Raw genomic sequence first — 115343 nt, 5'->3', positions numbered from 1 at the left:
AAGCATATGATGGAGATCGTCGCGCGGGTGGAGAAAATCGGCGGCCGGGATATGACCACGGTTCCGCTCAACTTCGCATCGGCGGACGATATGGTCAAGCTGGTGAACAACCTCAATAAAACCGATGAGAAAAACGCGCTGCCAAGCAGTGTGTTAGCGAATGTGGTCGCGGATAGCCGGACCAATTCGGTCATTGTCAGCGGCGAAGAAAAGTCGCGTCAGCGCGCGGTACAGATGATCCGTCAGCTTGACCGCAAACAGGTGGTGCAGGGCGGCACCAAGGTCATCTACCTTAAATACGCCAAGGCGGTTGAGCTGCTGGAAGTGCTGGCGGGAAGCGGCACCAGCGGCAGCCGTAATAGCTCCAGCACTCCCACCACGTCGCACAGTACTCAGAACAGCGGCAACAGCAGTTCTTCCTCCTCCTCGTCTTCCTCGAATAGCGAAGACAGCGCTTCGTCAAACAGCAGCAGTCTCGGCTTTGGTTCGGCTTTCAGCTCCAGCGGTAGCTCGGGCGGCAAAACCATCATGATTCAGGGGAAAGAAGTGACGGTCCGCGCGCACGACCAGACCAATGCGCTGATTATCACCGCGCCACCCGACATCATGAGCGACCTGGAACAGGTCATCGACCAGCTGGATATCCGTCGACCTCAGGTGCTGGTGGAGGCGATTATCGCCGAAGTGCAGGATGCGGACGGTTTGAATCTCGGCATCCAGTGGGCCAACAAGCGGGCGGGCATGACGCAGTTCACCAGCACCGGCATGCCGATTTCGACGGCCATGGTTGGCTCCGATCAGTATCGCGCCGACGGCACGCTGACCAGTAGCTACTCCAGCGTGCTCAGCAGTTTCAGCGGGATTGCCGCCGGGTTTTATCAGGGCAACTGGTCGATGCTGCTAACGGCCCTGTCCAGCAACTCCAAAAACGACGTGCTGGCGACGCCCAGCATCGTCACGCTGGACAACATGGAAGCCACCTTTAATGTCGGGCAGGAAGTGCCGGTGCTATCAGGCTCTCAGACGACTTCGGCGGACAACATCTTTACTACCGTGGAACGTAAAACCGTCGGCATCAAATTGAAGGTCAAGCCGCAGATCAACGAAGGCGACTCCGTGCTGCTGCAGATCGCGCAGGAGGTTTCCAGTGTGGCGGACTCCTCGTCGAGCAGTACCAGCAGTCTGGGCGCGACGTTCAACACCCGCACGGTCAACAACGCGGTGCTGGTGGGCAGCGGCGAAACCGTGGTGGTCGGCGGACTCCTCGACAAGACTACGCTGGAAACCGACAGCAAAGTGCCTTTCCTTGGGGATATTCCGGTGATCGGCAACCTGTTTCGTTCCAAAAGCCGCCAGGTGACCAAACGTAATCTGATGCTGTTTCTCCGTCCGACCATTATTCGCGACGGTATGCAGTATCAGACGGCGACGGTAAACAAATACCGCGCCTTCAACGAGGAGCAGCAGCAGCAGCGTGGCGCCACGCGCGCCACCGGCGTAGTGCTGGATAATGACACGCTGCGTCTGCCCGCCGGCGGAGACACGATGGTCTTCCGTCAGGTACAGGCGGCCATCTCGTCGTTTTATGCCCGGGAGGGGCGATGAGCGTGCAGGACGTTGCGGCTTCAGGACTTCATCCGGTTCTGCCGTTCGCCTACGCCCGCACCCATAAAATACTGCTGTTGCAGGAAGAGCAGCAGCAGGCGCCGGCGCAGGTTTTCTGCGTCGGTGAAACGCAGCCCGATGCTTTTCTGGAAGCCCGACGCGTGGCGGGCGTTTCATTGAGCGTGAGCCGCCTCAGCGAAGCGGAGTTCGAGCGGGCGCTGGTGCAGCACTATCAGCGAGACTCCGCCGCCGCACAGCAGCTGATGGAAGACATCGGCAACGACATCGACTTCTACACGCTGGCCGAAGAACTGCCGGACAGCGACGATTTGCTGGATGCGGACGACGACGCGCCGATCATCCGCCTGATTAACGCCATGCTAACGGAGGCCATCAAGCACAAAGCCTCCGACATCCATATTGAGACCTACGAACGAAACCTGCTGATCCGCTTCCGTATCGACGGCGTGCTGCGGGAAATCCTGCGCCCGCCGCGTCAGCTGGCGCCGCTGTTGGTGTCCCGCATCAAAGTCATGGCGAAGCTGGATATCGCTGAAAAACGCGTGCCTCAGGATGGACGCATGGTGCTGCGTATCGGCGGCCGCGCCATCGATGTGCGCGTTTCGACGCTGCCCTCCAACTATGGGGAACGTGTGGTACTGCGCCTGCTGGACAAGGACAGCGTGCGGTTGGATTTGGCCGCGCTGGGCATGAGCGCCGCGCATCAGCAAGAGGTGGACGAGCTAATCCACCGTCCGCACGGCATCATTCTGGTGACCGGGCCGACCGGCTCGGGGAAAAGTACCACGCTGTATGCGGCGTTGAGCCGCCTCAACGCCACCGAACGCAACATCATGACGGTGGAAGATCCCATCGAGTATGAGTTGGACGGGATCGCCCAGACGCAGGTGAACACCAAGGTCGGCATGACGTTCGCACGCGGACTGCGCGCCATCCTTCGTCAGGATCCGGACGTCGTGCTGGTGGGGGAAATCCGCGACGGCGAGACGGCGCAGATTGCCGTGCAGGCTTCGCTGACCGGGCATCTGGTGCTGTCGACGCTGCATACCAACAGCGCCTTGGGCGCGCTGTCCCGCTTGACGGATATGGGCGTGGAGCCGTTTTTGTTATCGACGTCCCTGCTCGGCGTGTTGGCGCAACGGCTGGTGCGCACCCTGTGTCAGGACTGTCGCCAGCCCTACACGGTCAGCTCTGAACAGGCGCAGCTGATGGGGATTGCGCCCGGCATACGGCTGTATCGGGCCGGGGGCTGTCCTGCCTGTAACGAGACGGGCTATCGCGGGCGAACCTCAATCCATGAGCTATTGCCTATCGACGACGACGTTCGAACGGCGATTCACCAGCGGGAAGGGGAGCAGCAGATTGCGCAACGGCTGGGCGAACGCTGGGGATCGTTGCGACAGAGCGGGCTGCAGCAGGTCATCGCCGGTAATACCACTTGGGATGAGGTGGTGCGCGTGACAAGGGCGGAATGAGATGGCGCTGTTTCATTATCAGGCGTTAAGCGCGCAGGGGAAACGCCGCCGCGGCGTTCAGGAGGCCGACTCGGCGCGGCAGGCCAGACAGCTGCTGCGTGAGAAAGGGCTGGTGGCGTTGACGCTGGAAGCGCAGCGCGATGCGGGGCCGTCCGGGGACGGCGGATTCTTTACGCTGCGGCGCTCTCAACGCATTGGGGCCTGCGATCTGGCGCTGCTGACCCGACAGCTGGCGACGTTGGTCGCTGCGGCGTTGCCGCTGGAAGAAGCGCTGGCGGCGGTGGCGGAGCAGAGCGAGAAGGCCGCGCTGCGCACGTTAATGGCGGCCGTGCGGGCCAAAGTCGTCGAGGGTCATTCGCTGGCGGAGGCGCTCAGCAGCTTTCCCGGCAGTTTCGAGCGTTTGTACTGTGCGATGGTGGCGGCGGGCGAAGCCTCCGGCCATCTGGATATCGTCCTCAATCGGCTAGCGGACTACACCGAGCAGCGTCAGCAGATGCGCAGCCGCATTCAACAGGCGATGATCTATCCCTGCGTTTTGACGCTGGTCGCCATCGCGGTGGTGTGCATCTTACTCTCCGCCGTGGTGCCTAAAGTCGTGGACCAGTTCGTTCATATGAAGCAGGCGCTCCCTTTTTCCACGCGGTTGCTCATGGGGATCAGCGACGCGGTACGTGTCGGCGGCCCGTGGGTGCTGCTGCTGTTGGCGCTGGGGATGATGACGGGACGCTGGCTGCTGCGACAGGAAAAATATCGGCTGCCTTTCCACCGTTTTCTCCTGCGGCTGCCGGTCGTCGGGCGCGTGTTGCGCGGGCTTAACACCGCGCGCTACGCCCGCACGCTCAGCATCCTCAACGCCAGCGCCGTGCCGCTGTTGCAGGCAATGCGTATCAGTGGCGATGTGCTGAGTAATGACGATGCCCGTGAACGGCTCACGCACGCGACGGAGGCGGTACGCGAAGGCGTGAGTTTGCATCAGGCGTTACAGCAGACGTCGCTGTTTCCCCCGATGATGCGACATATGATCGCCAGCGGCGAACGCAGCGGCGATCTCGACGCCATGCTGGCGCGCGCGGCCGACAATCAGGATCGCGAATTCAGCGCGCAGGTCACGTTGGCGCTGGGACTCTTTGAGCCGCTGCTGGTCGTCACGATGGCGGGCGTCGTGCTCTTCATCGTGCTGGCCATTCTCCAGCCAATTCTGCAATTAAACACGCTTATGAGTATGTGATTTCGAATAACGTCAAAGGAAACAATAAAATGGAACAACGTCAGCGAGGATTCACCCTGTTAGAAATCATGGTGGTGATCGTTATTCTCGGCGTACTGGCCAGCCTGGTAGTGCCGAATCTGATGGGCAATAAAGAAAAGGCCGACCGGCAGAAAGCCGTCAGCGATATCGTGGCGCTGGAGAGCGCGCTGGATATGTACAAGCTGGACAACAGCCGCTATCCCACGACGGAGCAAGGCCTGTCTGCGCTGGTGAAAAAACCGAGCACGCAGCCCGAACCACGCAATTACGCGCAGGATGGCTATATTCGCCGTCTGCCGCAAGACCCGTGGGGCGCCGACTATCAGTTGCTGAGTCCCGGCAATCATGGCCGTATCGACGTGTTCTCCTACGGCCCGGATGGCATGCCGGACAGTGAAGACGACATCGGCAACTGGAATATCGGCAATGGGGCGCACAGCGCGAATCCGTGATGCGTCAGCGCGGGTTCACCCTGCTGGAAATGATGCTGGTGGTGTTGCTGGCCGGCGTCTCGGCCACGTTGGTGATGATGGCGTTTCCACAGCAAAAGCCGCGGGATGCGCAGTGGCAGATGGCGCGCTTTCGGGCGCAGCTGGAGCGCGCGGTGGCCGACAGTCAACAGAATGATCGCGTACTGGGATTCTATCTCGCGCCGCGCGGCTGGCAGCTCGCGGTGCTGGAGCCTGCTAACGCGTCTGCGCCGGAGGCCTACCAGTGGCAGCCAAGTTCTTCGCTCATCACGCTGCCCGCTGACATCCGACTGGCCTTCACCGCGCAGTGGAAGGATGGCGAGGTGGATCAGGGGGTGACCTCAAAACAGGCGTCGCCGACCGTTCTGATCCTGCCGGGCGGCGAGATCACCCCTTTCCGCCTCGAATTTCAGCCAGGTGAGGGGGACGGCGCCTGGCTGGAAGTCGACGGCAACGGGGCGATCCACAGTTCTTCCCCGGAGGGTGACGCGCGATGAAGCAACGGGGCATGACGCTGTTGGAAGTGCTGGTGGCACTGGTGGTGTTCGCACTGGCGGGACTGGCCATATTGAAGACCACCGCGCAGCAAGCCAGTACGCTGGGGCGACTGGAAGAGAAAACCTTTGCCGTATGGATCGCCGAAAATCAGATGGGCGCGCTACGGCTGGAAAAACAGTGGCCGTCGACCACCTGGACCGACGGCAGCATGATATTCGCGGGTTCGACGTGGTACTGGCGCTATCGGGGCATTGATACCGGTGACGACAGCCTACGCGCGGTGGAGGTCGAAGTGCGCCACGGCAGTCATGACGCCGCGCCGGCGGCAATATTACGCAGCGATTTACCGCAGCCGGTAGAGGATGACGGTGATGAGAATTAACGCCTCGCGGGGGTTCACGTTGCTGGAGATGATGCTGGCGCTGGTGGTATTCGCCGCGCTAAGCCTCAGCGTCTCATCGGTCCTGAATGGAGTGATGCGTCAGGACGAGCTGTCTACGCGTAAAAGCGTGCGACTCGAAGAGTTACAGCACGCCTTGACACTGATGGAACGCGATTTTACCCAAATAACGCCGCGGCGCAGTGAAACCGCCGAGCCGGGATTATTCGCCCAGCGCAATGGCATCGAAAGCGAAGATGGCGCCGCCAGTTTCATACGCAACGGCTGGTTGAATCCGCTGGGCATTCTGCCTCGTTCCGAGCTACAGCGAGTGGGATATCGCCTGCGTCATGGCACGCTGGAACGCTTGTTTTTCGACTCCCCGCAGCCCTTGCCCAGACAGGAAATGGCGATCCGCCCGCTGCTGACTCAGGTCGACGGCTTCACGCTGAGCTTCTTCTCTGAAGGCGGCTGGCAGGATCGCTGGGACGATCCTGATCGGTTGCCGCAAGGGGTTTCGGTGACGGTCAATCTGCATGATTACGGCGAGATCACGCGTCTGTTTCTCCTGCCAAAGCAGGAGGATCCGGAGGCGAAAGAGAATGACGGAGAGCTGGAAGAGGCCGGCAGCGATCAGTCAGACGATACGGATGCAGATACGACTTCGTCGTCCGGCGACGGCGCATCGGAGGACAGCCAGTGAAACGACAACGGGGAATGGCACTGTTGGTCGTGCTGCTGATGCTGGCGCTGATGGTCATTGTTGCGACGTCGGTCGCGGAGCATACCGGCACGGCTTATCAGCGCACTGATAGCCTGTTGACCCGAACGCAGGCTCAATGGTACGCGCTGGGCGCAGAGGCGCTGATGGGCAGCGTCCTGCAGCGTAACGGGCAAGATTCGCCGAAAATCACTTTCATCGGACAGCCGTGGTCGCGTGTCGACAGGCAGAGGCTGGACGACGGACGGGAAATGGTTGGGCAGATTCACGACGGGTCGACCTGTTTAAATTTGAATGCCCTGCAACCGCGTCCTAAAAACGTCAGAACGTCAGGAACGATCTCGACGGCGAAGGCGTCCGATAAAACGCCTTATGCCGCGCAGGTTTTCAAGCAACTGATGGTGGTGCTGGGCGAGAAGGGCGAGCGGGCGGATACGGTCACCGCCGCCGTGCGGGACTGGCTGGACGAAGACGGCGAGCCGCGGGCCGGCGGGGCCGAAGAGGACGCTTACCCGCGCTATTTACCGGCGAATCAGCCGATGGCGGATGTATCCGAACTGCGGGCGATCAACGGAGTGGATGCGGACCTCTATCGACGGTTGCTGCCCTATGTGTGCGTGCTGCCGGTAGATAAACTCATCATCAACATCAATACGTTGACGCCACAACAGGCGCCGCTGCTGTCCGCGCTGCTGATGGGGAAACTCAGCCCGGAGGAGGCGGAGCGCGTACTGGCGCTGCGCCCTGCGAAAGGCTGGCAAAACGTTGATGCCTTTATGGGGCTGCCGCAGTTGCCGGAGTCCGGCAAAAGCAATATTCGTCAGGCGCTGGCGGTCAAAAGCGACTGGTTTTTCGGCGACGTCCGCATTCAGGGAGAAGAGGGCGCATTCCATCAGCGTAGTTTATTTCATCGCCATAAGCGGCGCATTGATGTCATACAACGGCAGTACGGGGGATACAGGACGATGAACCGATGAGTAATAGGATGCCGGCCGGCGAGATTCGGCACTTGACCTTGCGCCTGGGCGCAGAGGACGACCCGCAGGTTGAATGGCTGATCGCGACCTCTTCGCCTTTTTATGTCCTGACGCAGGGGATCGGGACGTTAGACCAATTGCGCGCCGAACTGGCGCGCTATCCGGTGAACTCCGCCCGGGTTTGGGCGCCCGCGACGGCGATGGCGTTTCACAGGGTAACGCTGCCGCGCCGCACACAGCGCCACTGGCGGCAGGCCATTCCGTTTATGCTGGAAGAGCAGCTGGCGTCAGATATCGAGCAGCTGCATTTCGCGGTCGTTGCCCGTCAGGGAGAGCGATTCACGGTGGCGGTGATGCAAAAAACGCTGATGGCGCGCTGGGTGGCGCAGTGCCAGTCCATCGGCGTTCGCATTGACGCCATTCTGCCGGACGTGCTGGCGTTGACGCTGGCGGAAGAGGGCTGGAGCGCGGTGCTTCATCGGCAGACATGGCTATTCAGAACGGCGATTGGCGCGGGCATGGCGGCGGAAGAGGCGTGGTGTCAAACGCTGCTGGACAGTCACGACACTCGGCCCGTGATTTATAGCTACAGCTCGCTCCCGGCGGGCGTGGAAAATTGGCGTGCGCTGCCGGAAGCGTCGCTGATGACGATGGCCGCGGATGCCCCCGCTATGCCGGGCGCTGACCTTCGCCAGGGCGACTTCGCCGTCGGCGAGCCGTGGCGCGAGGCCGTCGCACCCTGGCGCGGCGTGATTGCCGCCGCTGGCCTTTACCTGCTGGCGCTGACAGGCAGCAGCCTGTGGGATCACTATCAGCTTTATCGACAGGCCGCCTTCTGGCGGGAAGAAAGCGTCCGGGTTTACCGGGCGCTATTTCCTGACGACAAGGTGGTCGTTAATCCGCGCGCTCAGATGCAGCAGCACCTCCGGGCCGCAGGAAGCGGCAATCCGGCGGCGTCGCTGGCGGCGCACGTTGGGCGTTTGCAGCAGTTGGTGTCTCGCCATGACGGGCTGCAGTTGATCACGCTGGGGTACGATCGCCGTCGGGGCGAGCTGCGGCTGCAGCTACACGCGGCCTCGTTTGTCCAAATGGAGCAGTTTCGTCAGCAGGCGTCCGCCTACTACGACATCCCGCCGGGAGAAATGAAGCAAGAGCGGGATCACACGGAAGGTCAATTGGTGCTAAGGAGCAAGCTATGAACATGATGTTATTGCAGCAGCGCTGGCTGGGGATGCAGCCACGAGAGCGCCTCTTACTGGCGATAGCCGCCGGACTGTTGCTGGTGTGGTTGATTTACAGTCTGCTGTGGCAGCCCTGGCACCAGCAGGGGGTGCGTTGGCGTCAGGCCGCCGAGCGCGAACGACAGGCGGTGATGTGGATGCGCCAGCAGGAGTCCAGACTGCCGCCGCCTGGCGCGCAGCCTCGCGAAGTCGAAGGGCGCGAGATCAATCTGACGGAATTGATCCCCCAAAGCGCCGCCCACAGCGGCATTACCATCCAGCGCCTTCAGCCGCAGGATGAACGCATTATGCTGACGCTGTCCCCCTGCGATTTCGCCACCCTGATGCGTTGGCTGGCGGAGCTGGAACAGAAAAACGGCGTGGTGACACAAGAGCTTGAAGTGGCCGCGCAGACAGACCACACGGGCATTGTTGCCGTCAACAAGCTATCGATGGAGCGGTTGCCATAACGCTTTCATTCTCCCCTGAAAAAAGGAACAACGCTCATGGAGTTAGCTGCGTTTGCCGGCTCATTTCCGCTGATGTGGCAGGCGGCGCTGGTGCTGCTGGGGCTGATTGTCGGCAGTTTTTTGAATGTCGTGATCCATCGGCTGCCGAAGATGCTGGCGCGACGCTGGCGGCAAGAGGCCTGCCGAACGCTGGAGATGGATGAACCGGAACCAGGCGAGCGTTACGATCTCTGCTGGCCGCCGTCATCTTGTCCACGCTGTCGCCAGCCGTTGCGCCTCAGAGACAACATCCCGCTGCTGAGCTGGCTATGGCTGCGCGGACGTTCGCATTGTTGCAGGCGGCCGATTTCCAGGCGTTATCCGCTGACGGAGCTGATGAGCGGACTCCTGTTTCTACTGGCCGGGTTGCTGTGGCCGCCAGGAGAAGCGCTGTTGGGCGGTCTGGTGCTATTCAGCGTTCTGCTGACATTGGCGATGGTTGATATCCATACCCGTCTGCTGCCGGATGTGCTGACGCTCCCACTGTTATGGGCAGGACTGTTATTCAATGTTGACGGTACGTTCGTACCGCTGTCGCAGGCGGTTGTGGGCGCCATAGCGGGGTACCTGTCCTTGTGGCTAGTGTATTGGGCTTTTCGCTGGTTTTCCGGCAAAGAGGCGCTGGGTTACGGTGACTTTAAACTGTTGGCCGCGCTGGGGGCGTGGCTGGGATGGGCTAGCTTGCCGAATGTCGTGTTGATCGCGTCACTGGCCGGGCTGGCATTGACGCTGTTATGGCGGTTGGTTCGAGGCGATAGTCTTCAGGTTTCGTTGGCTTTCGGCCCGTGGTTGGCGCTGGCAGGCGCTATTGGGGTTGTCTTGAACGCAATAGGATAACGCATGGTACCGGCAGTCGCCCGGCGAGGCGCCTTATCAGGCTGAGGGTCGATCCGTCAGCCTGTCATTGGCACTAAAAAGGATAATTTTACCCGGTGGCGATAGTGTGGCCCGGTCATGGGGCCGAATTAGTTCACCAACAGCATAAAAGTTCCGATCCATAGAACCAGAATAAACGAAACCGCAATAAAGAAGTACTTCACTGATTATTCTCTCCAGCAACCACCGTGTCGCGATGATGATTGCATCGTTATGATGATTGTATCGCTATGATGCGCATGATTTGTCCATTATGCAGAGAAACGATCGCCCGATGAGTCAGGCTGAGGCGCTTTCTGGTCGGAGATGACGGCATGGATCTAAGGCCGTATTTTACCGGCGCCCAATCTACGCTGGGTATTGGGAGGAATTCAAGAGGTATGCTCGGCAGAATGCGGAAATCGAGTGCGATCGCACGGATCTTTGCCACTTCGCCATCTGCGCGATTATTCTGTGTGCGGGTTAACGAGATAACGGAGACAGAAAAATTGATGCAAACACCTTCTATTTTCTCACAATTATGCGCACGGCTCGATCGGGGGCAGGCGCGCTATCGGGTTGTCGAACATGCCAGCGCCGGACGCTCGGAAGAGGTCGCTGCCCAGCGCGGTACGGCGCTAGGGCAGGGCGCCAAAGCGCTGGTATGTCACGTCAAGGGCAATGGTTTACGCCAGCATGTTCTGGCGGTGCTGCCTGCCGATTGTCAGGCGGATTTGCAGCGGCTGGCTCAAGGGCTGGGAGGAACCCGCGCTTCGCTTGCCAGTCCGGCCGAAGTGGAGACACTAACGCGCTGCGTATTCGGCGCCATTCCTCCGTTCAGCTTCCATCCCGATCTGCTGTTGGTGGCCGATCCACACCTGTTTTCCCGTTTCGATGAGCTGGCTTTCAACGCCGGATCCCTGGAGCGATCGCTGATATTGAACACACAGGATTATCGGCGTATCGCCGAGCCGCGCGAGCTGGGATTTATCCGATTATAGCCCGTTGAGACGGGTAAAAAATCCCACACTCTATCCCCCATCAAAGCGTCTGAGGCCCGTTGACGGAGCGCAACTTTTGATGCGGATAACCCCGATACAAATGTAAATCACCGTGATAGGCTGTTGACTTGAGCTATATTGTTATCAATTTGTAAAATATGGAGCCTTCCGAGCACGCTGGGCAATTACAGCGTGTCAAGACCGGGGGCAGAGCCTGCCCTGAGCCGATGTCGCTCCATCCAGGCAGTCAACGAATAGGGAGAAAGAGAGTCCGATGCAGACGACAGAGTTGGACCTGCGGCTGGCCGAAATCGACCAACGCATAAAGATGGTGCTGGTGCCGGGATTGCGCGACAGCGGTGAAGAACACTGGCAGAGTTACTGGCATCAGCGTTTCCCGTTCTGGCGTCGCGTCAGCCAGAAAGAGTGGTTTCCGGCGGACCTCGATCGCTGGGCGCTGGCGATCCGTCGGGAGTTGGCGGAGTGCGAGCAACCGGCGCTGTTGATCGGCCATAGTTTTGGCGCGTTGGCCTCGTGCTACGTGGTGCAGGAAGCGATGAAAGGGATCGCGGGCGTCATGCTGGTCGCGCCGGCGGAGCCAATGCGTTTTGAGATAGAAGAGCGTATTCGCGCCGAGCGGCTGAATGTTCCCGCGCTGACTTTCGCCACTCACAACGATCCGCTGATGACCTATGAGCGCGCCAAGCACTGGTCGGAAGCCTGGGGCTGTGAGCTGGTCGATGTGGGCGAAGGCGGCCATATCAATGCGGAATCCGGTTTCGGAACCTGGGAATATGGCCTACAACGGCTGGCGGATTTCGCGGAAAGCCTCATCCCGAAGGAAGCCTGAATTACGCCCCCAACACCGTGGTGGTGAGTCGAACAATACAGCACAACTTATTCTGCGGCGTAAACACCTCGATTTGCCAGACCTGATTTTTTTGTCCGAGATGCAGCGGCCGGCATACGCCGCGCACCTCGCCTTGACTGACCGGGCGCAGGTGGCTCGCATTAATTTCCACGCCGACCACGCACGTCCCCGGCTCACTGCACAGATAGCCGGCCATCGATCCCAGCGACTCCGCCAACGCGACCGAAGCGCCGCCATGCAGCAGCCCGAAGGGTTGACGCGTGCGATCGTCCACCGGCATCGTGGCTTCTAAAACGCGTTCGCCCAGGTGGGTAAACGTCATCCCCAGATGAGACAGCATGTTCCCTTCCGACATTTGATTAAGCTGCTCAAGCGTGACGCCTCGCTTCCAGATCATGAATTTTCTCTCCTCCTGTCGATGACGACCGCCGCCGCAGGGGCGACGATCCGCCTTAAGCCCTCGTGCTTCTAAGCGCCGAGCGTTGCGCCGCCGTCGATGACGACATCTTGCAGCGTGATATGGCCCGCTTTCGACGAGGCCATAAACACCACGGCGTCGGCGATGTCTTCAGGCTGGGCGATTTTACGCAGTGGGATCCCGAGTTTGTACTGTTCCGGAAAGCCCTCAATGGTGCGCTGCTCGGCATCGGGCGCGTGCCATAGACTGCGCTGCATCGGCGTATCGGTGGAACCGGGAGAAATCAGGTTGCAGCGCACGCCGTAGGGCGCCAGCTCAAGTCCGACCGTCAGGCACAGGCTGCGCAGCGCGGCTTTGGATGCGCAATATGCCGCCATACCGACGCGCGGCACGTGCGCGGCGTTGGAACCAATGGACACGATAGCTCCGGAGCGCTGGCGTTGGAACTGCGGCATCGTGGCCTGGAACAGGTTGAAGGCGCCGCCCGCGTTGACGCCGATGCAGTCCAGCCAGTCTTGCTGGCTGAGGGTTTCCGTCGCGCCCATGCGCAGGATACCTGCGCCATTAACCAACACGTCCAGCCGTGGCGTGCGCGCCAGCAGCTCGCCACAGTTGTCGGCGACGGCGGCCGCATCGCTGATGTCCAGTTTGCGCCGTAAAAATGGGGCATCGGACTCCTCGAATTCAACGTCAAAGCCGGTGACGTCGGCGCCCGCCTGCGCGAAACGGCAGGCGACGACATAGCCGATGCCGCGCCCGGCGCCGGTCACCCAGACTTGCTTGCCGCGGAATTCCGACTCCAGACTCATGCTTCCTCCTGCTGCGGTTCGGTCAACAGGTGCAGCCAGTGCGCGATCGTGGGGTTTTTAACCAGCGCGACAAAGTCCAGATCGTGCCCGGACTGACGCCAGCGCGCGACCAGCGACATGATGCGCACGGAGTCCAAACCGTAATCCAGCAGGTTTTCATCGTCTTCCAAATCTTCGCTGCCTTCATCCAACAGGGGCAGCAGCTCCGCACGCAGCTGTTCCCGGCTATAGCCGGGGGCCGGCGCGATCTCCGCCAGAAGCTGATTGACGGTGGCGACGCGGCCACAGCGTCCGGCGGCGTAGCGCAATGCCATCATGTGCTCTTCCTGCGAAAAATCGGCCAGCGCATCGGCCGCCATGAACGGCTGGATATCGCGCATAAAGGCGTCGTTGGCGGTAGTCAGGCAGCCGATGTGGGCGTATACGCCGCAGATGATCAGCTGGTTGCGTCCGGCTTTCTTCATCTGCTGTTCCAGATCGGAACGCACAAACGCGCTATAACGCCATTTCACCAACACCGTATCGCCGGTTTCCGGCGTCAGCGCCGGGATGATTTTCTGCTGTTCGGGATGCTGATTGATGCCCGGTCCCCACATGTCGTTGAGCAGCGCGCGATCGCTGTCGCTCTGCTGCTGCGGTTGTGCCGTATAGAACACCGGGATGCCCTGCTGGCGGCAGATCTGTTTCAACCGCGCGATGTTCTGCACCACCCGTGCCGTCAAGGGGCTGTCTTCGCCCCAGAAATTTAGGAAATACTGCTGCATATCGTGGATCAGCAGCGCCGCCCGCTGAGGCTCCAGCGTCCAGCGCACTTTGTTGGCGGGCAGCTGCTCTGCGGTGGGAAGCGGGTAAGCGTTCAGTTTGGGGATACTCATCAATGATTCTCCTGCTGAGAAGGGGCGAAGCGTTCCTGCGCCATCTGTCGCAGACGTTTCTTATCGATTTTCCCGACCGGGGTTTCCGGCAGGGCGGACAGGGTTGCCACGCGGTCGGGCAACTTGTAATCGGCGATGCCTAGCTGACGCAGATGGCGACGCAGCTCGACGGGTTTGAGTGCCTGACGGGCGACGATGAAAGCGCAGCTTTTCTCGCCCATCAGCGCATCCGGCACGGAGACCAGCGCGGCATTGATGACATTCGGGTGACGCAGCAGCAGGTTCTCGATCTCCTCAGCGGCGATTTTTTCTCCACCGCGATTGATCAGGTCATTCTCCCGCCCAACCACCTGAAGATAGCCGTCGGCGTGCCGGATAATGCGGTCGCCGGAGCAGTAAAAACCCTCAGCGTCGAACGCCTGCCGATTCTGCTCGGGACTGCGGTAATAACCGCGAAATGTATAGGGGCCGCGCGTCATCAGTTTTCCCGCTTGTCCCGGCGGCAGCGGATTGCCGTCGGCGTCGGCCACCCACACTTCGTCGTCAGGGCTGATTGGGCATCCCTGTGTGGCGTAGCGGTGCGCGTCATCGTCATCCAGTCGCGTGTAGTTCACCAGCCCTTCCGCCATGCCGAACACCTGCTGCAATGGGCAGCCCAACTCGACCGGGATGCGTCGCGCCAGCGACTCGCTCAGGCGCGCGCCGCCCACCTGTAGCAGTTGCAGACTGTTAAGCGCGGCGCGTTCCCCGGCCGAGGCGGCCGCCTCAAGCCACAGGATGACCGCCGGCGGCACCAGCGCGGCGACGGTGGCCTGATGTTGATGGATGAGCGGAAAGCAGGCGCTGGCGCTGGGGTCGGGCGCGAGTATGACGCAGCCGCCCGCATAGAACGCGCCCAGCGCGCCCGGCGAACTGAGCGAGTAGTTATGCGCTGCGGGCAGCGCGCACAGGTAACGGGTGGCGGCGGTGAAGCCGCAAATGTCCACACTGGCGCGTACGCTGTAGTAATAGTCGTTGTGGGTTCGCGGGATCAGTTTCGGCGTGCCGGTACTGCCGCCCGATAGCTGGAAAAATGCGACCTGATCCGGCGGCGTAGGGGTCGATGCGGGAATGTCGATGTCGTTGTTGATAAGCGCGGATAAACCGTTGTCGTCGTCATCGCCCAGCAAGACGACCTGCGTAATTGATGGGCAGCGCTCACGCAACTGGCCGACGAAACGGTTGTCTGCGAACAGCGGGTGACGTCGATCCGCGATGAGCAGCGTCGGCTCAATCTGGTCGGCGTAAGAGTTAAGTTCGCTGCGTTGATGGCTGGGCAGCGCATGAACGGGGACGATCCCGGCGCGCAGCAGCGCGAAATAGACGATATAAAACTCGGCGATGTTTCCCAACTGCACCAGCGCGGTATTGCCGCAGTGCAGGCCGCGTTGGCGCAAGGCGGCCGAGAGCTGCGATGCCAGTCGATCCATCTGTCGATAGCTGAATCGCCGCGCGCCGCAGATTACGGCGACGGCGTCGCTGTCCTTATGCCGCGCCAGAATGTCGTCCAGCGGCGCATCGGTCCAGTAACCGCGCGCCCGGTAGCGTTGCTCCAGCTCGGGCGGCCAGCGGTTGAATTCAATGTTCATGCGGCATACTCCCTGTCTTGCTGTAACCCGAACGCGCGCAACATAGTGCTGAGTTTGACGCCTGTCTCCTGCCATTCGGAGAGCGGCTGGGAGTCCGGCACGATCCCCGCGCCAGCGAACAATCGCACCCGGTTGTCTTGCACCTCGCCGCAGCGAATGGTCACCGCCCACTCGCCATTGCCCTGCGCGTCGCACCAGCCGACGATTCCGCCGAATCGCTGGCGATCGAACGGCTCCAACTCGCCGATCAAGTCTAGTGCCGACGTGTAGGGCGTGCCGCACAGCGCGGGCGTGGGATGCAGCAGGCAGGCCATCGACAGCGCGTTTTCCCGCGGGTCGATGACTTCGGCCCGAAGATGGGTGGCCAGATGCCAGAGTACCGGTGTGCTGATGAGCGTCGGCTCTTGCGGCAGCGATAACGAGCGGGAGCGTGGCAGCAGCGTGCGCTGCATCTCCTCTATGACCAACTGATGTTCATAGCGATCTTTGACGGAACTTTGCAACGCCTGCTGCAGTCGATGATCCTCGCCCGCGTCGTTGCTGCGGCGGCTGGAGCCAGCCAGCGGCTGAGAGGCGATCGTCGTGCCCTGTTTGCGTAGCAGCAGTTCAGGACTGGCGCCGACCAGACAGCCTTGCGCCAGCGGCAGGTGGAAGTTGTAGCTCCACGGATTCTGCTGGTTAAGCTGCAACAACAGCGAGAGAGTATCCAGCGGCTGCTCGGTTTCGATGTCCAGCAGGCGCGAAAGTACGATCTTGTTCAGTTCGCCGCGTTTTGTGGCGTCGATACCGGCGCTGACCATCCGCATAAACGTCTCTTGTTCCGGGATTTGTCGCTGACGGAGAATGCGGGGATAGGCCGCCGCCGGGCGTTCCGCTAGCGCATCACGCTTAATCCAGCGATACGACGTGGGAATTTGCAGGTTAACCGGCTGACGTTTATCGAAAGGGATCGCGCCAACCAGCAGCGGATTGTCGAGACCGTCGCGCTGCGCCTGTTCGAACAACTGACGCATCTGGCGCTGGAATGCGCCGTTCAGGTCGTCGCCGTCCTCGGCTGGGTGGGTTAACGTAGCGTAACAGCCGCGGGCATGCAGGCTGGCGGTTGGCGACAGGAATAGCATGTCGTCTCGGCGTAGGTCGCTGATATCCGACGCGGAAGACTTGGCAGATAGCGTAGACACAGTCCGTTCCTTATAGTTGATTCAAAAAAACGAAATAACGCGCCAGGCTTATTTCGTCGAAATTTTGCTGTGGTAATCACAGGTCCCTTCATCGGAATCCTACCGTCGGGCTGCTTTTATTCGCCGTTTCGAATGAACGGCGTGTGCTGATGCCGTCAACACGGGCTGCGCGAATAAAGCCCCTTATGGCGAATTCTCAAGGCAATAAATAAAAATGGGCGGACGCGAAATGCCGTCCGCCGGAGTGCTAGCGGCGATGATACATAGCCATCGCGTTTACCAGCTGTAACTCACCGTGGCGACGATGCTGCGTCCGGAGCCGTAGAAGCAGGCGGACGTATTGCTGCACGACGCGACGTAGTGTTTGTCAGCCACATTGTTGACGTTGAGCTGAACGGCCGCGCCTTTCAGGCTGGCGGCGGCTTCACCCAATTCGTAACGCGCCATCGCATCGAACAGGGTGTAGTGAGGCACTTTGAAGCTTTCGGCGTTATCGCCGTAGCTGGTGCCGACGTACCGTACGCCGGTGCCCAGCGTCAGGCCTTTCAGCGCGCTATCCAGGAATCGATAGGTTCCCCACGCGGATGCGGTGTGACGCGGAATCGACGCCGGCGCCTTGCCCACTTGGTTGGCGGTATTGCTCTCGCGGGTTTCCGCATCGGTGAAGGTGTAGGCGCCCATCAGGCTGATTTCCGGGGTCAGCTGGGTATGCGCTTCCGCTTCCACCCCCTTCGATTTCACCTTGCCGATCTGCTCGTTGTACCCGGTGATGCTGTTGTAGGAGGTGATGTTCTTCTGGGTGATGTCGAACAGCGACAGCGTCAGCAGCGTATCGCTGCCCGGGGCCTGATATTTCACCCCGACTTCGGACTGCTCGCCTGTCGTGGGCTTGAACGGGTCGCTGCCCGGCGCACCGCTGCTCAGGTTAGGTTCGAAAGAGGTGCTGTAGCTGATGTACGGGGAAATGCCGTTGTCGAAGGCGTACAACAGCGCCGCGCGGCCGGTGAACTTGTTGTCGTTCTGCTGAGTGGTGGTGGACCCGGTCCGGTCAGTGGTGCGCACTTCGCTCCAGTCATTACGCCCTGACAGCAGCAGGTTCCAACGCTCCCACTCCAACTGGTCTTGCAGATAGATCCCCACCTGGTCGAGCTTTTTCACCGTACTGGTCATCAGACTCAGTTCATTGTCGCTGACCAGCCAAGAGCCGCCATAGACCGGGTTGGCCCAGTCGAAGTCGTACTGATCGCCGCCGTTGCGCCAGTAGTTGTAATCCTGCTTCTGCCACTTGTAATCCAGACCGCCGATCAGGGTGTGCGCGACGTCTCCGGTAGTGAACTTGGCTTTCAGCTGGTTATCCAGCCCCAGCTCGTCGGTATTGGTGTACTCCTTCTGCTGGCGGCGGGAGATCGTAGTGTCCGTCGCCGTCCCCCCAACGGTGTACACCAGATACTTGTATTTCTCCTTCAGCTTGGAATAGCGGAAGTTCTGCTGGAACGAAATCGTGTCGTTAAACGAGTGGTCGAAGATATAGCCAAGAGAACCCAGCTCGCGTTTCGACTCGTGGTAGTGAGGGTCGCTGACGTTCAGGTCATAGGGGATATAGCCGGATACCGTCTCAAATGCCGTACCGTAGGCGGGCAGAAAGTTGCGGAAGCCCGCCTCCGGGTCGTTTTGGTACGCCGTCAGCAGCGTAAAGCTGGTATCGGGATTCGGCAGCCAGGTCAGGGCGGGCGCGATGGCGACCCGTTCCTGTTTGGAGTCTTTAACGAATTCGTGCTGGGTGCTGCCGATGCCGTTCAGGCGATAGAGCACCGTCTTGTCATCGTTCAGCGCGCCGCCGAAGTCGAACGCCGCTTCGCCTAGATGCTGGTTGCCCGCGCTGAACTGAATTTTGCGGATCTCTTCGGCCGTCGGGCGTTTGCTGGTCATGCTGATCAGTCCGCCGGGATTAACCTGTCCATAGAGCACCGATGCCGGGCCGTGCACCAGCTCAACGCGCTCCAGCAGCCACGGATCGAATTTCCCCAGCGAGGAACCCTGACCGCTCAGGCCGAAGCTCAGGCCATCCAGGAATTTCGGCGCATACCGGAACCCGCGGGAAATCACTTCGTCATTGCGGTTGGAAGAACCACGGTAGTTGGTGACGACGCCACTGCTGTAATTCAGCGCGTCAGCCACGGAGCCGACGGCCTGCTGGTCCATCTGGTCGCGCGTTACGACGGAAATCGACTGCGGCGTTTTCACCAGCGGGGTTTCGGTCTTGGTGCCCGACGCGCTGGCTTTGGCCACGATGCCTCGCAGCGGCGCAGTGACGCTCTCTCCCTGAGTGGCGGTGACCACGATTGTGTCATTGCCGTCGGCGGCGGAAGGCGTATCCGCCGCCTGCGCCAAGGCAGGGGTCAGGAGCGCAGAGGCCAATATCAGAGGCGCTCTGCGGCCATTAGTATAAAAAGCAATAAGCTGTGTTAATGGTTTTATTTTGGTGGTGAACATGATTTATCCCTTTGAAAACCTGTCGCAAAACATCAGAAAGAAGGATTTCGTAAGCATTGCGTCAACGAATCACCGAAGCGTCTAACAATCTTGTTGGTGAAAGGTTGATAAACCCCTTATTTTTAGTGGCTTTAGCTCACATTAATCCCTGGCTTAACGTAAGTTCGATTTACATGTTATTGCAAGTGTAAATGATTCTCAATATTATTCGTTTTTATGTCTGATTCTGTGATGTAATCCGCAGACGTATGGTTTTAAGTAAATAATCTTAAGTAAGTATTAGGGGTTATCGGAACAGGAGGAGGTATGTCTGAACCACGGCAACCCGGCTTTACCGCGGCGTTATTAAACGCGCCAGAGGTGGGAACGGAAGCCTGGTGGCGACGTGTGGCTCAGCTTGGCACGCCGCTGGTGGAAAGCGCGGCACCTGGGCAGGTCAGCGCGACATTTTTGTGGCGGGACCCACACGGTTCGGGGGCGCAGTCTCCCATCCAACGAGTCTATGCGGATATCAACGGCGTCACCGACCACCACAGTTGTTCGCCGCAGAGCCTACGGCGTCTGGCGGACACCGATGTTTGGCACTGGAGCGTCACGCTGGAGAACGACTGGCGCGGCAGCTACTGCCTGCTGCCCGTCACGGAAGCTGAGCTACCGCCGTCGTTCAGCCAGGACGACAACGAACGACGCCAGCAGCAGCGAGAGTGGTGGTGTTCGCTGTCGGCTCACGCGGTGGCCGACCCGCTGAATGCCATTCTGCCCCATCACACTTGGGGCGGGCAGCCGGAGTCGTCCGCTCACATGCCCAATGCGCCGGCTCAGGCCGCGTGGCGGCGCATTGACCGGGGACAGGCGTCGGCGCCGGACGCGCGTCGGCTGCACACCTTCACGTGGCGCAGCGTCACATTGGGCAACGCCCGGCGCATCTGGCTTTACACCACGGGAAACAGCGAGGCGCCTGAACATCGCCCGCTGGCGATCGTGTTGGACGGTCAGCGCTGGGCGGATCAGTTCCCGCTCTTTTCCGCGCTGGACGAAGAAACCCGAGGCGAAAAGCTGCCGCCCGCCGTCTGGCTGCTGATCGACGCGCTAGACCCGTCGACCCGCGGCGACGAACTGCCCTGCAACGCCGCATTCTGGTCGGCGGTGCAGGATGAGCTGTTGCCGTTAGCCGCTCGGCATGCCCCTTTCAGTCATGACCCCGACCGCACGTTGGTAGCGGGGCAGAGTTACGGCGGACTGGCGGCGCTGTATGCCGGACTTTTCCTGCCGCAGCGGTTCGGCCGGGTGCTGACGCAATCCGGCTCCTTCTGGTGGCCTGACCTGAAATTCATCACTGAGGGCGAGCCATGCTCGCAACCCGGCGGCTGGCTGGGTGAGCAGGTCCGTAAGCGGGGGCGGACAGAAAGGCCTCTCACGATTTTTCAGGAGGCGGGACGCCGCGAAGCGGACATAGCACTCGTCAATCGACAGATGCATCAGGCGCTGACAGAGGCGGGACACCGGGTTCAGTTCCGGATGTATGCGGGCGGTCATGATGCGCTGTGCTGGCGGGGCGGCTTGATCGACGGCTGCCGCTGGCTGATGGCGGAAATGACTGAGGGGGCGTTCACGCCACAACCACATGAAAAAGGTAATAAGTATGAGTCAGGAACAACAAAACCCGTTTGATGATGACAGTCTTGAGTTTCAGGTACTGGTGAATCCGCAGGAGCAATACAGCTTGTGGCCGTCCTTTGCCGCCGTCCCCACAGGGTGGAAAACGGTTTACGGACCGGGCGACCGCTCGGCTTGCCTGAACTGGATCGAAACCCAGTGGCAGGATATGCGTCCCGCCAGCCTGCGACAGGCTGAGATGTAGCCACGCCGCACATCGGCGTCGGCTCGGCGCCCCACACTGTTTTCTCCATGCAAACGCAAAGGAAGTCTCATCGTGTCAGACACTCTCGTTGCGCCTGAATTACAGGCGAAATATTTGGAAATGCCGCTCGTGGCGGCCCAGCCGGGGATCTGGATGGCGGACAGCATCGCCAGCCGGAGAAATGTTTTTACCGTGGCGCATGCCATCGAACTTAACGGCTCGCTTGACTGCAACGATCTGGAAACCGCTATCCGCCAGGGACTGGCCGAAGCGGATACGGTACATGCCCGCTTCACGCTGAACGAAGACGGCGAGCCGCGACAGTCTGTGCCGACGCGTGTCTTGCCGGACGCGGTGCGCGAGGTAGAGTGGCTGGACTTAAGCGAGCAGCCGGAAGGGGAAGCGGCGGCCTATGCGTTAATGCAGGCGGATCTGGCGGAAGAGCTGCCGGCGGACGGCGATCGGCCGCTGTACCGGCATAGGATCATGCGCGTGTCGGCCGCGCCGGAACGCTGGCTGTGGTATCAGCGTTATCATCATCTGTTGCTGGATGGATTCAGTTTTGACGCGCTGACCCGGCGGATCGTCGACATTTATAACGCGCTGCGGGCTGGAAAAACGGCGTCGCCCACGCCGTTTACGCCATTCAGCGATGTGGTGGACGAGTATCTGACCTGGCAGTCCTCTACCGCCTGTCAGCGCGCCGCCGAATTTTGGCGTACGCATGCGGTTGACCTGCCGACGCCGATCTCCTTGTCTACAGAGGAGGGCCTCCCTCACTCAGACACGGTGCGGACCTGGCATCATCAACTCTCGTTCCCGGCGGCACCGTTTGCCGCGCTGGCCGCGAGTCCCGAACTGGGTCAGGCCCAACCGGCGGAAATCGCAATGGCGGCGCTGGCCGTCTACCTGTTCCGCATGAGCGGCGAGCCGCGGCTATCGATCGGTTTTCCGTTCATGCGCCGTATGGGGTCTGCGGCGCTGACCGCCGTCGGACCCGTGGTGAACGTACTGCCGTTGCAGTTAACGCTCTCGCCCGACATGACGTTGACGGACGTAACCCGCGCGTTGCTGGCGGAGATCAAAACCGTCCGCCGCCATCAACGCTACGAAGCCGAACAGCTGCGGCGCGATCTGGGGCGGGTAGGCGAACAGGATGGGCTATACGGCCCGGTATTCAACTACAAAGTGTACAACGCAGGACTGACGCTGGACGGCACGCCCGCCGTCACTCATGTGTTGGCGATGGGTCCGGTGGACGATCTGGAGTTTGAAGTCGGTGTCGACGGCGACCGCCTGCAACTGGGGCTGGTGGCGAATCCCGCCCGCTATGATCGCGAAACGCTGGCCGCGCACGGCGATCGTTTACAGCACCTGCTGTCCCAACTGGCAGAGCAGCCTGCACAGCCCATCGGCGAACTGTCGTTGCTAAGCCTCGAAGAGCAACGGCGGATTGACAGCTGGAGCCGAGGGCCGCAGCTCGCGATGCCGGATGACGGCGCGTCAGTCATAGACCTGCTGGTGCGTCAGGCGACCCGGCAGCCGAATGCGGTCGCGGTCACTAGCGCAAACGAACAGATTGATTATGCGACGCTGTCGGCGTGGGTGATGCGGCTGGCGCGCGTGCTGATCGCGCGCGGGGTGGGCGCGGACGATGTCGTCGCTATCGCCGTGCCTCGCTCCGTGGACAGCGTGGTGGCGATCCTGGCTGTATTGGCCAGCGGCGCGGCGTATCTGCCGCTGGATCTGGACTACCCGCGCGAGCGTCTGACGCTGATGTGCGAAGACGCCCGGCCGGTGCTACTGCTGACCTGGCGGGACCGGCTCGCGCAGATGCCGGCGCTGGCGGACGCCTTGTGTCTGGACGATGACGCGCTGCGGGCGGAATGCCAGGCGGCGTCGGCGGCGCCTATCGGCGATGGCGATCGTCCGCAGCCGCTGTCCGGCGATCATCTGGCCTACATCATCTATACCTCCGGCTCGACCGGGCGTCCGAAAGGCGTCATGAGCACGCATCGCGGCCTGCTGAACCTGCTGCTGTCTCATCAGCACTTCTTGTTTGGTCCGGCGATGACGCGTTTCCAGCAGCGTCACGAAAGACGGTTGCGCGCCGGTCATACCGCCTCCTTCTCGTTCGACTCCTCCTGGGAGCCGCTGTTCTGCATGCTGATGGGCAGCGAACTCTACATTTTCGACGAAGACTTGCGCCGGGACGCGTGGGCGCTGGTGCAGCAGATGAATCAGGTGCCGGTGGACCTGCTGGACATCACGCCGTCGTTCTTTTCCCAGCTGATCGACGCCGGTCTGCTGGAGGCGGAACAGCATCAGCCCGCTTTCATCATGATCGGCGGCGAGGCGGCCACGCCCAGGCTGTGGCAGTTGATGCAGCGCCAGAACGCCATCGAAATCCACAACTACTACGGCCCGTCTGAGTACACCATCGACACCTTGGGGGCCAGCGTACAGGCGGCGGACCAGCCCGTGATCGGTCGGCCGGTCGCCAATACTCGCGTCTGGCTACTGGACGCCCGTTTGCAGCCGGTGCCGGTCGGCGTCCCCGGCGAACTGTATATTTCAGGGCCGGGCATTGCGCGCGGCTATCTACGTCGCCCGGATCTGACGGCGGCCCGTTTCGTGGCCAATCCCTTTGCGCCGGGCGAGGTGATGTACCGCACCGGGGACGTGCTGCGCTGGCGTCCCGACGGCCAGCTGGCCTTTATCGGACGCGTCGATCATCAGATTAAAGTGCGCGGTTTCCGCGTGGAGCTGGGCGAAATCGAAAGCGCGCTGGCGGGGCTGCCGGAAGTCAGCACCGCTGTCGTGATCGCCGAGCCGATGGGCGCGACGCATCGGTTGATCGGCTATTGCTCGGTGCCGGATGAGGCACTGCGCGCGCAGCCGGATATCTCCGCCCGCCTGTTGGCGCAGCTGGGCGTGACGCTGCCGGAGTATATGGTGCCAGCGCTGCTGATGGTGATGGCCGAGCTGCCGCTCACGGTCAACGGCAAAATCGACCGACAGGCGCTGCCGAAACCGCAGGCGGCGGCCGTTCGACAAGGTCGCGCCGCGCAGGGCGAGCAGGAAGTGCTGATTTGCGAGGCCATCGCAACCCTGCTGCGGATGAACGCGGTTAACGCGGACGACGACTTCTTCGCGCTGGGGGGCGACAGTATCTCGGCGATGGGACTGGCGACGGCGCTGCGTCGCCAGGGTTGGATGCTACGTCCGCGTGACATTTTCTCTGAACGCACGCCCGCCGGGATGGCGCGAGCGATGTGTCCGCTGACGCAACAGGCGCAGTTACCCCGCGTCGCTCAACGAGGTCCGCTGACGGGGCTGCCTATCCTGCACTGGTTTGCGCGGCATCACGGCATCAACCGCCGTTTCGCTCACGCGGTCTGGCTTAACGTTCCCGAAGAGATGAAGGCGGAGCAGACGGTGCGGGCGTTAGAGGCGCTGATCGCCAGCCACCCCGTACTGGCGGCTTATACGCAGGACGAACGGCTGGTGGTGGGAGAATCTCCACGTCACGCGGCGGCGTCGCTCTGTCGCATGCTTGCAGTGGAAGGCGATGCCGAGGCGGCCGCCGAGCAGGCGTTTGATGAGGCGGTCGGCCGTCTCGATCCGTCGCAGGGCATGATGTTGCAGGCCGTGCTGCTGCGCCGGAATGAGGCGCAGTCTTGCGGGCTGGTGCTGGTCATTCATCATTTGGCGGTGGACGGCGTCTCCTGGCGGGTGCTGCTGCCCGAGCTGCGGCAGGCCGCCGAAGCCGTGTTGGCCGGACAGACGGCGACATTGCCCGAGGAGGCCTGTTCGTTGCACGACTGGTCGTCTCATCTGCTGGCGGATATCCCCCGGCGGCGCGACGAACTGGCTTTCTGGCAGTCCATGCTGCCCCCGGACGTCCCTCGACTGGGACGGCGTCCGCTGCTGGAAGAACAGGATCGCCAGCATCGACAGCGCGAACAGCGTCTGCTGCTGACCACGCAGCAGACCGAAGCGCTGCTGACCACGCTGCCCCAACGTTATCGCGCGGGTGTGGAGGAGACGCTGCTGTGCGCGTTGGCGATGGCCTGCGCTCGCCGCTTCGCCGTTTCCCGTCTGCGCCTGACGCTAGAGTCGCATGGTCGCAGCGATCGGGATGATCGGTTCGATCTGACGCGCACCATCGGCTGGCTGACGGCGGAATATCCCGTGTGCCTGGACTGGTCTGACACAGACGCGGCGCAGCCGTGGCAGGTGATGCGTGCGGTGAAACGGGTGCTGCGCGCCGTGCCGGATCGCGGCATCGGCTACGGCGTACTGCGTTATCTGGATGCGACGAATGCAGACTCTCTCGCCGAGCGGGAAGCGCAGAGCGCTCCCGACATCCTGTTTAACTATTTGGGCCGCTTTGAGGCGGCGGATGGCGCGTGGGCGCCGCAGCGCAGCGCTCGTCGTTTTCGCGATGCGTTTGCCGTCGCGCAGGACGGGCAGATGGCGCTGGGCCACGGTCTGGAGATCAACCTCTTCGTCGATGAAGGTCAGGGAGAGCCTCGGCTGGCTATCCACTGGGGTTGGGCCGACGGCGTGTTCAACCGCGACGATATTGATGCGCTGCATCAGGCGCTGGCGCAGGCGGCGGACGATCTGCTGACGGCCGCGTGCCGACAACCGCAGTGTGCGGCGGATACGTTGGTGGCCGCCGACGTCGGCCTGACTGGCGTGACGGACGACACCCTGGCGCAGCTCAGCCAGCGACATGGGCCGCTGGAGGCCGTTCTGCCGCTGCTGCCGTTGCAGAAAGGATTGCTGTTCCATGCGCAGATGGCGGCGGACAGCGGCAGCTATAACTCGCTGACCCGGTTGTCGCTGTGCGGGCCGGTGACCGCGGAACGCATCGGTCAGGCGTTGAATGCCGTCGTACGTCACCATCCGCAGCTGGCCGCCCGGTTCGACAGCGAACAGGCCGAGCACCCACTCCAGCTGATCCCGCTATTGCAGGACGACGCCGACTACTGGCCGCTCGAAGTACAGACGCTGCCGTCGATGACGCCGGAGCAGGAAAGCGACGCGTTGCTGGCGCTCGAAAAAGGGGAGTTGGCGCGGGATCTGTTCCGTCAGCCGCGAACCCTGCTGCGCGCGCTGCTGGTCAGCCATGCCGACGGCGAACGCCACACGCTGTTTCTCAACGCGCACCATCTGATCGTTGACGGTTGGTCGACGCCGGTGCTGCTGGGCGACCTCTTCAAGGTGTTGGAAAACACGGCGCTGACGCCGCCTCGCATCAGCTATGGCGATGTGGTGCGGCAGTTGACGGCGCGCGATGCCGAGCGCTCTCGTTCGCTGTGGCGCGAGGTGCTGAGCGATGCGCGGCCGACGCTGCTGTTCGGCGATGGAGCGCACGACGACGAGGTGCGCGAGCTGGCGCTTTTGCCGGAGCCTGAACTGGAGCGAGGACTGCTGACGCTGTGCCGCCAGCACGGGCTGACGCTCAATACGCTGATGCAAGGCGTGTGGGGCCTGCTGCTCAGCGCCTACAGCGGCGCGAACGACGTGATTTTCGGCGCGCCGGTGTCCGGGCGTTTCGGCCAAATCGAGGGTATCGACGAGCACATCGGTCTGTTCAGCAACACGCTGCCGGTCCGGGTGAAACTCGACCCGTCGCGCTCGCTGCTGAGCCAGTTGGGTGCGCTGCAAGCGCAACAGATCCGGCTGATCGAGCATGACGATCTGGGGCTGGGCGACATTCAGCAACTGGCGGGTAATGGCACGTTGTTCGACACGCTGCTGGTGGTGGAGAACTACCCCGACAGCGGCGCGTTGGGCAGCGGTTCGGCGGGCATTCGCTGTGACGCGCTGAACAACCGCGGCTACACGCACTATCCGTTGACGCTGTTGGTACTGCCGGGTGAACGTCTGCTACTGCTGATGGAATATCGTTCCTGCGTAGCACAACCACAGCGGCTGGCTCGACGATTGATGCAGTTGCTGACGCAGCTGGTCAATCAGCCGGAACAGCCGCTTTGCGCCTGGGCGTTGCAACTGCCGGAGGAGCAGGCGCTGCTGGCGAGGGTGAATAACACGACGCACGCGGTGCCGCCGATGACGCTGCACGAGGCGCTGGAGCGTCAGGCGCGGCAAACGCCGGACGGCGCGGCGCTGGCGGATGCTCAACATCAACTGACCTACCGGCAGATGCGTCACCAGGTCGCGCTGCTGGCCGAACGGCTGAGGGAGGCGGGCGTCGCTCCCGGCGATATCGTCGCCGTCGCGCTGCCGCGTTCGGTGCGTCTGTCGCTGGCGTTGCAAGCCATCGTCGCCGCAGGCGCTGCCTGGCTGCCGCTGGATACCGGGTATCCGGACGAACGACTGGCGCTAATGGTGGACGATGCCGAGCCTCGGTTGGTGATCACGGAATCTGCGCTGAAAGCGCGCTTCGCGCCACTCGGCGACACGCTGCTGTTCGATGCATTGGACGATGCGCACCGTCAGCCGCAAAGTCCGCCGGTTGCGTCGTCGCTCCAGCACCCGGCCTATGTCATCTATACCTCGGGGTCGACCGGGCGGCCCAAAGGCGTCGTGGTCAGCCATCAGGCCATCGTCAACCGCCTGTGGTGGATGCAGGACGCCTACCGGCTGACCCACGACGATGTGGTGTTGCAGAAAACACCGTGCAGTTTCGACGTGTCGGTGTGGGAGTTCTTCTGGCCGCTGATGGTGGGCGCGCGACTGGTGATGGCGCCGCCGGACGCCCATCGCGATCCGGACGCGCTGACCCAGCTGATTAACGATTACGCTGTGACCACGCTGCACTTTGTGCCGTCGATGCTGGCGGCCTGGATCGGCGCGCTGGAAACGCAGACGGGCGTCGAATGCGCCAGCCTGCGCCGCGTGTTCTGTAGCGGCGAAGCGCTATCGCAGGAACTGGCGGAAAGCTATCAGACGCGAGTGGCGGCGCCGCTCCACAACCTGTACGGGCCGACGGAAGCGGCGGTGGACGTGACCTATCAGCCCGCGTCGGGCGAGGCGTTGGCTCACTGCACCACGGGCGGGGTGCCTATCGGTCTGCCGGTGTGGAATACCCAGCTGCGTATTTTGGACAGCGCGCTGCGACCGGTGCCGTTGGGTGTGGCAGGCGATCTCTATCTGTGCGGCATCCAGCTCGCGCAGGGCTATTTGCGCCGACCGGATCTGACCGCCGGGCGCTTCGTGGCCGACCCGTTTGCCGACGGCGCGCGCATGTACCGCACCGGCGATATCGCCCGTTGGCGAGAAGACGGCGCGATGGACTATCTGGGGCGCAGCGACGACCAGCTGAAGATCCGCGGGCAGCGTATCGAGCTGGGCGAGATTGAACAGGCGCTGTTGGCTCAGCCTGACGTGGCGCAGGCGGTGGTCTGCGCGCGTGAACTGGGCGAAGGCCAAGGCGCGCTGACGGGGGCCGATGCTCGTCAACTGGTGGCATGGGTGATCCCGCAGGAGGGCGTGACGCTGGAGACGACCATGTTGCATCAGGCGCTGGCCCAAGCCTTGCCGGCCCATATGCTGCCGGTCAGCTATGTCACCATGACGCAGTTCCCGCTTAGCGCCAATGGTAAGCTCGACCGCAAAGCGCTGCCGTCTCCGACGGGACCGGCGCAGGCGGGACGTGAGCCGGAAACGGAACATGAGCGCATGCTGGCGGCGCTGTTCGCCGAGATTTTGACGCTGCCGACGGTGTATGCCGACGATGATTTCTTCGCGCTGGGCGGACACTCACTGCTGGCGATGAGGCTGGCGGCGGAAATTCGCCGTCGTCTGGGGCGTTCGCTGACGGTCGGTCAGATCATGGCGGCGCGTAGCGTGGAACAGATCGCGCAACGGCTGGCGGGCGAGGGCGAGGCGTCTCGTCACAGCGGTGCGGACGAAACGCTGCCATTGCGCGCCGGCAGTGGGCCGACGTTGTTCTGCCTGCACCCGGCGTCTGGGTTCGCCTGGCAGTATGCCGGACTGTTGCGCCATTTGACGGGGACTTATCCGCTTGTCGGGCTACAGTCGCCGCGTCCGGACGGCGTTATCGCCGCCTGTGATTCGGTGGCGGCGATGTGCGAACGCCATCTGGCGACAATCCGCCGCCTACAGCCGCAGGGGCCGTACTACCTACTGGGTTACTCGCTGGGCGGCACGCTGGCGCACGGCATCGCCGCGCGTCTGGAAGCCGCGGGCGAGCAGGTGGCGTTCCTCGGACTGTTCGACACCTATCCGCCCGAAGGGCAGGACTGGAGCGGACCGAGCGAGGAGCAGGCGCAGCAGGAGGTGGCACAGGAGCAGGCCGAATTCATGGCCGAGGCGGAAGAGGAAACGGACGAGCATCTGCGCGCGGAAAAAGCGGCGATGTTCCGCGATATCGTGGCGAACTACCGCGATGCGGTGCAACGGCTCTCTACGGCGTCCACACAGCGCTATCACGGTGAGGCGACGCTGTTCGTCGCCACCGGTACGTTGCCGGAAGGGATGGACGTGCAGGCGACCTGGGCGCCGTATGTCGATCGTCTGACGACCTATCTCCAGCCTTGTGAGCACGCGGACATCCTGTCGCCCGCCTCGCTGGAGCGATTGGGGCCGCAGCTGAATCGGCTGCTGATGCCGCTGGCCGAACTGAAATCACGGTAGGGCGATCGGGCGGAGACGCGACGCTCCGCCCGAGGTATCAGTGGGTCACAGACCCTTTGGCGCCGGGTGATAGCGGCCGCAGGGAACGATCAGCGGCGTGTGAGACACCGGATCGTCGATAATCACGCAGGCCATGCCGAAGACGTCGCGCACCAGGTCGGCGGTGACGATGTCGGCGGGCGCGCCCTGCGCCATCACGCGGCCCGACTGCATCACGATGAGATGGTCCGCGTAGCGGCAGGCCTGATTCAGGTCATGCAGGATCGCGACCAGCGTATGGCCGCGCTGTTGATTCAGTTCGCGGAACAGGTCGAGCAGATCGATCTGGTGGGCGATATCCAGCCAGGTGGTGGGTTCATCCAGCAGCAGCAGCGGCGTTTGCTGAGCCAGCACCATCGCAATCCAGACCCGCTGACGTTGCCCGCCGGAAAGTTCGTCCACGCTGCGGTCCGCCAGCTCGCTGACATTGGTGGCCTGCATCGCCTGTTCCACGGCTTCCTGATCCCCCTCGCTCCACTGGCGCAGCAGGCTCTGGTGCGGGTAGCGTCCGCGCGCGACGAGATCGGCCACGGTGATGTTGTCCGGCACAATAGCGTGTTGGGGCAGCAGACCGATCTGACGGGCAAGGGCCTTGGTCGGGATGGCGTGGATGTTTTTGCCGTCCAGCAACACTTCGCCTGCCAGCGGTTTCAGCAATCGGCACAGCGCGCGCAGCAGCGTCGATTTGCCGCAGGCGTTGGGGCCGACAATGACGCTGAACTGATGCGACGGGATGGTCACATTCAGATCGTCGGCAATGATTTTATGGTCGTAGCCCAGCGTCAGGTGGGCGGCGTGCAAAAACGGTGTCATCAATCACTCACTCTAAACAACGGTTGAGCCGTCTCCCACATGAACAGTGCGGAGACGGACGTCGGTCAATGGCGCGACTCGCGAATCAGCAGCCAGATCAGATAAATGCCGCCAATGCTGACGGTCACGGCGCCGACGGGCAGTTGGATCTGGCGGAAAGCGTGCTGGGCGATCATATCTGCCGCTATTAGCAGCGTGGCGCCGACCAAGGCGGCAGAGACCAGCGGCGTGGCGCTGGCGCGGGTTAGTCGGCGGGCGATCTGCGGGGCGGCGAGGGCGATAAAGGAGATCGGTCCCGCGGTGGCAGTGACCAGCGCCGTCAGTACGATACCGAACAGCATCAGCCACAGGCGGCTCGCCTCCGCATTGACGCCAAGCGCGCGAGCGCTGTCGTCGCCCATTTCCAGCAGCTGAAGTCGTTTGCCCTGCAACAGCACGGCCAACGTCGCCAGCGGCGTGAGCCAGAGCGCGGGTTGCGCTTTGGTCCAGGTCATGCCGTTGAGCGTGCCGGTGCCCCACAGCGTGGCGGTCATGGCGTGTTCCAGCGAACCCGTGATGATCAGCCAGGTGTTGAAGGCATATAGCACGGCGCTGACGGCAATGCCGACGATAATCAGCCGGAATCCGTTAATCCCTTTGCGCCAGGCCAGCAGATACACCAGCGCGGCGGCGGCGATCCCGCCCATGACGGCGCCGCTGACGATCTGGTAATAGTCGCCTTCCCACACCATCACCACCAGCAGCACGCCGGTGAACGCCCCGGTATTGAACCCAACGATATCCGGACTGCCGAGCGGGTTGCGAATAATAGACTGAAAAATTGCGCCGCTGATGCCGAGGCTTGCGCCCAACAGTAGGGCCATTGCCGCGCGAGGCGCGCGCCACTGGGTCACGACGGTTTGAATACCGCCGTCGGCGTGACCGGCCAACGCCCGCCAGACGTCCAGCGGGGCTATCTGTAGCGTCCCCAACCCCATCGCGACCGTGAGCAGCAGCAGGCCGAGCATCAGAAGCAGGCCGTTGACCAGCAGAGAGCGTCCGGCGATTCGACCGCTGACGATGCCGCCGGGGGCGCGCAGCGAGAGTGTCTTACTCAGCATTTCTGTTTCCTCAGGCTTTACGCTGGCGAACCAGCCAAATCAGAACCGGCGCGCCGATAAAGGCCGTCACGATGGAGACGCGCAGCTCGCCTGCCGCCAGCAAGCGGCCCGCGATATCGGCGCAGAGCAGCAGGATGGGGGCGAACAGAAACGAGTACGCCATGATCCAGCGTTGATCCGGTCCCGTCCACCAGCGGGCGACGTGCGGGATCATTAGGCCGACAAAGCCAATGGGGCCGGCCAGCGCGGTGGCTGACCCGCACAGCAGCATGATGGCCAGCACGGCAATGACGCGGACCAGCATGACGCGGGTGCCCAGCGCCATCGCGATGTCTTCGCCCATGCTGAGCGCGTTTAACGAGCGCGCGGCCAACAGTGCCAATACCGCGCCCAACAGTATGGTTGGTGTGACGATCCCGACGTTGCGCAGCGAACGAATATCCAGCGTTCCGGCTTCCCAGATGCGCATCTGGTCGAACGCTTGCGGGTCGAGCAGCGAGATGGATGAGGAGAGGCCGCTCAGGACTGCGCTGAGCGCGACCCCGGCCAGCGTCAGTCGAATCGGGTTGATGCGTCCCCCGCTGAGCGTGCCGATCAGCCAGACCGCCAGACTGGTGATGAGCACCCCCATCCAGGCGAAGCCCAGCCACGCGGTCATGCTGTTGATACCGAAGCAGGTAATGCCGATAACGATAGCGAAGCTGGCGCCCGCGTTGACGCCGAGGATGCCGGGGTCGGCCAGCGGATTGCGGGTCAGCGCTTGAATCACGGCGCCCGCGCCGCCCAGCGCGAGACCGACAATGATGCCCGCCAGCGTCCGCGGCAGGCGCGCATTAAGAATGATGGTGCTGTCGGCCGTGTCGAGCTGGCCAGTCAAGCTCTGCCAGACCACGACGGGAGAAATTGACTTGGCCCCGATAGTCAGGCTAGCGACGACAGCGAGCGCCAGCAGCAGCAGGAACACCAGAAGACCGGCGCGACGCCGAAAGGCTTGAAAGTAGCGGGTGGGTGGCTGATTGGCGGCGACAGGCGCCTGATGCGAAGGAAGTGACATCGCCAACGAACAGCTCCTTAATGTGTGAAGATGAGTATGATTATCATTAATGTTATCGAGCTGCTATGTTAGCATGCCTCGGTGAGCAAATACATTGACGTAGACCGCGTGTTGACGCCATTCAGCCGCCGCTGAACTGGCTATATCACCTTATTTTCACGGAATATTATGGCTAAATCCTCTATCTTGCTTGACTTCAGTTTGCTAAAAAACAACGCCCACTTTCGTGCGATTTTCGTCGCCAGAATGCTGTCCGTCTTCTCGCTCGGCATGCTGGCGGTGGGCGTCCCCATTCAAATTCAGTCGATGACCGGCTCCACCCTGCAGGTTGGGGTGGCGGTGGCGCTCGACGGCGTAGGGATGTTCATCGGTCTGATGTGCGGGGGCGTGCTGGCGGATCGCTTCGACCGGCGGAAACTTATCCTGTTCGCGCGCGGCACCTGCGGGCTGGGCTTCGTCGCGCTCAGTCTCAATGCCTTTTCGAGTTCGCCGTCTCTCGTCGCGCTGTACGTGCTGGCCGCTTGGGATGGATTCTTCGGCGCATTAGGCATGACGGCGCTGATGGCGGTGATCCCGCTGCTGGTGGGGCGGAAGAATCTCCCTGCTGCCGGCGCGCTGAGTATGGTGACGGTGCGACTGGGCGCGATCCTGTCGCCCGCGCTGGGCGGGGTGATTATCGTGGCGGGCGGCGTCGGCTGGAGCTTCGCCGTGGCGGCTGTCGGCACGCTGGGCACCCTGATCCCGCTGATGCGGCTGCCGTCGCTTCAGCCGGAGGCCAGCGAGCCGGAGCATCCGCTGCGTTCGCTGGCGGGCGGCGTGAAATTCGTCTGTTCGCATCCGGTCGTCGGCTGGGTCGTGGTGCTCGGTCTGCTGGTCAGCATGATCGGCGCGATGCGGGTACTGTTTCCCGCGCTGGCGAACGACGTCTATCACGCCGGACCCTCCGCCATCGGCCTGATGTACTCCGCGGTGCCGCTGGGGGCGATGCTGGGCGCGTTTACCAGCGGCTGGGTTTCCGGCGTACGCCGGCCGGGACTGGTGCTGCTGGTCTGCACGACAGGCGCGTTTCTGTCGGTGGCGCTGCTGGGTGTGGCGGGCTATTTCGCCGTGGCGCTGGCAGCGCTGGTCTGTTACGGCTATCTCAACGCCATCGCCTCCCTGCTTCAGTTCACTTTGATTCAGACCCATACGCCGGACAGGCTGCTGGGGCGGGTCAATAGTCTGGGCTCGGCGCAGGACGTCACCGGCGATTCGCTCGGCGCGCTGGGCCTGGGGGCGATGACCCGGCTCATGACGCCCGCGCTGAGTATTCTGTCGTTCGGCGGCGCGGCGGCGATACTGGGACTGGGGCTGATGTTGCTGGTTCGGCCTTTGCGCCGGTGTACATTCGGGCAGGTCGACGAGGAAGAATCGGTCAGCGAAGCGCTGAATGAGGCCGCAGAATCCCCGGCGCGCCACTCTTAGACGACGAGAGCCAGAAGCGTGGCGGCAGGCCGCAGGGACGCGGCCGTATCGGGGACATGAATCATTGGGGCTTACGGAAAAAATGCTCGATATTGTTCAGCATATTGCTGGCGCTGTAATAATCAAGCCGGAACGTATCCGGCCCCATCGCCCACACGCGCTGTTGCACGACGGGTTCTATATGACGCAGGAACGGGTTATTCATCAGGTTTCCGACCGTTCTTTCATCCGCAGAGAACAGCAGCAAAGACTTGCCGTTCAGGCTGTCGGCCATGTTCTCCCCCGAAATCTGCACGATGTCCCGCCGTTTACCCTGGCTGGTCTCGGTCGGCAGATTGGGCGGCAGTTCCGCCAACTGGAACCCTAACTCCGACAGGAGCTGGCCTTGCGCGGAAGCGCGGGTCCAGATATTTACCCCCCGGCCATCTTCGTAATACACCAGCGCTGAAACCGGCTGCGGCGGCAGCGTAATCGCCTGTTTGATCGACTGTACGCGTCGTTCGAAGCGGTCGACGACGTCATGGGCCTCTTTTTCGCGGCCCGTCGCTTCTCCCAGCTGTTCGGCTAACTGCTGCCAGCTTTTATCGCCATAGTCGATCACCAGCGTTGGGGCGATGGCGGAAAGCTGGTCATAGAGTTTCAGTGCGGAATCGCCGCCGGTGGCGGCAATGACGATCAGGTCCGGCGACGCCGCGGCAATGGCTTCCGCATTCGGCTCGGTGATGTACAGCGGTTTGACGTTGCGCGCTTTGGCTTCTCGTCCCCACTGAATAAAAAAGCCCTGATCGTCGGACACCGTTGAATTGCGGCTGGTGGCGCCGGAACCAATCACCTGCGCATCAATCGCCAGCAGCGTACCGGTAATGGTGACGCTGGTGGAGACGATGCGCTGCGGCGGATGTTGCAGCGTCAGCGGGCCTTTTAACGTTTGGAACGTGCGCGGCCAGCCGTCGTGAGCGGTGGTGGAAGACGGTAAAGTGGGACTGGCGCTGTTCTGATTATCGCAGCCGCTGATGAGGGTGAGCAGGGTGCTAAACATCAGCGCGCACAGCCGGGGAAATTGGGAATAGGCGTAGCCTTGCATAGCCGTCAGACTCCTCCTGATACGGACAAGGTAGTGCTCGGATTCGGGAGGGAGAGTAAACGATAACCACGCTGAGTTACAACTCGAAATCCCCGGCGACGCGTCGCCGGAGCGTGATTAACGCATGATGCGGGCGAGGAAGTCGCTGGCAAGGTTGGCGCCCGTAACGGAGACGCGGTGATCGACGTTCGGCAGCAAATGCAGTTCGCAGTTAACCCCGGCCTGCGTCAATGCACGTTCCGTCTGCTGGCTATGCTGCCAGGGCAGTTTGTCGTCCTCCATGCCGTGTATCAGCGCGACCGGTGTTCGGCGCGCCATGCGAGCATCGGTAAACACCGGCAGATAGCCCGAGAAGGCGACGATTGCGCCATAGGGGCAGCGGTCCGACGTCAGTGTATCCAGCGCCATGATTGCGCCCTGAGAAAACCCGACCAGCGCGACCCGTTCCGGGTGTTCAGTCATCTGGTATTGGTCTATCGCTTGCTGAATAACGGCATCGAACGTGGTACGTGCGGCGACGATGCGGGCGTTGCGTAAGGTGGGAGTATCGTCATCGATATCGAACCATTGAAATCCCTCGCCTTGCGTGAAGGGAAAAGGGCCATCGGGAAGGGCGAAATGTGTGGCCGGCCACTGTTGTTGCCAACGCTTGGCCACGGAAGCGAAATAGCGGCCATAGCCGCCGATGCCGTGCAAAAAAATGATCAGTGAATTATCCATACGGTCCCTCGCTGTAGATAAATCGGCTACGGCAGTGCGCCGCAGCGGCAAGAGAGAGAATAGCACCGGGGCTGGCGTCAGGCACAGGCCCCGGATGAAGCGGGATCAGGCTTGACGCGATCTCGTCGGTTTCAGGGCATAAGGCCCGTCGCCGACTAACGCCAGCGCGATCAGGCCGACGATCCACAGCGCAGGGAATCCCCAACCGCCGTTTGGATTGTTGAAGAAGAAGCCCGGCAGCGGCTTTACTGTGGCACAACGGCGGCGGCGTCTGATTGGGGTCGACGCTGCCCTTGAAAGCGGTGTTGGCGGTGACCTCACCCGAGCGCTGATGCTCTACGGGTGAGGTGGCGGTTTTTACAAGGCTTTGGCGGTGAACAGGTCGACCTGCGTGGCATCGGCGACGCGTTTGAGGTAGGCGGCGACGTTCGGGCCGAACTGGATGCCCTTGACGATGGTCAGAGAGCGCAGTATTGGGAACAGGACAAAGTCGCTGGTGGAAATGGCTGTCGGCTGTGCCAGCAACGGCTCCAGCTCAGCGAGCTGTTGCTCGACATTTGCGATCAGTTCTGGCGTCTGAGCCATCAGCGCTTCCAGATCGCCAAAGGCTTTCTCTTCCCGGATTCGATAGGCTTCACGCGCTTCCGGCGTGGCCAGCTCTTTGAAGTCCGCTTGGGTAAAACGCGGAACCGCCAATTTGAACACCGGACCCGTGGCGGCTTTGCTCCAGGCTTCAAGGGTCGGGTCGACCGGCTTGTCGACGATGAGCGGCGCTTTGATCGCGTCGACGTAATGCACGATATCCATGCTTTCCGGCATGTAGCTGCCATCCTCTTTTTGCAGTATCGGGACAACCTTGCGTCCGACCATGCGGGTTGGCGTTTCGACATCGCCTTCCATAATCACGGACAGCTCATGAGGGATAGCCTTGAGACCGAAAATCATTCTGGCTTTAACGCAGAACGGACAGTGTTCATAGATGAAAAGTTTCATTGATTAGCACCTTACTGATAGGAAGAACGGTTACGCTGATGGTCTCTTCGACCCTCGCGCCGCCGTATAATTCGATGGCTAAGATAATGTAGTCGATCGGCAACCGTAAAGTGGCTATTGAGGCGATCTGACGCGAGTTAAGGATACCGCCGGCACGGTATCCATTCGTCTGTATGCGGTATGACACGCGTAATATCCGTTTTTTACTCTTTGAATATATCGATTAGCTTACATTTCTCCGATGATGTGTTCAGGTTTATAAAGAAACGGTTTATAAATTCTGTCTGGTTTTATTCGGATAAAGGTTTCTCTCTGTTCTTAACTAAAATCCTCTCCAGCATTAATTCATCAATATACAAATGATATGTTTTTCGCATGATGGGTTTAATTTCATCTTTCATGACAGAACGCGATGGGTCAACCTATGCTTAATATATATAATTAAGAGATGCTGTCTTTAAGTATGACTTTCTGATTGATAATGGTTTCGTTTATTCATGATCTCATTCATATGCCGTCATTTCAAATATAATCACTTTGTTGCACGGATTCATTCCCTGTCAGCAAAGATCGCGTTTGCCCTTTAACATGTTCGAAAATGGCCGATGAGTAGGCGAAAGATATGCTCTCATGTGGATTACAATCTATATTTAACAATGAGTTAGGGTAAATAAAGCGAATGTCCGTGAGAAAAGCGTTCTGCAGGATAAATTTAAAATAGAGTTCCTTTCTGCCATATTCCACCGTCCGAAAGAAGAAAAACTCACAGGTCAACCTTTCCTTTTCATTCAATGCATTGGCCAAAAGCGGCGTGGATTTATCAATGGGTTTTATTATGTCGACGTGTCGAAAGGGATCATAGTCATCTCGTGATAATGTGTTTATTAGTTTATAAACACATATTTCATTGTCATGGGAAAGGTGAAACCGTTTCCCGGTGGAATTCATGTTTGAACAGCCTGATGAAATCAAGCCTTGCTTTTTCCCCGTTAACTTCAAATAGATCATGTTGGACATACTGGCTCCTTGGACCCTACCTGAACGGTATGGTCGAACAAAAGAAATGTTTTTGTCTTTCTGACAATCTAATATCTACATTATTCATATTTTGAGTCAATGAGAATAAACAGTAATCGATATATAGAAATAAAAATTTGGCTATGTGGAATTTTATTTCAGTCCTGTCGTGAATGCATGGTCTCAAATAAATAAGAGTTGAAAGAAGATCAACAGGTTGAATACCTGGACAACATTATGTGGGGTCGTAAAGGCATAGGAGGAGGGCCGTCTGTGGTGCGTGAGGGCTTTTGGCGAAACGTTTCACGCAACATATCTCTAAAATGTTTAGCCCGATATCCTGCAGGCGGGACGTGCGTGGAATCATAAAGACCCAATCGCTAAGACTACATGGTGCAATTGAATTTTGGTCGCCCGGCAAAGCGACGCCTGCCTGTACACCTTTTTGCTTCTGGTGACGGCGGAACAGTCGATCAGTCTCGAGGGTTCGATTCTGTACATGATGTGCTGATGTGTTGATGTGCTGATGTGCTGATGTGCTGATGTGCTGATGTGCTGATGTGCTGATGTGGGGGGCATTTTCGTGCGTTCATTGTCGTCAGTGATGTTAATTCTGAAGTTCTACTATAGAGGTTGACCTGAATATCCCAGAGCAGCTTCGCCTGGGCGCTGAAAAAACAAGTCAACAACAGGTGCTGGAAATGCTGCCGGAACGGTTCAATAGGAAGACAAAACGGGGGTTGGTAACGGCCAGACGAACATGTTGTTTCTAACCGGATGAGAGAATACGGGCTTGTTGTCGGTAGCGGGTGACCCTTCACGGAAAGCCCCTCTTGAAAGGGATGCGTCATTTTCGTGATCTCGCTCTGTCCGGTTCTTGTAGGCCGATTTGATTGTTTTATATGATAAAAATTTAGGACTTTCTCTCTCTCCCTTTCCTATTAGCGCTAGCCTGTAAAGTTTCAGTCTAACGTTATCGTTGATTTTGCGTTTAAAACAAATATGAGAAACATATAGCGTCTGCCCTTTCTTTGAATACCCAATTTATGAAAAAAATGAAGGCGGGATTGAGCTTCACTCATCCCTACAAGACTCTGCTGAAGTTGAAGTGAGTGACGATGCCGTGAGCAAGGCCAACTTTCGTTTTCAGCCACGTGTTTATTTTGGAACATATACTCTTGGTAAGGTTGATATCCTTAACATTATCTATTCTTCAAGTACGGTAGTCGTTGGGCTACTCCCCGGCTTGTTGTACTTCGAAACAACGCAGTCACCAGGCTCGTGGGCAGAGACGCTGAAGGTCAGGACCAGCGCCAGCTACGCTGTCGTTATAGCTGGCTGTTCAGATCAATTTGCATGCGTTCTGCTGAACCTTGAAAGATCTCTCGGAACAGGCATGTTGAACGGCATTGCGGAAACTCTTCTTGATGAAGAATCACTAACCCATTATTCGGCTCATTCAATCTGCCTCCACGGATCTGTGAAGCGCGATTTTTGCTTATGTTTTGCCGGGACTCAGGTGGGTCCGTCTATTTATCTGTCAGTGCTTCAACCTTGAAATAAGACCTTTAATCAGCGCACATCGCGCCGGAGAAAATATTTTGATTATTGAAAATTTCACACTCACCCCCAATTCTGCCATTGCGAATGGTGCTGACTTAGTCAGCGCGAGCGCCGTTGTCATGAATGGCAATAGTTACGTATCCGGGGAACCCGTCGTTTTCAGTATTACTTCAGGCTCTGCCGTTTTTTCGAATGGCTTGTCATCCATTGTCGTTTCAACCAACAGCTTGGGGGCCGTCTCCGCCAGTCTGGTTGACACGATAGCTGAAACCGTCGTGGTGGAGGTTGCGCTTCAAAACGATGCCTCTGTTCATAGCTCGCTGGCTGCAACGTTCACCCAATCGAGTAATAAAACCGATACCCTAAATCTTCTGCTGACCGTCGACGACGCGAAAGCTGATGGTGAGGACCAAAACCTGGTAGAGCTACAAACGTTCAGCGGGGCAATCCCCGTTCCGAGTGTGGGCGTTTCTGTGGCGCTAACAAATGGCGCTGTCTTCATCAATGGGCTAAACACGGCAGATATAACCACTGACAGCAAGGGGCGGGCCTCCCTGCCGTTTACCAGTACTACCGCTGGCAAAACGAGACTGACCGCTTATCTCCAGGATAACATTGTTGTTTATGGCTCAGTGACCGCCACTTTTGTTTCAGCTACACCTTCAACTGACGTTTCTCTGGTCCTGAACGTGGTATCTGATAATGCTCAGGCAAACGGAAAATCTGTTAACCGCGTATGTGCAACGGTCACTGACAATACTACCCTCAAGCCGCTTTCTGGGCAGACCGTTATGTTTACCATCACCTCAGGCAGTGCCACCTTTGATAATGACAGCACTACCTATAGCACGACTACTGATAGCGACGGCAATGCCTATGCCTCCGTGAAGGATACGAAGGTTGAGTCCGTGACGATCAGGGCAGCCGTGGGAGACAAAACGGCGACCGCCACGGTTCATTTCTCCCAGGAAACAACTCCTCTTAACATCCAACGCATTTATAATGTTAACCAAACGTTCCCGTCTGGGGGTCCAACAGTAGCCTGGAACAATGCACAATTTTCTATGGATGTGTCAGGAGGAAGTGGAAATTATTCATGGAGCATCACTGAAGGAAATGATGTGTTGTCCGTCGTTTCTTCTTCCGGCCACACAGGGGTATTCAAATTTTCCCAATCGAGAAGCAGCGTCAATCCTGATAAAGAATATAACATCCATGTGTCTGATACAGATACTGGGGAAACAGTTGATTATACCTTTACTATCGACCTCTATTTTACAGAATTCGGAGATTTGTATTGGTATACCAACCCCAATGAATTCCCAACCACCAACGAATTTAATCGCTTGTTAAATGAGTGGGGTTTTATGATTCCTTATGATGGATGGGTTACGGATGAAAATAATGGATGGTACTGGACGAGTGAGCATTCTTCCTATTATTACGCTCATGCATTTAACGTCAAAAACGGAAAAGAAGGTAATTACAATATCAAAAATACCGTATGCGCCTATGCAGAAAAATACTGAAGCATGGTTTTTATCAATCATGAAATTATTGACTATGAAGCGGTGATCTTACCTTGACGAACATGCTCTCTCGGTAAGTGGCGCTACCAGGCCGAAGGCGATGGGGGTGACTCCGTTGTCTGGGGCTAAGTAGATAATTATTTTCAATATCAGTCAGTTACGGAATCACTTCCTTCCAGGATTGGAGGGGAGTGATTACTGCCGTGAATGTGAATACTGTTAGCTCATTAGCAGTTTAAATAAAAAATCCTAAGAAAATAATCAAGTGTGAGATGAATAATGATTAAGTGTTTTGATTGTCTCTTTTGCGATCTTATAAATTATTTTCTTTGCCTTATCTTCAATTGATGCTGACATAAAAAGTCTAAATCCTAGGTTTTAATGTTGATTTTGTTCTAAAACTGGAGGGGGTATGGTGTCAGGCTACATTTTGGATTTGCATATAACCACTGATTCAATAAACTTTATTATTCAAGTTAATGAAGGGAGGCTTGAACGGCATGATTTATTACGGATGGGTTTTATTGTGTGTTGATAAGCTATAATGAAAACAGCTCATGGCTGATGACACTATCCTCTGCTTCATTTGAAAGTGACGTTATTTTCCACCCGATTGAGCTGTTCGTAAGAAAGAAATTACTCACCCCTTTTTATCGCGACTGTTTCGCAAAGCAAAGAATGGCGTGGCGATGTTATTTACCTTTTGCATCCCCACGAATAAGATCGACGTTATCTGCCCGCCAAAAAGCTGAATTTAGTCATTACTCCCAGGATGAGAGCGTACGAAGCAGTGAATTATGGATCTGAATTTATCGAATAACGTAGAAGGCGATAGGCCCTGGGAGATTTGTGATATGGCGTCCCCAGCAGGAATCGAACCTACAACTAGCCCTTAGGAGGGGCTCGTTATATCCATTTAACTATGGGGACGCGGCTGCCGGGCATTATACTCGATTTCGCCGCGTCTATAAGCACTTGGCGGTGCGTTTGCTTATTCCTCCACCACTTCAGCGTGATGGGTCGTCCTTTTCGTCGTCGAGTTTGACGGCTTTTTTGTCCTTGCCCGGCAGGTCGCTACGAATTTGAGCATGGCTAATAAGCGCGAAAACAAAGGTGCCTCCGATGATATTGCCTGCCAATGTTGGCAGGGCGAAGGGCCATATGAACGCCTGCCATGTTAGTTGCTGATTGAAGACCAAATAAAAAATCTCCGTCGCTCCCGCCACAATATGCGTCAGGCTGCTGGCCGAAATAAGCCAGGTCATAGTGATAATCACCAAAATTTTCGCATTTCCGGCGTTAGGCAGCATCCACACCATCGTGGCGATAATCCAGCCCGAGATCATGGCGTTGGCAAACATCTCTTCGGGGGGATTCTCCATTACATGAAGGGCGATGTCCGAGAAGGCATGGCGCACCTCTGCGCTGAATACGGGCAATACCGTATAGCCCAACGCCGCCAATGCGGTGCCGATGAGATTGCCGAACAGGACGAGTCCCCACAGCCGCAACAACAGGCGAAAGTTGTGCATGCTAGGTTGATGCATAATAGGCAATACGGCCGTGACGGTGTTTTCCGTAAACAGCTGCTGGCGCGCCATGATGACGATGATGAAGCCCAGCGTGTAACCCAAACTCTCCAGCAGGTGAGCGCCCGTCACGCCTTTAAGCTCGGCGTGAAGCAGGCCCATGGCGATGAGCGAGGTCCCCATCGACAGACCGGCGGCGATGGCGGACCACAAAAGTGCTCTGCCGTCTCGGACCAGCTCTTTTTGACCTTCCTGTCGGATGCGTTCATGGATAGCCGCGGCTGGGGAGGGCAGGGCATGCTCATCCACGATGATATCTTGTCCCTGACGGCTTTCGTCACTTTCTATGTTGCGGCTGTTTTTTGAACGAGGTTCACTCATAACTAGTTTTTTCGTTGACATCGTAATGGCGGAAACTGACTTATAAGCATAGCCAGTCTTCATTGCCGCGCGGCTTTTTCGGAGGATTGAACCGGGAGAAGCTAGAGCGTGAACCGGTGCTCGGGCGGATGCAGCGTCGCATTGCTCAGTTCATGCCTTAGCAAAAATTAGGTTTGCAGCCGTTCGCGTTAATGACCTAAGAGGGCGGAGTATGGTATTAGCTTTTGCGTCTTTAGATGGTTTTATCGTGATGGCGCAGCGACATAGCGATTTCCGCGGTCATTATGACGGCGTTGCTGAAGGATCCAGTCCACCGGTCATAAGCATTCGTGCTGGAATAGGAACAGTCGAAGCCAGCTGCTTCGCTGAGAGCGGGTAACATACATCGTCACGATGTCGCGGGTTAACGCCGTGGGGCGTGGATTTTTCGTATGGTGATACACTAAATGCGGCATAACGTTTCCGCCGCCATCGGTAAACGGTGCTTTTTTACAAGGGCATACAAAAATTAAGCAGGGAGAATGGTTATGAATTTCCGCCTCGGGGGTGTGGTTTTGGCAAGTCTGTTGCTCGTTGCGTGCGCCAGTTCCAGAGATACCTCACAGCAAGAGCGTTCAGATCCTCTGGAAGGCTTCAACCGAAGCATGTTCAGCTTTAACTACTATTTGTTAGACCCCTATCTTGTGAGACCCGCCGCCGTGGTCTGGCGTGATTACGTCCCGCACCCCGCTCGTAACGGTTTAACCAATTTCTTCGACAACCTGTCGGAACCGGCCGCGATGGTGAATTATTTCGCCGAGGGCAAACCGTACGAAGCGATGATCCACTTTAACCGTTTCTTTCTTAATACCATCGTCGGGATGGGCGGTCTGATTGACGTTGCCACCATGGCCAACCCCAAGCTTGCGAAAAAAGAAGAGCCTCGTCGCTTTGGGAGCACGCTGGGATATTACGATGTGGCCTATGGTCCCTACGTGGTACTGCCGGGATACGGTAGCGCGACGCTTCGTGAAGACGGCGGGAATCTCGTTGATACGTTATACCCACCGTTAAGCTACCTGACTTTCTGGATGTCTGCGGGTAAATGGATGATTGAAGGGTTGGAGACGCGCGCGCAGCTGCTGGATTCCGACGGTCTGCTGAAGAACTCGTCCGACCCTTATCTGATGATGCGTGAAGCCTACTTCCAGCGTCATGATTTCTTGGCGAGCGGCGGGGCGGGGCCAGCGCCGGTGAACCCGAATGCCAAAGAAATTGAAAGCAGTCTTCAGGAAATCGACGCGCAATAAATATGCGCTTCGTAAGAACGTTTAGCGGCGCCTTCGGGCGCCCTTATTCGTTGTTTTTTCTTGACTCGCCTTTTAGATCTTCACATAAGAGATTGTTTGTGAGAAGTTACCGGTCTGTTGAATGTTTATTTAATTACATAAATTTATTTTCATCAGCCATGTAACAATAATGCTACCCTGTTTGTGAGAGTGACGTTTCAGCAGCTCTGAACGGGCAGCCAGACTCGTTTTGATCTAGCAAAATTTTGACCAAAAGCAGTCTTACTGCTCTTTCACCACTTCTGTACCGTTATCTTGCTCGTCGGGATGGGATGACTTTGTTTCACCTGCAGGGATAATAATTCACATTAAGAGATGTAAAGCATGAAAAAACTACTCATTTCGGTCCTCTGTTTAGGGATCATGGGAGTAACGCAATCTGCTGTGGCAGAAGAGGATAAAACCGTGGATGTAGTACTGATCGGCGGCGGCGTTATGAGTGCAACATTGGGCACCTACCTGCAAGAACTAGAGCCCAACTGGACCATCAATATGGTCGAGCGTATGGATAACGTTGCCCAGGAAAGTTCAAACGGCTGGAATAATGCGGGTACCGGGCACTCTGCTTTTATGGAGTTGAACTATACCCCGGAAAAACCTGACGGCTCGGTCGAAATCGTCAAAGCCGTTGAAATCAGCGAAGCATTCGAAATCTCACGCGAGTTCTGGTCCTATCAAGTTAAAAATAACGTGATGAAGGATCCCTCCTCCTTCATCAACAGCGTTCCCCACATTAGTTTTGTCTGGGGCGACGACAACGTCGATTTCCTGCATAAGCGCTACAACGCATTGCAGCACAGCACGCTCTTCCGCGGGATGGAATTCTCCAGCGACGCCAATACCATCAAAGAGTGGGCTCCACTGGTGATGGAAGGCCGCGATCCGAATCAGAAGGTCGCCGCTACCCGTATGCCGATTGGTACCGACGTCAACTACGGTGAAGTGACCCGCCAGCTGGTTGACTCCATGAAGCAGAACCCGAACTTCTCTTTACAGCTGAATCATGAAGTTCGTGACCTGAAGCGCAATAGCGATAACACCTGGAACGTGGTCGTTGCTGACCTGAAGAATGATGGCAAAGAAAGCGTAATCAAAGCGAAATTTGTCTTCATCGGTGCAGGCGGCGCGGCGCTTCAGTTGCTGCAGAAATCGGGTATTCCTGAAGCTGATAATTACGGTGGCTTCCCCGTCGGCGGCGAATTCCTGGTGACCGACAATCCTGATGTCGTGAAACGTCACATGGCGAAGGTTTACGGTAAAGCCTCCGTAGGTGCGCCGCCGATGTCCGTTCCGCATTTGGATACCCGTGTCTTCAACGGCAAACAAGTTGTGCTGTTCGGGCCGTTCGCAACCTTCTCCAGCAAATTCCTGAAAAATGGTTCGCTGTGGGATCTGTTTGCATCAGTCAGTACCTCCAACTTAATGCCGATGGTGCATGTTGGTCTGGATAACTTTGATTTGGTGAAATACCTGATCAGCCAGGTGATGATGAACGATGACGACCGTTTCGCGGCGTTGCAGGAATACTTCCCGAACGCCAAGAAAGAAGATTGGAAGCTGAGTGTTGCCGGTCAGCGCGTTCAGGTCATCAAAAAAGACGCAGATAAAGGCGGCGTGCTGAAGCTGGGCACCGAAATCGTCAGCTCTCAGGATGGCACCATCGCTGCGCTGCTGGGTGCGTCTCCGGGCGCTTCTACCGCTGCGCCAATCATGCTGGACGTGCTGAATAAGGTCTTCAAGACCCAAATCGCGACGCCGGAATGGCAGGCTAAGTTGAAGGAAATCATCCCTTCCTACGGTGAAAAACTGGATGGCGACATTGAGCTGACCAACAAGATCCGTAGCTACACCAGCAGCACGTTGAAACTGAACTATATGGAAGTGAAACCGGAATAATTCCGATTCTGCTTCAATAGCGCATAAAAAAGGCCGCATAAGCGGCCTTTTTTGATCGTGGCATAAACGTGCATCCACAAAGTATCCCGCACCTGGATGAGCCTTGGTGCGGGACGCACGCTTGTCAGAAGCGGTAGTTCAGGTTGATGCCGTACAGCCAGGCGGTGCCTTTCGAAGTGAAGCTGTAGGTCGCAGGCGAGTTGTCAGCCACTTTTTCATTAATGGTCACGGTCTTACCGTGCATGTAAGAGATGCCCAGGTCGACGGACGCGTCTTTATTGAACGCGTAGGTGGTCCCGGCGCTAATCCAGAAGCGGTCCTGATCCGGAATAGAGATGGAGCGGTTCTCCGCCGGTACCGGGCTGTCGTCAAACGCGATACCGCTGCGGAAAGTCCAGTTATCGTTGTAATAATAGGTGGTGCCGAGCGCCATGCGATAGGCGTCGCGGAAATGCTCTTGCTTCTCGAACAGCTGCTGATTGTTGCTGCCGGTGGCTCTTAGCTCTTCGAACTGGCTCCAACTGGTATAAGTGAAGCTGTAATGAACTGCCCATTTAGGCGCGACCCGGTGATAGGTGGAGAACTCCCACATCTCTGGCAGTGAAAGCGTCAGCGCGCCTGGAATGTACTGGCCGCCCGTGCCCGTCGTGGTGCTGGTTGCGATGACGCGGGGCAGGTCATTTTTATAATCGCCCTTGAAGTCGATGTCGACTTTAGAGCGATAGGTCAGGCCGATGCGGTTGTTATCGTCGACTTCGTACAAAATACCGGCGTTCCAGCCGTAACCCCACTCTTCGCCTTCCAGATGCGCTATCTCTGATGAAGGGCCGTTAACCACGCCCGCCAGGCCGCCTCTGGAAGCTGGAATGTAGGCCAGTTCGCCCGCGGTACGCACAATTTTCGCTTTTGCATAGACCGCGTCAACGCCCAGTCCGAAGCTAAAGTGCTGGTTCATACGATACGCGGCGCTGAGGTTGAGGTTCGATGTCAGTAGCTTGGTCGTGCCGCCAATGGAGCCTGCGGCGTAGTCGGAGGGAAATTCCGTCGACAGCCCATAGTTAGTCACGGCGGATGCGCCGACGGACCAGCGATCGTTCAGCGGCATGATGAAGTGCAGGTTTGGGACCCACTGCGCGGGCGCAATGTTATGCGCGCTGGTATCGTCGCTTCCCGTCAGGGAGTTTTTTCCCTGTAGATTTACGTTCGGGTCGATATAAATGGCGCCGATAGAGAACGCGGGCCGGTCAAATAAGGTCATGGTGGCGGGATTGCGGCTGCCTGACGTCGCGTTGTCGGCGACGGCGCCTTCGCCGGAGAAAGCGCGTCCCAGACCGGACGTGGAGTATTCATTAAGCTGGAAACCCGCGGCGGATGCATGGCTGGAGAACAGCGCTAGAGCTACAGCAAGCGATGTTTTTTTCAGCCGGCCTTTCTGGTGCATGACCAAACCTCATTGTATTTTGTTGTTGTGCGCTGTTACATCGTAAAACGGTAACAAAAGGACGCGCATTGTAGGTTGGCTCTTCTTTGTGACAAATCAGACCAGTTACAAAAAGATTCGATCATCAATGTTTTGATCTTTAATTGTTTTGTTTTTGTTAAATCAGTGTCTGATGTGTGAGTCATTTTCGCGGGCAAAAGAGCGGGCATAGATAGGGCCGAACAGGGAGTACCGGGGTAATACTTCGGCGTTAATATCCTTAGTTTCAGTAAGTCCTAGTGCTCCTGCTTTTCGGCGGGTAAAATGAGACGACTTTTTATGATCCGGTATGTGCCTGGCCTCCAGGTATCACCGCAGAGGAGTTTTGTAATGACCAATCCAATGAACAAATGCAGCGCTGAAGAAACGGCCGCCTGTTGCTGTGTCGATGTGGGCACCATCATGGACAATACCGATTGCACCGCCTCGTATAGCCGGGTGTTTGCTGACCGCGCTGAAGCGGAAGCCATGCAAAAGACGTTGATCGACAAAGCTCGCTCCGTGGAATCGGAGCCTTGCGTGATCGACAGCACGTTCGCTGAGGTTGAAGGTGGCATTAAGATGGACATCGACTTCACTTTCTCCTGCCAGGCGGAAACCCTGATTTTCCAACTGGGCCTGCGCTAAACGGTGCGTATCGGAGGGATGCTCCCTCCGAATCTCGACTTCCGGACGTTCCGGCAACACTCCCCGCTCCAAGATACCGCTGATTTCCGTAAGAAATTCTTCAGACATCCTATCTCCCGTCACGCGCGTGCGAACTAAGCTGAAAGGGGTCGGTCTGATTATTCAGACCATCGTCCAATGGCGGGGTAATTAAGGTGGCTAACCGTCAGCACAAAAAACAACATGATGTCCTATTTTTTGTATGGGTGAGGGGGGGGCGCGTTTTTACAACTCACTGAAAATCAAAGGATTATATCAGACGCGCGTGCGTAAAAATTCGTGCGTTTCCTGCTGGCGTCGGTCGTTAGGTTGCTATCGGCAGCCAATTAGAGTAAAAAAATGCGCTTCGGTCTGGTTAAAACGCCAGCAATTCGTTCCTAAACCGTGTGTTTACGTCGGTCAGGCGCAGCCGGATGCACGAGCGTCGGCACCGCCTTTCCTCTCGCGGCACGCACAGCTTTTTCATCAATATAGCGGTGTAATATGCAAGTTTTGATCATGCGTCACGGCGATGCCATACCTGACGCGGCCAGTGATGCGCTTCGTCCTCTCAGTGCTCGTGGATGTGATGAGTCTCGTCAGATGGCCGTTTGGTTGTCTGGCCAGGGTATCGACATTGATCGCGTTCTGGTTAGCCCGTTCCTGCGTGCTCAGCAAACGTTGCAGGCCGTCAGGGATGTATGGCAACTGCCGGTAAAGGATGAATGCCTGCCGGAACTCACGCCGGGCGGCAGCGCCGAACAGGTGCGTGACTATCTCGAAGTGCTGTCTTCTCAGGGCGTCGGTGCTGTGCTGGTGATCTCGCATTTGCCGCTGGTCGGCTACCTGGTCGCGGCCCTTTGTCCGCAAGAAACGGCGCCGATGTTCGCCACGTCTGCCGTGGCCGACGTGCAGTTCGACCCTTCCGGCCCTGGCGTATGTCAATGGCAGGTCAGTCCGGCTCAGCTTCTCGCCAAATCCGCCCAAGTCAAATAATCCTGCTTTAGCCCTGCGCCCCGGTATGCCTGACGGCAAGGGCATACCGGCACAGTTCGACACCTCTCTTCCTGCTTCGGTGTTCTAAAGGTTGGCGACGCGAGGTTTTACCTGCGCCAAAGCAACGTGTGGGCTTGAATGCCAGGCTGGGCGGGGGGCAGTGATGTCTCTGGGAGGAGTGAAGAAAACGAGGCGGCACATTGCCGCCTGTCTTTTATGTTTGTGGCGTCATCTGACATGGCTATCCAGCGCCACCAGCACGAGCAATGCGGCGTCGCCGCCGAATTCGCGCGGGGCCTGATGAAATGCCAGCACGTCGGGATGCTGGGCAAGCCATAGTGGAGTCTGCTGTTTAAGAATGTGCTTACCGTGACCATGCATCACACAGGCGCAGTACACGTGCTCCCGGCGGCAGGCGGCCAGTAATGCGCCCAGTTCTTGCTTGGCTTCCTGCTGGGTCAGACCATGCAGATCCAGAAACAGCTCGGGCGGATAATCCCCTCTGCGCAGCTTTTTCAATTCGTAGTGGCTGGTGCCGGAGCGAACGTATCTTACCGGGCCGTCGTTTTCCAATAGCGGCTGAAACTCATCCGAGAAATAAAAGCAGGCGTCGCGCTGCTCTTGCATCGCTTTACGCGGCGGCACTTCTGAGAGCTTGCGGCGCGGCGGTTGATAGCGATAGGTGTCCTGAGTCAGGCGTCTGGCGCCGGCGACTGAAGCGCGAAAAAGCGCCAGCTCTTCCTCATCCAGCCTGTATTTGTTTTTCATCAGCGCTGTACTCTGTCTTGGTTTTTCCTAAGTGTACCTTTTCTTGCGCGCTCCGCTAAGGCTTGAGGGGCCGCAGGACGGTGATATCTGCTGATTTGTCGCAGGCTTCATGGCAAACTAGGCGGCAATTTGATTTTCAGAGATGTCTGCGGAGGACAACCTTGGACAAAATTTTCGTCGATGAAGCGGTCAACGATCTGCATACCCTTCAGGATATGCTGCGTTGGACGGTCAGCCGGTTTAATGCCGCACAGGTCTATTACGGTCATGGCACCGACAACTCTTGGGACGAGGCGCTGCAACTGGTGCTGCCGAGCCTGTATCTTCCCCTCGATATCCCCGAAGATATGTACAGCGCGCGCCTGACGTCAGGCGAGCGTCACCGTATTGTGGAACGCGTGATCCGCCGTATCAACGAACGCATCCCCGTCGCTTATCTCACCAACAAAGCTTGGTTCTGCGGGTTGGAATTCTACGTCGATGAACGGGTGTTGGTGCCGCGTTCGCCGATAGGAGAGCTGATCAACAATGGTTTCGAGCCGCTGTTGAGTCACGAACCCCGCCACATTCTGGATCTCTGTACTGGCAGCGGCTGCATCGCCATCGCCTGCGCACAGGCTTTTCCGGAAGCGGAGGTCGACGCGATCGATATCTCCAGCGATGTGCTGGCGGTGACCGAGCTGAACATCGAACAGCATGGCATGGAACATCACGTCACGCCGATTCGTTCAGATCTTTTCCGCGACCTGCCGACCACGCCTTACGATCTGATCGTCACCAACCCGCCTTACGTCGATGAAGAAGACATGGCGGATCTGCCGGACGAGTTCCGTCATGAGCCTGAGCTGGGACTCGCTGCGGGGAGCGACGGCCTGAAGCTGGTGCGGCGCATTCTTGCCCGCGCCGCCGAATACCTCAGCGAAGAGGGTGTGCTAATCTGCGAAGTGGGCAACAGCATGGTGCATCTGATCGACCAATATCCCGACATCCCGTTTACCTGGTTGGAATTCGAACACGGCGGAGAGGGCGTATTCATGCTGACCCGTGCGCAACTGCTGGAATGCCAGTCTCACTTCAGCCTGTATCGCGACTAATATATTGACAAAATGCGGGCGCGGATAGCCCGCCTGACGAACTCTTATTTTATGATGTAAAGGAGCCGTGATGGCAGGAAACAGTATTGGGCAATTTTTCCGCGTCACCACCTTTGGTGAGTCCCATGGTATTGCCCTGGGGTGCGTAGTGGATGGCGTTCCGCCGGGCATTCCGTTGACTGAAGCGGATTTGCAGCACGATCTGGACCGTCGTCGTCCGGGCACGTCTCGTTACACCACCCAGCGTCGCGAACCGGATCAGGTACGCATTCTGTCCGGCGTCTTCGACGGCGTGACGACGGGTACCAGCATCGGCCTGCTGATTGAAAATACCGATCAGCGTTCGCAGGACTACAGCGCGATCAAAGATCTGTTCCGTCCCGGCCATGCCGACTACACCTACGAGCAGAAATACGGCCAGCGCGATTATCGCGGCGGCGGTCGATCTTCCGCACGCGAAACGGCCATGCGCGTGGCGGCGGGGGCCATCGCCAAGAAATACCTGCAGCTCCGGCACGGCGTGAATATTCGCGGTTGTCTGACGCAGATGGGCGACATTCACTGCGAACTGAAAGCGTGGGATCAGGTTGAGCAGAACCCCTTCTTTTGCCCGGATCCGTCCAAGCTGGAAGCGTTGGATGAACTAATGCGCGGGCTGAAGAAAGAGGGCGACTCGGTTGGCGCGCGGGTGACGGTGGTCGCCGAATCTGTGCCTGCCGGGTTGGGCGAGCCGGTATTCGACCGACTGGATGCCGATCTGGCGCATGCGCTAATGAGCATCAATGCCGTCAAAGGCGTCGAGATCGGCGACGGTTTCGCGGTCGTCGGTAAACGCGGCAGCGAAAACCGAGACGAGATCACGCCGGACGGTTTCCAGAGTAACCATGCCGGCGGCATTCTGGGCGGCATCAGCAGCGGCCAGGCAGTCGTCGCACATCTGGCGCTCAAGCCCACGTCCAGCATCATGGTGCCGGGACGGACGATCACCCGTACGGGCGAAGCGACTGAAATGGTTACCCGCGGGCGTCACGACCCCTGTGTTGGTATCCGCGCGGTGCCTATCGCCGAGGCGATGATGGCTATCGTCTTGATGGATCATTTATTACGCCAGCGCGCGCAGTGCGCGGACGTGAACACCTCCGTTCCCCGTTGGTAACACGCATATGAAAACAGTGTTGATAGGTTTGATGGCGCTACTGTGCTGCGCCACCGCCGGAGCGGCGACGCCCTGGCAGGAGATCACGCATCCGGTCGCGGGACGCCCGCAGGCGATTGGCTCCTTCGCCAACGGCTGCATCATCGGCGCGCAATCACTACCGCTGCAAGCAGCCGACTATCAGGTGATGCGAGTCGATCAGCGTCGCTATTTCGGCCATCCGGATCTGCTGGCGTTCATCCATCGCCTTAGCGCCAACGTACATCGCCAGAACGGCGGCATTGTGCTGGTCGGGGACATGGGGATGCCTGCGGGCGGCCGTTTCAGCAGCGGACACGCCAGCCATCAGTCGGGTCTGGATGTGGACATCTGGCTGCAGGTGCCGCGTCAGCGCTGGAGCACGCAGCAACTCCTGAATCCACAACCTATCGATCTGGTATTGCCTGGGGACAAGGCCGTCAATCCGCGTCTGTGGAATTCTGACGCGCTGACCCTGATCAAAACGGCGGCGCAGGACAGCGCGGTGACGCGCATCTTCGTCAACCCGGCGATCAAGCAGCGTCTGTGTCAGGAGGCTGGCAGCGACCGCTCCTGGCTGCACAAGGTCCGCCCCTGGTTCGCACACCGTGCTCATATGCACGTTCGGCTGCGTTGCCCGGCGAATAGCCTTGAGTGCCAGGATCAGGATCCGCCGCCGGCCGGTGATGGTTGTGGCGCAGAGTTGCAAAGCTGGTTCCAGCCGCGTAAACCGGGCGCCGTCTCACCGCAGAAAGCTACGCCACCGCCGCTGCCCGCATCGTGTCAGGCGCTGCTGAACCGACATTTTGCTGCGGAATAAATCACCATGGATGCAATGCTATTAGGGCCGGAGCTGCTCGGGCTCCTGTTTGTTATCGCCGTGGCCGCGGGGTTTATCGACTCGATCGCCGGAGGCGGCGGTTTGCTGACGGTCCCCGCGCTGCTGGCTGCGGGACTTTCTCCCGCGCAGGCGCTGGCGACCAATAAACTGCAGGGCGTCGGCGGTGCGTTCTCCGCCAGCCTGTACTTTATTCGCCGCGGGGCGGTCGACCTGCGCGAGCAAAAGTTGGCGGTAGTATGCACCTTCCTTGGCGCAATCACCGGCGCCTGGCTCATTCAGCAAATTCATGCGTACTTCCTGCGCCAGTTGCTGCCGGTGCTGGTGATCGGCATCGGCCTGTATTTTCTGTTGATGCCCAAAATCAGCGACGAAGATCGGCAGCGTCGGCTCTCTCCCGTTCCGTTCGCCCTCGTCGGCGGCGCCTGCGTGGGATTCTATGACGGTTTCTTTGGGCCGGGTGCCGGGTCGTTTTATGCGCTTTCTTACCTGACGCTACGCGGCTTCAATCTGGCGAAGTCCACCGCACACGCCAAGGTGCTCAATTTCACCTCCAACCTGGGGGGGCTGCTGTTCTTCATCCTGAGCGGCAAAGTCATGTGGGTCATCGGCGGCGTGATGTTGTTAGGCCAGATTATCGGCGCGCGTTTGGGTGCCAAAATGGTGCTCACCAAGGGACAAAAGTTGATCCGCCCCATGCTGGTGGCAGTGTCCGCGCTGATGAGCATCAAACTGATTTATGACAGTCACGGGCAGGACATTGCCCATTGGGTGGGACAGCTATTCTCATGACCGAACCGGTTAACGACATCATGACACACGATTACCAGCACCTGATTCAGGTGTTTAATGACTGCTTTAGCGAAGATTTTAATACGCGCCTGGTCAAGGGAGAGGATGAACCGATCTACCTGCCGGCCGATGAGCAGGTGGACTACCACCGGATCCTGTTCGCCCACGGTTTTTACGCCAGCGCGATGCACGAGATTTCTCACTGGTGCATTGCGGGCGCGGAACGGCGCAAACTTGTCGACTTTGGGTACTGGTACTGTCCTGACGGTCGCGATGCGGCAACGCAGCAACAGTTCGAGTCGGTAGAGATCAAGCCACAGGCGCTGGAGTGGATGTTTTGCGTCGCGGCGGCGTTTCCCTTTAACGTAAGCTGCGATAACCTGAACGGCGATGTGACGCCCGATCGCATTGCCTTTCAACGCCGCGTGCACGCGCAGGTTATGCGTTATCTGGAGGAGGGCGTTCCCGAACGTCCGGGCCGCTTCATTCAGGCGCTGCACGCGTTTTATCATACGGCGCCGCTGACCCCGGCGGATTTCCCGTACCCCGCCGATCTCTGCTGAGCGGACGATGGGCAACACTGAACAACCGAGGACAATGAATGATCGCAGAATTTGAATCGCGCATCCTGGCGCTGATTGATGACATGGTGGAACACGCCAGCGACGATGAGCTTTTTGCCGGGGGATATCTGCGTGGTCATTTGACCTTGGCGGTGGCGGAAGCTGAGGAAAACGGCGAGCATACGGCGGAAGCCTTGTGCAGCCGCGTCGAGGACAGCGTACGCAAGGCCATCAAAAACGGCGAGCTGTCTCCGCCGGATCAGGTTCTGGTCAATCAAATGTGGGACCGCCTCTACCAGCAAGCGTCCTCCCAGCAGTAACACCGCAATCCTTTCTCACCCCAGGTGCCGGAGTCATCCGGCACCTGCATCGTCAGACTCCCAGCCAGAAACACAACGCATAAAACCACGCCAGTCCGCAAGCAACCGCCAGGAGTACGTTGCGAACCAGCAGTGCGATTATCACGCAGCCTAGCGCCCCCCACAGATAGGGATTGCCGGGGAACGGTCGCAGCGCGTCGTGATGCAGAAGGATCACCGGTCCGCATATTGCGGTCAGCATACAGGGTGCGGAATAACGCAGCGCCTGACGGACCCACAGCGGCAGCGTGACCGGCACGCGGGGATCAAGAAACAAATAGCGATTGAAAAACACCACGCCCGCCAGCACAAACAGTAATGACCAACTCATGACGTCGCACCTCCCAGGCGTTCAATCACCACAGAACACAGCATACCGCCGAGTCCACCGATAATGACGGCGCCTTCAACGTGGCAGTATGACAACAGCATGGCGGCGATCAGGGAAAAAGCGACGCCACACAGCGTAGCCCTGTTCTTTACCATCGGCACGATGATCGTGATAAAGGTCGCCACAATCGAAAAATCGAGATGGTAGTGGTCCAGGTCGGGTATCGAGGACGCTAGTAAAATGCCCGCCAGACTGCACATCAGCCAGCACAGATAAAAGGTGAGACCCGCGCCGAGAAGATACCCCGGTGAGAGTCGCGCGCGATTGCCCTTCCCAGCGGCCAGCGCAAACAGTTCATCCGTCAGTAAAAAACCAATGGGAATGCGGAAACGGCTGTTCAGGCGCGAGACGACCTCTCGGAGGCTCAAGCCATAAATCAGGTGTTGCACGGTAATCACAAATACGGTCACAACGATGGTCAGCACATTGGCCCCGGACATCAGCAGTCCCAGCGTCACCAATTGCGCCGCGCCGGCGAAGACCACCGCCGACATGCCGACGCTTTGCCAGAAGGTCAGTCCGGCCTGGACCGCCATTGAACCCGCGAGGATGCCCCAGGGAACTACCGCCAGACACAACGGTAAGACAGAGACGCAGCCCGAAAATGTGCCCTGCCAGGGAGAGCGAAGGGTTTCCGACGCGTTCATAAACCATGTCCTTGTAGGTGTAGTAGGTCGCCAAAAGGTAACGCAAACTCCCGAACAAAGATTGAAGAAAATTGCGCAGGTGAAAACTGTCAGGCGGGAGAATGTGTAGCCCCGACGCCCTCAACGTTCGCCGGCGACAGGGGCGGTGACAACATCGTGAATCACCCGGCTATTTTCAGCGTTTCAGCGCGCGTAAAAATTGCCCCGGCGTCACGCCCAGCGCTTTTTTGAAGTGGCGATTGAAGTGGCTCTGATCCGAAAAACCGCAGCGGGCGGAAACCTCGGAGAGGGGGTGCCCCTGACGCAGGAGCGTAGTTGCCTTGCGGAGCCGGGACTGCACGAGGTAGGCATGCGGCGGCATCCCCACCTGATTTTTAAACTGGCGCAGGAAGTGCCACGGGCTGAGACCGGCCAGATTTGCCAGCGCCAGCAGGGACAGGTTCTCTTCCGGGCTGTCATCCAGCAGCATTTTGACCTGTCGGATGGCGTGGTCGGCGTTGGTCAGTGGATGTCCTTCCTCGCGCGTTTTTCCGTGACGCATCATTAACCAGACCAGTGACGAGCAGAGCAGGGTTTCCTTTAACAGCGTATTGCCTTCGACGCTCAGCAGCGAGAAGGTCATGCGCAACTGCTCGGATAAGCCCGGATCATGGGCCACCGCGTGGGGAAACCACGGCGTGTCCCCCCGATCGTCGCGCATCGTGTTCGACAGACCGCGCAGCATATCGACCGACGGATAGATGGCGCGATAGGACCAGCCCTCGGCGGTGCCTGCGTAGCCCGTATGGATTTCATCCGCGTTGACCAGAATGATATCGCCTTTGGGCGCCACGTGCTCACCGCCGGTACGGTAGAAACGCTGTGCGCCTTTTTCTATTACACCGATGCAGAAATTCTCGTGCGAGTGGCGGGAAAAACGTTGGCGGTGATAGCAAGCTTGCAGCATGTCCAGTCCACCCAACGTCGGCAGATGGCTGAAATGAGCCTGCTCCTGCGGCGCTGGCTGTCCCATCTTTACGCTCCAAAAGCAGTGAGAAATTGAACGAAATTGCTGTTGTTCCGGCCACGAGGCGCAGCCGGTGATTCCCTTATTCCACCGGCCGGTTCTTCAACAGCTTTCTTACCCAGAATCGGTTCGGATTTATGGCGGCCAGCGTGGCGCCGTCCAGCGGCAACGGTTCCCCATACATCTGGGCCGCCAGCACTTCCGCCGCCAGAGGAGCGGAACACAGCCCGCGGGAGCCAAGACCGCCGATGATGAACAAATTGGGATGAACCGGGGCTCGGGCTGGAACTTGCGCCGCGGCCAACTGCTGTGGCAGCGTCTGGTATTGCGCCAGCGTTTGCTCATAGTCTGGAACGGCGCCGACCAGCGGCAGATGATCGCGCAGCGCGCTGCGTACGCCGCATCGGGCGTCGCCGTCGGAGACCGCTATCGACGCTGGCCACGACAGCGACGGCAGGCAGTCGATCAGGCGCTGGCGATTCTGCTGCTGATCCGAATCGCGATACTCGGTGCCTGAGTCTCCGCGGTGATAGCTGGCGCCGATGCAATGCTGCTGGTGACGCGGGCTGATCGGCGTCAGATAACCATCGTAGCAGAGCACCTGATTGAGGTGACGCAGTTGGGCGTTGCTGGGCACGTGGCTCACCTGTCCGCGTACAGCGTAGGTGGGCAGATGACGCGTCTGCGGCCAGTCGCTGAGCTGATGGCCGTTCGCCAGAACGACGGTGGCATGCTGAGCGACGTTTCCGTTGTCCAGCGTCAAACGCCAGCCGCCGTCGGCAGGCGAGAGTTCAACGACGGTGGTTCCTAAACGGACCTGCATGCCCTGACGGACCGCCAGCGCCAGCGCGGCGGCTGTCAGTTCGGCCGGACATAACCATCCCCCGGAAGGATAGGTGATGCCGCGATGGAGAATAGGGACGCCGCAGGACTGCGTCAGCGTCTGCGCATTGGCTGCATGCACCAGATCTTCTGGCCATTGCCCCGCCAGGATACGGTCGATTTTGCGCGCGCTTTTATCGTCAAACGCCAACTGGCTGACGCCGCACCACTGATGTTCATAGTCCACGCCCTGAGCCGTCAGTGCATCATAGGTCCGTCGGGCATAGCCGAACGCGCTGGCGAAAAACCGCGACAGCGCATCATGCTTATCGTTGAGTAGCGGATAGAGCGCGCCCTGTCGGTTGCCGGAAGCGCCTTGCCCCACGTGTTCATCGGCGCAATACAGGGTGACTTTGCTGCCGCGTCGCTGTAGCGCCAGCGCCGTCAGCAGGCTGGCGATACCGCCGCCGATGATGGCGACTTCCTGCGGCTGCGGGGCGGCAGGGCGGTGATACCACGGCGCGGATTCGGTGAGGGGTATCGCTTCCGGCAGGTCCCCCCTCAGCATCTCGCGCTTGTGTCCGAATCCTTTGACCTTACCGACGTTGAACCCTGCTTCCTGCAGACCCCGACGAACGAACCCCGCCGCGGTAAACGTAGCGAAGGTGCCGCCGGGACGGGACAATCTCGCCATCGCGTTGAACAGGTTCGCTGTCCACATATCCGGATTTTTCGACGGCGCGAAACCGTCCAGAAACCAGGCATCGACCTGGTGGTTCACGCTGTCATCGAGTAGGGGCAACAGGTCATTGATATCACCGAACCACAGATCGAGCGTGATATGGCCATCCGCCAGTATCAGTCGGTGGCAGCCAGGGGACATCGTCGGCCATTGTTGTCGCAGTTCGTCGGCGAAAGCGGCCAGCTCGGGCCACTGTGCATGCGCGGCCGCCAAATCGGCCACCTGCAAGGGAAACTTTTCGAAACTGATGTAATGCAGGCGCTGCAACGTGGCGTCGGGCTGTTGGCGGCGAAAGTCGGCGAACGCTTGCCACAACGTGAGAAAATTGAGTCCGGTGCCGAATCCGCTTTCCGCCACGGTAAAGGCGGCGCGTGAGGCGTGTGCAAAACGTGCGGGTAACCCATTGCCCTGAAGAAAGACATAGCGGGTTTCCGCGAGCCCATCCTGGTTGGAAAAATAGACGTCGTCAAACTGTAGCGAAACAGGTGTACCCTGAGCGTTCCAGCTTAGCGAAGCGGTTCGGATGGCGGGCGTAATCACGGCAACTCACTCATAATTCAGGTAGTGGCGGAAGTTTAACGGTCAGCCCCTTTGTGTGCAAATTTGTGCAAAGTTAGGCAGATCGGACTTGTTCAGCTTACAAGTGTAAGCTAAAGTGCTTCGCAGTATCCTAAATGCTTATACAAACGAATGAGGTATTGAATGAAACGTGCAGTGATTACAGGTCTTGGGATCGTATCTAGCATCGGTAATAACCAAGAGGAAGTTCTTGCATCTCTGCGTGAGGGACGTTCAGGAATCACCTTTTCTCAAGAGATGAAAGATGCTGGCATGCGTAGTCACGTCTGGGGCAATGTTAAACTGGACACGACTGGCCTGATTGACCGTAAGATCGTGCGTTTCATGAATGATGCCGCCATTTATGCTTTCCTCTCTATGGAGCAGGCGGTGAAGGATGCGGGGTTGTCCGAAGAGGTTTATCAGAATAACCCGCGTGTAGGTCTGATCGCCGGTTCCGGCGGTGGTTCTCCACATTACCAGGTGATGGGCGCCGATGCCATGCGCGGCCCGCGCGGCGTGAAAGCCGTCGGTCCCTATGTGGTGACCAAGGCGATGGGTTCCGGCGTTTCCGCCTGCCTGGCCACACCGTTCAAGATCCACGGCATCAACTACTCCATCAGCTCCGCGTGCGCTACATCCGCACATTGCATCGGCAACGCCGTTGAGCAGATCCAGATGGGCAAACAGGACATCGTGTTCGCTGGCGGCGGCGAAGAGCTGAGCTGGGAACTGTCCTGTGAGTTTGATGCGATGGGCGCGCTGTCCACCAAATACAACGACACGCCGGAAAAAGCTTCCCGCACTTATGACGCGAACCGTGATGGTTTCGTTATTGCCGGCGGCGGCGGTATGGTTGTCGTGGAAGAGCTGGAACACGCGCTGGCGCGCGGCGCGCACATCTATGCCGAAGTCGTGGGCTACGGCGCAACGTCCGATGGCGCAGACATGGTGGCCCCGTCTGGCGAAGGCGCAGTGCGCTGCATGAAAATCGCCATGCAGGATGTTGAAGGTTCTATCGATTACATCAACACCCACGGGACTTCAACGCCGGTCGGTGATGTGAAGGAACTGGGCGCGATCCGTGAAGTGTTCGGCAACAACACGCCAGCAATCTCCGCAACGAAAGCGATGACGGGTCATTCACTGGGGGCTGCGGGCGTCCAGGAAGCGATCTATACGTTGCTGATGCTGGAGCACAACTTCATCGCGCCGAGCATCAACATCGAAACGCTGGATGAGCAGGGCGAAGGGATGAACATCATCACCGAACCGACCGAACGTGAGCTGAACACCGTGATGTCTAACGGTTTCGGTTTCGGCGGTACTAATGCCGTGCTGGTTATGAGCAAATACAAGCAGTAAGCGTTATACGACAACCGGGGCGTTCAGCCCCGGTTGTTTTTTTCTCGCCTGATTGACGCATCTCCCCTCTTTTTTTGCGCTAACCGCTTCGGGATTAGAGCAGTATCCACAGCAAAACGATCACACACAGCGCGCATAAAATTAGTACGCCGCGCGGACGGCTGAATAGCGGCCGCAGTTGAGGGGGGAGGGCGGAGATAAAGGGGCCGTAGATGGGAACCGGCGCAGGCGTCGATCCTGCCGTTGCCGCCTCTTTTTCCTGTATCTGCTGTAGGCGTTTGCTATAGAGGAATGTGACGACATCGGCAATCTGCACTGGCGTCAATGGGGTCTGCATCCCGGCGTTAAAGCGAGACTGCGCGTAATCCTGCACCATTTGTTGTTCCTCGGCATCCATCGGCTGCTTGAGCGCCGGCTGCAACGCCGCCAGGGTAGGCGACGTATGATTCTGCATCATGGCGACCTGCGTTTGCAGCAGTTGGCTCAGCAGCGGGAAGTTTTTGGCGGGAATGGCGTCCTGGGGTTTCAGCCCCTGAATATCCATCAGTGCCAGCAGCACCTTGGCGGGCGATTCGCCGGTGAGCGTCGTCAGCCGGGTGATCAATTGATTCAGGCTGTTTTGCTCCGCGGGTAGCAGGCGACGGTCCAGCGGGGCGCTGGTTTGCGGCAGCGCGCCGGGCTGTGGCTCGGTGGACGAAGGCTGCGCGGACGGCGGAAACGCGCCGGGCGGCGACGATGGGCTTGGTTGGGGCAACTGGCCGTTTTGCAACAGCGAGACAACCTGCTGTAGCTGATTGCCACTCAATGAACTCAGCACGGTGTGGCCGAACTGTTGGCGTATAAAGTCGCTCACTGCCTGACGGTTATTGCCTTGCGACAGTAGTTCGGTGAGCTGCTGCAACAGTTGGCGGGTGCCTAAGGTATTCTGCACGGAGGTCAGCCGGGTTTGCAGCGCCTGTTCTGCGGCAGGGAAATGACCTGACAAAATTTCGGCGCCGCTTTTCAAACCGATGTCGTGACGCATACCGGCCCAGATTTCAGCCGACTTGAGCGAACTTAACGACATGATCTTCGTGATAAGCCGCTCCAGCGATGTGCGCTGCGCGGGCGTCAATGGTGCGTCTTCGCGCGCCGTTCCGCCGGTTTTCAGCGGCGTAGAATCAATGTTGCGGTCGCCGGGCAAAGACGTGCCGGGGCTGTTCACGGGCTGCATAACACGATCCTTACCGTGCGGTTTCTGTTCGAAGTGGGATAACAGAAAGAATAGTTGAACGTTATGATAACAACCCGGATCCGTAACGGGTAGTCGGGTAGGGCGTTTGACGCAAAATTTCTGTCATACGGTGCGGCAAGTCGGGCGATTCGCCAGTGTTCCCTATCGCCGGTTTGTGGCAGAATAACGCCCCTGTTTTCGCCGCTGCCGTGCGCTCTACGACATACGCCTTTCAGGAAACGTAACGTGAAAATCCTTGTTGATGAAAATATGCCTTATGCCCGCGAGCTGTTCAGCCGCCTGGGCGACGTCACTACCGTACCGGGACGACCGCTGCCGCAGGATGCGTTGAAGGATGCCGATGCGCTGATGGTGCGTTCGGTCACCAAGGTCAATGCAGACTTATTGACGGGAAAATCGGTGAAGTTCGTCGGTTCGGCGACGGCGGGCACCGACCATGTCGACGAACCCTTTTTGCAGCAGGCCGGCATTGCTTTCTCTGCCGCGCCGGGTTGTAACGCCATCGCCGTGGTTGAGTATGTTTTTTCAGCACTGCTGGGATTGGCTGAGCGTGATGGCTTCCAGTTGCGCGATCGCACCGTCGGCATTATCGGCGTGGGCAACGTGGGTTCGCGCCTCAATGCCAGGCTAAAGGCCTGGGGCGTCCGTACGTTGTTGTGCGATCCCCCGCGCGCAGAACGCGGCGATAAGGAAAATTTTCTTTCGTTGGAAGAGGTCGCGGCGCAGGCCGACGTGCTGACGTTTCACACGCCGTTGTATAAAGACGGCCCCTACAAGACCTATCACAGCGTGGATGCGGATTTGCTGGATTCGCTGGCCGAAGGCGCGATACTGATCAACGCCTGCCGTGGGCCGGTGGTCGACAACGTAGCTTTGCTTGAGGCGTTGCAGCACGGTAAATCTCTCAGCGTGATACTGGATGTCTGGGAGCCGGAACCCGAGCTATCGACGGCGCTGCTGGACCGGGTGGATATCGGCACGTCGCACATCGCCGGTTATACGCTGGAAGGCAAAGCGCGTGGTACAACGCAGGTCTTTGAAGCCTGGAGCCGCTTTATCGGTCGGCCGCAGCAGGTGGCGCTGTCGTCGCTACTACCTACGCCTGAGGTGACTTCCGTCAGTCTGACTCAACCGCTGGATGAATCGCTGCTCAAACGCCTGATTCATCTGGTTTACGACGTGCGTCGCGATGATGCGATGCTGCGAGGCGTCGCCCACATGAGCGGTGGGTTCGATCGACTGCGTAAAACCTACCAGGAGCGCCGAGAATGGTCGTCACTTCAGGTGGTTTGTGCCGATCGCGAGAGCGCAGAGCTGTTGAACCAACTGGGCTTCAGCGCCGTCTTTCAGGGCGATAACTGATCGTTTTATTCGTTAATAATCCTTTTTTGTCCAGGCGATGTCGCTGTCGCCTGGCCTGTGTTATGAAAAATTTGGGGAGAAGAACCAAATGACCAATGGCTGGAATATAGCGCTGCTGGGCGCAACCGGCGCCGTCGGCACCGCGTTGCTGGAGCTATTGCAGGAACGTGAATTTCCAGTGGGAGAGATCTATCCGCTGGCGAGCGAGCATAGCGCAGGGGAGACCCTTCGTTTCAATGGTCGCTCTTGTCTGGTGACGGATGCGGCGGAGTTTGACTGGTCGCAGGCGCAGTTGGCCTTTTTCGTCGCGGGCGCCGAGGCCAGCGCCCGCTATGCGGACGAGGCGGGTAACTCGGGCTGCCTGGTTATCGACAGCAGCGGGTTGTTTGCGCAGGAGCCGGATGTCCCTCTGGTTGTTCCGGGCGTGAATTCCCACGTGCTGGCTGATTATCGCAATCGCAATCTCGTTGCCGTGGCGGATAGCCTGACCAGCCAGCTGCTGAAAGCGGTGAAGCCGTTGACGGAACAGGCCGGACTTTCCCGCCTGCACGTCACCAGTCTGCTGTCGGTTTCTGCGCGTGGTAAAGCGGCGGTTGACGATCTGGCGGGACAAAGCGCTCGTCTGCTGAATGGCATGCCGCCGGAAGCCGGGATGTTCCCGAAACAGCTGGCGTTCAACCTGCTGCCGCTGCTGCCGGATAGCGAAGGCAGCGTCATGCAGGAGCGTCGACTGGTCGAACAGGTGCGTAAAGTCCTGCAAGATGACGGTCTGCCGATTGCGGTCAACTGTGTTCAGTCGCCGGTCTTCTACGGCCATGCGCAGGTGGTGCATATGGAAGGCATGCGTCCGCTCTCCGCCGAGGAAGCCCGCGAGGAGCTGCTGCAGTCGGATGACGTCGCCATCAGCGATGACGACGATTACCCGACGCAGGTCGATGATGCGTCCGGAAACGGACAGTTGAGCGTGGGCTGCCTGCGCAACGATTACGGCATCCCGGAGCTGCTGCAGTTCTGGTCTGTGGCGGATAACGTTCGCTTCGGCGGCGCGTTGATGGCTGTTGAAACGGCCGAACTCCTGATTGAGGAGCATCTGGGGTAATCATGACAGCGTTGCAGGTTGCGGAAGACGTGGCGCCGCTGAAAATTGCCCTGGGAATTGAATATGACGGCAGTCGTTATTATGGCTACCAGCGTCAGGCGGAGGTGGATAGCGTCCAGCAGTGTCTGGAAACGGCGCTGTCTCAGGTCGCGGATGAGCCGATTACCGTGTTCTGTGCGGGGCGCACCGATGCGGGGGTGCATGCCACCGGTCAGGTGGTGCATTTCACCACGCACGCCGTCCGTAAAGACGCGGCTTGGACGATGGGCGTCAACACCCATCTGCCGCCGGATATCGCCGTTCGCTGGGTCAAGACGGTGGATGATGAATTTCATGCTCGCTTCAGCGCCACCGCCCGTCGCTATCGCTATCTGATCTACAACCACCGCTACCGCCCGGCTATTTTGTCGCATGGCATGACGCATTTTTATCATCCTCTCGACGCCGAGCGCATGGAACGCGCGGGGCAGTGTCTGCTGGGAGAGAATGATTTCACCTCTTTCCGAGCGGTGCAGTGTCAGTCGCGTACGCCATGGCGAAATGTAAAACATTTAAAGGTAACGCGGCACGGCGCTTACATTGTGGTAGATATCAAGGCCAATGCCTTTGTGCACCATATGGTGCGCAACATTGTGGGCAGTTTGATGGAAGTTGGGTGCGGAAATCAGCCTGAAAGCTGGATGGCGGACTTGCTGGCGGCCAAAGATCGTAAGCTGGCCGCCGCGACGGCCAAGGCCGATGGACTGTATTTGGTGGACGTCGACTATCCCGAGTCATTCGGGCTGCCGTCCGTCCCGATGGGACCGCTGTTTTTACTCGATGACTAACGACGCTGCCGTTCGCCGAACTGCGCGGTCTGATGATAGGTAACATAATGGAATTTATACACTTTATTATTGATTTTATTCTGCATATCGATGTGCACCTGGCCGAGCTGGTCGCGCAATACGGCGTTTGGATTTATGCGATCCTATTTCTGATTTTGTTCTGTGAAACGGGGCTGGTGGTGACGCCGTTCCTGCCCGGCGACTCTCTGCTGTTCGTCGCTGGCGCGCTGGCGGCATTGCCGGGCAGCGTTCTGGATGTCCATCTGATGGTCGTACTGATGGTCATCGCGGCAATCCTGGGCGATGCGGTCAATTACACCATCGGGCGGCTGTTCGGTGAACGATTGTTCCGTAATCCAAATTCCCGGATTTTCCGTCGCAGTTATCTGGACAAGACTCACGAGTTTTATGCCCGTCACGGCGGCAAAACAATTATTCTGGCGCGATTCGTGCCGATTGTGAGAACATTCGCGCCGTTTGTGGCGGGGATGGGGCATATGACCTATCGGCATTTTGCCCTCTTCAATGTTGCGGGCGCACTGCTGTGGGTGTTGCTGTTTACCTACGCCGGCTACCTGTTTGGGGATTTGCCGATTGTGCAGGACAATCTTAAACTCCTGATTGTGGGTATTATCTTTGTTTCTATCCTGCCGGGCGTGATTGAATTTTGGCGTCACAAACGGTCGGCGACACGTCAGAATGTGAAATAAGCAAAAATTATTTTAACATTCGGTGTGACCAGTTTTTTATCCACAGTATCGGGTCATTATGGTTTAATGGGCGGCACTTACGGCTATGTTCACGTGAACCGCTATAAATGCCCATGTCGTATCCTGCCCTTGGCGGATGAGGCATCGCTTTGTCGGCTGCGTCAGCAGAACATTATGAACGCTGAGCAGCGTACTGGCCTGTGGCCAGGTTCAAGCAGAAAGGTTATCAATGAGCTGGATTGAACGAATTCTAAATAAAAGTCATATCACACCGACTCGTCGGGCCAACATCCCCGAAGGCGTCTGGACTAAATGTGATAGTTGCGGTCAAGTACTTTACCGCGCTGAGTTGGAACGTAATTTGGAAGTGTGTCCGAAATGTGACCACCATATGCGGTTATCCGCTCGTGCTCGTCTTCACGCTTTTCTGGATACAGAAAACACGGTTGAACTCGGCAGTGAACTGGAACCCAAGGATGTCCTGAAGTTCCGCGACTCCAAAAAGTATAAAGATCGTTTGGCTGCGGCACAGAAGCAGTCCGGCGAGAAAGATGCCATGGTCGTCATGAAAGGCACCCTCTACGGCATGCCCGTCGTGGGCGCGGCTTTCGAATTCTCCTTCATGGGAGGCTCGATGGCGTCGGTGGTCGGTGCGCGCTTTGTGCGTGCGGTGGAGCAAGCGTTAGAAGATAACTGTCCGCTGGTCTGCTTCTCCGCCAGCGGCGGCGCCCGTATGCAGGAAGCGCTGATGTCGCTGATGCAGATGGCGAAAACCAGTGCGGCACTGGCCAAACTGCGCGAACGCGGTCTGCCTTATATCTCCGTAATGACGGACCCGACGATGGGCGGCGTATCCGCCAGTCTGGCGATGCTGGGCGATCTGAACATCGCCGAGCCAAAAGCGCTGATTGGTTTCGCCGGTCCGCGTGTTATCGAACAGACGGTACGCGAGAAACTGCCGCCGGGCTTCCAGCGCAGCGAGTTTCTGGTGGAAAAAGGCGCGATCGATATGATCATTCGTCGCCCTGAGATGCGTTACAAGCTGGCTACGATCCTCGCCAAGCTGACGAACCATCCGGAACCGCAGCCTGAAGTGGAAGAGCCGCGGCCGACCGCTTCGTCTGAATCACAGGATGAAGCCTAACCGATGACGTACGGGGAGCGCGGTTGCGACGTGCTCCGTCGCTCCCTGTATCAATGAACCGTAAGTAAGCGAGCGGGTCTCATGGATAACCTTCAAACACCTAAAGCCACGTCGCCTTTGGCCACGTGGCTTTATTATCTGGAACACCTGCACACGCAGGCCATCGATCTTGGTCTGGACCGCATCACACAGGTGGCCGACTCTCTTCAATTGCGCCAGCCCGCCAACACCGTCTTCACCGTCGCAGGCACCAACGGGAAAGGCACCACTTGCCGTACGCTGGAGTCCATTCTGTTGGCCGCGGGGCTGCGGGTGGGCGTCTACAGCTCGCCTCATCTATTACGCTACACCGAGCGCGTTCGCATCCAGGGCAAGTCATTGCCGGAAGCGATGCACAGCGAAGCGTTTGCCGTGGTGGAAGCTGGGCGCAATAACGTCTCTTTGACCTATTTCGAATACGGCACGCTGGCGGCGTTACAGCTTTTCAAGCAGGCGCAGTTGGACGTCGTGATCCTTGAAGTCGGTTTGGGCGGTCGTCTGGACGCGACCAACATCGTGGACTCGGACGTTGCTGTCGTGACCAGCATCGCCATCGATCACACCGACTGGCTGGGTCACGATCGCGAAAGCATTGGTCGAGAAAAAGCGGGGATCTTTCGTCACGGCAAACCGGCCGTTGTCGGCGAGCCGGATATGCCCGCCTCGATTGCAGACGTCGCGAATGAAAAAGGCGCTCGGCTGCTGCGTCGCGATGTCGACTGGCGCTACGGGGTGGACGCGGACGGCTGGTTCTGGGAAAACGCAGAGGGACATCTGAGCCATCTGCCCATGACGAATGTGCCGCTGCCGAATGCCGCCACGGCGCTTGCCGCGCTGAATGCCTCGCCGCTCAAGGTGGATGAACGCGCTCTTCGCGACGGCCTGCGGGACGCGGCCTTGCCGGGGCGTTTCCAGATTGTCGGCGACAAGCCCTTGCTGATTCTGGATGTGGCGCACAACCCGCACGCGGCTGCTTACCTGTCCGAACGCTTGGCGGCGTTGCCTCCTCACGGCGTCGTCCGCGCCGTTGTCGGCATGCTGTCCGACAAAGATATCGTCAGTACGCTGGAACAGCTCAAGCCGCAGGTAGATGTCTGGTATTGCGCGCCGCTGGAAGGACCGCGCGGCGCCAGCGCGGATTTGCTTGTTCAACATCTCGATAGCAGCCGTTCGTATCCCGATGTGGTCTCCGCCTGGCGAGCGGCGATGCAGGACGCCGATGAACGCGACGTGGTTGTGGTGTGCGGCTCCTTTCATACGGTAGCGCATGTGATGTCCGCGCTTGAAGAAGGAGTTGTGGATGGCAAGTAAATTTCAAAACCGTCTGGTCGGCACCGTCATTTTGGTCGCGCTGGGCGTCATCGTGCTGCCGGGCCTGTTGGACGGCAAGAAAAAACACTATCAGGACGAGTTTGCCGCCATTCCTTTGGTGCCGAAGCCGGAAGACACGCTGGAAGCGGAGTCGCTGCCGCCGATCACTCAGTCGCTGACGCCGCAGTCTCCGGACAGTGCGACGGCGCCCGATGGGGAAGAGGGCGGTGAAGAGATGGAGAGCGCCGATCGGGCGGTCGATAGCGCTCCAGATACCGCGGCGCCTCAGAATGCCACGCCGCCGACTTCTGCCGCCCGGCCTTCCGCGCCACCGTCTAGCCCGGTGGTTCCGCCTCCGGTGAAAGCGGAGCCGAAACCCAAGCCGAAGCCAGAGGTCAAACCCGCTCCGCGGCCGGCGGAGAGTAAACCGGCAGCCGCGCCGCAGGCCCCGGCAGGGCAGGCTTTTATCGTGCAGCTGGGCGCATTGAAAAATGCGGACAAGGTGAATGAGATTGTCGCCAAGCTGAGACTTTCGGGGTTCCGTGCTTACACGGTGCCGTCTTCGCCCGTCTCCGGGCAAATTACCCGCATTTATGTGGGGCCAGATGCCTCTAAGCAGAAGCTACAGTCCTCGTTGAGCGAATTGCAGCAGATCAGCGGGCTAAGCGGACAGGTAAAAGCAGCGCACTAATACTAATTCGGGACGACGTCGTGAAAATCCCTGGATGGCGGTGGGCATTGCGGGTAAAACCGACGCCATCGCCTTTTTTCGGTATCTTCATGGCCCGTCAGCGGTTTTTCAGTTGGCCGATTGATTGACACATTTCGCGCGGGATTCCGGTACGCAAACGTTTTCTTTTTCTGTTAGAATGCGCCGCGAACAGGATGAGCCGCGTAGGTCGTTGGTTATTGTTCATTGAGTAGGATAGTTCATGGTTTGGGTGGATTACGTCATTATCGGCATTATTGGGTTCTCGGCTCTGGTCAGTTTGATTCGAGGATTTGTCCGTGAAGCGCTCTCACTGGTGACCTGGGGATGTGCGTTTTTCATTGCCAGTCACTACTATGGCTATCTGGCAGGGTACTTCACCCGCTTTGAAGATGAACTGGTTCGCAACGGCATCGCTATCGCCATTCTGTTTCTTGCGACGTTGATTGTGGGAGCCATCGTCAACTATGCGATAGGTTCTCTGGTTGAGCGAACCGGGCTGTCGGGTACCGATCGTGTGCTGGGCGTTTGCTTTGGCGCCCTGCGCGGGGTCTTGATTGTCTCTGCAATCTTGTTCTTTCTGGACACCTTCACCGGGTTTTCCCAGAGCGTTGACTGGAAACAGTCCCAGTTGATCCCGCAGTTCAGCTATATCATCAGGTGGTTCTTTGACTACCTGCAAAGCACGTCGAGTTTCTTGCCGCGGCACATCTAGTCGCGGTAGCGCTGATGAGGAAAAGACAACATGTGCGGTATTGTCGGTATCGCCGGCGTCACGCCGGTCAACCAGTCGATTTATGACGCGTTAACGGTGTTACAACACCGTGGGCAGGATGCCGCAGGCATCGTAACGATAGATGCTCATCACTGTTTTCGCCTGCGTAAGGCAAACGGTCTGGTCAAAGACGTTTTTGAAGCACGGCACATGCAGCGCCTGCAGGGGAATATGGGGCTCGGCCATGTGCGTTATCCCACGGCGGGCAGTTCCAGCGCCTCCGAAGCGCAGCCTTTTTACGTCAACTCTCCTTTCGGAATTACGCTGGCCCACAACGGCAATCTGACCAATGCGCACGAGCTGCGTCAGAAGTTGTTTGAGCAGGGCCGCCGCCACGTCAATACGACGTCTGATTCGGAAATTCTTCTCAACATTTTCGCCAAAGAGCTGGACCGCTTTCAGCACTATCCGCTGGAGCCTGACAACATCTTCGCCGCCGTTGCCGCGATGCATCAGCAAATCCGCGGCGCCTATGCCTGCGTCAGTATGATTATCGGACACGGCTTGGTGGCTTTCCGCGACCCTAACGGGATCCGTCCGCTGGTCATCGGTAAACGCACGCTGGAAGACGGGCGCAACGAATATATGGTGGCGTCCGAGAGCGTGGCGCTGGATACGCTGGGCTTTGAGTTTCTGCGCGATGTAGCGCCAGGCGAAGCGATTTACATCACGGATAAAGGCCAACTTTACACCCGCCAGTGCGCGGAAAATCCAAGACATCATCCGTGCCTGTTCGAGTATGTTTATTTCGCGCGACCCGACTCGTTTATCGACAAAATTTCGGTCTACAGCGCCCGTGTGCGCATGGGGCAGAAGTTGGGCGAAAAAATCGCGCGCTGCTGGGACGATCTGGATATCGACGTGGTCATTCCTATTCCCGAAACCTCGTGCGATATCGCGCTGGAAATCGCCCGCATCATCGATAAGCCTTATCGTCAGGGCTTTGTGAAAAACCGCTATGTCGGGCGCACGTTTATCATGCCGGGACAGGAGACGCGGGTGAAATCTGTGCGTCGTAAGCTGAATGCCAACCGCGCTGAATTCCGTGATAAAAACGTGCTGCTGGTGGATGACTCCATCGTGCGAGGCACTACCTCACAGCAGATTGTCGAGATGGCAAGGGATGCTGGCGCCAAACGCGTCTATCTCGCGTCCGCCGCGCCGGAAATTCGCTTCCCGAACGTTTACGGCATCGATATGCCGAGCGTCAATGAGCTGATCGCCCACGGAAGAGAAGTGGAGGAGATCTGCGAGCTTATCGGCGCCGACGCCCTGATTTTCCAGGATCTATCAGATCTGGTTGAGGCCGTTCGGGACGACAATCCGGATATCACCCAATTCGAATGCTCCGTCTTTAACGGCATTTATGTCACGCATGATGTGGATCAGGGCTATCTGGACTATCTTGAAGGTCTGCGTAACGACGATGCTCAGGTGTTGCGCAGTAAAAGTGAAGTCGAAGATCTGGAGATGCATAACGAAGGCTGACGGAACGCTTGACGTTTTCTCCAGTAAGGGAGTGCCTATCGGTACTCCCTTTATTTTTGCATCTTGCCAATCATGGACGGATGCGGCACAGTCTGCGCTGACGAGGTGAATGCAGGTCTATCCTGTTTAAGGAAGGGTATGAAGCGACTGATTATTGGTATTTCCGGCGCCAGTGGGGTGATTTACGGCGTACGCCTGTTACAGGTGCTGCAGCCGTTGGACGAAATAGAAACCCATCTGGTGATGAGCCAGGCCGCACGGCAGACGCTGGCTCTGGAAACCGATCTCAGCGTGCGCGACGTTCAGTCATTGGCGGATGAGGTGCACGATTGCCGCGACATCGCCGCCAGCATTTCTTCCGGTTCTTTTAAAACCGCCGGTATGGCGATTTTGCCGTGCTCGATCAAAACGCTGTCCGGCATAGCCCACAGCTACACCGATAGTCTGCTGACCCGCTCAGCGGACGTGATGCTGAAAGAGCGGCGTCCTATCGTGCTGTGCGTACGAGAAACGCCATTGCATTTGGGCCATCTGCGATTGATGACCACGGCAGCCGAAATGGGCGCGGTGATTATGCCGCCGGTGCCTGCGTTTTATCATCGCCCGCAAACTGTGCAAGAAATCATCGATCAGACTGTCAATCGTGTGCTCGATCAATTCGATATTTGCCTGCCTGAAGATCTGTTTACCCGCTGGGGGAGTGCTTAACTGGTTAATTTACAAACAGAAAACGGGCAATAAGCATATGACGCCTCAGCCGAAGTAGAGACCCGCCATGCCTTCTTATGTGGCATTGCTCTGTTTCGGTGCGATTATCTGCTTTGTTATGGTGCGAGTTATTTTTCCCTTCATTTTTTCCCTGTCCAATCTGACGGTACACCACTGGTAATCAATTGATTATAGAAGTAGAAAACCGCGGGTGAAGCCCGTCGCGGCGCTCCCGGACCCTCTCGCTAAACTGGCATGAAAACTGCAGAGGTGAAGCCTGTACTACGCACATGACGGGCACGCTAGCGTTGGTGATTAAAAAGCATTCAAATCCAATTGTTCGTGCCGATGTTCTATCACTGGTGATAAGGGTAACTTGATGAAAAGCGGCTTAAAGTTTTTACCTTTGGCGTTAATCTTAGCGGCAGGCTCCGCCTTCGCGGCCATCCCGAAGGAGATCAAAATCGGCACCGATCCCACTTATGCGCCGTTTGAATCCAAAAACGCCCGCGGCGAACTGATCGGATTCGATATCGATCTGGCTAAAGAGATGTGCAAGCGCATGGAAGCCAAGTGTACGTTCGTTGAAAGCGACTTTGATTCACTGATCCCGTCGCTAAAGGCGAAGAAAATTGACGCCATCATCTCTTCACTCTCTATTACGCAAAAGCGTCTGCAGGAAATCGCGTTCACCGAAAAACTCTATGCTGCTAATGCGCGCCTGATCGCCGCCAAAGGGTCTCCGATTCAGCCTACGTTGGACGCTCTGCGCGGTAAACGCGTCGGCGTTTTGCAGGCTTCCACCCAGGAATCCTACGCTAACGTTCACTGGCAGCCGAAGGGCGTGGATGTCGTGGCTTACCAAAATCAGGATCTGATCTACGCCGATCTGGTGGCGGGACGTATCGATGCCGCGTTCCAGGATGAAGTCGCCGCCAGCGAAGGCTTCCTGAAACAGGACGCGGGTAAAGACTATGCGTTTGCCGGACCGGCGGTGAAAGACGATGCGCTGTTCGGTGTTGGCACCGGCATGGGGTTGCGCAAAGATGAAACTGAACTGAAAGCCGCGTTGGACAAGGCTTTCGAATCTATGCGCAAAGACGGAACCTACGACACGCTGGCGAAGAAATATTTCGATTTCAATGTTTATGGCGACTAATCGCCGCTGATACGACGTCTGCCTGTGATGCAGGCAGATGGTCTGCTTTCTCTAGAACGGATATCACTGATGCTGCATGGCTACTCTGAACTCATCATTGAGGGTTCGCGCCTGACGTTGCAACTGGCCGTCTGCTCGTTGCTGCTGTCGCTGGCAATCGGTCTGGTCGGCGCCAGCGCCAAACTTTCCTCCCGCCGGCTGCTCTCGGGCGTGTTCACCGGCTATACCACCTTGATTCGCGGTATCCCCGATCTGGTTTTGATGCTGCTGATTTTCTACGGATTGCAGATTGTGTTGAACGACCTGACGGAAATTATAGGCATGTCGCAAATCGATATCGATCCGATGGCGGCCGGTATCATAACGCTGGGCTTTATCTACGGCGCCTATTTTACCGAGACGTTTCGCGGCGCTTATCTCGCCGTTTCGCGCGGAGAGATTGAGGCGGCCGTGGCCTTCGGCTTCACGCCGCTGCAGGTCTTTCGACGCATTATGTTCCCGTCGATGATGCGCTTTGCGCTGCCGGGGATCGGCAACAACTGGCAGGTGATTCTCAAAGCCACGGCGCTGGTCTCCCTGCTGGGGCTCAACGATGTCATCAAAGCGACGCAACTGGCAGGAAAGGGGACGCATCAGCCGTTCTACTTTGCGATGGTGGCGGGGGTGATGTACCTGATTTTTACCACTGTCTCCAATGGCGTGCTGTGGTGGTTAGAAAGACGCTATTCGCAGGGAGTGAAAAAAGTTAATTATGAGTGAGATCCTGCAACAATACTGGCAGTCCTTGCTGTGGAGCGACGGTTATCGAATGACCGGGCTGGCGATGACGCTGTGGCTGCTGATTATCTCGGTCGTTATCGGCGGCGCCATGGCTATTCCGCTGGCGATCGCACGCGTATCGCCACGGCGACGTTTTTGGCTGCCGGTCTGGACCTTTACCTACATCTTCCGCGGCACGCCGCTGTATGTGCAGCTGCTGGTGTTCTACACCGGGGTTTACAGCCTGGAAATCGTTCGCGGAACGGACATGCTGAACGCGTTTTTCCGTAGTGGCATGAACTGCGCCGTTCTGGCGCTGGCGCTGAACACCTGCGCTTATACCACCGAGATTTTCGCGGGCGCCATTCGCTCTATTCCCAGCGGCGAAGTCGAGGCGGCGCGGGCCTACGGTTTTTCCCGCTTCAAGCAATATCGCTGCATTATTTTGCCCGGCGCACTGCGCATCGCGCTGCCAGCTTACAGCAATGAAGTAATTTTAATGCTGCACTCAACGGCGCTGGCTTTCACCGTGACGGTGCCGGACATTCTGAAAATCGCCCGCGACATCAATGCCGCCACCTATCAGCCGTTTTACGCCTTCGGCATCGCGGCCGTCATGTATCTCGCGATTTCGTTCGTGCTGATTGGCTTGTTCCGCAGAGCGGAACGTCGCTGGTTACGTCATCTTCATACCCGCGCCACACACTAATCATGCAGGAAAAGAACATGCAGGACACCAAACTGGTGGTCACAGAACTCCATAAGCGCTATGGGGAGCACGAAGTACTGAAAGGAATCTCATTACAGGCCAGGGCGGGTGACGTTATTTCAATTATCGGCTCATCGGGGTCGGGCAAAAGCACGCTGCTGCGCTGCATCAATTTCCTCGAACGGCCCTATGAAGGGTCCATTCATGTCAATGGACAGGAAATCCGGATGGTGCGCGATAAAGACGGTCAACTGAAAATATTCGATAAAAAACAACTCCAGCTACTGCGGACGCGCTTAACCATGGTGTTCCAGCATTTCAACCTGTGGAGCTTTATGACGGCCCGGGAAAATGTCATGGAAGCGCCCATACAGGTGCTGGGGCTAAGCAAGGCCGAAGCCCGGCAACGGGCGGAGTTTTATTTGAATAAAGTGGGAATTAGCGGCGCGTCGCAGGATCGCTATCCGGCCGACCTTTCCGGCGGACAGCAGCAGCGCGTGTCTATCGCCCGCGCGTTGGCGATGGAGCCGGACGTGCTGCTGTTTGATGAGCCGACATCGGCGCTGGATCCCGAACTGGTGGGCGAAGTGTTGCGCATCATGCAGCAACTAGCGGAAGAGGGGAAAACGATGGTGGTGGTGACGCATGAAATGGAGTTTGCACGCCACGTCTCAAACCACGTTATATTCCTGCATCAGGGCGTTGTGGAAGAAGAGGGGACGCCGGAGAAACTGTTCGGCAACCCGCAAAGTCCGCGCCTGAGGCAGTTTTTGTCAGGCGCGTTGAAGTAGCCGCGTTCGTCGGCTGTGCTTTCAGCCGGTATGGTTGATCAGATTATCGAGCGCTTCATCCAGCTCGAAGAAGCGGAAACCGAAGCCGGCGCTTTCCAGACGCTGGGGAACGGCGCGTTGCCCGTCGAGGATTAGCGTCGCCGCTTCTCCCATCATCAGCTTCAGCGCGAAAGCCGGCGCGCGCAGTATGCCCGGCCGATGCAGCACATGAGCCAGGATCGCGCTGAACTTCTCGTTTCGCGCCGGGTAGGGCGAGCAGAAGTTGAAAGGGCCGCGTAACTCGGGAGACTCCAGCAAATAAAGAATACCGTTCACCATATCGTCGATATGAATCCAGGCCATGTACTGTTTGCCGGATCCCATCGGCCCACCCAATCCCAATCGGAAAATCGGCAGCATTTTCGCCAGCGCTCCGCCCTCGGTGGACAGGACGATGCCCGTGCGCACCAGGCAGACGCGTGTTTTGTCGCTTTCAGCCGCCTGAGCCAATGCTTCCCAACGGGCGCACAGTCGGTGAGTAAACTCATCGTGCGGGGTTTCATCCTCGGTCACCAGAGCCTGTCCCTGATTGCCGTAAAAACCCACGGCTGAGCCGGAAATCAGGACTGAAGGGGGCGTCGCGCTGTTCTTAATCAGCATCGCCAACTGCTCGGTCAGTTTCCAGCGGCTTTGGCAGAGCAGCTCTTTCTGTTCGGGCGTCCAACGCTTGTCGGCAATCGGCGCGCCAGCCAGATTGATGACGGCATCGAATTCATCCAAAGACGTTTTGCCTTCCAGACTGGGCCAGTAATTGACCTGATCGCCTAAGGCGCCGCGCGCTTTTTCCGGACTGCGGGTCAGCACGGTAATGGTATGTGAGAGCGCCAGTAGCCGCTGAATCAGGTACCGGCCGATGAGTCCGGTTCCGCCTGTGATTAAAAGTCGCATCCTAAAGCCTCGCTGCATGTCGAAATGAGATCATCGCCGTAACCCACAAAAGATAAACTAACAATAAGTATAAGGGACCATGCTCTTTTTGCTGCCGTGGTCGCCAATTTAGCGAAGCTCATCGCACGCTTTTCATGCTGTCGGGGTGAAGAGCGAGTGAATCGACAAACTTTGCCGTTATTAGCCGCTAAGCATCGTGGGGGTTTTTGGTAAACTCATCGGTAGAACAGTTTACGATCCTTTGGGAGTTCACTATGAAACTGATGTTTGCCTCCGATCTGCATGGCTCGCTGGCCGCCACGGAAAAAGTGCTGGAAACTTTCGAACAATCTGAAGCCCGCTGGTTGATACTACTGGGCGATTTTCTGAATCACGGCCCACGCAACCCGTTGCCGGAAAATTATCAACCGGCGCAGGTGGCCGCACGTCTCAATGAGTACGCGGCCCGTATCATCGCCGTGCGCGGTAACTGCGACAGCGAAGTCGATCAGATGCTGCTGCATTTCCCTATCACCGCGCCCTGGCAGCAAGTGCTATTGCCGACGAACCGACTCTTCCTGACTCACGGACATCTGTATAATCCAGACCAGCAGCCGCCATTAAATCACGGCGATGTGCTGACCTACGGCCATACGCATATTCCTCTGGCGGAACGTCGCGACGAGATCTACTGCTTTAATCCCGGTTCCGTCAGCCTGCCAAAAGGCGGTTACCCAGCCAGCTACGGCCTGTTGGACGGAGGGGTGTTGCAGGTTGTGCCATTGGATGGGGGGGACCCTATTGCGCAGGTGACGATTACACACTAACTTAGCTTTACGCTTCTTGAAGGTCGTGGTGGCGTCAGTACCTCGTCAATGTGTGCTGTAGAGACCAGACCGTGATTTCATGCCTGGCTGTAAGAAAAATAATGCGCGTATCGAAAGATCTCGTGAAAAGCAGCCGGGGCCGACTATTTAATAACAAGTGCGCGTGATATCGCGTCAAGGCAAGGGTTTCAGAGGATGGCGGAACAAATTCAGACCACGGGTACAGAGTGGGTGGATATCGTTAGCGAAGATAACGAAGTCATCGGGCAGGCTAGCCGCCAACAGATGCGCGCTCAACGTCTGCGCCATCGCGCGACCTACATCGTCGTTCACAACGGAATGGGACAGGTCCTGGTGCAGCGTCGTACGGACACCAAGGATTTTTATCCGGGATGGCTGGATGCCACGGCGGGCGGCGTGGTGCAAAGCGGTGAAAATATGCTGGAATCTGCCCGCCGCGAAGCCGAGGAAGAGCTGGGCATTGCCGGAGTACCGCTGGCTGAGCATGGGTTGTTTTACTACGAAAGCGAAGACTGCCGCGTATGGGGCGCGTTGTTCAGTTGCGTCAGTCATGGCCCATTCGCGCTACAGGAAGAAGAGGTCGCAGAAGTGAGCTGGTCGACGCCGGAAGAGATCACGGCGCGTTGCGACGAGTTCACGCCAGACTCACTGAAGGCGCTGTCGCTCTGGCTCAGTCGTAATACGGCCGGTGAACGTATGGCGTCCGCCCCGCGTACGACGAAATCACCGGTGGAGAAGACCATGAAGACGGACGACGGCGAGTCGGACGCGACGGTCGAGGCATAACGCGCGCCGCGAATACTGTATACGGGCGAATAATCAGCGGTAGTTTGCGCTTTGCAGGCCGTCCCAACTAACGATCTTCCTGTGCCCAAGCCGAGCCATAAAAAAACGCCAGTTCATTGCAGAACTGGCGTTTTTTTTGCGTGGTTGATGCGAACTTACTGAGCGATCTGCGTGGCCTGAATGGCGGTCAGCGCGACGGTATAGACGATATCGTCAACCAGTGCGCCGCGAGACAGATCGTTCACCGGCTTACGCATACCCTGCAACATCGGCCCGATGGAGATCAGGTCCGCGGAACGCTGCACGGCTTTGTAGGTGGTGTTACCGGTGTTCAGATCCGGGAAGATGAACACGGTAGCCTGACCTGCGACCGGTGAGTTCGGCGCTTTGGATTTCGCCACGTCGGCCATGATGGCGGCGTCATACTGCAACGGACCGTCGATGATCAGGTCAGGACGTTTTTCCTGAGCGATACGAGTCGCGTCGCGGACTTTCTCAACGTCGCTGCCTGCGCCGGAATTACCGGTGGAGTAGGAGATCATCGCCACACGCGGGTCAATGCCGAAGGCGGCGGCGGAGTCGGCGGACTGAATCGCGATTTCAGCCAGCTGTTCAGCGGTCGGATCCGGGTTGATAGCGCAGTCGCCATAGACCAGAACCTGTTCCGGCAGCAGCATGAAGAAGACGGAAGACACCAAAGAGCTGCCCGGCGCTGTTTTGATCAGCTGCAGCGGCGGACGGATGGTGTTGGCCGTGGTGTGAACCGCACCGGAAACCAGACCGTCGACTTCGTTTTGCTCCAGCATCAGCGTACCCAGCACGACGTTGTCTTCCAGCTGTTCGCGGGCGACGACTTCGGTCATGCCTTTGTTTTTACGCAGCTCGACCAGACGCGGAACATAACGTTCGCGGACGGCGGCCGGATCGACGATTTCGATGCCCTGGCCCAGTTCAACGCCCTGAACGGCGGCGACACGCTGAATCTCTTCCGGATTGCCCAGCAGGACGCAGTGAGCGATACCACGTTCGGCACAAATGGCTGCCGCTTTGATGGTGCGCGGCTCGTCGCCTTCCGGCAGAACGATGCGTTTGCCGGCTTTACGCGCCAGTTCAGTCAACTGGTAACGGAAGGCTGGCGGAGACAGACGGCGCGAACCTTCAGAGGCCGCAGACAGAGACTCAATCCACTCCGTGTTGATGAAGCGAGCGATATACTCCTGCACTTTTTCCACACGCTGGTGGTCGTCGGCAGGCACTTCCAGACTGAAGCTTTGCAGCGTCAGCGAGGTCTGCCAGGTGTTGGTTTCTACCATGAAGACAGGCAGGCCGGTCTGGAATGCGCGTTCGCACAGGGCGCTGATGCTCGGGTCCATTTCGTAGCCGCCAGTCAGCAGCAGGGCGCCGATTTCCACGCCGTTCATTGCCGCCAAGCTGGCTGCAACCAAGACGTCGGGACGATCTGCCGAGGTCACCAGCAGGGAGCCAGGACGGAAGTGCTCCAGCATGTTGGGAATGCTGCGTGCGCAGAAGGTCACGGATTTAATGCGGCGTGTTTCGATATCGCCGGCATTGATGACGCGGGCGTTCAAATGTTTGGCCATATCCACCGCGCGGGTGGCGATCAGCTCAAAGCTCCACGGAATGCAGCCCAGCACCGGCAGCGGGCTGTTGGCGAACAACTGCTTAGGATCGATGTTGGCGACGTTTGCCTTGGTGGAATCATCGAAAATTTCCGACAGATCCGGGCGAGTACGGCCTTGCTCGTCAACCGGGGCGTTCAGCTTATTGATGATCACGCCGGTGATGTTCTGGTTTTTGCTGCCGCCGAAGCTGGAGCGAGCCAATTCGATTCGCTCTTTCAATTGATCGGCGGAATCGTTGCCCAACGCGGTTACGAAGACGATTTCCGCATTCAGCGTTTTGGCGATTTCGTAGTTCAGCGCGTTGGCGAACTGATGTTTGCGGGTCGGAACCAGACCTTCCACCAGTACCACGTCCGCATCTTGGGTATTTTCATGGTAGCGGGCGATGATCTCTTCCAGCAGAACGTCCTGCTGGTTAGAGCTCAGCAGAGATTCCACGTGGCTCATTTGCAGCGGTTCTGCGGCGTTGATCGCAGAGTTGGCGCGGATGATAGCGGTGGTCTGATCCAGCGCTTGATCTTCGGAACGCGGCTGGGCAATAGGTTTGAACAAGCTCAGGCGGACGCCTTTCTGCTCCATGGAACGAATGACACCCAGGCTGACGCTGGTCAGACCCACACTGGTGCCAGTTGGAATCAACATGATTGTACGGGACACGGCTTAACCTCTTTGCGGTTGCTCGTTGCTCAAAAACAACTCCGTCAGCCTGAGCTGACGGAGTTAGGATACTGATTTTTCGGTTACGCGGTCAGGCGGAGTGCGTCCTGCGCGATAACCAGCTCTTCGTTGGTCGGAATGACCAGCGCCGGGCGGCTGCCATCTTTGCTGATGTTGCCGCTCTTGCCGAAGCGCGCTGCCAGGTTGCGCTCGTGGTCGATTTCGAAGCCCAGCAGGCCCAGCTGTTTCAGGGTCAGTTCGCGAACCATGGCCGCATTTTCACCGATGCCGCCGGTGAAGATTACCGCGTCCAGGCGGCCTTCCATCAGGGCGCTGTAGGCACCGATGTATTTCGCCAGGCGGTGGCAAAATACATTCATGGCGCGTTTCGCATCGGCTTTCGTTTCGTAGTTATCTTCAACGTAACGGCAGTCGCTGGTGACTTCGGTCAGACCCTGCAGACCAGACTCTTTGGTCAGCATTTTGTTGATGTCGTCGATGCTCATGCCCAGCGCGTCGTGCAGGTGGAACACGATAGCCGGATCGATGTCGCCGCTACGGGTGCCCATCACCAGACCTTCCAGCGGCGTCAGACCCATGGAGGTATCAACGCATTTACCGTTGCGAATAGCGGAAACAGAACCGCCGTTGCCCAGATGGCAGGTGATGACGTTCAGTTCATCCAGCGGTTTGTTCAACGCTTTAGCGGCTTCCTGAGACACATAGAAGTGGCTGGTGCCGTGCGCGCCGTAACGACGGATATGATGTTCGGTGTACAGTTTGTACGGCAGAGCATACAGGTAGGCTTCTTCCGGCATGGTCTGATGGAACGCAGTGTCGAAAACGGCCACGTTCTTGTTAGCCAGGTTCGGGAAAGATTTCAGGGCTTCGGCGATACCGATCAGATGAGCCGGGTTGTGCAGCGGCGCAAACGGAACAGCATCTTTAATGCCTTGCAGAACGTTGCTGTCGATCACCGCGGACTGGGTGAATTTCTCGCCGCCGTGGACGATACGGTGGCCGATAGCAACCAGCTGAGCGGAAAGCTCTGGTTTCTGGCTGAGGATGGTGTTGACGATGAAGTTCAGCGCTTCGCTGTGAGCTGCGCCAGCACCCAGATCGGCTTCCTGTTTGCCTCCATCCAATTTCCATTTGATGCGTGCTTCGGGAAGGTGGAAACATTCGGCCAGGCCAGACAGGTATTCGTCCCCGTTGACGGCATCAATGATGGCAAACTTGAGGGATGAGCTACCACAGTTTAGAACCAGGACTAACTTACTCGACATGGAGGTACCTACTTGTTATACATGGTTAAAGAAATATCATGCGGCGCGCAGCATAGCGCGTAACGCGGATGACATTTATGATTAACATCATGGCTTGGTAGAATTTACCAGACATGACAATATAAAGTGTCGACGTCGCGCGGCGCTTTTAATACCTAATGCGGAGTGACGGTGACATCGACGCTGTGAAACTTTGCAGTTGCCGGGCAAGATAAAGCTGACTTGGGGTGGGATTTGGCCTCACCAGTCAGAGGCGGAGGTCCGCCACCACGCCTTAATATGCAGTGCGGCAAAAGGCCGGAATTAGGATACCGATAGCGTTCGTTAAACACAAAATATATTTTAAGCTTATTAATTTTAGTTGGTGATTTGTACGGATTTTTTTATTTTTTATACATGAAGTTGAGGTGTGTTATGACGACAAATCCTACCGGTAAAGCGGGTTGGTTCAAGTTACTGAAACTGGGCCAGCATTATATGAAGACCTGGCCTGCAGACAAGCGTTTGGCCCCGGTGTTTCCAGAGAACCGCGTCGTACGCACCACACTTTTCGCTATTCGTTTTATGCCGCCGCTCGCCGTGTTTACGCTCTCCTGGCAGGTCGCTCTGGGCGGTCAGCTGGGTCCGGTGGTGGCGACCGCGCTGTTCGCGTTGAGTCTCCCCATGCAGGGATTGTGGTGGCTGGGCCGTCGCGCCATCACGCCATTGCCGCCTTCCTTATTACAGTGGTTTCATGACATTCGTCAACGACTGCTGGAAGCCGGACTCGCTCTGGCGCCGCTCGAAGAAAAGCCGACGTATCAGATGCTGGCAGATGTACTTAAACGCGCCTTCAAACAGCTAGACAAGACCTTTCTCGACGATCTTTGATGTGGGTCTCGTTTTGCCCACACGCTATTTCCCTTCGATACCGCGCTAAATCAAAAACGGCTTTGCAAGGAGTATGCGATTCTTGTTCTCCCCCCCCCCCGCCGCGGAAGGTGATTCTAAAGAGCGCCAGGGACATAACCAATGCCCAACGAATATTTCTGTCAAATCAACATCAAGCCATGACAATGCCGGAACGCGGAGCGCTATCGGCGGTTACAGACTATTATTGTGCGAGGTTATGCCCTCCCAAACACCCGTTATCAGCGAACGCCGAATGAGGGGCCGGGCGTGAACGCAGCGGCGGAGATCCGCCATCCGGGTTCGGTTCACTTGATTGTGCAGACGGAAATGCGTTACCAGCATTTCGATGTCAGCACGCTCGGCTTTAACGCTTAAACCAAAATGTGGGATAAATAAACGGGCAAGCTCAACGTGCGGCTTGCCTGACCGCGCCACTATCATTTCAGCGCGGTGGCCATTTTATAAATCGTCAATGCCTGACAAATCAGAGAGGTTAGCGGTGGAAGTTAAAGGTTTTCTGTTCGATCTGGACGGTACATTGGTCAACTCTCTTCCTGTCGTTGAAAACGCCTGGCGTTGGTGGGCGGAGGGGCAAGGTCTCGATTCTCAGGAGGTCCTTGAGTTCATTCATGGCAAGCAAGCCATCACGTCATTACGTCATTTTCTTCACGATAAAAGCGAAACGGAAATCCAGCATGCTTACCAAGTCTTGGAACAAAGAGAATCCACGGATTTGGAGGGCATTACCGCCATGCCGGGCGCGCAGGCGCTGTTGCAACGCCTTGAAGCGCTCAATGTTCCTTGGGCCATCGTCACCTCAGGATCTGTGCCGATAGCCTATGCTCGTCACCAAGCCGCAGGATTATTGATGCCGCGTCACTTCGTGACCGCTGAACGGGTCGCGAATGGAAAACCGCACCCGGACGCCTACCTGCTTGGCGCACAGCTGTTAGGCCTTGACCCGCAGGCGTGCGCCGTGGTCGAAGATGCGCCCGCCGGAATACAGTCTGGCCTTGCCGCTAAGGCGAAAGTCATCGCCGTCAACGCGCCGTCGGACACGCCCGATTTAGACAAAGTCGATATGGTGCTGTACTCGTTGGAGCAACTGGATGTGACTCCCGGCGACGCGGCTTTCGTCGTCACCGCGTCACGTTGAAGGCAACGAGAGGGTGGGGAATAAAATGATAAACCTTGCTTTTGCAGGGTTTTTTTATGTCATGCTGAATGGTCGGTTTTAAGGATTGCCACTAACAGGAGGTGCTAGTGACCCGTGAGTTGCTATGGGTGTTGACGCTGTTGTTCATCGCCATCGTTTTGTTCGCCACCAACAAATTGCGAATGGACGTTGTCGCACTGCTGGTCATCATTGCGTTCGTATTAAGCGGCACGTTGACGTTGCCGGAAGCGTTGATGGGATTTAGCGATCCGAACGTAATATTGATTGCCGCCCTGTTCGTCATCGGCGAAGGCCTGGTTCGGACCGGTGTTGCTTATCAGGTGGGTGACTGGCTGATGCATGTCGCCGGTGAGAGTGAAGTCCGTATGCTGGTGCTGCTCATGCTGACCGTCGCCGGGCTGGGCGCGTTCATGAGCTCCACCGGCGTCGTGGCGATTTTCATTCCGGTGGTGCTCAACGTTGCCGCGCGGATGAAAAGTTCGCCGGCTCGGTTGCTGATGCCCTTGAGCTTTGCCGGTCTGATCAGCGGCATGATGACGTTGGTCGCTACGGCGCCCAACATGGTGGTCAACAGTGAACTGATGCGTAACGATATCGCGGGTTTTGGTTTTTTCGGCATGACGCCCATCGGCATCGTGGTCCTGCTGGTGGGGATCGCCTATATGCTGGTGGCGCGTTTCTGGCTGGGCAGTAACAACCGTGACGATAACAAAGAAGTTTGGAAGCGAAAGACGTTTCGGGATCTTATTCGCGACTACAAACTGACCGGAAGAGCGCGGCGGCTCGCGATTCGCAGCGGCTCACCGTTCGTCGGCCAGCGGTTGGACGATCTTAATCTGCGCCAGCGTTTCGGCGCCAACGTCGTGGGCATTGAGCGCTGGCGCAAGTTCAGACGTGTCATGATCAGCGTCGCGGTGAATACGGAACTGCGCCTGAACGACGTTTTATTAATCGACATGTCAGCGTCCGACGTCGATCTACGCGAATTTTGCGCCACGCATATGCTGGAACCCATGGTGCTGCGCGGCGAATATTTTTCTGAGCAGGCGCGCGATGTCGGCATGGCGGAAGTTTCATTGATCCCGGACTCGGGGCTGGTGGGAAAAACGCTTCAGGACGCCATGTTCCGCAGTCGGTATGGCCTGACGGTAGTGGGGATTCGCCGTAATGGCGAAGCGCTGGACGGCGCGTTATCGAATGAGCCGCTGCAGTTGGGCGATATCCTGCTGGTGATCGGAGACTGGCGTAATATTCGCCAGCTGTATCAGCAAAAGCAGAATTTCATCGTACTAAATTTACCTGCCGAAGTGGACGAGGTGGCGCCCGCGAAAAGTCAGGCGCCTCATGCGCTGTTTTGTCTCGCGTTGATGATCGCCATGATGCTGACTGATGAAATCCCCAATGCGGTTGCGGCGCTGATCGCCTGCCTGATGATGGGGCAATTTCGCTGTATCGATATGGAGAGCGCCTATCGCGCCGTGCACTGGCCGAGCCTGATGCTCATTATCGGCATGATGCCCTTTGCGCTGGCGCTGGAGAAAACGGGTGGCGTGGCGTTGATCGTGAAAGGGCTAATGGACGTGGCGGGGGACGCCGGACCGCAGATGATGCTGGCCTGCCTGTTCGTGCTGTGTGCGGCGATCGGACTGTTCATTTCGAATACCGCGACGGCGGTGCTCATGGCGCCCATCGCCATCGCCGCGGCCGACCAGATGCAGGTGTCGCCCTATCCGTTCGCCATGATTATCGCAATTGCCGCTTCGGCGGCATTTATGACGCCCGTCTCCTCACCAGTGAATACGTTGGTGTTGGCGCCGGGTGGATATCGGTTCAGCGACTTTCTTAAAATCGGGGTGCCTTTTACGGTACTGGTCATGGGCGTGAGCGTCGTGATGATCCCGTGGCTCTATCCGTTCTCCCCGTTATAGCGGGGAGTCCTGGCTGATTTCATCCAGAGAGAGGCTGAAGCTGGGTATGAAGACGGTCATAAAATAGTCCATCTCCGGGCTGTGTCGTTGTTGCAGCGTTTTTTCCAAACGCGCTTTAGCCAATACGAATTCGTTATTGCCCGCCGACAGCTCTTCCAGACATTTCAGGTAGGCGCACAGCGCGTCGGCCTGTTTGACCACGGCATGTTCTTCCTCGCTGGTATAGGCATCATCCAACAGCATGCGATAGTCTTCCTGAAGTTCGCTCGGCAGCATATCGATGAGCTTCTGCTGGGCGATTTTCTCTATCTTTTTATATTCGTGGGCCATCTGGGCGTTGTAGTACTTGATGGGCGTCGGCATATCGCCGGTCAGCACTTCGCTGGCATCGTGGTACATCGCAAGCAGGGCGATACGCTCGGCATTGAGATCCCCGCCGAATTTGCGGTTTCTGATCACGGCGAGCGCATGGGCCACGAAAGCGACCTGCAAACTGTGTTCCGAGACGTTTTCCGTACGGACATTGCGCATCAGCGGCCAGCGGTTGATCAGCTTTAGACGGGATAAATGGGCGAAGAAATGACTTTGAACCATAGCACTCTCTCAATACGCGGAGGGAAAAACCATTGTGGTCGCTCGACGAGGAATTAGCAACTCAGCCCTAAGCGCTGGGAAGAGAAACGGATGAAAAAACGGGCTGCGCCATAAGGCGTCGCCCGTCTAATAAATTTATCGGCGCGATTACTGGTGGTAGTGTTCGAGGAAACGCCCCAGCTTGTGCACGGCCATGTCCAGTTCATCGACGCGGGGCAGCGTCACGATGCGCACATGGTCCGGCTCCGGCCAGTTGAACGCGCTGCCTTGAACCAGCAGCACCTTTTCCTGCAGCAGCAGATCCAGCACCAGCTTCTGGTCATCGTGGAGATTGAAACGCTTCGCATCAATACGCGGGAACATATATAAAGCACCCGATGGCTTGACACAAGAGACGCCGGGAATCTCGTTGATCAGCTCCCAGGCGCGGTTGCGCTGTTCGTACAGACGGCCGCCGGGGCGGATAAATTCACTAATGCTTTGATAACCCCCGAGCGCCGTCTGAATGGCGTGCTGCATGGGCACGTTAGCGCACAGACGCATCGAAGCCAGCATCTCCAGCCCTTCTATATACCCCTTGGCATGTTTCTTGGGACCGTTCAATACCATCCATCCCTGACGAAAACCCGCAACGCGATAGGTTTTAGATAGACCGTTAAAGGTCACCGTCAGCAGGTCAGGCGCCAGCGCCGCAATAGAGTGGTGCTGTGCTTCGTCGTACAAAATCTTGTCATAGATCTCATCGGCGAAAATGATCAGATCGTTTTGACGGGCGATCTCGACGATCTCCATCAACAGCGCTTTGCTATAGACGGCGCCGGTGGGGTTATTCGGGTTGATGATGACGATACCGCGAGTGTTCGGTGTGATTTTTTTGCGGATATCATCCAGGTCGGGAAACCAGCCGGACTCTTCGTCGCAACGATAATGCACGGCCTTACCGTTCGACAGCGATACGGCGGCGGTCCATAAAGGGTAGTCCGGGGCCGGCACCAGCATTTCGTCGCCGTTATTCAGGAGAGCCTGCATGGATTGTACGATGAGTTCGGAAACGCCGTTGCCGATATAAACGTCTTCCACAGTGATATCGCGTAGTCCGCGCGCCTGGTAGTGCTGAACGATGGCTTTGCGAGCGGAATAGAGTCCTTTCGAGTCGCAATAGCCTTGCGCGGTGGGCAGGTTCCTAATGACGTCAACCAGGATTTCGTCGGGGGCTTCAAAGCCGAACGGCGCGGGGTTGCCGATGTTAAGTTTAAGAACTTTATTGCCTTCCTCTTCCAACCGTTTGGCTTCTTTTAACACCGGACCACGGATGTCATAACAAACATTTTCCAATTTCTTGGATTTTTCGATAGGGGACATTTAACAAACCTTGTACAGGAAGGTTCCTGAATAGTAGACGCTTAGTCGGCCTAATGTACTCTTCCTGACGATGATTTTGAAGAATGATCCTAAATCAATGGGTCATCTCAAGACGGTGACGGACGCTTATTTTACAGTGTAAAAGTCTGTTATTTTTCTATTTATTGGGTTTTTGGGCTGCATATGGCTATTTGTTTGTTGTTTATGATTGTCGACGGCAATGGATAAGGTTATTTATACGACGCCATGCTGAGGCTCGTGGCGGAGATGGGTACGCAATTTCAAAGTGATTTTTTCATTTGAACGCAAATGCACCACTATTTATCGTCGACTCCTGTCGTTAATACGCTGGCGTCTGAGAGGTCACTGGATACCTGCAATAACCCTATTTTTTCAATGACTGGAATAACGGGTAAAAACACCATCTTATTTCAGAGTAGCCATTGGATGTAACCGATTAAAATAAAGGGTTTTCTTATTTTATTATTGAGACTTTCCTTCCCTGATATGAAATTAACACCATTTGTAATAGACGTGACTATTTTAGAACATCTCGTCACAAAGGTGAGGCTAACCAATGAATATTCGTCTATTTTGAATTCGAATATGCAATTAATAGAGACTCGTCTTTTGTTTTCGATGCGTTTACAAAAGTTTTTTTAGAATGATCAATCTAGTAATATTAATAGGTAATATAGGAATTTTCAGATTGTTATAGATAGACTATTGGCTGATTAATCACTCAGGTTACATTAAAGCTGCTCCTGAGTTTATAGATGACAGAAAACTTAATTCTGGTATCTTATATCAGAATATTTTACGAGTGGGTCATCTTATATTGTTTGGTCCTGCGGTTCGTCATCGCACTGAAATCAGATGAGTTGTAACGTATTGAAATAAAGGCATTAAGTTGTGTTCCTTGGGAGCGATACCCCTATGAATAGAGTGTCGGTCCTAAACCTAAGCTTTCATCATGTTCACCCTTTATCTTTAGCGTACTAGAGCGTGCAAGACTTTTATTTTATTATCTAAAATAATTAGCCGTTCTTTTTATCGACGGCTTGAATCAATAAAATGAATAGGTAAGGGAGAGGGCGAAAAAAAAAGCGATGTGGTAACGAAATATTAAGTATTTTTTGCCGTAGCCGTTCATCTACGATACTGTCTTTCATTGTATGCCGACGTTGTCGGGATACGTATCCAACACCAGGTATGTTAGTTAATAAATAAAATAGATAAGTGAAGAACCGTATGACAAATGCAAATCGCCCAGTTCTCAATCTTGATCTGGATCTGCTGAGAACGTTTGTCGCTGTCGCCGATTTGAATACTTTCGCGGCCGCGGCCGTAGCAGTATGCAGAACGCAATCTGCCGTTAGTCAGCAGATGCAGCGGCTGGAACAACTCATCGGTAAAGAGTTATTCGCCCGTCACGGGAGAAATAAACTACTGACCGAACATGGGATCCAGTTTCTTGGTTATGCCAGAAAAATACTACAGTTCAATGATGAGGCCTGTGCCTCTTTAATGTTCAGCGACATTCAGGGAACGCTGACGATCGGCGCTTCCGACGATACAGCAGATACTATCCTGCCGTTTATCTTGCAGCGTGTAACGTCGGTTTTCCCCAAACTATCGATCGAAGTGAGTATCAAACGCAGCCCTGAAATGATGGAAATGTTGCATCAGGGCAAAATTGATTTAGTCATCACGACGGAAAACAGCACCGAGTTTCCTAATGTATTGCTACGTTCGTCACCGACGTTGTGGTACTGCTCGGCGGAGTACCAGTTCCAACACGGCAGTCCTGTGCCGCTAGTGGTATTGGACGAACCGAGTCCTTTCCGCACGTTGGCGCTGGAAAAGCTGACCGAAGCCGGGATCCCCTGGAAAATTTCGTACGTGGCTTCTACGCTGTCGGCGGTTCGGGCGGCGGTAAAGGCGGGGCTGGGTATTACCGTGCGTTCCGTTGAAATGATGACGCCGGACCTTCGTGTGCTCGGTGAAGAAGAAGGTTTGCCGAAGTTGCCCGACACCCGTTACTACCTGTGTAAGAATCCACAGCAAAATAACGAGTTGAGTACGGCAATCTTCAGTGCTATCGAATCAGGTACGCGTTCCAATCTGCTTTCTGTAAATAGTGTTCCGGAAGGAGATATCCGCATTTCCTCCACGGACGAATCGTTAAAAGATATTCTCTGACTTTTACATCTCCCGGCGCTGAGCGGTATGCGTCAGTGTGAAATGTGACAGAAACCGTCCGAATACCGACGACAGGGTGTGCGCTCATCGACATTCTGTCGTTTTTTCGTTTCTGGCGCCGGAGTGCGCCTCTCTGTCTGCAATGCACCGCTCTGTTATTCCTCTTGCGCACTTCTCTTCCCACACCTACTGATATCCACAGGGTTTGTTTTATTAACAATCGCTTACCGAACGTACTTTTTTTAATAACTAAAACCGAAAAAACGTGTGAGAGATCAAAAAATACTTGCCTTAGCCTTATTCATTAACCTGCATTCATGTTGAAATTGATATAGTCACTACAGAAATAGGGTCTTTTTCTTCGCATTGTTCCAAAACAACCAGGAGTAGCATTGATGCCATTCAGTCTTTGCTATGTTTGTAATAGGTTAATTGGGATGCATCTTTGTTAATTATCCCGCTGTTATTTTTACAAAAGTTAAGAAAAGGTTGCAAAAACAGGATGAATAACCGCATTTACCGCGCCTTAACCCTATAATTTGTGGTATTTTTATGGTTACAAATCCTTCCTTTTAATCGATGTGGCTATTAACTGCCCTTAGAAGAGCAGCTGCCCAAGCCACTTTTGATGAGTAAGCAATGAGTATGTCAACTACTACTGAAGTCCTCGCCCACCACTGGGCATTTGCTTTATTTCTAATCGTCGCCGTGGGGCTCTGCGGGTTCATGCTGTTGGGGGGCTTTCTGCTTGGAGGTCGATCCCACGGTCGGGCTAAAAATACGCCCTACGAATCCGGTATTGATTCTGTAGGGTCTGCCCGGCTGAGGCTGTCTGCAAAGTTCTATCTTGTTGCGATGTTTTTCGTCATTTTCGATGTGGAAGCACTATACCTGTATGCCTGGTCCGTCTCTATCCGGGAAAGTGGCTGGGTAGGTTTTATCGAAGCCACCATTTTTATATTGGTGCTGTTGGCCGGACTGGTCTATCTGGTGCGTATCGGCGCGCTGGACTGGACACCGAAGCGTTCCAAGCGGCAAGTCGTGAAGTCCGACATCGTCGTAAACCACTCCACCACCAATACTCATCAGCAGTAATAGCGAGGCAATAAATGGACTATACGCTCACCCGCATAGACCCCGACGGTGAGAACGACCGTTATCCGCTACAGAAGAAAGAGGTCGTCAGCGACCCGCTCGAACAGCACGTTAACAAAAGCGTGTTTATGGGCAATCTGGAGCAGACGCTGCAAAATATGGTCAACTGGGGACGCGGTAACTCCCTGTGGCCCTTCAACTTTGGTCTTTCCTGCTGTTACGTGGAGATGGTGACTTCCTTCACCGCCGTACACGACGTAGCGCGCTTCGGTTCTGAAGTGCTGCGCGCTTCTCCCCGCCAGGCTGATTTTATGGTCATCGCCGGAACACCTTTCCTGAAAATGGCCCCCGTCATTCAGCGTTTGTATGACCAGATGCTGGAACCCAAATGGGTTATCTCCATGGGCGCATGCGCCAACTCTGGCGGCATGTATGACATCTACTCCGTGGTTCAAGGCGTCGATAAATTCCTACCGGTAGACGTGTACATCCCAGGATGTCCGCCGCGACCGGAAGCATACATGCAGGCGCTGATGCTGCTGAAAGAGTCTATCGGTAAAGAGCGTCGCCCGCTGTCATGGGTTGTTGGCGATCAGGGCGTGTACCGCGCCAACATGCAATCCGAACGTGAACGTAAACGCGAAGAACGTATTGCGGTAACCCACCTGCGTTCCCCGGATGAAATTTGACCTGTGAATGATAGGCCGTGATGGCTGCGTAATATCAACATAACAGCGCGCCGCCATCATCAGTCACGGAAATAACACATTTAATGTGGTGACATTACATATGACAGATTTAACGACACACGACGCCGTTCTGCCCGCATGGCAAACCCGCGATCATCTTGATGATCCGGTTGTTGGCGAGCTGTGGAACCGTTTCGGTCAGGACGCGTTTACCGTTCAGGCCACACGGACGGGGATGCCGGTAGTTTGGGTCAAACGTGAGCAATTACTCGACGTCGTCGACTTCCTGAAAAAACAACCGAAACCTTATGTCATGCTGATGGACCTGCATGGCATGGATGAACGTCTGCGTACGCACCGCGAGGGGCTACCCGCCGCAGACTTCTCCGTCTTTTATCTGCTGACCTCCCTGGAACGAAACAGCGATATCATGCTGAAGGTGGCGCTGGCGGAAAACGATCTGTTCCTGCCGACGATGACCCCTCTGTTCCCGAACGCTAACTGGTACGAGCGTGAAGTGTGGGACATGTTCGGCATTACCTTCAATGGCCACCCGCACCTGACTCGCATCATGATGCCGCAGACCTGGGAAGGACACCCGCTGCGCAAAGACTTCCCGGCGCGCGCGACCGAATTCGATCCTTTTGTGCTGACCAAACAGCGTGAAGATCTGGAAATGGAGTCGCTGACCTTCAAGCCTGAAGAGTGGGGCATGAAGCGTGGAACGGAAAACGAAGACTTTATGTTCCTGAATATGGGGCCGAACCATCCCTCGTCACACGGTGCTTTCCGTTTGATCCTGCAGTTGGATGGCGAAGAGATCATCGACTGTATTCCAGATGTCGGCTATCACCATCGCGGCGCGGAAAAGATGGGTGAGCGCCAGTCCTGGCACAGCTATATTCCTTACACTGACCGTATTGAGTATCTCGGCGGCTGCGTCAACGAAATGCCTTACGTGCTGGCGGTCGAGAAGCTGGCGGGCATTGAAGTGCCGGAGCGTGTTGAAACCATCCGCGTGATGTTGTCTGAACTGTTCCGCATCAACAGCCATCTGCTGTACATCAGTACCTTTATTCAGGACGTCGGCGCCATGACGCCGGTCTTCTTCGCGTTTACCGACCGCCAGAAAATCTATGATCTGGTGGAAGCAATCACCGGTTTCCGCATGCACCCAGCCTGGTTCCGGATCGGCGGCGTGGCGCACGACCTGCCGCGCGGCTGGGACCGACTGCTGCGTGAATTCCTGGACTGGATGCCTGCTCGACTGGACACTTATGTCAAAGCGGCGTTGCAAAACACCATTTTGAAAGGCCGTTCTCAGGGCGTCGCCGCCTACAACGCCAAAGAGGCGCTGGAATGGGGCGTCACCGGCGCGGGCCTGCGCGCGACCGGCATTCCGTTCGACGTGCGCAAATGGCGGCCTTACTCCGGCTATGAAAACTTCGATTTCGAGGTGCCGGTCGGCGATGGCATCAGCGATAGTTACACCCGCGTGATGTTGAAAGTGGAAGAGCTACGCCAGAGTCTGCGCATCTTGGAACAGTGTCTGAACAACATGCCTGAAGGGCCGTTCAAGGCCGACCATCCGCTGACGACGCCGCCGCCGAAAGAGCGCACGCTGCAGCACATCGAAACCATGATCAACCACTTCCTGCAGGTGTCCTGGGGACCGGTTATGCCGGCCAACGAATCGTTCCAGATGATCGAAGGCACCAAAGGGATCAACAGTTACTACCTGACCAGCGATGGCAGCACCATGAGCTACCGTACGCGCATTCGCACGCCGAGCTTCGCTCATTTGCAGCAGATTCCGTCGGTCATCCGTGGATGCCTGGTATCCGACCTGATCGTATACCTCGGCAGTATTGATTTCGTCATGTCAGATGTGGACCGCTAATTATGCACGATCATAACAACACTCAACCTTCTCCAGAAGCTCAGGGCGCGGATGTGCAAGATGTGTTCGTGCTCAGCGACGCAGAGCGTGACGCTATCGAGCATGAAAAACACCACTATGAAGATGCCCGCGCGGCGTCGATTGAAGCGCTGAAAATCGTACAGAAACAGCGCGGCTGGGTGCCGGACGGCGCCATCTACGCGATTGCCGAGATTCTGGACATTCCGGCCAGCGATGTCGAAGGCGTCGCCACCTTCTATAGCCAGATCTTCCGTCAGCCGGTTGGGCGTCACGTCATTCGCTACTGCGACAGCGTCGTGTGCTACATCAACGGTTTTCAGGGCGTGCGCGCCGCGCTGGAGAAAAAGCTGAACATTCAGCCGGGTCAGACCACGTTCGACGGTCGCTTCACACTGCTGCCGACCTGCTGTCTGGGCAACTGTGACAAAGGGCCTTCGATGATGATCGACGAAGACACCCACAGCCACGTCAAGCCTGACGATATCGATTCATTACTGGAGCAGTATCAATGACTAAAAACATTGTTCTCACTGCCGAACAGCATCCTCTCACCTGGCGTCTGCGTGACGACAAACAGCCGGTGTGGCTGGATGAGTACCGCAGTAAGAATGGCTACGCCGGCGCGCAAAAAGCCCTCACCGGTATCGCCCAGAGCGACGTGGTGACGCTGGTCAAAGATGCGGGTCTGCGCGGCCGCGGCGGAGCGGGGTTCTCCACCGGCCTCAAGTGGAGCCTGATGCCGAAAGACGAAAGCATGAACATCCGCTACCTGCTGTGTAACGCGGACGAGATGGAACCTGGCACCTATAAAGACCGGCTGTTGATGGAGCAACTGCCCCATCTGCTGGTGGAAGGCATGCTGATTGGCGCTTATGCGCTGAAGTCCTATCGCGGCTATATCTTCCTGCGCGGCGAATATGTGCAGGCTGCGGCTAACCTGCGGCGGGCGATTGAAGAAGCCAAGGCCGCTGGCCTGCTGGGTAAAAACATCCTGGGCAGCGGTTTCGACTTCGAACTGTTCGTTCATACCGGCGCCGGACGCTATATCTGCGGTGAAGAAACCGCGTTGATCAACTCGCTGGAAGGCCGCCGCGCCAACCCGCGATCCAAGCCGCCCTTCCCGGCGTCGGCGGGCGTGTGGGGCAAACCGACCTGCGTTAATAACGTCGAAACGTTGTGCAACGTGCCGGCCATCATCGAGCACGGCGTGGAATGGTATCAGGGGCTGTCTGCGGGCAAGAGTAAAGATGCGGGCACTAAGCTGATGGGCTTCTCCGGTCGGGTGAAAAATCCCGGTCTTTGGGAGCTGCCGTTTGGAACCACCGCGCGTGAAATTCTGGAAGAGTACGCTGGCGGTATGCGCGATGGGCTGACGCTGAAAGCCTGGCAGCCGGGCGGCGCAGGGACCGACTTCCTGACCGGGGATCATCTGGATCTGCCGATGGACTTCGAAAGCATAGCCAAAGCGGGAAGCCGTCTGGGCACCGGGCTGGCGATGGCGGTGGATAACGAGATCAATATGGTCGGTTTGACGCGCAATCTGGAAGAGTTTTTCGCGCGCGAATCCTGCGGCTGGTGTACGCCGTGCCGCGATGGTTTGCCGTGGAGCGTGAAGCTGCTGCGCGCGCTCGAAGCCGGTGAAGGGCAGCCGGGCGATATCGAAACGCTGGAACAGCTGTGTCGCTTCCTGTCGCCGGGTCATACCTTCTGCGCCCATGCGCCGGGGGCCGTTGAGCCGCTGCAGAGCGCAATAAAGTATTTCCGGCATGAGTTTGAGGCGGGTATCGCCAAGCAGACTATCAGCAATACAAAAGCGATAGGCGGGATTCAACCGAACCTGCTGAAACAGCGCTGGTAAGCAATGGCCGAGTCGCAGATGCGATGTTTCGCACCGACGTAAGCGATTCTTCATCTGATAGACAGAATTTTTGATTAGCGCCTGCTTAAGACGCGGGCCTTTATGGAAGCATGCTGACTATGGCAACGATTCATGTAGACGGCAAAGAATATGATGTGAACGGAGCGGACAACCTCCTTGAGGCATGTCTCACTCTGGGCCTTGATATTCCTTACTTTTGCTGGCATCCGGCGCTGGGTAGCGTTGGATCATGCCGCCTGTGCGCGGTCAAGCAATACCAGAACGCGGAAGATACGCGCGGTCGCCTGGTCATGTCCTGTATGACGCCCGCTGCGGACGGCACCTTCATCGCGATTGACGATGAGGAAGCCAAACTGTTCCGTAAAAGCGTCGTCGAGTGGCTGATGACCAACCATCCTCATGATTGTCCGGTTTGTGAAGAGGGCGGCAACTGCCACCTGCAGGACATGACGGTGATGACCGGGCACAACACCCGCCGCTATCGTTTTACCAAACGAACCCATCATAATCAGGACCTCGGGCCGTTCATCTCTCACGAAATGAACCGCTGCATCGCCTGTTACCGCTGCGTACGTTATTACAAAGATTACGCGGACGGTAAAGACCTGGGCGTTTACGGCGCGCATGACAACGTCTACTTCGGACGTCCCGAAGACGGCGTGCTCGAAAGCGAATTCTCCGGCAACCTGGTGGAAGTCTGCCCCACCGGCGTCTTCACCGACAAAACCCATTCCGAACGCTACAACCGTAAGTGGGACATGCAGTTTGCGCCCAGCGTTTGCCAGCAGTGCAGCGTGGGCTGCAACACCAGCCCCGGCGAGCGTTACGGCGAATTGCGCCGTATCGAAAACCGTTTTAACGGCAGCGTGAACCACTATTTCCTGTGCGATCGCGGCCGCTTCGGCTATGGCTACGTCAACCTGAAAGACCGTCCTCGCCAGCCTCAGCAGCGTCTCGGCAACGAATGGACGACGCAGAACGCTGAACAGGCGGTGCGGAGCGCGGCCCATCTCTTGCGCGAGTCGAAACAGGTCATCGGCATCGGCTCTCCGCGCGCCAGTATCGAAAGCAACTTTGCGCTGCGTGAACTGGTCGGCGCAGACAACTTCTACAGCGGCATTGCCCAGAGCGAACAGAACCGCGTTCAGCTGATGCTGAAAGTGCTGAAAGAGAGCGGTGTTCATACCCCGGCGCTGCGCGAGATCGAAAATTACGATGCCGTGCTGGTGCTAGGCGAAGATTTGACGCAGACCGGCGCGCGCATTGCGCTCGCAGTGCGTCAGGCGGTGAAGGGGAAAGCGCGCGAAATGGCCGCCGCGCAGAAAGTGGCGGACTGGCAGATTGCCGCCATCATGAATATCGGTCAGCACGCCAAACATCCGCTCTTCGTGACGAACGTCGACAGCACCCGGCTGGATGACGTGGCCGCGTGGAGCTACCACGCTCCGGTCGATGAGCAGGCGCGTCTGGGCTTCGCCATCGCCCACGCGTTGGATGATGCCGCACCGGCCGTGACCAATTTGGCGGGCGACCTTGAACCCAAACTGGATGTCATCGTTCAGGCTTTGGCGGGTGCGAAAAAGCCGCTGATCGTCACCGGCACGAATGCAGGCAGCGAAGAAATTATCGCCGCGGCGGCCAACGTCGCCAAAGCGTTGAAGGGGCGGGGTGCGGATGTCGGTTTAACGTTCGTCGCCAGCAGCGCCAACAGTATGGGGCTGGGCATGATCGGCGGTGGCTCGCTTGACGAGGCGCTCTCCCGACTGGAGTCCGGCGAAGCGGACAGCGTCGTGGTGCTTGAAAACGATCTGTATCGACATGCGCCGGCGAAGCGTATTGATGCGATGCTGGACAACGTTGCCAACCTGATCGTGGTAGACCATCAACGCACTCGCGTCATGGATAAAGCTAATCTGATTTTGTCGGCGGCCAGCTTTGCGGAGAGCGACGGCACGCTGATTAATCAGGAAGGTCGCGCGCAGCGCTTCTTCCAGGTTTACGATCCCGCCTACTACGACAACGCCACGGTGATGCTGGAAAGCTGGCGCTGGCTGCATGCGGTCAAGGCCGCTATCGCCAGCCGTGAAGTCGACTGGACGCAGCTCGACCACGTGGTCGATGCTTGCGCCGCCGCGCTGCCGCAGTTAGCGGCCATCAAGGACGCCGCGCCGGACGCCTCTTTCCGCATTCGCGGTCAGAAGCTGGCGCGCGAACCGCACCGTTACAGCGGTCGTACCGCCATGCGCGCCAACATCGACGTGAACGAACCGCGCCAGCCGCAGGATCAGGACACGATGTTCACTTTCTCTATGGAAGGGAACAACAGTCCCGAGGCCCAAAGCCGTCAGGTCGCGTTTGCCTGGGCGCCGGGCTGGAACTCCCCGCAGGCGTGGAACAAGTTCCAGGATGAAGTCGGCGGCCATCTGCGCCACGGCGATCCGGGCGTCAGGCTGATTGAAGCGGGCGAGGGCGCGCTGGACTACTTCAACCAGATCCCGGAGCCGTTTGCGGTACAGGCGGGCCAATGGCAGGTAGCGCCTTACTATCATCTGTTCGGCAGCGAAGAAATGTCGCAGCGCGCCGACGTCATCCAGCAACGGATGCCTCAGCCTTACGCGATGGTGAACCCGGCGGATGCGGCCCAGTTGGGCGTCAATCCGGGCGCGCTGCTGGAGATTGTCTGTGATGGACAGACCTTGCGTCTGCCGGTACAGGTCAGCGCGGAGTTGCGTCAGGGACAGGTAGGGTTGCCGCTGGGCTTCCCGGGCATCGCCCCGGTTCTGGCGGGCGCGACCGTTGAAACAATGCGGGAGGCGGCACAATGAGTTGGTTTACACCGGAAGTGGTGGATATTTTAATCGCCGTCCTCAAGGCGATCGTGATCCTGCTGGTCGTCGTGACCTGCGGCGCCTTCATGAGTATGGGCGAGCGCCGACTGCTGGGCTTGTTCCAGGGACGTTACGGGCCGAACCGCGTGGGTTGGGGAGGTTCGTTGCAGCTGGTGTCGGACATGCTGAAGATGTTCTTCAAGGAGGACTGGCTGCCGCCGTTCGCCGACCGGGTTATCTTCACGCTGGCGCCGATGATTGCGTTCACGTCGCTGCTGCTGTCGTTTTCCATCGTGCCAATCACTCCGACCTGGGGCGTGTCCGACCTGAATATTGGTTTGCTGTTCTTCCTGATGATGGCCGGTCTGGCGGTGTACGCCGTACTGTTCGCCGGATGGTCCAGCAACAACAAATACTCGCTGCTGGGGGCCGTGCGCGCCTCCGCCCAGACGCTTAGCTATGAGGTGTTTCTGGGGCTGTCGCTGATGGGGGTGGTGGCGCAGGCCGGTTCATTCAACATGCGCGACATCGTCGAGAGCCAGACGTACATCTGGAACGTCATCCCGCAGTTCTTCGGTTTCGTTACCTTCGCCATCGCAGGCGTGGCGGTGTGTCACCGTCACCCGTTCGACCAACCGGAAGCGGAGCAGGAACTGGCTGACGGCTACCACATCGAATACTCCGGGATGAAATTCGGTCTATTCTTCGTCGGGGAGTACATCGGCATCGTCACCGTCTCAGCGCTGATCGTGACGTTGTTCTTCGGCGGCTGGCACGGACCTTTCCTGCCCCCCATCGTTTGGTTTGCACTCAAAACGGCCTTCTTCATGATGATGTTCATCCTGATCCGTGCTGCGTTACCCCGTCCGCGTTATGACCAGGTGATGGCTTTCGGCTGGAAGATTTGTCTGCCGTTGACGCTGCTTAACCTGTTGGCGACCGCCGCGGTCATTTTGTACAACGCTCAATAAGGGGTGAATAAACCATGACACTGAAAGAACTCTTGGTGGGTTTTGGCACCCAGGTCCGCAGCATTTGCATGGTGGGGTCCAACGCGTTCAAAAAACGTGAAACCCGCATGTATCCTGAGGAGCCGGTGAATCCGCCGCCTCGTTACCGTGGTCGTATCGTCCTGACGCGCGACCCCGACGGCGACGAACGCTGCGTCGCCTGCAACCTGTGCGCCGTAGCCTGTCCGGTCGGCTGCATCTCGCTGCAGAAAGCGGAAACGAAAGACGGGCGGTGGTATCCGGAATTCTTCCGCATCAACTTCTCACGCTGCATCTTCTGCGGCATGTGCGAAGAAGCCTGTCCGACGACAGCCATCCAGCTGACGCCCGATTTTGAGATGGGTGAATTCAAACGCCAGGATCTGGTGTACGAAAAAGAAGATCTGCTGATCTCGGGGCCGGGTAAATATCCGGAATATAACTTCTATCGGATGGCCGGCATGGCGATCAATGGGAAAGACAAAGGCGAAGCCGAAAACGAAGCCAAGCCCATTGATGTCAAAGGTCTGCTGCCTTAAGGAGCCAAGCATGGAATTCGCTTTTTATGCGGCTGCGTTGATTGCGGTACTGGCAACGTTGCGTGTCATTACCCATACCAATCCAGTGCATGCACTACTTTATTTAATCGTGTCTCTGCTGGCCATCGCCTGCGTGTTTTTCTCGCTGGGCGCCTATTTTGCGGGCGCGTTGGAAATCATCGTCTACGCCGGCGCCATTATGGTGCTGTTCGTCTTCGTGGTGATGATGCTGAATCTCGGCAGCGCCGTAGCGGAGCAGGAAAAACAGTGGCTCAAGCCTGCCGTCTGGATCGGCCCCGGTATTTTGTCGCTGCTGCTGCTGGCGGTCATTATCAAGGGAATCTACAGCGTTAATGGCGAAGGCATTCAGGGCAGTGTGATTGATGCCAAAGCGGTTGGTATTACGCTGTTCGGACCTTATGTGCTGGCGGTAGAGCTGGCTTCTATGCTGCTGCTGGCCGGGTTGGTCGTCGCCTTTCACGTCGGCCGTGAAGACCGGCTCGACGGCGTGGCGGACGCCGACGCCGATAAGAAAACAACGGAGGGACGGGCATGATTCCCCTACAACACGGTTTGCTGCTGGCGGCCATTCTGTTTGTGCTGGGCCTGACCGGGCTGATTATCCGGCGCAACCTGCTGTTTATGCTGATCAGTCTGGAAATTATGATCAATTCGGCTGCGCTGGCGTTTGTGGTAGCCGGTAGCTACTGGGGTCACCCGGACGGTCAGGTGATGTACATTCTGGCGATCACGCTGGCCGCGGCTGAAGCCAGTATCGGCCTTGCTCTGCTGCTGCAGCTGTATCGTCGCCGTCAGACCCTGAATATTGATACTGTCAGTGAGATGCGCGGATGAACTTACTCTATTTAACTCTCTTATTTCCGCTACTCGGATTTTTGTTGCTGGCCTTCTCCCGCGGCCGTTGGTCTGAAAATGTGTCAGCGACCGTCGGCGTGGGTTCAGTCGGCCTGTCTGCGCTGCTGACCTGCTGGATTGGTATAGACTTTTTCAACCATCAGCAGGGCGACGGCGTTGTCTTCTTTAGTCAGCATCTGTGGACATGGATGTCGGTGGGCAACTTCGATATCACCGTCAACCTGGCGCTGGACGGCCTGTCGCTGACCATGCTCTCGGTGGTCACCGGCGTCGGCTTCCTGATCCATCTGTATGCGTCATGGTACATGCGCGGAGAAGAGGGCTATTCCCGCTTCTTCGCCTACACCAACCTGTTTATCGCCAGCATGCTGGTGTTGGTGCTGGCCGATAACCTGCTGCTGATGTATCTCGGCTGGGAAGGGGTAGGGCTGTGCAGCTACTTGCTGATTGGTTTCTATTACACCAATCCAAGCAACGGCGCGGCGGCGATGAAGGCATTCATCGTGACGCGCGTCGGCGACGTATTCCTGGCCTTCGCGCTGTTTATCCTCTATCGCGAGCTGGGGACGCTAAACTTCCGCGAACTGATGGTTCTGGCGCCGCAACATCTGGCGGAAGGTTCGCCGGCCATCACGATGGCGACATTAATGCTGCTGGGCGGCGCGGTCGGTAAATCGGCGCAGTTGCCGTTGCAGACCTGGCTGGCGGACGCCATGGCGGGTCCGACGCCGGTCTCCGCGCTGATCCACGCCGCGACTATGGTCACGGCGGGCGTGTACCTGATCGTCCGTACGCACGGTCTGTTCCTGATGGCGCCGGAAGTTCTGCATCTGGTCGGCATCATCGGCGCCGTCACGTTGGTGCTGGCCGGGTTCGCCGCGCTGGTGCAAACGGATATCAAGCGCGTGCTGGCTTACTCCACCATGAGCCAAATTGGGTACATGTTTCTGGCGCTGGGCGCCGCCGCATGGGACGCCGCTATTTTCCATCTGATGACGCACGCTTTCTTCAAAGCGCTGCTGTTCCTGTCCTCCGGCTCGGTGATCTTGGCCTGCCACCACGAACAGAACATCTTCAAGATGGGCGGATTGCGTAAAACCATTCCGCTGGTTTACGTCTGCTTCCTGGTTGGTGGGGCTGCACTCTCCGCGCTGCCGCTGGTGACGTCAGGCTTCTTCAGTAAGGATGAGATTCTGGCGGGCGCCTGGGCGAATGGACACATCAACTTCGCCATCGCCGGTTTGGCGGGCGCGTTCATGACCTCGCTCTATACCTTCAGAATGATTTTCATCGTGTTCCACGGTGAAGAAAAAACGAAAGCACATGCGCTTAAAGGGATTTCCCACCACCTGCCGCTGTTGATACTGCTGGTGCTGTCCACGTTCGTCGGCGCATTGATCGTGCCGCCGCTGCACGGTGTGTTGCCGCAAACCACGGAGCTGGAACACGGCCATATGCTGACGCTGGAAATCGCGTCCGGCGTCGTCGCGGTGGTCGGTATCCTGCTGGCCGCCGCTTTGTGGCTGGGGCAACGTCGCCTCGTCACCCGCATCGCCAACAGCGCGCCCGGTCGTTTCTTCTCGACCTGGTGGTTCCACGCCTGGGGTTTCGACTGGTTGTACGACAAGATTTTCGTCAAGCCCTATCTGGCGATTGGCGCGCTGCTGAAACACGATCCGTTCGACAAGCTGATGACGATCCCGGCGCTGTTGGTGGCCTGGGGCAATCGTGGTCTGGCGGTCGGTCAGAACGGTCAAGTGCGCTGGTATGTCGCCTCTGTGGGTATGGGCGCCGTCGTGGTGCTGGGATTGCTGTTGCTGGCGTAATGGCGATACAGCGACGTTGAGGGTAGCGGACGTCTGAGTCAGGCGTCCCTGCCGGCAGCAAGTTTCTCGTTTTCTTTATATTTAGGGACACAAAACGCCATGCTACTACCTTGGCTACTTCTTATCCCCCTTATCGGCGGTCTGCTGAGCTGGCTGTTCGAGCGATTCGGCGCCAACGTGCCGCGGTGGATTGCACTGATTACTATGGGGTTAACATTAGCGCTATCCGTACAGCTTTGGCTGCAGGGTGGCTATTCTCTGGCGGTGCCGCACGGCGTGCCGCAATGGCAAGAAGTGTTTGACGCACCGTGGATCCCGCGCTTCGGCATCGGTTTCCATCTGGCCTTGGATGGCCTGTCGCTGCTGATGGTCGTACTGACCGCGCTGCTGGGACTGCTGTCCATACTGTGTTCGTGGAACGAAAAGCATCGCCGTTCGGGCTTGTTTCACCTCAACCTGCTGCTGACGCTGGTCGGGGTGATCGGCGTATTTGTGGCGGTGGACCTGTTCCTGTTCTTCTTCTTCTGGGAAATGATGCTGGTTCCGATGTACTTCCTGATCGCCGTATGGGGTCACGAAGGCGCGGACGAGCGCGCCCGCAGCAAGGCCGCGACCAAGTTCTTCATCTATACGCAGACCAGCGGTCTGGTGATGCTGATCGCCATTCTGGGTCTGGTGCTGGCGCACCACGCGTCCACCGGCGTCTGGACGTTTAACTACGACGCCCTGCTGCGTACCGAGATGTCTCACGGCGTAGAATATCTGCTGATGCTGGGTTTCTTCGTCGCCTTCGCAGTGAAAATGCCGTTGGTGCCGGTACACGGCTGGTCGCCGGATGCCCATGCGTTGGCGCCGACGGCGGGGTCTGTCGATCTCTCGGGTCTGCTGATGAAGACCGCAGCCTACGGTTTGCTACGCTTTAGTCTGCCGCTGTTTCCCACCACGTCTCACGAATTCGCGCCAATCGCCATGTGGCTGGGCGTGATCAGTATTTTCTACGGCGCCTGGTTGGCGTTCAAACAGACCGATATCAAACGTCTGGTGGCCTATACCTCCGTATCGCATATGGGTTTTGTAATGGTCGCCATCTACTCCGGTAGTCAGCTGGCATATCAGGGCGCAGTGGTGCAAATGATTGCGCACGGTCTGTCGGCTGCCGGGATGTTCATTATTTGCGGTCAACTGTATGAGCGCCTGCAAACGCGCGACATGCGTGAGATGGGCGGTCTGTGGGGACGTATTCGTTATTTGCCTGCCGTATCGCTGTTCTTCGCTGTGGCGACGCTGGGGATGCCGGGAACCGGTAACTTCGTCGGCGAATTTATGATTCTGTTCGGCAGCTATCAGGTGGTGCCGGTGATGACGGTCATTTCCACCTTTGGTCTGGTGTTTGCTTCGGTGTACTCGTTGATCATGATGCAGCGCGCCTACTATGGCGCGCCGAAATCAGACGCACCGCTGGCAGGAATGACGACGCGCGAGCTGTCCATCATATTGCTGCTGATTGTGCTGCTGGTCGCGCTGGGTATTTATCCTCAGCCGGTTCTGGATACGTCCAGCGCGGCGATGGCTAATATTCAACAGTGGTATACGTCGTCGGTTCAGAGTTCCATTATTCCAACAACAAGGCTTTAATTCGCCATGACAATAACTCCTCAACAACTGATCGCACTTTCGCCGCTACTCCTCGTCGGATTAACGGTAGTGGTTGTGATGCTGTCCATTGCGTGGCGACGCAACCACGTTGTGAATGCCTCTCTCTCTGTCATCGGCCTGGGTATTTCGCTGGCCGCCCTTTATTGGGTCGGACAGACCGGCCCAACGGACGTGACGCCGCTGATCCGCGTGGATGGCTATTCGATGCTGTATACCGGCCTGGTGCTGACGGCCGGATTGGCGACCTGCCTCTACGGCTACGCCTGGCTCAAGGGATATTCGGATAACCGCGACGAGTTCTACCTGCTGGTGCTCATCGCCACGTTAGGCGGCGTGCTGCTGGCCAGCGCTAACCATCTGGCGTCGCTGTTCATCGGCATTGAGCTAATTTCTCTGCCGCTGTTTGGGCTGGTGGGCTATGTCTTCCGTCAGGCGAGATCGCTGGAAGCGGCCGTCAAATACATGCTGCTGTCCGCCGCCGCGTCCTCTTTCCTGCTGTTCGGGATGGCGTTGGTCTATGCCGGTTCAGGCGAACTCAGCTTCGCCAGCCTGGGCAAAAGCCTGGGCGACCAGCAGTTGTATCAGCCGCTGCTGCTGGCGGGTCTCGGTATGATGATTGTGGGCATCGGCTTCAAGCTGTCACTGGCGCCGTTCCACTTGTGGACGCCGGATGTGTATCAGGGCGCGCCCGCGCCGGTCTCTACCTTTTTAGCGACCGCGAGCAAGATCGCCATCTTCGGTGCCGTGATGCGCCTGTTCCTGTACGCGCCGTTGGTCGATGGCGACTCGGTACGCTTGGCGCTGGCCGTGGTGGCCTTTGTCTCCATCATCGTGGGTAACGTGATGGCGGTGGCGCAAACCAACATCAAACGTCTGCTGGGCTACTCGTCGATCGCGCACATGGGCTATTTGCTGGTGGCGCTGATTGCCGTGCAGTCGCATGAACTGGCGCTGGAAACGGTCGGCGTCTATCTGGTTGGCTATCTGTTTAGCAGCCTGGGCGCATTCGGCGTCGTTAGCCTGATCTCCAGTCCTTATCGCGGCGCCGATGAAGATTCGCTGGCAGCGTACCGTGGCCTGTTCTGGCGTCGTCCGGTGCTCGCCGCGTCCATGTCTGTCATGATGCTGTCGCTGGCGGGGATCCCGATGACGCTGGGCTTCTTCGGCAAGTTTTACGTGCTGGCGGTCAGCGTGAACGCGCAGCTGTGGTGGCTGACCGCAGCTGTCGTCGTCGGCAGCGCTATTGGTCTTTACTACTACCTCCGCGCCATGGTGAATTTGTATCTCTCCAAACCACCGGCGCAGGTCTCGGACCAAAATGAAGCGGCGGCCTGTCCGTTCTCACTGGGCGGTGTTGTGGTGGTGCTTTCCGCCATCGTCGTCGTCGCGCTGGGCCTTTACCCCCAGCCGCTGATTTCACTGGTACAGATGGCGCAGCCCTTGATGTGACTTATGGCGCGTCAATGATGAAAGCCGCGACGTGTCGCGGCTTTTTTTATGACCATGGACAGATAATCAGGAATTATCTGCCGTGATTCGGCCCCGCATCGGCGTCAGGTTATCTATAGTTATAGGGTTCTCGCATTTTCACCAACAGGAGAAAATAATGGCACCGCATGATAAACAGTCACAAGAAGTGAGTATTGAGGATGACGTAAAGTTGCTGTCCACTACGCTGGACGAGCTATTGAAGTATTCCGGCGATTACGCCGACAGCGCCTATCAGGATCTCAAAAAACAGGCCTATGACTCGCTGCAGGATGTCCGATCACGTCTCGGCCCCTCCAAAGGCTGCCGCCATCGAGCCAAAAAGTTTGTGAAGAAGGCGGACAGCTATATTCAGGACAACCCGTGGCATGGAATAGGCATCGGAGCGTCAGTCGGACTGGTGTTAGGGATCTTGCTCGCCCGTAAATAAGGTTTCTCACGTAACGTCGGATGTTGTCGACGCCGTGAAGTGAACAGGCGCCGTATCTTTTCTTTATTATGGATACGGCGCCTGTTTTTATGCTTGGGGCATAGCGGGTGGAAAGGATTCAGGCGTTAAGCATACCGTCAATCAAGGTGCGGCTGTAGCCGCCAATCCACGGCTGACTATCGATGTAGGCGACGTTGACGCGCCCGTTACGGTACAGCATGGTGCCCTGACGGACGCTGTAGCCCAGTTTACTCGTGACGTGGTCCAAATCGTTGCCATGCTGCAATGCGCGAGCGATGCAGGCGTTCGCGCTCCCGGTTACGGGATCCTCAATCACGCTATCCAGCAGGAAAAATGCGCGCACTTCGTAATCGGTTGGCATGGCGCTATCGTGCGGGCCGTAGATGGCGATGCCCTCGGCGCCTGTCGCCGCCAGCAGTTTTTCAAACGCGGGCTGAGCGATTCTGACGCCCAGGCAGGACGCGGCGCTGTCCATCCGCACGATCATCCAATTGATCCCCATACTGACGATGGAAGGCGGCACGTCGCCGTGACGATGGTTGCTGCCGAGTGCCGTGTCAATCAAGGCATAGTGGCTTGCGTCCACCCTATCGATGGCGGCTTCCGGCGCTCTGAAGGCCAGTTGACCGTTGTCGGACAGATTGATGGGTATCAGGCCGAGGCCGCACTGTTGAATGAGTTGCCCCGGGACATGCGGCGTGAGTCCGGCTTCCAGCAACGCATGCGCCGTGCCCAGCGTCGGGTGGCCGGCAAAAGGCAGTTCATGAGAGGGGGTGAAAATGCGAACCAGGTAATCCGCCGTCGGGTCGGTGGACGGTAGCACAAAGGTCGTTTCAGAGAGATTGGTCCATCGGGCGATGGCCTGCATCTGCTCATCACTCAGCCCCTCGGCGTTCAGAATGACGGCCAGCGGGTTACCCTGGAAATCATGGTGGGTGAAGACATCGACCTGTTTAAACTGACGCTCTGATGACATTTGCGCTTCCTTCAGGGTTTTTTCGACATAATAGGTTTTTTTATCCAAGATTAGCACTTGTTTATATTCAGAATCTCACAGAAGCGTCTCTGGTTAAATAGTGCGCGTAGATGGCCGGGATTCTGAAGGCGGCTTATGGCATAATGTGCGGCAAATCACACTTAGATCTGAGTAAATACTGTGCTGGTAACGAATAACATAACGATGCAATTCGGCAGTAAGCCGCTTTTTGAGAACATCTCCGTCAAATTCGGCGGCGGCAACCGCTATGGCCTGATCGGCGCCAACGGCTGCGGCAAATCCACCTTCATGAAAATTCTGGGGGGCGATCTGACCCCCAGCGGCGGCAATGTCTCTCTCGATCCTAACGAACGTCTCGGCAAGCTGCGCCAGGATCAGTTCGCGTTCGAAGAGTACTCTGTACTGGATACGGTCATTATGGGCCACGCCGAACTGTGGGATGTGAAAGAGGAGCGCGATCGCATTTACGCGCTGCCGGAAATGAGCGAAGAAGACGGCTATAAAGTGGCCGATCTTGAAGTGAAATACGGTGAAATGGACGGTTATAGCGCCGAAGCGCGCGCGGGTGAACTGTTGCTGGGCGTGGGGATCCCGCTGGAGCAGCATTACGGTCCGATGAGCGAAGTCGCGCCGGGCTGGAAACTGCGCGTGCTGTTGGCGCAGGCGCTGTTTGCCAACCCGGATATTCTGCTGCTTGATGAACCGACCAACAACCTGGACATCGATACCATTCGCTGGCTGGAGCAGGTGCTGAACGAACGCAACAGCACCATGATCATCATTTCCCATGACCGACACTTCCTGAACATGGTGTGTACGCACATGGCGGATCTGGATTATGGCGAACTGCGTCTCTATCCGGGTAACTACGACGAGTACATGACGGCGGCCACGCAGGCGCGCGAGCGTCTGGTGGCGGATAACGCCAAGAAGAAGGCGCAGATTGCCGAGCTACAGTCGTTCGTCAGCCGCTTCAGCGCGAACGCATCTAAATCCCGTCAGGCTACGTCGCGCGCGCGCCAGATCGACAAAATTCAGTTGGAAGAGATCAAGGCTTCCAGCCGCCAGAACCCGTTCATCCGTTTCGAGCAGGATAAAAAACTGTTCCGTAACGCATTGGAAATCGAAGATCTGGCGAAAGGATTCGACAATGGCCCGCTATTCAGCAAACTCAAACTGCTGGTTGAAGTCGGAGAGAAAGTCGCGGTGCTCGGGACCAACGGTATTGGTAAAACCACGCTGTTGAAAACGCTGGTCGGCGACCTGGAGCCGGATGTTGGCACCGTCAAATGGTCTGAAAATGTGCAGGTTGGCTACTATGCGCAGGATCACGAATATGAGTTCGACGATGAGCTGACGGTCTTTGATTGGATGAGCCAGTGGAAGCAGGAAAACGACGATGAGCAGGCGGTGCGTAGCGTACTGGGTCGTCTGCTCTTCTCACAGGACGACATTCGTAAGAAAGTGAAAGTGTTGTCCGGCGGGGAAAAAGGGCGGATGCTGTTCGGCAAATTGATGATGCAGCGGCCCAACGTGCTGATCATGGATGAACCGACCAACCACCTGGATATGGAATCCATCGAATCGTTGAATATGGCGCTCGAGATGTATCAGGGGACGCTGATCTTCGTTTCGCACGACCGAGAATTCGTCAGCTCACTGGCAACCCGAGTGCTGGAAATCACGCCTGAGAAGGTCATCGACTTCACCGGCAGCTATGAGGACTATCTGCGCAGCCGCGGGATTGAATAACGCCCGGCTTTCGCGGTTTCCATCGCAGCAGTATCGAGCCGTCGCTTTTGCGACGGCTTTTTTGTTAGCGGAATTCGGGTATGGTCTGGCGCTTTTTCCCGTCGAACCGTATCCGTATATCGCCCGCTCGGTGCGAGGGATGCCGCGTGCTTGGCGACGCTTCTCGGCGATGACAAATGATCGAGGTAATGCTACGTTCAGCGTTATTCTTTTCACGCTGGCTTGAAGAAAAACGCATGAACCGTGCTGAAAAACCCGTTTTGATTATCCAGATGGGGCAACCTCCTGCGCCTATCGCAGCAGATGTCGGCCAGCAGTCGGACTGGTTCCGTAGCGCGCTGGCGCAGCTGGAACTGGGCGAACTGCTGATTGTTCGTCCCGACTTGAACGAGGCGTTGCCGCCGCCTTCCTCTCTGACCGCCGCGATCGTGACCGGCTCTTGGGCCATGGTCACCGACCGGTTGGCGTGGAGCGAACGAACGGGCGTGTGGTTGCGTCAGGCTGTGGACGAACAGTTGCCGCTGCTGGGCGTATGTTATGGGCATCAACTGCTGGCGGACGCACTGGGTGGAACGGTGACCAATAACCCGCAGGGGAAGGAAGTCGGGCTGAAAACCGTCTCGCTCGCGCCGCTGGCGTCGCAGGATACTTTGCTGTCCGAACTGCCGACGCATTTCAGCGCCTATCTGACGCATTTACAGTCGGTGGTGACGCCGCCGCCGGGCGCGCAGGTACTGGCGTCATCGGCGTTGGACGGTTGCCAGATCCTGCGCTATTCGCCCACCGCGCTATCTTTCCAGTTCCACCCGGAAATGGATGCGAACGTGATGAACGCCTGTCTGAAAAATAACCGGCAGCCGACGCTGACGGTGCAGGAAGAACCTCGTTGGGCGCGTCGACTGTTGGTGGAGTTTGTGCGTCAGGCCAGGTTGGCGCGGCCCGCCGCGGCCAGGGCAGGTTCGGAGTAGTCCGGTTGTCCCTCGAATTCAATGAGTTATGGTCACTCCCTCAGATTAGCGTAGAGGGAGGACAATTGATGTATTTACGCCCTGATGAAGTAGCTCAAGTATTTGAGAAAGAAGGATTTACTCGCGATACCGTGACGGAAAAAGCCTATGGATTCTACAAAGGCGATCACTATGTTTATGTCAATCGCGAGGCCAGAATGGGGCGTACCGCCGTGGTCATCCACCCCGATCAGGGGGCGAAAAGTCTGAAATATGCGCATCCCGCTGAAACGCTGCGCAGCAGCCCGGCCTATGAGCGCTTCCCTCGCGATCCAGCGTCTGAAACACCATCTTATGTGGGGATTCCGCATGGTTTCACCTCAAGGGCCATGCTGTCTCGTTATCTTGAGCGGATGTTCGGCTGAATACGCTGTGCGCGTGAACGGTGAACCCAGCGCGCATCGTTCTCTTTGTTGGCCGCGAGCGACTCGCGGCCTGAAAAGACCGTCCGCCGGATAGGGCTATGCTTGACCAGCAGTCCCTCAAATACCGGTGCAGAGTGGCGACATGCTCAGGTCCGGCGGGGCGGCGAAATACTTCCCTCGGGCGCACTCGACGCCGCGAAAACATCTGCTCCGCACGACTTTCCTCCGCCTAAGAGACCCCTCCGCCGCGCTAAACCGGTTAAAAAGGTATTTTCGTCCTACACTTAAAGTGACACGGTCAACGTTGCACCGTTTTGTTCCAGCGGCTGGCGCCGCGGGGAACGAATACCGCATGTGGGGTATACTCCCCTTGGAAGCGCGTCGTTCTGGCTAATTATGGTCAGTCCGTCACTGTCACTACAACCGGAAAAGAACCCTGATGAGTTTTCATATTGTTCCTCAGGAACAGCCTGCAGGCGAGGCGGCGACGTCCACACTGGGAACGGTCCCGTCGTTATTGTTCGCCAATCTGAAAAGCCTATACAGCGGCCGCGCCGAACGGCTGCGCCAACTGGCAGATAATCACCCGCTGGGAGACTACCTGACGTTTGCCGCTCAGGTGGTGGAAGCGCAGCAGCACGTCCAACACGATCATCCGCTGAAGATGGACTTCACATCCCTCCTGCAAACGGGCGGAAAGCCGCCGTTGGACGCCGGGCATTTCCGGCGCGATGCGCACTGGCTCACGTTGTTGCAGGCCTTGATTGAGGAGTTAAAGCCGCAGATGAGCGGCCAGATCCTCAGCGCGCTGGAAAATCTGGAAAAGATGTCCGTGCCGGAGAAGGAAGCGCTGGCCGATGCGCTGTTCAGCCAATCGTTTAGCGCCGATAGCAATGACAAAGCCCCCTTCGTGTGGGCCGCGCTGTCGCTCTACTGGGCGCAAATGGCGAGCCAACTGCCCGGTCAGGTGCTCCCGGAAGAAGGCGAACATCGCCAATTCTGTCCGGTGTGCGGCGGCATCCCGGTCTCCGGTGTGGTGCATATGGGGGCGGAAAGCGGTCTGCGTTATCTGCACTGCAACCTGTGTGAAACGGAATGGCACATGGCGCGCGTGATATGCAGCAACTGCGAACAGTCGGAACATCTGAGTTACTGGTCGCTAGAGGACGATCTGGCGGCTAACCAGACGGAAAGCTGCGGCGACTGCGGCACCTACATCAAGCTGCTCTATCAGGAGAAAGACTGCCGGGTGGAAGCGGTAGCGGACGATCTGGCGTCGGTGGTGCTGGATATCAGAATGGAAGAGGAAGGCTTCTTTCGCAGTAGCATCAATCCCTTTTTGTTCCCGGAAAGCGCAATCTGAGTCGCGCGGGGGAGGAGACAGCGCCCTGAGGTCAGGGCGTTGTCGGGTTGAAAGCCTTAGGCCGCGCGCGTTTTAACGGCGAGCAGCACATAGGACAGCACGGCCAGCACGTAACATCCCAGCATCACCAGCGCCATTGACGTGGCGCTGGTGCCCGCCAGTCCGGTCAGCGGCACGCTCAACGCGCCCAGCGCGAACATGCTGAGACCAATGAGCGCCGAAGCGCTTCCCGCCTGATTTCCCTGACTTTGCATGGCCAGCGCGGAGGCGCATGGTCCAATCACCCCAATCATCGCGACGGCGAAAAACAGCGGCACCAAAATCCAGACGAGCGATGCCTGCGTCAGACCGGCGGTGAGTAGTATCGCGGAGGACAGTACTGCAATCGTCAACCCCGCGCGAAGAACGCGCTCCTCCTGATGATTGCGGCTAAAGCGGGCGGACAGCTGTCCGGCGACAATCAGACCGATACCGTTCAGGGCGAAGCACAGGCTAAACATCTGCGGGCTAAGGCCGTAGATTTGCTGCAGCACAAACGGGGATGCCCCAATGTAGGCGAACATACCGGCGCCCGACAGGCCCTGCGCCAGGCACATTCCCATAAACTGACGTTCTTTTAGCAGACTGCCGAGTGACGACAGCATTGCGCCGAGTCCGCCGTGAATGCGACGATCTTGCGGCAGCGTCTCGTGCATGCGGAATGCCGACATCAGCAGTAAGATCATGGCGACCACCGCCAGCGCGATGAAGATGCCGCGCCAGTCGGTCATCCCCATTAACGCGCCGCCCAGCACCGGCGCAAATATCGGCGCCAACCCGTTCACCAACATCAATAACGCGAAAAAGCGGGTCAGCTCATGCCCGGCGTACAGATCGCGGGCCACCGCGCGCGATAATACGGCGCCGCCCGCTCCGGCAATGCCTTGCAACAGACGCGCCGCAAGGAGCTGATGGATATCGGTGGCGAGGGCGCACCCGATTGAGGCTGCCAGCAGCAGCGCCAGCGAAAACAGCAGAGGGCGCATTCTGCCAAGCGCATCGCTAAGCGGCCCAAAAATCAGCTGGCCGCCGCCGAGTCCTAACAGCCCCGCAGTCAGGCTAAGCTGCGCGGTCGAGTTGGAGGTGTTGAGTTCGTTCGTCAACTGGGGCAGCGCTGGCAGATACAAATCGGTGCACAACGGGCCGAGGGCGGCGAGGGAACCCAGCATGAGCGCATAGCCCAGACGGGTAGGGACGTTTTTTTTCATACAATCTCTTTTTCCAGAAAAGCACAGTGATGATGTGTTGATATGGCGCATATCGTGGCGACCGAGGAGCAAGGGATAAAAAGCTGTGTGTTTGTATGCCTAACGCCAGCACGGTATTCGGTCCACGCGTGCGGCGATGGAGGCCTGCGGGAGAATGGGTCGATGCTTGAGCCGACGACATGGAGAAGGTCGCCCTTACCCGCACCGTGGAAACCCGCTTGGCGAAAACCTGGGCGCTCCGTGGCGCAAAAGAAGGGCTGACGCTCGGGGATAGACAAATTGTAGCGGGTATCTGACGGCATCAACGACTCCGGGGAAACTGAGGAAATTCATTATCTCGTTGAATTCCAAGATGAGAATGATAGGCGTGATCGCCGGATAAGACAAATCGAGCGCCGCGCCAGAAGAGGCCGAGTTCTTTTCCAACAGCGGCTGGGAAGGGAATATGTGTACTGGCGATACCCTGCTTTACCTCTATGCTTACACCATGGCGCCGCAGGCCCGCACGACGCTCTCCTCAGCCGTTTCAAAATAGCATAATTAAGGTTAAGTGATTGTAAAAAAAGGCATTAGAGATGCGAAATATCCGGTAAGTTAATTCGCATGGATATTTGACCCGCCTGTCGGCATATCGCATTATGGGCGCGCTTGCGGGGGCCGTGGGACGGTCATTTCCCTTCAGGCAACCTTCGGCGCGGTATGTCACGGTGAGGTCATCGCTTCTTGTGTCCGCAATGACGCAAGCTAGATGGCCTGCCACGCACGCGAGAGTGAGCGCGCTGTGCGGCTTGACATGCTCTCCGTTGGGGATTCAAAACAATTATAACCATCGCGCCGAAACCCAGATTCCGCTCAGAGCGGCTGAAATGCCCACGCAGCATTATGCGTTTTCTCTGGCGGCGGGAACGGCCGAGATCAAGGGACTACCATGATAAAAACTACACGCAGCCTGCTGGCGCTTGCCGGCTTTTTTTTAAGTATCGGTTATGTACAGGCTTCGGACTGTATTGAAACCCGAGCCGGGTTCGACATCGGCTCCGGCACCACCAAAGCGATGGTCGCGGAGGTGGATGTCTGCCATGGCATACTCGGCAATGTCTTGTATCAAGGCGAACAACCGGTAGGCTACAACGCGGATCTGGCGCGTTCCCTCAACGGCGAGTTGAGTCCGGCTATCGCCAACGAAGGGTTGGCGACGCTGCAATCGCTGCTCCATGCGGTGAACCAATGGCATCCGACCCGCATCAGCGGCGTGGCGACGGAGGTTTTTCGCTCCGCCAGCAACGGCGAACAGGTCATCGCCGACTTTGAGCGCAATACCGGACTTTCTATCAAGGTCCTCAGTCAAGAGCAGGAGGCGCTGTTGGGGTTCCTGTCAGCGAAGGCTACGCTCAATCAACCTGCGCTGAGCAACAGCGATATCTTGGTGTGGGACATCGGCGGCGGATCGATGCAGATGACCAGCTTCGAACCGATCAACGGACATCTGCGGCCGGTTGTCTATCTGGGTAAGCTGGCGGCGGTCAGCCTTAAAGACATGATCATCGATGTCTTCCAGAACAAGGATTTGCGAGCGGTTACATCGCCCAATCCGGTCGGCGATCAGGTGCCGATGATCCTGCGCTTCATCCGTTTCTATGCAACGACGCATGTCCGACCGGAGATCCGCCTTGCCGCCGCCCGCAAGCTGGTCATCGGTATCGGCGGGGTGCACAGTTACTCCATTTCCGGGCAGCTCGGAACCGGTCGCAACAGCTATCGTCTGGAAGAGTTGAAGAACATCATCGGGAAAAAGAGCCTCATGGATGACTCGCAGTTACAGGGCAAATATAAAGCCACGGACGTGACTAACCTGCTATTGGTTGAAGGCTTCATGGAAGCGCTCGATATTGCAGAAGTTCACGTCGTGAAGGCCAGTCTGATTCAAGGCGTGTTGCTGCAATAATCTTTTCGCTCCGCTTCATTTGGGCAGAGACCGTCTCCCGAGAGGATATGGCCTCTGCACCCTGTAACTTTCGTCCCTATCCGTTAGTCGCCAACGGCGGACCCCGCGGGTCGCCGTGAGTCATTGGCGCCATAAAGATAACCTTCGCGTACTTTATCGGACACGGCGGAGTCATTGCCTGAATTGGCGGGCTCCACGCCTTGAATACCCTGCAGACCGACCATAATGAGCTCGGCGGCGCCCCAGGGCGTTTGCTCGATCATCTTATACCCGCGTTCCGCCAGCAGCTTCAGCGTATCGGCGGACAAACCGCGTCGTTCGTAGTAGACCTGGTCCGGCAGCCACTGGTGATGGATACGCGGCGCATCCACCGCTTCCTGCGGCGTCATCCCGAAGTCGATAATATTCAATGCGGTTTGCAGCGTAATGCTAATAATGCGCGAGCCGCCGGGTGACCCCAGCACCAGGAAAATCTTGCCGTTTTTGGTGACCAGCGACGGGCTCATGGACGACAGCGGACGTTTTCCCGGCGCGATGGCGTTTCGTTCCCCTTGGACTAATCCATAAAGGTTCTTTTCCCCGACTTTGGTGGTGAAGTCGTCCATTTCATCGTTCAGGAAGAAGCCGGTGCCAGGCGTTATCACGACTGCGCCGAAACGTCCGTTGACGGTATAGGTGGTCGACACCGCATTGCCCTGATTGTCGACGATGGAATAGTGGGTGGTCTCCGGCTTCTCGCGCGGTTCCGCGCCGGGGGTGACCTGCGTCGACGGAGTGGCCCTATCCGGGGCGATCTGGCTGCGAATCTCCGCGGCGTAGGTTTCGC

The 115343-nt window shown here is 57.5% G+C and carries 98 protein-coding genes and 1 tRNA gene (2 of these 99 running past the window's edge); 68 read left to right on the top strand and 31 right to left on the bottom strand.

Annotation, left to right across the window (positions count from 1 at the left end; all coding sequences use genetic code 11):
* The 11 genes in view from gspD to BLU64_RS06465 are tightly spaced (at most 36 nt apart) and all read left to right on the top strand, a layout consistent with a single transcriptional unit that may run on beyond the window.
* Positions 1-1605, top strand: partial view of a type II secretion system secretin GspD gene (gene gspD / locus BLU64_RS06515; RefSeq protein WP_071999795.1) — the 3' portion only. Its footprint begins 486 nt before the window's first position; the window shows 1605 of its 2091 coding nt (coding positions 487-2091); the start codon falls outside the window, past its left edge; the stop codon is at positions 1603-1605.
* The gene (gene gspE / locus BLU64_RS06510; protein ID WP_026743518.1) at positions 1602-3101 is read left to right on the top strand and encodes a type II secretion system ATPase GspE; all 1500 of its coding nucleotides are present in this window, start codon (positions 1602-1604) and stop codon (positions 3099-3101) included. The genes gspD and gspE overlap by 4 nt, the downstream gene beginning before the upstream one ends.
* A 1-nt stretch (position 3102) precedes the next feature.
* The gene (gene gspF, locus BLU64_RS06505) at positions 3103-4329 is read left to right on the top strand and encodes a type II secretion system inner membrane protein GspF (protein ID WP_026743519.1); all 1227 of its coding nucleotides are present in this window, start codon (positions 3103-3105) and stop codon (positions 4327-4329) included.
* A gap of 29 nt (positions 4330-4358) precedes the next feature.
* Positions 4359-4802, top strand: a complete 444-nt coding sequence (gene gspG / locus BLU64_RS06500) for a type II secretion system major pseudopilin GspG (RefSeq protein ID WP_026739999.1) — start codon at positions 4359-4361, stop codon at positions 4800-4802.
* Entirely contained in the window at positions 4802-5317 is a 516-nt protein-coding gene (gene gspH / locus BLU64_RS06495; protein WP_074728168.1) for a type II secretion system minor pseudopilin GspH, read from the top strand. The genes gspG and gspH overlap by 1 nt, the downstream gene beginning before the upstream one ends.
* Positions 5314-5700: a type II secretion system minor pseudopilin GspI gene (gene gspI, locus BLU64_RS06490; RefSeq protein ID WP_074728166.1), complete on the top strand. Its 387-nt coding sequence runs from the start codon at positions 5314-5316 to the stop codon at positions 5698-5700. The genes gspH and gspI overlap by 4 nt, the downstream gene beginning before the upstream one ends.
* Positions 5690-6400, top strand: coding sequence for a type II secretion system minor pseudopilin GspJ (gspJ, locus tag BLU64_RS06485; RefSeq protein ID WP_026743522.1), 711 nt, complete (start codon positions 5690-5692; stop codon positions 6398-6400). The genes gspI and gspJ overlap by 11 nt, the downstream gene beginning before the upstream one ends.
* Before the next feature lie 14 nt (positions 6401-6414).
* Positions 6415-7395 (top strand): type II secretion system minor pseudopilin GspK, encoded by a 981-nt coding sequence (gspK, locus tag BLU64_RS06480; protein ID WP_036153329.1) that lies wholly within the window; start codon positions 6415-6417, stop codon positions 7393-7395.
* Positions 7392-8594: a type II secretion system protein GspL gene (gene gspL, locus BLU64_RS06475; protein ID WP_074728164.1), complete on the top strand. Its 1203-nt coding sequence runs from the start codon at positions 7392-7394 to the stop codon at positions 8592-8594. The genes gspK and gspL overlap by 4 nt, the downstream gene beginning before the upstream one ends.
* Positions 8591-9085, top strand: coding sequence for a type II secretion system protein GspM (gene gspM / locus BLU64_RS06470; protein ID WP_051625566.1), 495 nt, complete (start codon positions 8591-8593; stop codon positions 9083-9085). Before gspL ends, gspM begins: the two co-directional genes overlap by 4 nt.
* 36 nt (positions 9086-9121) lie before the next feature.
* Positions 9122-9961 (top strand): prepilin peptidase, encoded by an 840-nt coding sequence (locus BLU64_RS06465; protein ID WP_026743526.1) that lies wholly within the window; start codon positions 9122-9124, stop codon positions 9959-9961.
* A 128-nt stretch (positions 9962-10089) separates the two neighbouring features.
* Here BLU64_RS06465 and ypdK read toward each other — a convergent pair whose 3' ends face one another.
* On the bottom strand, positions 10090-10164 hold the full coding sequence (gene ypdK, locus BLU64_RS17860) for a membrane protein YpdK (RefSeq protein WP_099049273.1): 75 nt from the start codon (positions 10162-10164) through the stop codon (positions 10090-10092).
* Between the two features lie 327 nt (positions 10165-10491).
* On the opposite strand from ypdK, the gene BLU64_RS06460 reads away from it, so the two are divergent.
* Positions 10492-10980: a YbaK/prolyl-tRNA synthetase associated domain-containing protein gene (locus tag BLU64_RS06460; protein WP_074728162.1), complete on the top strand. Its 489-nt coding sequence runs from the start codon at positions 10492-10494 to the stop codon at positions 10978-10980.
* 274 nt (positions 10981-11254) lie between these two features.
* Positions 11255-11830: an RBBP9/YdeN family alpha/beta hydrolase gene (locus tag BLU64_RS06455; protein ID WP_026743528.1), complete on the top strand. Its 576-nt coding sequence runs from the start codon at positions 11255-11257 to the stop codon at positions 11828-11830.
* 1 nt (position 11831) lies between these two features.
* On the opposite strand, the gene BLU64_RS06450 is transcribed toward BLU64_RS06455, so the two are convergent.
* From BLU64_RS06450 to BLU64_RS06425, 6 genes are all read right to left on the bottom strand, one after another.
* Positions 11832-12248: a hotdog fold thioesterase gene (locus BLU64_RS06450; protein ID WP_074728161.1), complete on the bottom strand. Its 417-nt coding sequence runs from the start codon at positions 12246-12248 to the stop codon at positions 11832-11834.
* A gap of 71 nt (positions 12249-12319) precedes the next feature.
* Complete coding sequence (gene dhbA, locus BLU64_RS06445) at positions 12320-13078, bottom strand: 2,3-dihydro-2,3-dihydroxybenzoate dehydrogenase (RefSeq protein ID WP_026743530.1); 759 nt, start codon at positions 13076-13078, stop codon at positions 12320-12322.
* Positions 13075-13953 carry an isochorismatase gene (locus BLU64_RS06440; RefSeq protein ID WP_074728159.1) on the bottom strand — a complete coding sequence of 293 codons (879 nt, stop codon included), beginning with the start codon at positions 13951-13953 and terminating at the stop codon, positions 13075-13077. Before BLU64_RS06440 ends, dhbA begins: the two co-directional genes overlap by 4 nt.
* Entirely contained in the window at positions 13953-15581 is a 1629-nt protein-coding gene (locus BLU64_RS06435; RefSeq protein WP_074728157.1) for a (2,3-dihydroxybenzoyl)adenylate synthase, read from the bottom strand. Before BLU64_RS06435 ends, BLU64_RS06440 begins: the two co-directional genes overlap by 1 nt.
* Entirely contained in the window at positions 15578-16762 is a 1185-nt protein-coding gene (locus BLU64_RS06430; RefSeq protein WP_074728156.1) for an isochorismate synthase, read from the bottom strand. Before BLU64_RS06430 ends, BLU64_RS06435 begins: the two co-directional genes overlap by 4 nt.
* Positions 16763-17038: 276 nt before the next feature.
* Positions 17039-19255, bottom strand: coding sequence for a TonB-dependent siderophore receptor (locus BLU64_RS06425; RefSeq protein ID WP_074728154.1), 2217 nt, complete (start codon positions 19253-19255; stop codon positions 17039-17041).
* Positions 19256-19561: 306 nt separating this feature from the next.
* Here BLU64_RS06425 and fes point away from each other — a divergent pair, with 306 nt between their 5' ends.
* The 3 genes from fes to BLU64_RS06410 all read left to right on the top strand — a co-directional run bounded on the left by fes (position 19562) and on the right by BLU64_RS06410 (position 29750).
* Positions 19562-20926, top strand: a complete 1365-nt coding sequence (gene fes / locus BLU64_RS06420) for an enterochelin esterase (protein ID WP_074728152.1) — start codon at positions 19562-19564, stop codon at positions 20924-20926.
* A complete protein-coding gene (locus BLU64_RS06415) occupies positions 20898-21116 on the top strand; it encodes an MbtH family protein (RefSeq protein WP_026743536.1) in 219 nt (72 codons plus the stop codon). The genes fes and BLU64_RS06415 overlap by 29 nt, the downstream gene beginning before the upstream one ends.
* Positions 21117-21188: 72 nt before the next feature.
* On the top strand, positions 21189-29750 hold the full coding sequence (locus tag BLU64_RS06410; protein WP_074728150.1) for an amino acid adenylation domain-containing protein: 8562 nt from the start codon (positions 21189-21191) through the stop codon (positions 29748-29750).
* A gap of 45 nt (positions 29751-29795) precedes the next feature.
* Here the strand turns inward: BLU64_RS06410 and BLU64_RS06405 are convergent, their stop codons facing one another.
* The 3 genes from BLU64_RS06405 to fepD form a co-directional block, all read right to left on the bottom strand.
* Complete coding sequence (locus BLU64_RS06405) at positions 29796-30602, bottom strand: ABC transporter ATP-binding protein (RefSeq protein ID WP_026743538.1); 807 nt, start codon at positions 30600-30602, stop codon at positions 29796-29798.
* A 65-nt stretch (positions 30603-30667) separates the two neighbouring features.
* Complete coding sequence (gene fepG, locus BLU64_RS06400; protein WP_026743539.1) at positions 30668-31702, bottom strand: iron-enterobactin ABC transporter permease; 1035 nt, start codon at positions 31700-31702, stop codon at positions 30668-30670.
* A 10-nt stretch (positions 31703-31712) separates the two neighbouring features.
* Positions 31713-32756: a Fe(3+)-siderophore ABC transporter permease gene (fepD, locus tag BLU64_RS06395; protein WP_074728149.1), complete on the bottom strand. Its 1044-nt coding sequence runs from the start codon at positions 32754-32756 to the stop codon at positions 31713-31715.
* 168 nt (positions 32757-32924) lie between these two features.
* On the opposite strand from fepD, the gene entS reads away from it, so the two are divergent.
* The gene (gene entS / locus BLU64_RS06390) at positions 32925-34220 is read left to right on the top strand and encodes an enterobactin transporter EntS (RefSeq protein WP_026743541.1); all 1296 of its coding nucleotides are present in this window, start codon (positions 32925-32927) and stop codon (positions 34218-34220) included.
* A 61-nt stretch (positions 34221-34281) separates the two neighbouring features.
* Here the strand turns inward: entS and fepB are convergent, their stop codons facing one another.
* The 4 genes from fepB to tssD all read right to left on the bottom strand — a co-directional run bounded on the left by fepB (position 34282) and on the right by tssD (position 38034).
* Positions 34282-35304 (bottom strand): Fe2+-enterobactin ABC transporter substrate-binding protein, encoded by a 1023-nt coding sequence (gene fepB / locus BLU64_RS06385; protein WP_026743542.1) that lies wholly within the window; start codon positions 35302-35304, stop codon positions 34282-34284.
* Positions 35305-35421: 117 nt separating this feature from the next.
* Positions 35422-36024: an alpha/beta hydrolase gene (locus BLU64_RS06380; RefSeq protein WP_026743543.1), complete on the bottom strand. Its 603-nt coding sequence runs from the start codon at positions 36022-36024 to the stop codon at positions 35422-35424.
* Positions 36025-36381: 357 nt separating this feature from the next.
* Positions 36382-37017, bottom strand: coding sequence for a glutaredoxin 2 (grxB, locus tag BLU64_RS06370; protein WP_074728145.1), 636 nt, complete (start codon positions 37015-37017; stop codon positions 36382-36384).
* Positions 37018-37539: 522 nt separating this feature from the next.
* Positions 37540-38034 carry a type VI secretion system tube protein TssD gene (tssD, locus tag BLU64_RS06365; protein WP_026743545.1) on the bottom strand — a complete coding sequence of 165 codons (495 nt, stop codon included), beginning with the start codon at positions 38032-38034 and terminating at the stop codon, positions 37540-37542.
* A 1601-nt stretch (positions 38035-39635) separates the two neighbouring features.
* Here tssD and BLU64_RS06360 point away from each other — a divergent pair.
* Entirely contained in the window at positions 39636-41126 is a 1491-nt protein-coding gene (locus BLU64_RS06360; protein ID WP_026743546.1) for an Ig-like domain-containing protein, read from the top strand.
* An 855-nt stretch (positions 41127-41981) separates the two neighbouring features.
* Here the strand turns inward: BLU64_RS06360 and BLU64_RS06355 are convergent.
* Positions 41982-42056: transfer RNA gene (locus BLU64_RS06355), tRNA-Arg, on the bottom strand.
* 77 nt (positions 42057-42133) lie between these two features.
* Positions 42134-43036 (bottom strand): formate/nitrite transporter family protein, encoded by a 903-nt coding sequence (locus BLU64_RS06350; protein WP_074728144.1) that lies wholly within the window; start codon positions 43034-43036, stop codon positions 42134-42136.
* 527 nt (positions 43037-43563) lie between these two features.
* Here BLU64_RS06350 and mlaA point away from each other — a divergent pair.
* Positions 43564-44325 carry a phospholipid-binding lipoprotein MlaA gene (gene mlaA / locus BLU64_RS06345; protein WP_026743548.1) on the top strand — a complete coding sequence of 254 codons (762 nt, stop codon included), beginning with the start codon at positions 43564-43566 and terminating at the stop codon, positions 44323-44325.
* Between the two features lie 363 nt (positions 44326-44688).
* Positions 44689-46260, top strand: coding sequence for a malate dehydrogenase (quinone) (gene mqo / locus BLU64_RS06340; RefSeq protein WP_074728142.1), 1572 nt, complete (start codon positions 44689-44691; stop codon positions 46258-46260).
* 124 nt (positions 46261-46384) lie between these two features.
* On the opposite strand, the gene fadL is transcribed toward mqo, so the two are convergent.
* Positions 46385-47701: a long-chain fatty acid transporter FadL gene (fadL, locus tag BLU64_RS06335; RefSeq protein WP_026743550.1), complete on the bottom strand. Its 1317-nt coding sequence runs from the start codon at positions 47699-47701 to the stop codon at positions 46385-46387.
* A 369-nt stretch (positions 47702-48070) separates the two neighbouring features.
* Here fadL and BLU64_RS06330 point away from each other — a divergent pair, with 369 nt between their 5' ends.
* Positions 48071-48367 carry a YfcZ/YiiS family protein gene (locus tag BLU64_RS06330; protein WP_074728140.1) on the top strand — a complete coding sequence of 99 codons (297 nt, stop codon included), beginning with the start codon at positions 48071-48073 and terminating at the stop codon, positions 48365-48367.
* A gap of 522 nt (positions 48368-48889) precedes the next feature.
* On the top strand, positions 48890-49381 hold the full coding sequence (gene sixA / locus BLU64_RS06325; protein WP_026743552.1) for a phosphohistidine phosphatase SixA: 492 nt from the start codon (positions 48890-48892) through the stop codon (positions 49379-49381).
* A 228-nt stretch (positions 49382-49609) separates the two neighbouring features.
* Here sixA and smrB read toward each other — a convergent pair whose 3' ends face one another.
* The gene (gene smrB, locus BLU64_RS06320; RefSeq protein WP_026743553.1) at positions 49610-50149 is read right to left on the bottom strand and encodes an endonuclease SmrB; all 540 of its coding nucleotides are present in this window, start codon (positions 50147-50149) and stop codon (positions 49610-49612) included.
* A gap of 161 nt (positions 50150-50310) precedes the next feature.
* On the opposite strand from smrB, the gene prmB reads away from it, so the two are divergent.
* The 6 genes from prmB to BLU64_RS06290 all read left to right on the top strand — a co-directional run bounded on the left by prmB (position 50311) and on the right by BLU64_RS06290 (position 54930).
* Positions 50311-51243 (top strand): 50S ribosomal protein L3 N(5)-glutamine methyltransferase, encoded by a 933-nt coding sequence (prmB, locus tag BLU64_RS06315; protein WP_074728138.1) that lies wholly within the window; start codon positions 50311-50313, stop codon positions 51241-51243.
* A 70-nt stretch (positions 51244-51313) separates the two neighbouring features.
* Positions 51314-52399 (top strand): chorismate synthase, encoded by a 1086-nt coding sequence (gene aroC, locus BLU64_RS06310; RefSeq protein ID WP_026743555.1) that lies wholly within the window; start codon positions 51314-51316, stop codon positions 52397-52399.
* Between the two features lie 7 nt (positions 52400-52406).
* A complete protein-coding gene (gene mepA, locus BLU64_RS06305) occupies positions 52407-53237 on the top strand; it encodes a penicillin-insensitive murein endopeptidase (protein WP_026743556.1) in 831 nt (276 codons plus the stop codon).
* Between the two features lie 6 nt (positions 53238-53243).
* Entirely contained in the window at positions 53244-54047 is an 804-nt protein-coding gene (locus BLU64_RS06300) for a sulfite exporter TauE/SafE family protein (RefSeq protein ID WP_026743557.1), read from the top strand.
* Positions 54048-54067: 20 nt separating this feature from the next.
* On the top strand, positions 54068-54610 hold the full coding sequence (locus BLU64_RS06295) for an elongation factor P hydroxylase (RefSeq protein WP_036153345.1): 543 nt from the start codon (positions 54068-54070) through the stop codon (positions 54608-54610).
* 38 nt (positions 54611-54648) lie between these two features.
* A complete protein-coding gene (locus BLU64_RS06290; RefSeq protein WP_026739958.1) occupies positions 54649-54930 on the top strand; it encodes a YfcL family protein in 282 nt (93 codons plus the stop codon).
* 52 nt (positions 54931-54982) lie between these two features.
* On the opposite strand, the gene BLU64_RS06285 is transcribed toward BLU64_RS06290, so the two are convergent.
* From BLU64_RS06285 to mnmC, 4 genes are all read right to left on the bottom strand, one after another.
* The gene (locus BLU64_RS06285; protein WP_026743559.1) at positions 54983-55300 is read right to left on the bottom strand and encodes an AzlD domain-containing protein; all 318 of its coding nucleotides are present in this window, start codon (positions 55298-55300) and stop codon (positions 54983-54985) included.
* The gene (locus BLU64_RS06280) at positions 55297-56007 is read right to left on the bottom strand and encodes an AzlC family ABC transporter permease (protein ID WP_026743560.1); all 711 of its coding nucleotides are present in this window, start codon (positions 56005-56007) and stop codon (positions 55297-55299) included. Before BLU64_RS06280 ends, BLU64_RS06285 begins: the two co-directional genes overlap by 4 nt.
* A gap of 175 nt (positions 56008-56182) precedes the next feature.
* Positions 56183-57019, bottom strand: a complete 837-nt coding sequence (locus tag BLU64_RS06275) for an AraC family transcriptional regulator (protein ID WP_026743561.1) — start codon at positions 57017-57019, stop codon at positions 56183-56185.
* A gap of 76 nt (positions 57020-57095) precedes the next feature.
* Positions 57096-59117, bottom strand: coding sequence for a bifunctional tRNA (5-methylaminomethyl-2-thiouridine)(34)-methyltransferase MnmC2/FAD-dependent 5-carboxymethylaminomethyl-2-thiouridine(34) oxidoreductase MnmC1 (mnmC, locus tag BLU64_RS06270; RefSeq protein ID WP_026743562.1), 2022 nt, complete (start codon positions 59115-59117; stop codon positions 57096-57098).
* A 162-nt stretch (positions 59118-59279) separates the two neighbouring features.
* Here mnmC and fabB point away from each other — a divergent pair, with 162 nt between their 5' ends.
* Positions 59280-60500: a beta-ketoacyl-ACP synthase I gene (gene fabB / locus BLU64_RS06265; protein ID WP_026743563.1), complete on the top strand. Its 1221-nt coding sequence runs from the start codon at positions 59280-59282 to the stop codon at positions 60498-60500.
* Positions 60501-60594: 94 nt separating this feature from the next.
* Here the strand turns inward: fabB and flk are convergent, their stop codons facing one another.
* Complete coding sequence (gene flk / locus BLU64_RS06260; protein ID WP_026743564.1) at positions 60595-61713, bottom strand: flagella biosynthesis regulator Flk; 1119 nt, start codon at positions 61711-61713, stop codon at positions 60595-60597.
* 246 nt (positions 61714-61959) lie between these two features.
* Between flk and pdxB the strand changes: the two genes are divergently transcribed.
* The 14 genes from pdxB to hisP all read left to right on the top strand — a co-directional run bounded on the left by pdxB (position 61960) and on the right by hisP (position 75324).
* Positions 61960-63096 carry a 4-phosphoerythronate dehydrogenase PdxB gene (gene pdxB, locus BLU64_RS06255; RefSeq protein ID WP_026743565.1) on the top strand — a complete coding sequence of 379 codons (1137 nt, stop codon included), beginning with the start codon at positions 61960-61962 and terminating at the stop codon, positions 63094-63096.
* Between the two features lie 88 nt (positions 63097-63184).
* Positions 63185-64195: an aspartate-semialdehyde dehydrogenase gene (locus BLU64_RS06250; RefSeq protein ID WP_026743566.1), complete on the top strand. Its 1011-nt coding sequence runs from the start codon at positions 63185-63187 to the stop codon at positions 64193-64195.
* Between the two features lie 2 nt (positions 64196-64197).
* Positions 64198-65022, top strand: a complete 825-nt coding sequence (gene truA / locus BLU64_RS06245; protein WP_074728136.1) for a tRNA pseudouridine(38-40) synthase TruA — start codon at positions 64198-64200, stop codon at positions 65020-65022.
* A gap of 47 nt (positions 65023-65069) precedes the next feature.
* Positions 65070-65732, top strand: coding sequence for a DedA family protein (locus tag BLU64_RS06240; protein WP_026743568.1), 663 nt, complete (start codon positions 65070-65072; stop codon positions 65730-65732).
* Positions 65733-65961: 229 nt separating this feature from the next.
* Entirely contained in the window at positions 65962-66876 is a 915-nt protein-coding gene (accD, locus tag BLU64_RS06230) for an acetyl-CoA carboxylase, carboxyltransferase subunit beta (RefSeq protein ID WP_026743569.1), read from the top strand.
* Positions 66877-66957: 81 nt separating this feature from the next.
* The gene (gene folC, locus BLU64_RS06225; protein WP_026743570.1) at positions 66958-68226 is read left to right on the top strand and encodes a bifunctional tetrahydrofolate synthase/dihydrofolate synthase; all 1269 of its coding nucleotides are present in this window, start codon (positions 66958-66960) and stop codon (positions 68224-68226) included.
* Positions 68216-68917: a cell division protein DedD gene (gene dedD, locus BLU64_RS06220; protein WP_074728135.1), complete on the top strand. Its 702-nt coding sequence runs from the start codon at positions 68216-68218 to the stop codon at positions 68915-68917. Before folC ends, dedD begins: the two co-directional genes overlap by 11 nt.
* Positions 68918-69158: 241 nt before the next feature.
* Positions 69159-69650, top strand: a complete 492-nt coding sequence (gene cvpA / locus BLU64_RS06215; RefSeq protein ID WP_026743572.1) for a colicin V production protein — start codon at positions 69159-69161, stop codon at positions 69648-69650.
* 30 nt (positions 69651-69680) lie between these two features.
* Positions 69681-71198 carry an amidophosphoribosyltransferase gene (gene purF / locus BLU64_RS06210; protein ID WP_026743573.1) on the top strand — a complete coding sequence of 506 codons (1518 nt, stop codon included), beginning with the start codon at positions 69681-69683 and terminating at the stop codon, positions 71196-71198.
* Positions 71199-71336: 138 nt separating this feature from the next.
* Positions 71337-71906, top strand: coding sequence for a UbiX family flavin prenyltransferase (locus BLU64_RS06205; RefSeq protein ID WP_026743574.1), 570 nt, complete (start codon positions 71337-71339; stop codon positions 71904-71906).
* A 379-nt stretch (positions 71907-72285) separates the two neighbouring features.
* Positions 72286-73065 (top strand): lysine/arginine/ornithine ABC transporter substrate-binding protein ArgT, encoded by a 780-nt coding sequence (gene argT / locus BLU64_RS06200; RefSeq protein ID WP_026743575.1) that lies wholly within the window; start codon positions 72286-72288, stop codon positions 73063-73065.
* 69 nt (positions 73066-73134) lie between these two features.
* Complete coding sequence (locus tag BLU64_RS06195) at positions 73135-73824, top strand: histidine ABC transporter permease HisQ (protein ID WP_026743576.1); 690 nt, start codon at positions 73135-73137, stop codon at positions 73822-73824.
* A complete protein-coding gene (locus tag BLU64_RS06190; RefSeq protein WP_026743577.1) occupies positions 73817-74533 on the top strand; it encodes an ABC transporter permease in 717 nt (238 codons plus the stop codon). Before BLU64_RS06195 ends, BLU64_RS06190 begins: the two co-directional genes overlap by 8 nt.
* 17 nt (positions 74534-74550) lie before the next feature.
* Complete coding sequence (gene hisP / locus BLU64_RS06185; protein WP_074728133.1) at positions 74551-75324, top strand: histidine ABC transporter ATP-binding protein HisP; 774 nt, start codon at positions 74551-74553, stop codon at positions 75322-75324.
* A gap of 21 nt (positions 75325-75345) precedes the next feature.
* On the opposite strand, the gene BLU64_RS06180 is transcribed toward hisP, so the two are convergent.
* On the bottom strand, positions 75346-76251 hold the full coding sequence (locus tag BLU64_RS06180) for a TIGR01777 family oxidoreductase (protein ID WP_026743579.1): 906 nt from the start codon (positions 76249-76251) through the stop codon (positions 75346-75348).
* A 254-nt stretch (positions 76252-76505) separates the two neighbouring features.
* Here BLU64_RS06180 and yfcE point away from each other — a divergent pair, with 254 nt between their 5' ends.
* Entirely contained in the window at positions 76506-77057 is a 552-nt protein-coding gene (gene yfcE, locus BLU64_RS06175) for a phosphodiesterase (RefSeq protein ID WP_026743580.1), read from the top strand.
* A 195-nt stretch (positions 77058-77252) separates the two neighbouring features.
* Positions 77253-77864 (top strand): NUDIX hydrolase YfcD, encoded by a 612-nt coding sequence (gene yfcD / locus BLU64_RS06170; protein WP_074728131.1) that lies wholly within the window; start codon positions 77253-77255, stop codon positions 77862-77864.
* A gap of 155 nt (positions 77865-78019) precedes the next feature.
* On the opposite strand, the gene pta is transcribed toward yfcD, so the two are convergent.
* Both pta and ackA read right to left on the bottom strand, forming a co-directional pair.
* Positions 78020-80164 carry a phosphate acetyltransferase gene (pta, locus tag BLU64_RS06165; protein WP_074728129.1) on the bottom strand — a complete coding sequence of 715 codons (2145 nt, stop codon included), beginning with the start codon at positions 80162-80164 and terminating at the stop codon, positions 78020-78022.
* 83 nt (positions 80165-80247) lie between these two features.
* Positions 80248-81450 (bottom strand): acetate kinase, encoded by a 1203-nt coding sequence (ackA, locus tag BLU64_RS06160; RefSeq protein WP_074728127.1) that lies wholly within the window; start codon positions 81448-81450, stop codon positions 80248-80250.
* Between the two features lie 414 nt (positions 81451-81864).
* On the opposite strand from ackA, the gene yfbV reads away from it, so the two are divergent.
* The 3 genes from yfbV (at position 81865) to BLU64_RS06145 (ending at position 85446) form a co-directional block, all read left to right on the top strand.
* Complete coding sequence (gene yfbV / locus BLU64_RS06155) at positions 81865-82320, top strand: terminus macrodomain insulation protein YfbV (RefSeq protein WP_026743583.1); 456 nt, start codon at positions 81865-81867, stop codon at positions 82318-82320.
* A 520-nt stretch (positions 82321-82840) separates the two neighbouring features.
* Entirely contained in the window at positions 82841-83497 is a 657-nt protein-coding gene (locus tag BLU64_RS06150) for a sugar phosphatase (protein ID WP_026741454.1), read from the top strand.
* A 107-nt stretch (positions 83498-83604) separates the two neighbouring features.
* Positions 83605-85446 carry an SLC13 family permease gene (locus BLU64_RS06145; RefSeq protein ID WP_036152231.1) on the top strand — a complete coding sequence of 614 codons (1842 nt, stop codon included), beginning with the start codon at positions 83605-83607 and terminating at the stop codon, positions 85444-85446.
* On the opposite strand, the gene yfbR is transcribed toward BLU64_RS06145, so the two are convergent.
* Together yfbR and BLU64_RS06135 are read right to left on the bottom strand one after the other, a co-directional pair.
* Complete coding sequence (yfbR, locus tag BLU64_RS06140) at positions 85441-86040, bottom strand: 5'-deoxynucleotidase (protein WP_026739930.1); 600 nt, start codon at positions 86038-86040, stop codon at positions 85441-85443. The two genes, BLU64_RS06145 and yfbR, sit on opposite strands and share 6 nt — an antisense overlap.
* 147 nt (positions 86041-86187) lie before the next feature.
* Entirely contained in the window at positions 86188-87402 is a 1215-nt protein-coding gene (locus tag BLU64_RS06135) for a pyridoxal phosphate-dependent aminotransferase (RefSeq protein WP_026741456.1), read from the bottom strand.
* A gap of 1251 nt (positions 87403-88653) precedes the next feature.
* Between BLU64_RS06135 and lrhA the strand changes: the two genes are divergently transcribed.
* From lrhA to BLU64_RS06060, 15 genes are all read left to right on the top strand, one after another.
* Positions 88654-89604, top strand: coding sequence for a transcriptional regulator LrhA (lrhA, locus tag BLU64_RS06130; protein ID WP_026741457.1), 951 nt, complete (start codon positions 88654-88656; stop codon positions 89602-89604).
* Between the two features lie 639 nt (positions 89605-90243).
* Positions 90244-90699, top strand: coding sequence for an NADH-quinone oxidoreductase subunit NuoA (gene nuoA / locus BLU64_RS06125; RefSeq protein WP_164477200.1), 456 nt, complete (start codon positions 90244-90246; stop codon positions 90697-90699).
* Positions 90700-90713: 14 nt separating this feature from the next.
* Positions 90714-91388, top strand: a complete 675-nt coding sequence (locus BLU64_RS06120; protein ID WP_026739926.1) for a NuoB/complex I 20 kDa subunit family protein — start codon at positions 90714-90716, stop codon at positions 91386-91388.
* A 100-nt stretch (positions 91389-91488) separates the two neighbouring features.
* The gene (gene nuoC, locus BLU64_RS06115) at positions 91489-93288 is read left to right on the top strand and encodes an NADH-quinone oxidoreductase subunit C/D (protein ID WP_026741459.1); all 1800 of its coding nucleotides are present in this window, start codon (positions 91489-91491) and stop codon (positions 93286-93288) included.
* 2 nt (positions 93289-93290) lie between these two features.
* Positions 93291-93821 carry an NADH-quinone oxidoreductase subunit NuoE gene (gene nuoE / locus BLU64_RS06110; protein ID WP_051625411.1) on the top strand — a complete coding sequence of 177 codons (531 nt, stop codon included), beginning with the start codon at positions 93291-93293 and terminating at the stop codon, positions 93819-93821.
* A complete protein-coding gene (gene nuoF / locus BLU64_RS06105; RefSeq protein WP_026741460.1) occupies positions 93818-95167 on the top strand; it encodes an NADH-quinone oxidoreductase subunit NuoF in 1350 nt (449 codons plus the stop codon). Before nuoE ends, nuoF begins: the two co-directional genes overlap by 4 nt.
* Before the next feature lie 119 nt (positions 95168-95286).
* Positions 95287-98013, top strand: a complete 2727-nt coding sequence (gene nuoG, locus BLU64_RS06100; RefSeq protein ID WP_074728213.1) for an NADH-quinone oxidoreductase subunit NuoG — start codon at positions 95287-95289, stop codon at positions 98011-98013.
* A complete protein-coding gene (gene nuoH / locus BLU64_RS06095) occupies positions 98010-98987 on the top strand; it encodes an NADH-quinone oxidoreductase subunit NuoH (RefSeq protein ID WP_026741462.1) in 978 nt (325 codons plus the stop codon). Before nuoG ends, nuoH begins: the two co-directional genes overlap by 4 nt.
* Positions 98988-99001: 14 nt before the next feature.
* Positions 99002-99544 (top strand): NADH-quinone oxidoreductase subunit NuoI, encoded by a 543-nt coding sequence (nuoI, locus tag BLU64_RS06090; protein ID WP_026739920.1) that lies wholly within the window; start codon positions 99002-99004, stop codon positions 99542-99544.
* 10 nt (positions 99545-99554) lie between these two features.
* Entirely contained in the window at positions 99555-100100 is a 546-nt protein-coding gene (gene nuoJ / locus BLU64_RS06085) for an NADH-quinone oxidoreductase subunit J (RefSeq protein ID WP_026741463.1), read from the top strand.
* On the top strand, positions 100097-100399 hold the full coding sequence (nuoK, locus tag BLU64_RS06080; protein WP_026739918.1) for an NADH-quinone oxidoreductase subunit NuoK: 303 nt from the start codon (positions 100097-100099) through the stop codon (positions 100397-100399). Before nuoJ ends, nuoK begins: the two co-directional genes overlap by 4 nt.
* Positions 100396-102246 (top strand): NADH-quinone oxidoreductase subunit L, encoded by a 1851-nt coding sequence (gene nuoL / locus BLU64_RS06075; RefSeq protein WP_074728126.1) that lies wholly within the window; start codon positions 100396-100398, stop codon positions 102244-102246. Before nuoK ends, nuoL begins: the two co-directional genes overlap by 4 nt.
* A 99-nt stretch (positions 102247-102345) precedes the next feature.
* Positions 102346-103881, top strand: coding sequence for an NADH-quinone oxidoreductase subunit M (gene nuoM, locus BLU64_RS06070; RefSeq protein ID WP_026741465.1), 1536 nt, complete (start codon positions 102346-102348; stop codon positions 103879-103881).
* A 6-nt stretch (positions 103882-103887) separates the two neighbouring features.
* Positions 103888-105351, top strand: coding sequence for an NADH-quinone oxidoreductase subunit NuoN (gene nuoN, locus BLU64_RS06065; RefSeq protein ID WP_074728124.1), 1464 nt, complete (start codon positions 103888-103890; stop codon positions 105349-105351).
* A 157-nt stretch (positions 105352-105508) separates the two neighbouring features.
* Positions 105509-105820: a DUF883 family protein gene (locus BLU64_RS06060; protein ID WP_026741467.1), complete on the top strand. Its 312-nt coding sequence runs from the start codon at positions 105509-105511 to the stop codon at positions 105818-105820.
* A 118-nt stretch (positions 105821-105938) separates the two neighbouring features.
* Here the strand turns inward: BLU64_RS06060 and BLU64_RS06055 are convergent, their stop codons facing one another.
* Positions 105939-106817 (bottom strand): PhzF family phenazine biosynthesis protein, encoded by an 879-nt coding sequence (locus BLU64_RS06055; RefSeq protein WP_026741468.1) that lies wholly within the window; start codon positions 106815-106817, stop codon positions 105939-105941.
* 180 nt (positions 106818-106997) lie between these two features.
* Between BLU64_RS06055 and BLU64_RS06050 the strand changes: the two genes are divergently transcribed.
* The 4 genes from BLU64_RS06050 to fdhE all read left to right on the top strand — a co-directional run bounded on the left by BLU64_RS06050 (position 106998) and on the right by fdhE (position 111325).
* A complete protein-coding gene (locus BLU64_RS06050; protein ID WP_074728122.1) occupies positions 106998-108590 on the top strand; it encodes an ABC-F family ATPase in 1593 nt (530 codons plus the stop codon).
* A gap of 236 nt (positions 108591-108826) precedes the next feature.
* Positions 108827-109558, top strand: coding sequence for a glutamine amidotransferase (locus BLU64_RS06045; protein ID WP_074728211.1), 732 nt, complete (start codon positions 108827-108829; stop codon positions 109556-109558).
* A 68-nt stretch (positions 109559-109626) separates the two neighbouring features.
* The gene (locus tag BLU64_RS06040) at positions 109627-109962 is read left to right on the top strand and encodes a YgaC family protein (protein WP_026741471.1); all 336 of its coding nucleotides are present in this window, start codon (positions 109627-109629) and stop codon (positions 109960-109962) included.
* 439 nt (positions 109963-110401) lie between these two features.
* A complete protein-coding gene (fdhE, locus tag BLU64_RS06035) occupies positions 110402-111325 on the top strand; it encodes a formate dehydrogenase accessory protein FdhE (protein WP_026741472.1) in 924 nt (307 codons plus the stop codon).
* Positions 111326-111381: 56 nt separating this feature from the next.
* Here fdhE and BLU64_RS06030 read toward each other — a convergent pair whose 3' ends face one another.
* Positions 111382-112572: a multidrug effflux MFS transporter gene (locus tag BLU64_RS06030; RefSeq protein ID WP_074728120.1), complete on the bottom strand. Its 1191-nt coding sequence runs from the start codon at positions 112570-112572 to the stop codon at positions 111382-111384.
* 928 nt (positions 112573-113500) lie between these two features.
* Between BLU64_RS06030 and BLU64_RS06025 the strand changes: the two genes are divergently transcribed.
* Entirely contained in the window at positions 113501-114517 is a 1017-nt protein-coding gene (locus BLU64_RS06025; protein WP_051625412.1) for a Ppx/GppA phosphatase family protein, read from the top strand.
* An 83-nt stretch (positions 114518-114600) separates the two neighbouring features.
* On the opposite strand, the gene ggt is transcribed toward BLU64_RS06025, so the two are convergent.
* On the bottom strand, positions 114601-115343 hold the final stretch of the coding sequence (ggt, locus tag BLU64_RS06020) for a gamma-glutamyltransferase (RefSeq protein WP_074728118.1). 1021 nt of this gene lie beyond the right edge of the window; 743 of the gene's 1764 nt are visible here — the last part of the coding sequence; the start codon falls outside the window, past its right edge; the stop codon is at positions 114601-114603.

Origin of the sequence: Lonsdalea quercina, assembly GCF_900107885.1 — a bacterium.
Taxonomy (GTDB): domain Bacteria; phylum Pseudomonadota; class Gammaproteobacteria; order Enterobacterales; family Enterobacteriaceae; genus Lonsdalea; species Lonsdalea quercina.
Note: the sequence above shows the minus strand (reverse complement) of the source record. Positions and strands in the feature narration are given on the sequence as shown.

Excerpts from the sequence above, each read along its gene's own strand:
- dedD (WP_074728135.1), top strand. The coding sequence starts at position 68,216 with ATGGCAAGTAAATTTCAAAACCGTCTGGTCGGCACCGTCATTTTGGTC.
- gspJ (WP_026743522.1), top strand. The coding sequence starts at position 5,690 with ATGAGAATTAACGCCTCGCGGGGGTTCACGTTGCTGGAGATGATGCTG.
- BLU64_RS06180 (WP_026743579.1), bottom strand. The coding sequence starts at position 76,251 with ATGCGACTTTTAATCACAGGCGGAACCGGACTCATCGGCCGGTACCTG.
- BLU64_RS06380 (WP_026743543.1), bottom strand. The coding sequence starts at position 36,024 with ATGGATAATTCACTGATCATTTTTTTGCACGGCATCGGCGGCTATGGC.
- BLU64_RS06275 (WP_026743561.1), bottom strand. The coding sequence starts at position 57,019 with ATGGGACAGCCAGCGCCGCAGGAGCAGGCTCATTTCAGCCATCTGCCG.
- mepA (WP_026743556.1), top strand. The coding sequence starts at position 52,407 with ATGAAAACAGTGTTGATAGGTTTGATGGCGCTACTGTGCTGCGCCACC.
- fepB (WP_026743542.1), bottom strand. The coding sequence starts at position 35,304 with ATGCAAGGCTACGCCTATTCCCAATTTCCCCGGCTGTGCGCGCTGATG.
- accD (WP_026743569.1), top strand. The coding sequence starts at position 65,962 with ATGAGCTGGATTGAACGAATTCTAAATAAAAGTCATATCACACCGACT.
- flk (WP_026743564.1), bottom strand. The coding sequence starts at position 61,713 with ATGCAGCCCGTGAACAGCCCCGGCACGTCTTTGCCCGGCGACCGCAAC.
- tssD (WP_026743545.1), bottom strand. The coding sequence starts at position 38,034 with ATGTCCAACATGATCTATTTGAAGTTAACGGGGAAAAAGCAAGGCTTG.
- BLU64_RS06040 (WP_026741471.1), top strand. The coding sequence starts at position 109,627 with ATGTATTTACGCCCTGATGAAGTAGCTCAAGTATTTGAGAAAGAAGGA.
- cvpA (WP_026743572.1), top strand. The coding sequence starts at position 69,159 with ATGGTTTGGGTGGATTACGTCATTATCGGCATTATTGGGTTCTCGGCT.
- smrB (WP_026743553.1), bottom strand. The coding sequence starts at position 50,149 with ATGAAAAACAAATACAGGCTGGATGAGGAAGAGCTGGCGCTTTTTCGC.
- purF (WP_026743573.1), top strand. The coding sequence starts at position 69,681 with ATGTGCGGTATTGTCGGTATCGCCGGCGTCACGCCGGTCAACCAGTCG.
- sixA (WP_026743552.1), top strand. The coding sequence starts at position 48,890 with ATGCAAGTTTTGATCATGCGTCACGGCGATGCCATACCTGACGCGGCC.
- BLU64_RS06135 (WP_026741456.1), bottom strand. The coding sequence starts at position 87,402 with ATGTCCCCTATCGAAAAATCCAAGAAATTGGAAAATGTTTGTTATGAC.
- BLU64_RS06280 (WP_026743560.1), bottom strand. The coding sequence starts at position 56,007 with ATGAACGCGTCGGAAACCCTTCGCTCTCCCTGGCAGGGCACATTTTCG.
- fepD (WP_074728149.1), bottom strand. The coding sequence starts at position 32,756 with ATGTCACTTCCTTCGCATCAGGCGCCTGTCGCCGCCAATCAGCCACCC.
- BLU64_RS06405 (WP_026743538.1), bottom strand. The coding sequence starts at position 30,602 with ATGACACCGTTTTTGCACGCCGCCCACCTGACGCTGGGCTACGACCAT.
- nuoG (WP_074728213.1), top strand. The coding sequence starts at position 95,287 with ATGGCAACGATTCATGTAGACGGCAAAGAATATGATGTGAACGGAGCG.
- nuoF (WP_026741460.1), top strand. The coding sequence starts at position 93,818 with ATGACTAAAAACATTGTTCTCACTGCCGAACAGCATCCTCTCACCTGG.
- BLU64_RS06425 (WP_074728154.1), bottom strand. The coding sequence starts at position 19,255 with ATGTTCACCACCAAAATAAAACCATTAACACAGCTTATTGCTTTTTAT.
- BLU64_RS06195 (WP_026743576.1), top strand. The coding sequence starts at position 73,135 with ATGCTGCATGGCTACTCTGAACTCATCATTGAGGGTTCGCGCCTGACG.
- truA (WP_074728136.1), top strand. The coding sequence starts at position 64,198 with ATGACAGCGTTGCAGGTTGCGGAAGACGTGGCGCCGCTGAAAATTGCC.
- gspG (WP_026739999.1), top strand. The coding sequence starts at position 4,359 with ATGGAACAACGTCAGCGAGGATTCACCCTGTTAGAAATCATGGTGGTG.
- BLU64_RS06060 (WP_026741467.1), top strand. The coding sequence starts at position 105,509 with ATGGCACCGCATGATAAACAGTCACAAGAAGTGAGTATTGAGGATGAC.
- BLU64_RS06350 (WP_074728144.1), bottom strand. The coding sequence starts at position 43,036 with ATGAGTGAACCTCGTTCAAAAAACAGCCGCAACATAGAAAGTGACGAA.
- BLU64_RS06415 (WP_026743536.1), top strand. The coding sequence starts at position 20,898 with ATGAGTCAGGAACAACAAAACCCGTTTGATGATGACAGTCTTGAGTTT.
- grxB (WP_074728145.1), bottom strand. The coding sequence starts at position 37,017 with ATGAAACTTTTCATCTATGAACACTGTCCGTTCTGCGTTAAAGCCAGA.
- BLU64_RS06465 (WP_026743526.1), top strand. The coding sequence starts at position 9,122 with ATGGAGTTAGCTGCGTTTGCCGGCTCATTTCCGCTGATGTGGCAGGCG.
- BLU64_RS06250 (WP_026743566.1), top strand. The coding sequence starts at position 63,185 with ATGACCAATGGCTGGAATATAGCGCTGCTGGGCGCAACCGGCGCCGTC.
- argT (WP_026743575.1), top strand. The coding sequence starts at position 72,286 with ATGAAAAGCGGCTTAAAGTTTTTACCTTTGGCGTTAATCTTAGCGGCA.
- BLU64_RS06290 (WP_026739958.1), top strand. The coding sequence starts at position 54,649 with ATGATCGCAGAATTTGAATCGCGCATCCTGGCGCTGATTGATGACATG.
- nuoH (WP_026741462.1), top strand. The coding sequence starts at position 98,010 with ATGAGTTGGTTTACACCGGAAGTGGTGGATATTTTAATCGCCGTCCTC.
- mlaA (WP_026743548.1), top strand. The coding sequence starts at position 43,564 with ATGAATTTCCGCCTCGGGGGTGTGGTTTTGGCAAGTCTGTTGCTCGTT.
- nuoN (WP_074728124.1), top strand. The coding sequence starts at position 103,888 with ATGACAATAACTCCTCAACAACTGATCGCACTTTCGCCGCTACTCCTC.
- BLU64_RS06450 (WP_074728161.1), bottom strand. The coding sequence starts at position 12,248 with ATGATCTGGAAGCGAGGCGTCACGCTTGAGCAGCTTAATCAAATGTCG.
- yfbR (WP_026739930.1), bottom strand. The coding sequence starts at position 86,040 with ATGGTTCAAAGTCATTTCTTCGCCCATTTATCCCGTCTAAAGCTGATC.
- gspM (WP_051625566.1), top strand. The coding sequence starts at position 8,591 with ATGAACATGATGTTATTGCAGCAGCGCTGGCTGGGGATGCAGCCACGA.
- fabB (WP_026743563.1), top strand. The coding sequence starts at position 59,280 with ATGAAACGTGCAGTGATTACAGGTCTTGGGATCGTATCTAGCATCGGT.
- BLU64_RS06190 (WP_026743577.1), top strand. The coding sequence starts at position 73,817 with ATGAGTGAGATCCTGCAACAATACTGGCAGTCCTTGCTGTGGAGCGAC.
- yfbV (WP_026743583.1), top strand. The coding sequence starts at position 81,865 with ATGACGACAAATCCTACCGGTAAAGCGGGTTGGTTCAAGTTACTGAAA.
- nuoA (WP_164477200.1), top strand. The coding sequence starts at position 90,244 with ATGAGTATGTCAACTACTACTGAAGTCCTCGCCCACCACTGGGCATTT.
- dhbA (WP_026743530.1), bottom strand. The coding sequence starts at position 13,078 with ATGAGTCTGGAGTCGGAATTCCGCGGCAAGCAAGTCTGGGTGACCGGC.
- BLU64_RS06460 (WP_074728162.1), top strand. The coding sequence starts at position 10,492 with ATGCAAACACCTTCTATTTTCTCACAATTATGCGCACGGCTCGATCGG.
- aroC (WP_026743555.1), top strand. The coding sequence starts at position 51,314 with ATGGCAGGAAACAGTATTGGGCAATTTTTCCGCGTCACCACCTTTGGT.
- ackA (WP_074728127.1), bottom strand. The coding sequence starts at position 81,450 with ATGTCGAGTAAGTTAGTCCTGGTTCTAAACTGTGGTAGCTCATCCCTC.
- fadL (WP_026743550.1), bottom strand. The coding sequence starts at position 47,701 with ATGCACCAGAAAGGCCGGCTGAAAAAAACATCGCTTGCTGTAGCTCTA.
- BLU64_RS06285 (WP_026743559.1), bottom strand. The coding sequence starts at position 55,300 with ATGAGTTGGTCATTACTGTTTGTGCTGGCGGGCGTGGTGTTTTTCAAT.
- fdhE (WP_026741472.1), top strand. The coding sequence starts at position 110,402 with ATGAGTTTTCATATTGTTCCTCAGGAACAGCCTGCAGGCGAGGCGGCG.
- BLU64_RS06205 (WP_026743574.1), top strand. The coding sequence starts at position 71,337 with ATGAAGCGACTGATTATTGGTATTTCCGGCGCCAGTGGGGTGATTTAC.
- BLU64_RS06440 (WP_074728159.1), bottom strand. The coding sequence starts at position 13,953 with ATGAGTATCCCCAAACTGAACGCTTACCCGCTTCCCACCGCAGAGCAG.
- gspF (WP_026743519.1), top strand. The coding sequence starts at position 3,103 with ATGGCGCTGTTTCATTATCAGGCGTTAAGCGCGCAGGGGAAACGCCGC.
- nuoK (WP_026739918.1), top strand. The coding sequence starts at position 100,097 with ATGATTCCCCTACAACACGGTTTGCTGCTGGCGGCCATTCTGTTTGTG.
- hisP (WP_074728133.1), top strand. The coding sequence starts at position 74,551 with ATGCAGGACACCAAACTGGTGGTCACAGAACTCCATAAGCGCTATGGG.
- BLU64_RS06055 (WP_026741468.1), bottom strand. The coding sequence starts at position 106,817 with ATGTCATCAGAGCGTCAGTTTAAACAGGTCGATGTCTTCACCCACCAT.
- nuoE (WP_051625411.1), top strand. The coding sequence starts at position 93,291 with ATGCACGATCATAACAACACTCAACCTTCTCCAGAAGCTCAGGGCGCG.
- BLU64_RS06025 (WP_051625412.1), top strand. The coding sequence starts at position 113,501 with ATGATAAAAACTACACGCAGCCTGCTGGCGCTTGCCGGCTTTTTTTTA.
- nuoM (WP_026741465.1), top strand. The coding sequence starts at position 102,346 with ATGCTACTACCTTGGCTACTTCTTATCCCCCTTATCGGCGGTCTGCTG.
- folC (WP_026743570.1), top strand. The coding sequence starts at position 66,958 with ATGGATAACCTTCAAACACCTAAAGCCACGTCGCCTTTGGCCACGTGG.
- yfcD (WP_074728131.1), top strand. The coding sequence starts at position 77,253 with ATGGCGGAACAAATTCAGACCACGGGTACAGAGTGGGTGGATATCGTT.
- mqo (WP_074728142.1), top strand. The coding sequence starts at position 44,689 with ATGAAAAAACTACTCATTTCGGTCCTCTGTTTAGGGATCATGGGAGTA.
- BLU64_RS06030 (WP_074728120.1), bottom strand. The coding sequence starts at position 112,572 with ATGAAAAAAAACGTCCCTACCCGTCTGGGCTATGCGCTCATGCTGGGT.
- BLU64_RS06330 (WP_074728140.1), top strand. The coding sequence starts at position 48,071 with ATGACCAATCCAATGAACAAATGCAGCGCTGAAGAAACGGCCGCCTGT.
- nuoI (WP_026739920.1), top strand. The coding sequence starts at position 99,002 with ATGACACTGAAAGAACTCTTGGTGGGTTTTGGCACCCAGGTCCGCAGC.
- BLU64_RS06300 (WP_026743557.1), top strand. The coding sequence starts at position 53,244 with ATGGATGCAATGCTATTAGGGCCGGAGCTGCTCGGGCTCCTGTTTGTT.
- BLU64_RS06045 (WP_074728211.1), top strand. The coding sequence starts at position 108,827 with ATGAACCGTGCTGAAAAACCCGTTTTGATTATCCAGATGGGGCAACCT.
- BLU64_RS06435 (WP_074728157.1), bottom strand. The coding sequence starts at position 15,581 with ATGAACATTGAATTCAACCGCTGGCCGCCCGAGCTGGAGCAACGCTAC.
- gspL (WP_074728164.1), top strand. The coding sequence starts at position 7,392 with ATGAGTAATAGGATGCCGGCCGGCGAGATTCGGCACTTGACCTTGCGC.
- fes (WP_074728152.1), top strand. The coding sequence starts at position 19,562 with ATGTCTGAACCACGGCAACCCGGCTTTACCGCGGCGTTATTAAACGCG.
- gspE (WP_026743518.1), top strand. The coding sequence starts at position 1,602 with ATGAGCGTGCAGGACGTTGCGGCTTCAGGACTTCATCCGGTTCTGCCG.
- BLU64_RS06295 (WP_036153345.1), top strand. The coding sequence starts at position 54,068 with ATGACACACGATTACCAGCACCTGATTCAGGTGTTTAATGACTGCTTT.
- nuoJ (WP_026741463.1), top strand. The coding sequence starts at position 99,555 with ATGGAATTCGCTTTTTATGCGGCTGCGTTGATTGCGGTACTGGCAACG.
- nuoL (WP_074728126.1), top strand. The coding sequence starts at position 100,396 with ATGAACTTACTCTATTTAACTCTCTTATTTCCGCTACTCGGATTTTTG.
- gspK (WP_036153329.1), top strand. The coding sequence starts at position 6,415 with ATGGCACTGTTGGTCGTGCTGCTGATGCTGGCGCTGATGGTCATTGTT.
- yfcE (WP_026743580.1), top strand. The coding sequence starts at position 76,506 with ATGAAACTGATGTTTGCCTCCGATCTGCATGGCTCGCTGGCCGCCACG.
- gspI (WP_074728166.1), top strand. The coding sequence starts at position 5,314 with ATGAAGCAACGGGGCATGACGCTGTTGGAAGTGCTGGTGGCACTGGTG.
- lrhA (WP_026741457.1), top strand. The coding sequence starts at position 88,654 with ATGACAAATGCAAATCGCCCAGTTCTCAATCTTGATCTGGATCTGCTG.
- BLU64_RS06455 (WP_026743528.1), top strand. The coding sequence starts at position 11,255 with ATGCAGACGACAGAGTTGGACCTGCGGCTGGCCGAAATCGACCAACGC.
- nuoC (WP_026741459.1), top strand. The coding sequence starts at position 91,489 with ATGACAGATTTAACGACACACGACGCCGTTCTGCCCGCATGGCAAACC.
- BLU64_RS06240 (WP_026743568.1), top strand. The coding sequence starts at position 65,070 with ATGGAATTTATACACTTTATTATTGATTTTATTCTGCATATCGATGTG.
- BLU64_RS06120 (WP_026739926.1), top strand. The coding sequence starts at position 90,714 with ATGGACTATACGCTCACCCGCATAGACCCCGACGGTGAGAACGACCGT.
- fepG (WP_026743539.1), bottom strand. The coding sequence starts at position 31,702 with ATGCTGAGTAAGACACTCTCGCTGCGCGCCCCCGGCGGCATCGTCAGC.
- entS (WP_026743541.1), top strand. The coding sequence starts at position 32,925 with ATGGCTAAATCCTCTATCTTGCTTGACTTCAGTTTGCTAAAAAACAAC.
- gspH (WP_074728168.1), top strand. The coding sequence starts at position 4,802 with ATGCGTCAGCGCGGGTTCACCCTGCTGGAAATGATGCTGGTGGTGTTG.